The sequence below is a fragment of the Streptomyces sp. NBC_01352 genome (assembly GCF_036237295.1).
GTDB lineage: Bacteria > Actinomycetota > Actinomycetes > Streptomycetales > Streptomycetaceae > Streptomyces > Streptomyces plumbiresistens.
Genome location: NZ_CP108354.1, coordinates 10,966,195 through 11,078,477, shown reverse-complemented (window position 1 = coordinate 11,078,477; position 112,283 = coordinate 10,966,195). Strand labels below are relative to the sequence as shown.

The window sequence follows — 112,283 nt, the reverse complement described above, 5'->3', positions numbered from 1 at the left end:
GCCTCGAAGTGCACGTCGAGGACCTGGACGGCCGGTGGACGACGGTCGGCACCGGCCCGCGGTGGATGTCCAGGCCGAGCCAGGTCGTACGCGCGGATCTCATGGACGGGCAGACCACCGACCTGACCTCGGCTCTGCCCGCTCCCATGCCCGTCGAGGTCGGCGCCGTGCAGGCCCCGCCCGTCGACTGGTCCCCCGCGCCGCCGGTGCGGCGGATCGAGCGGCTCGATCCGGTCGGGGTGATCCGCATCGGGGACGGTGCCTGCGTCGTCGACTTCGGTCAGAACACGTCGGGACGGATCCGCCTCACCGAACTCGGCCCGGCGGGCACCCGGACCGTCATCGACCACGGCGAACACGTATCTCCTGAAGGGGACTTGACGACCCGGCACCTGGACAGTGCGCGTCCGGGCGAAGAACCGCAGCCGTTCGTGCAGCGCGACGAGGTCGTCTCGGACGGGGTCCCGGGCGCGGTCTTCGCGCCCCGGAAACCTCGCTGCGTGCCGGACCCGGCCACCTGCACGGCGAGTGCACGCTCCCGCCCGCACCCCATCCGCTGCCCATCCACCACCACACCATCGAAGGAGCACCTCATGCCCATGCCTGACGTCTCGACCCGCTCGCTCAACGATCTCGTCTCCCTCGACGGCCGCACCGCCGTGGTGACCGGCGCCGGACGCGGCCTCGGCAAGGCGATAGCCGCGCGGCTCGCGGAGGCCGGTGCCCGGGTGCTTGTGGCGGACATCGACGGCGCACTCGCGAAGACCGCCGCCGCAGACCTCGCCGACCGCCATGACACCGAAATCGTGGGCGTCGAAATGGACGTGACGGACTCGGGCAGCGTGCGCGAAGCCGCGGACCTGGCCGTCGAACGCTGGGGCCGCCTCGACGCCTGGGTCAACAACGCCGGAGTCTTTCCGTACATCCCGATCGCGCAGATGGACGACGCGGACTGGGACACCGTCTTCGCGGTGAATGCCCGGGGGACACTCGCCGGCACGCGGGAAGCCGCCCGGGTCATGACCGCGGGTGGACACGGCGGAGTGATCGTCAACATCTGCTCCACGGCGGGGTTCGAGGGCACCGCCCCTGGCATGGGCGCATACGTGGCATCGAAGCACGCCGTACGGGGCCTCACCCGGCAGAGCGCACTGGAGCTGGCGCCGCACGGGATCCGCGTGCTCGGGGTCGCCCCCAGCTATGTCCCGACGGAGGGCAACACCCTCGCAGCAGGCGACGGCCCCGTCGAACCCGATGCCATGCCGCTGATGATGACCAGCCCGGTCGGGCGCATCGGGACCCCGGACGACATCGCCCGCGTCGCCTTCTTCTGCGTCAGCGACCTGTCGACGTTCATGACCGGCAGCACCCTCCTCGCGGACGGCGGCACGACGGCCTGACCCCACCGCCCCGTACGTCAAGCGGGCAGCGTCACTCTCAGCGTGGGCCTGCGCCGTTGGGCACGTCGGCTTCGGGTGCCGGGACGACGGTCGCGGCCGGCTCCGGCTGGGCGGCGGGTGTGAGCCGGTCGCCCAGTTCGGAGAGGTCGTACGCCTGACGCGCCAGCCAGAAGCGCAGGAAGCCGGTGAGCGAGTAGCGCAGGTACAGCACCCCGCCCACCACCGCGCACACCACTGCGGTCAGGCCGATGGCCAGGGCATCGCGCTGGGCCAGTGGATCCTCGCTCACATGAGCGAGAGGGTAGGTCAGCGCGCCGAGGACCAGGCCGGCCAAGAGCAGCAGCCCTCCGATCCGCAACCACAGGGTGTGGCGTGCGGCGGCCGGGTCGGGGATCTTCAGAGCGGCCAGGTCGCGCGCGAACCGGTCGGCGCGGGTGGGAACTTGCGGCTGGTCCGCGCGCGTGAGGGTGTGCGCTTCTGTCGTGGTCTCGGTGGTCGGCGTCATGCCGCGCTCCCCAGGTAGTAGGAGGACAGTTCGGCGTGCAGGGAGCTGTCGGGGTGGCCCTGCCACTGGATGCGGCCGCGTACGAGGACGGCCGCATGGTCGGCGATCTTCAGTACGGCGGTGGCGAACTGCTCGACGACGAGCACCGCCACGCCCTGGCGGGCCAGCTCGGCCACGTGCTCGTACAACTCGGCGACCACCACCGGCGCAAGGCCCATGGACAGTTCGTCGAGGAGCAGGACGGCCGGGTAGGTGGCCAGGCCCCGGGCGAGCGCGAGCATCTGCTGCTGCCCGCCGGACAGGGTGCCCGCGGCTTGCCGGGCGCGTTCGCCGAGGATCGGGAAACGGCTGTAGGCGAGCTCCTCGATCTCCACCAGGCCGCGCCCGCTGAAGGTCATCATGCGGAGGTTGTCGCGTACGGAGAGGTTGGGGAAGATGCCCCGGCCCTCCGGGATGAGGCAGACGCCGGCCCGGGCGAGGTCGCGCGGGCGCGCCCCGGTGGCGTCGCGGCCGCCGAGGTGCAGGGTGCCCGCCGAGGGGTGGTGCGCCCCGGCGGCGACGTGGAGCGTGGTGGTCTTGCCGGCGCCGTTCGGGCCGAGCAGCGCCACGACCTGGCCTGCGGCAACGGTGAGGTCCACGCCGTGCAGCACGGTGATGCGGTCGTACGCCGCCTGGATGCCACGTAGTTCGAGCAGCGGGGGCTGGGTGCCTTCTTTCACTGGGCGCAACGCAGGGTTCTGGGACATGTGCTCACGCCTCCCCGAGGTAGGCCGCCAGGACCGTCTGGTCCTGCTGTATTTCCTCGGGCGTGCCGTGGGCGACGACTTTGCCGAGGTCGAGTACGTACATCTCGTCGCAGACGCTCATCACGAGGCTCATGTCGTGCTCGACGAGGACCACGGCGCGCCCCTCGCCCGCGACGTCCCGCAGCAGTGACGCGAAGCGCCGGGTCTCCTCGGCGTCCTGGCCCGCGGCCGGTTCGTCGAGGAGCAGCACCCGTGGCCGGCCAGCCAGGGCCCGGCCGACTTCGAGGAGCCGGGCGGCCCCGGTGGGCAGGGCGTCGGAGAGGGTGGCGGCGTCCGCGGTGAGGCCGATGCGTTCCAGGATCTGGTCTGCGATGCGGTCCGCCTCGCGGCGTCGTGGGCCGAGTTCGGCCGCGACGCGAAGGTTGTCACGGACGCTGAGCCGGCCGAAGAGTTCGAGGCGCTGGAAGGTGCGGGCCATGCCTTTGCGGGCCCGCTGGGCCGGGGTGCGCCGGGTGATGTCCCGGCCGTCGAGGCGGACCTGCCCTGTCTGAGGTCGGCGCAGTCCGGAGACGACGTCGAACAGAGTTGATTTTCCCGCACCGTTGGGCCCGATGAGCCCCGTGATCCGGCCTGCCTCGGCGGCGAATCCGGTGCCGTCGAGCGCCCGCTTCCCGCCGAACGCGACGGTCACGTCACTTGCTTCCAGCAAGGCCACGCGCGATCACCTCCCGGTCCTCGGTCCGCCACGGTCGCCGCAGGCCCCACCACTCCACAGGGTCGGGCACCGGCCGCAGGCCTTCGAGGCGCGCGGTGGCGCGGATGCGCAGCGCGGTGCCGACAGCCACGGCGGTGAGCAGGAACAACGCGCCGCCGATCAGGTCGCTCGCGTACAAGGCCCAGAGCACGGCGAGTACGCCACCGGTGACCGGCAGGAGCAGCCGGTCGCGCGCGAGCGGTGTCCATTCGGCTCTGAAGCGCGGGGCGATGCCGCCCGGGCTGTGGGCGAGGCCCATCCCGGCCAGGGCGATCATGAGGGTGGAGACGTCGTGCGCCCAGTCCCCGAAGTGCCCGAGCAGATGCGGTGGCGCCACGAAGGCGATGCCCGTGAACAGTCCGGTGCCGACCGCGCCGAGTCCGCCGATCACCGCGACGAGGAAGATCGGCAGGTTGGCGACGAGGTTGAACTGCTCGGCGGTGACGGTGCGTTGCTGCATCCCGTAGAGCGCGCCGCCCAGACCGGCGATCGCCGCGGACAGCGCGAACACCAGGACCTTCGAGGCGAGCGGGCGGCCGCCGAGGGTCGCGTACGCGGCTTCGCTGTCGCGCAGCGCGATCAGGCTCCGGCCGAAGCTGCCACGCCGCAGCCACGCCACGGCGAGGGAGGCGAGCGCGAGGAACACGGCGGCGAGCAGCAGGAGTTCGGTGTCGGAGTCGAGGCGCCACCCGAACAGGTTCGGCCCCGCCGCTTCCACGGACCCTTGGTCGAACAGCGCGATACGGACGCCGAGGATCTCGAACGACGGGAGGGTGAACACCCAGCGGTCGAGGATCACGGCGAAGGCGGCGGTGCCGAGGGCCAGGTAGATGCCGGACAGGCGCAGGGCCGGAATGGCGATCAGCGCGCCGACGATGCCGGCGACGAGGACGGCGACGGGCAGCGCCCACAACTGCCCCTGTGCTCCCAGGTGTCCCCAGACCACGGCCCCGATCCCCGCGATGCTCAGCTGACAAAGGGAGATCTGGCCCGCATACCCGGCGAGCGGTACGTAGGAGAGAGCGACGATGCCGAGCGAGAAGATCGGCCCGTACGAGATGAGGCCCTCCTCGTCTAGGACGGTCACCAGGAACACCGCGAACAGCACGACGCTCGCGGCGAAGACGCCGCTGCCGCGCGCGGTCGGCAGTGGCACACGGACCAGGCGTCGGTCGCGGCCGCGCAGCCGGCGGTGCGGGAACAGCAGCAGCGCGAGGAAGAGCAGCAGGGCGGGGGCGGCGAGCCGCAGTCCGGGGAGGTAGTCGTTCTGCGGCAGGTAGCCCGTCAGATAGCTCTCCAGGCAGCCGACGACGAGCGCCCCGAGGAAGGTGAGCGGGAGGCTGCGCAGCCGGCCGAAGACCGCGGCGGTGTACGCGCTGACGATGAGCAGCGACAGCTGCGCGGCGTCGAGGGCGACGGTCGGGGCGATCAGGATGCCGCCGAGGGCGGCGAGTTGGGTGCTGAGGATCCAGGCAAGGCGGCTTGCGCGCTGCGGGGAGGCGCCGGCGAGAGAGGCGAGCGCGCGGTCGTCGACGCAGGCGCGCATCTCGGTACCGGCGCGGGTGCGGTTGAGGAGCAGCCACAGCCCGACGGCGACCAGTGCGGCGACGGCCAGGGTGAGCAGCTGGTGCCCGGTGATCGCGGCGAGGCCCAGCTTGATGGCGGGTTCGTCCGCGAAGAACGGGCGCAGCGGGCGTGCGGTGTTGGGGTCCCAGACCCAGCGGGCCAGTGCGATCGCCCCGGTGAGCAGGGCGACCGTCATCACCAGGCGCTCCGCCTCGCCCAGCGCCTGCACCGGTCGCATCAGGACCCGCTCGACGAACAGGCCGAAGGCCGGCGCGAGGACGAGCAGGACGAAGGCCAAGGCGACGGGTACCGGCCAGCCCCAGCCGAACGCCAGCTGCCAGTAGGCGAACGCGGAGAGCATGCCGGACGCGCCGTGTGCGAAGTTGAAGACTCCGGCGGTGGTGTAGGTGAGGACCAGGCCGCTGCCGACGACCGCGTAGATCGCGGCCGTCGTCAGGCCGACCACGCCGAAGGTGAGGAACTGTTCCATCACGCGCCCGTCCGAGTCCGGGCACCCGGCGGTGCAGGTGTCGGTGTCACGGGGTCTCCTCCTCGCGGATACCGGCGGGCGGGACGCCTGCTCGGCGGCGCCACGCGGATGACCAGCGGCCAGTACGGATGCACGAGCCAGGTCAAGTGGCGCCGTCGGCCGGTCACTTCAGGTCGTCCATCGACTTGCCGACATCGGCGAGCCGCGCCGGTGCGGCGTACTTGCCCTTGTACTTCACGACTGGTGCGTCACAGCGATACGGGCCGTTGTCGGGCTTGAAGTCGGCGGGCTTCCAGCCCTCGGGCGTGGTCTCGACGATCGTGTAGCACTTGGACGGAACGTCCTGCTTGCTCACGTCGAACGGTGCCTGGATGCCTCCGGCGGTCCACTCGGTCTGCTTCAGCGCGTTCTCGTAGACGCACTTGCGGGTGAGCTCCGCGCAGTCGCGGGCCGCGGTGGCGAAGAGCAGCCAGGCGGAGAAGGACCGCAGCGCGGGATAGGTGACGGGCTTGCCCGGCGCGTACTTCTCGAAGAGTGCCTTGACCTGCTTGATGGCCTCGCTGTCGGAGCCTGTCTCCAGCGGGTGGGTGGCGAACAGCTCCGCGTAGTTGTGCTGGGTTTCGAGTGCCGAGCCGGCCAGATCGATGAAGTTCTGGTTGTACGAGTTGCTGTTGGAGTCGATCCAGTCCGGGGCGTAGCCGATGCTGGTCAGCGCCTGCTCCAACTTGGCAAGCTGGTCGAACTGCCCCAGGAAGACCAGGCCTTTGACCTTCTTGTTCTTGATGGCCTGGGCGTACGGGGTCCAGTCGGCGACTCCGGCGGTCGGATAGAGGTCGGAGTAGGAGACCTTGCCGCCGAGCGTGGCGATGGACTCCTCGAACTGCGCCGCGATCACCTTGGTCACCGGGCTGTCGCCGGAGATGATGCCGACATCCTGGGCCGAGGAGGGGAACTTCTCCTTCAGGAGCCAGTTGTAGAACCCGCCGTACTGGAAGTGCGCCGAGTACGGTCCGGCGGACATCACCTGCAGGTCGGAGCCGATGCTGGGGGCGAGGGACGACTGGGCGGGGAAGGCGGGGAGCAGACAGCCGAGGCGGTCCTTGACGGCCATGCCGTCGAGGGCGGCGCTGCCGCCGACCAGGGCGAAGTCCTCCTTGCAGGCCTGCTGCATGCGCTGGCGGACTTCCATGAGCTTCGCGTCGCGGACGACGGGCACGAGCTTGCGGCCGTTGATGCCACCGAGCTCGTTGCACCAGGAGGTGAACGCCTTGGCTGTGTCGGGCATTTCGGAGTTCTTGTTGAAGCCCATGTCGGTGAAGACGCCGACCTTGATCTCCTTGTCGGTCACGCCCTGGGCGGTGCCGGGCTTGGCATCGCCCTTGCCGCACACGTCCTTCAGGGTGCCGAAGTCGGCGCCTTGGACCGACGGTGCGTTCTGGGTGGCGTCGGGGGTCTCCTCGGGTTCACTGCCGGTCGAGCCCGAGCGGGTGGAACAGCCGGCGAGCAGCACCGCGAGCACGGTGACCACGCCTATGAGCAACCTTCTCAAGGGGTCCTCCTCGGGGGATCGGACGCCGGTGTCCGATGGAGCACGGCCGGATAGTACGAGGGGTCAGCCGCGACGGAAACTACATTCTCGAATTGGGCAAGGCAACTACTCGCACACGAGAACCTGACCTGAGTTCAGAAGGATGCGCATCGGCCTCGAAGCGCCCGGGACGCCTGCAGCATTACCGTTCTCCCTCATTGAGAGTAACGTTCTCATCATGAGCGAACCGAAGAGCACGGCCGCGTACCGCGTGGTGCAGTGGGCGACGGGGAACATCGGGAGCCGCACCCTGCGCGCGGCGGTTGAGCACCCCCGCCTCGACGTCGTCGGGGTCCTGGTGCACAGCGTCGCCAAGTCCGGCCGCGACGCCGGGACGTTGTGCGGTCTCGCGCCGCTCGGCGTACGCGCCACCACCGATCTGGACGACGTACTCGCGCTGAAGCCGGACTGTGTGCTGTACACACCGCGCGAGCTGGACCCGGACGCCGTGTGCACGCTGCTCGCAGCAGGGATCAACGTCGTCGCCACGCGCACCGACTTCCACTACCCGGAAGCGATGGACCCGCGCTTGCGGCGCGGTGTCGAGGCGGCCTGCGACGAGGGCGGCGCCAGCATCCACAGCACCGGCAGCAGCCCCGGCTTCGTCACCGAGGCGCTGCCGTTCGTCCTCGCGTCGCTGCAACGGCGCCTTGACGGGCTGCTGATCGAGGAGTTCGCCGACCTGTCGCGGCGCGACTCCCCCGGGCTGCTCTTCGAGGTCATGGGGTTCGGCGGCCGTGAGGGGACGTTCGACGAGCAGCGGCTCGCGTCGTTGCGCGCGAGCTTCGGACCGTCATTGCGTCTGGTGGCCGACACCCTCGGACTTCCTGTCGAAAGGGCCGAGGTCCAGGGCGAGTTCGCGTACGTACGGGAGCGCACCTCAATCGCCGCCGGGATTCTGGAGGCGGGCACGGTCGCGGCGCAGCGGATCACGGTCGCCTGGCTGAACCGCGGAAAGCCCGTCCTCCGGTTCCGGGCGACCTGGTACTGCACCACCGACCTCGACCGGTCCTGGGACCTGCGGGACACGGGCTGGCGCCTGACGGTCGACGGCGACGCCCCGCTCGACGTGACCATCCGCTTTCCGGTGGCCGCCGAGGACGCGGCCGCCGTCTATCCCTCGTACACCGCCAACCGCGCGGTCAACGCGGTGCCGTGGCTGTGCGAGGCGCCGGCGGGCATTCGGACCACGGCGGATCTGCCGCAGATCGTGCCGCTGCTGACGTGAGCTCCCCGACCTGACCTGGCCTGGCCTGCTCTGGCCTGTTCCGTGCAGCGCGTCGGCCTGTCAGCCGCGCGCGGCCAGCTCCGCGAGCAGGCGGCGGGTGCGGTGGGCCGAGACGCGGCGGCTGTCGCGGTCGGGGCCGACGGCCACGATGTGTGCCCACAGATCGGTCGCGCCCGCGTCGGCCAGGGCGGCCAACTGACCTCGTACGGAATCCTCGTCTCCGATCACCGCCGCCTCGGCCGGTGACGTCTTGCCGCCGATCTCCAGGATCCGGCGGTAGTTCGGGAGACCGTCGTACGCCACCGCCGTGGCCGCCGCCGCGGTACTCGCCTCGTCGGGTTCGTGGTGCACGGCAACCGGTAGCCCGGCGACGATGCGCGGGGCAGGGCGGCCCGCGGACGCCGCGGCTTTGTACAGGCGGGGCGCGATGTGGGCGTCGATGGCCTCGGCCGTCGCCATCCACAGCACCACCCCCTCCGCGTACTCCCCCGCCACGCGCAGCAGCCGCGGTCCGAGCGCCGCGAGCAGGACCGGCACGCCTCCGGGAGGGAGCCCCGCCGGCGCGGAGGCGTGCGCGGACCAGTGCTCGCCGGTGAGGTCGGCCTGCTCTCCGCGCAACAGCGCCGTGAGGATGCGCAGATACTCCTCGGTGGCGGCGCCCACTGCCTCGTACGACAGACCCAGCGCCCCCTCCACATATGGCCGGTGCGACGGTCCGATGCCGAGCGTGAAGCCCGGCCTGCCCATGGCGTACGGGACGGAGGCCGCGCGGCTCGCCTGCAGAACCGGGTGGCACGGGTAGGTCTGGACGACCGCCGTGCCGAGCTCGATGGCGGTGGTGGCGCGTCCCGCGACCGCCATGGCGGCCAGCGGGTCGCCCGCCACGGCGCTGGCGTACCAGAGTGCGTGGAAGCCGTCGCGTTCCGCTTCCTCGGCCTGGCGCACGATGCCGTCGATGGTGGCGGCGCCTCCGGTAAGACCGATCCGCATGACCGTGCCCCCCTCACCACCGTGTCACCGGTGTCTGTCCCGAGTCGTCCTCGGCGGTCAGCGGCCTGCGGTAGGACAGGTCGTCGCGGTCGCGGGTGCCTTTGACGAAGCCTTGTTCCTTGAAGAAGGGCGTACGCAGGACGGACGCGTCGGCGGACAGCGCGAGGTCGACGGTGCAGCGGCGTACGGCGATGCGCCAGGTGCCGTCGCGGCGCTCCAGGCGGTCGAGGTAGCGGCCGCTCATCAGCTGCGCGGTCCTGCCGTCGTGCGAGAGGAGTCCGACGAGCACATAGCTCTCGCAGTGCGCGGTGTCACCGTCCTCGTCGATCTCGCAGAGATGCGTGGTGATGTTGTGGGTGTGCAGCTCGGCCGACCTGGCGTGGATCATGTTGGCCCACTGTGCGTATGCGAGCCCGGAGTTGACCGTCGCGCCGTGCTCCTCCACACCGTCCTGGTGGTAGGCGGCCGTGAGCAGGTCGGCGTCGAACCGGTCGTGTCCGCGGGCGTGCCGGGAGACGCAGTCCAGGATCTCCTGCCGGTCGTTCAGGTGGCGGGCCTGGCGCTCGAGCCGCGCCAGGCGCTCCTCGTATCCACTCATGCGGTCACCGGCTCCTCGCCCGCGAAGGTGATGCGCCGCAGCAGTCGCAGCGAGGTCGGCTCGTACGGCAAGGCCCGGTGCAGCATGCCGGTGTTGTCCCACAGCACGAGGTCGCCGGGGCGCCAGCTGTGGTGCAGGGTAAAGCGCTCCTGCGTCGCGAAGTCCAGCAGGCGGTCGAGGAGTTCACGGCTGCCCTTCTCCGTCATGCCGACGATCCGCTCGGCCGTGGCGCCGATCAGGAGCGACGTGCGGCCGTCGCGGTGCGTCCACACCAGGGGGTGCTCGCGGCTGGGGGTCCGGTTCCAGGCAGCCCGCTCCTTCGCCGAGGGATCGGGGTTCACCAGGAGCTGAGCGGCGGTGAAGCTGTGCACCACCCGCAGGTCCGCCAGCTGCTTGCGCTCGTCCTCGGACAGGGTCCGCCAGGCGGCGTAGGTGTTGGCGAACTCGGTGTCGCCGCCCTCCTCGGCGACCTGCCGGGCGAGCAGGACGGTGGCCTTCTGCGGGGTCTCGTCGCGGGTGCCGTCGATGTGCCAGAAGAAGGTGCCGCGGCGCACCTCGGCCAGTTGACTCTTGGCCGGATCGAGGGTGATGGTGTCGATCTCCGGATGGGCTGCGTCGCCGCCCATCGGCGGGACGACGGCCTCGCCCAACTGCCGCCCCAGCGCGGACAATTCGGCGTCGCTCAGATCGGCTCCGCGACAGATGACCACGCCGCGTTCGGCCAGGGCGGTACGCAGCGCGGCCACCGCGTCGGGTTCGAGGAGACGGGTGCCGGACAGGCCGGTGGTCTGCGCGCCGACCTCCGGGGCGATGGGGATGAAGGCGACGGTCACGGTTCCTCCGGGCTGCGGGGGGCGTGCGGGATGGCTGTGGTGGGCAGGTCGTCGTCCAGATCCAGGGCGAAGGACCGCATGAGGTAGGCGATCGTCTCGTACGCGCCGACGGTGAAGATGAGATCGATCAGCTGCTGCGTGCCGAGGGTCGAACCGAGTTCGCCCCAGGTCTTCTCTCCGATCGCACCGTCCACGACGAGTTCGTCGGCCGCGCGCAGCAGGGCGGCGTCCTGCGGATCCCAGCCGGGTTCGTCGGGGCCGAGGCCGATGCGGTGCACCTCCTCCGCGGTCAGGCCCACGTCTTTGGCCTGGACGACGTGCTGGGACCACTCGTAGGCGCAGTCACGCAGTGCCGATACACGCAGGACAAGGAGCTCGCGCTGGCGCGGGGTGAGCGTGGTGGCGCGCATGATGTGGCCGTTGAACGTGAGGAAGGCGTGGGCGAGTTCGGGGTGGTGCGCGTAGGTGCCGAGCACGTTCAGGGCCTTGGGGCGTCCCTCGGACACGGGCGCGGGGTGGCGTGGGTTCGGCGGGGTCAGGGAGGCGAGGGCGGCGCGCATCTCGGGGGGCCAGGAACGGACGGGCAGGGGTTCGATGCGGGGCACGGGCGGGGCTCCTTCGCGGGCGTACGGGGACCGGTCCGGTTCTCAGCGCAGCTTCTGCTTCATTTCCTCGAGCCGAGCGAGAATCGGGTATCCGGTGACGCTCAGTGCGTTTCCGTGCCCGGTCTGGTGGATGTCGAAAACGGACTGGACGGCGGCGTGGAAGCCCTGCACGTCGAGCGTCTGGTTCACCGCCCGCTTGGCCTGCCGCAGCCCGAACGACGGCATCGCGGCGATCCGCTCGGCCAGCTCCCGTGCCTCCGCGTCCAGTTGACCGCGCGGCACCACCTTGTTCACCATGCCGATCCGCTCCGCCTCCTCGGCGGTCAGCGGACGCCCGGTGAACAGGATCTCCTTGGCCTTGCGCGGGCCCAGCTCCCAGGTATGGCCGTGGTACTCGACGCCACCGATCCCCATGGTCACCACCGGGTCCGAGAACAGCGCGTCCTCGGCCGCCACGATCAGGTCGCAGGGCCAGCAGAGCATCAGACCGCCCGCGATGCAGCGGCCCTGCACCGCGGCGACGGAGGGCTTGGGCACATTGCGCCAGCGCAGCGTGTAGTCGAGATAGCGGCGGCTCTCGGCGCTGTAGATCCACTCCAGGGTGATCTCGTCGGGCGAGGGCCAGCGGTCGTTGAGGTCGTGCCCGGCGGAGAAGTGCTTGCCCTCGGCGCGCACGACGATCACCGCCACCTCGTCGTCCTCGGCGGCCCGCGTCCAGGCGGCGTCGAGTTCGTCGAGCAGTTCGGCGTTCTGCGCGTTGGCCACCTCGGGGCGGTTGAGCGTGAGGGTCGCGATGCGGTCCTTCACCTCGTACAGGATGTTCACGTATCGGCTCCTCAGCCTCGGGGCAGGCCGAGCACGCGCTCGGCGACGATGGTGCGCTGGATCTCGGAGGTGCCGCCGGCGATGGTGCCGGCGAAGGTGCGGGCGTAGCGCTGGAACCAGCTGCCGGCGAAGTCCTCCCAGTGCATATACGCGTACGGGGCGGTGGTGGCGGGGTGCGCGAGACCGTCCGGTCCTGACGCTTCGAGGGCGCGTTCGGCGGCCTTCTGCACCGCCTCAGAGCCGAGCAGCTTCAGTACGGACAGGGCCGGTACGTCCTGTTCGCCGCGGGCGGCGCGCGCCAGGGCCCGCAGGCCGAGCAGCCGCAGCGCCTGGGCGTCCATCGCGAGGGTGGCGTACCAGTCCTTGTCGAGGTCGGTGAGCGGGCGGAAGTCGCGCAGGAGTTCGTCCATGCGGTCGCTGAAGCTGAGCCACAGCAGGGTGCGTTCATGCCCGAGCGAGCCGCCCGCGACGCGCCAGCCCTCGTTCAACGGGCCGACCAGGTTCTGTGCCGGGACGCGGACGTCGTCGAAGTAGACCTCGTTGAAGTCGAGGTCGTCGGGGGCGGTGAGGGAGCCGAAGGGGCGTCGGGTCACGCCGGGGGTGTCGGTGGGGATGACAAGGCAGCTGATGCCCTTGTGCTTGGGCGCGTCGGGGTCGGTGCGGACGAAGGTGAGCAGCACGTCGGCGTCGTGGGCGCCGGATGTCCACACTTTCTGCCCGTTCACGACGAACTGGCCCCCGTCTGCGGCGAGTTCGGCGCGGCTGCTCAGGGAGGCGAGATCACTGCCGGCGCCCGGTTCGCTCATTCCGAGGGCCGCGGTCATCTCCGCGCGCAGGATCGGCACGGCCCAGCGCCGCTTCTGCTCGTCGGTGCCGAAGGTGAGCAGGGAGGCGGCGATGATGCCGAGGCCCTGAGGGTTGAAGCTGTGATAGATGCGGCGCCGGGAGAGCTCCTCCAGGTGCACGTAACTCTGCAGAAGCGTCGCGTTCCGGCCGCCGAACTCCGGCGGATTCCCGGGCAGCAGCCAGCCCTCGTCGAAGAGCAGCCGCTGCCAGCGCCGGGCCCATACGGGGACGTGCGCGGTGGAGTGCGAGCGCTCGGCCGTTTCGGCCTCGGCGGGCAGATGCGTGTCGAGGAAGGCCGTGAACTCGGTTCGGAACGCCTCCACTTCGGCGTCGAAGGTCAGCTGCATGATGCGCCTACGCCCCCCGCGTCGCGATGATTCGAGGTGATCAGTTCGGCGATACGGGCCCGGTGCGCCGCCGCACCGCCAAGCATCAGCTCCCCCGCCTTGGCCCGCTTGAGCGCGAACTGCAAGTCGTTCTCCCAGGTGAAGCCCATCGCGCCGAACAGCTGGATGCCGTGCCGGAAGACGAGCGCCTGACACTCCCCCGCCGCCGCCTTCGCCATGGCCGCCGCGAGCGGCCGGTCCGGGTCGTCGGCTGCGATGGTCAGTGCGGCGTGGTAGGCGAGCGCGTGGGCTCTCTCGATCGCCACATGCATGTCGGCGGCTTTGTGCTGTACCGCCTGGAAGGAGCCGATGGGTGCACCGAACTGGCGCCGTGTACAGGCGTGTTCGAGCACCAGGTCGAGCACGCGGCGGCACGCGCCGACCATGGTGACGGCCATGGCAGTGAGGCCCACATCGTGGGCGTGCGGTGGGGGCGCGGCACCGACCCGGGCGTCCTGGGTGACGCGCACCTGCGAGAAAATCACTTCCGCGAGGTGCAGGACCGGATCCAGTGCCGGTGTCCGTACGGCCCGCACCTCGCCGGCGGGCACGAGGAAGACTCCTTCATCGGTGACCACGGCGAACCAGTACGCCCGGTCGCCGTCCAGGACATGGCGGGCGCGGCCGTCGAGGATCCAGACCCGGCCCTCACGCCGGGCCCGCACGCCCTCGACGACCGCGGTGCCCGGCTCCCGGGGAGCGATCAGGCCTACGGGAACGAGGGGGGCGAACTGGGTGAGCGTGGCGAGATAGGGCGTCGGGTCGGTCACGCGGCCCAACTCCTCCAGCACGATGGCGAGTTCCACCATCTGCGCCGGATCCACGAGTTCGGTCCAGCCGAGGTCCGCGTACGTGCGCCACAGCGGCTCCGGGTCACCGTCCGCGTCGACGACAGCGCGCACCAGCGTCGGCGTGCACTCCTTGGCGAGGACCTCGCGGACGGACTTCTGCCACAACCGCTGGTCATTGTCGAACTCGAAGAGCATCGTCGCCTCCTGGTCCGGATGTCCGTGAACGACCGAGCCCAGCGGGCCGCTCCGACCGGGGGTGATAATAACGTTCTCTCGTTAGGAAAGTAATAGTCTCACCTCTGCAGAGCGGGGTAACCTCCCCTCATGAAACCGGAGATCTCCCTCGACACGGGCCCGGCGGACACCGAACCGACGTGGAAACAGCGCGCGGTCGAGCGCTCCACCCGGGCGACCAAACAGCGCGCCGAGCAGCGGGTACAGCGTTTCCTGGACGCGGCTCAGGCGCTCATGGCCGACAAGGGCACCACGGACCTCACGGTGCAGGAGGTGGTCGACCGCTCGGGCCAGTCGCTGCGCAGCTTCTACCAGCACTTCGACGGCAAGCACGAACTGCTGCTCGCCCTTTTCGAGGACGCTCTGAGCCGGACCGGTGACGCATTGCGCGCAGCCACTTCGCGGCCCGGAGCCGCCGAAGCGCCCGTGGCGCGCCTGGAGGCGGCCACCCGGCTGCTGTTCACCATGTGCCGCCCGGGCCCCGGTGACCTGCACCCCCTGTTCAGCGAGTTCGCACCGCAGCTACTGCTCACGCACCCCGACGAGGTACGGCTCGCGCACGCTCCGGTGCTGGGAATCCTGGCCGAACTGATGGAAGGGGTCGACGCGGCCGGCGGACTGCGTTCCGGCATGCGACCCCGGCGCGCGGCGGCGATGCTGATGCAGACGACCATGTTCCTGTCGCAGTCGGCCATCGGCGTCAATCCGGACGGCCCCGCGCCCCGGCCGCTCACCGCCGACGAAGTGTGGGCGTTCTGCTCCGGCGGCTTCGGAGCGAGGACCTGAAGCACCACGTCCACCCAGCACCGAGAATGCCATTCTCATATTCGTGTAACTCCCCTACACTCGCCGCATGTCGGACCTGTGGAGCGACCTTCTCGCCTGCCTCAACCTGCGCCCTCTGCCGCACGCCGACGGACCGGCCTTCGAAGGCACCAACCAGCAGCTTGCGTATCACCGCCTGTTCGGCGGCCAGCTCCTGGCCCAGTTCGTGCGGGCCGCCCAGCGGCTCGGTCCGGACAAGGCCGTGAAGTCCCTGCACGTGCTCTTTCCGCGCGCAGGCCGGAGCGACGAGCCCGTCCACTACGAGGCGGCCCGCGTCCAGGAGGGCAACACCTTCGCCACGTGGTCCCTCACCGCGCGCCAGAGCGCGGGCGTCATCGCCACCGCGGCCGTGTCCCTGCACCGGGTGGAGCCCGGCATGGAGCACCAGTTCACGGCACCCGTGCCGGTGGTCCTCGGGCCGGAACATCGCGTGGAGTTCGAGCTGTTGCCCTGGGAGACCCGTGCGAGCGCCGACCTCGACTCCCCGGGCGTGGCGCCTGCCGAGCTGGACCTGTGGATGCGCACCCCCCATGTGGAGGCGGATCTCGGCCCGGCGCTGCTCGCGTACGTCACCGACCTGACCCTGATCGGCACCGCACTGCGCGCGGTCAACGGCATCGGCCAGCAGGACGCCGGCAAGGCGTTCACCTCGGCCGTCACCTCGCACACCGTGTGGTTCCACCGCCCCGTCCGCGTCGACGACTGGCTGCTGCTTCGCCAGCACGCGCCGCTCCTCGCCCATGGCCGCTGCCACGGGCGAGGCGACGTCTTCACTGCGGACGGCTCCCTCGTGGCGTCCTACGCACAGGACGCGCTGTTGCGCCTTCCGCACTCGCCTTGACCGGCGGGCCTGCCGAAGTCGTCGCGACCTCGGCGGGGGCTGCTCAACTCCCGCTCAGTGACGGCCGCAACGGGATTGCGCCGCACGCCGACGACGGCTAGAAGGGCACCCGCGACGCAGAGCACCAGCAGCGTGTGGCCTGGCTCGATCGCGGCGATGACGAGTCCCTGTGCGGAGGTGAGACCGCCCAGCGGCAGGGTCGCGGCGGCGACCAGGTCAGTGCCCGCCGGCACCGCGGCGACCGCCTCCACGTCGAGCACCACGTATGCGGTCTGCGCTTTGAGCGACAGAGCCAGCCGGTCGGACAACCCGATCACCGGGTCGCCCGGCCGGAAGCCGACGACGTCCGGCCCCAGCGCGTCGACCGTGCCGGCGATGTCCCAGCCCAGGCCGGTGATCTCCCGCTCCGTGAGCAGGCCACCCGCGGTGAGCCCGGCGGAGCGGGTCTGGATGTCCACCGGGTTGACGGCCGCAGCGGCGACCCGGATCCGGACTTGACCGGACCCCGGTTCGGGCACCAGAACGTCCACCACCTCAAGGGCTTCCGGGCCGCCGAAGGAACGAATACCCGCACCGCAGCCCTGCCGCGCCGACGAACTCGCCGCATAGGACGCCTACCTCGCCACGTGCCCGGCCCGTCAACTGCCCGACCGGACCATCGACAAGTGGGTGAGCCTGGTCCTGAACGCACTGGCCGACGGGCCGCTGCGCTACCGCGACCTGCACCGGATCACCGCCGGGGTCAGCCAGAAAATGCTCATCCAGACTCTGCGCGCCTTGGAGCGTGATGGCCCGTTCAGCCGCACGGTGACCGCGTCCGTGCCGGTCCGGGTGGACTACGAACTCACCGCGCTCGGCCGCGGCCCGCTGCCGGTGATGGCAGCGATCAAGACGTGGGCCGAGGCGCATATCGAGGAGGTTCAGGCCGCCCGCACGGACTACGACCGAGGCGTGTCGGCGGAGGCGCCCGCCGCCGGCGGCGCGTGATTCGTGCGCTTCAAGGCCCGATCCTCGAAGCCTTCGCCTCCGCCTCGATGTCGGCCAGCAAGGCATCGACGCGTGTCCGTGCGCGAGCCGCGACACCGGTGCCCGGCGCGGTGTGCACTCGGTCCGCCTCCACCGCGTGCAGTGCCGCCGCTGCGACCTCGCGTGGGCTGAGGATGCCGTCCGGGGCGAGGTCGCGCATCGAGGCGGATCCGCTGGGCATCGGGATGGCGCCGAGAGATGCGGAGTTCTGCCCGAGCGGGGTGTCCACAAGACCCGGGCAGACGACCGTCGCGCCCAGCGTCGGTGCCACCTGTTTCAGTTCCGCGTCGAGCGTCTCGGTCAGGCCGACGACCGCGTGCATGGTGCCGGCGTACGGGGTGCGACCGGGCAGCGGTGCGAGGCCGCCGGCGGAGGCGGTGTTGAGGAAGTGCCCGGCCCCCTGCTCGATCAGCAAAGGCGCGAAGGCGCGTACCCCGTTGACGACGCCGAGCAGTTTGACGCCGATCATTCGCTGCCAGGTGTGGTCGTCCTGCTGCCACATCGGTGCGCCCGGACAGACGACTCCGGCGTTGTTGCACACCAGGTCCACCCGCCCGTACGCGGTCATCGACCGGTCGGCGAGCCGTCCGACCGCCGCCGCGTCGCTCACGTCGGTCACGACGGCGGTGACCTCCGCTCCGGCCGCGCGCAGCGCTTCGCACGCCGCGGCCAGTCCCTCCTCGCGGATGTCGGCGATCACCAGCCGCACCCCGCGCGCCGCCAGTTCCTCGGCGAGGCCGTAGCCGATGCCGCTGGCCCCGCCGGTGACCACCGCGATCTGCCCCTTCACGATGCGCACTTCGCCCCTCCCTCAGTCCCGTGCCATCTCGAGCCGCGCTTTGGCCCAGAGCCACTCGGCGTACGAGTGCATCGCCTCGCCGGTCGCCCGGTCGCGTCGGCCCTCCACGGCGGCGTACCAGCTGCCTTCGAGGAGAGCGGCGAGCCGGAAGCAGGCGAGCACCTCGAACCAGCGGAAGGCGGAGGTGTCGCGGCCGGTGGACTCGGCGTAATACGCGAGGAGTTCGGCGCGCGACGGCATGCCGTCCCAGGGGGTGAGGTAGGGCTCGGCGCCGGGGGGATCGCCTTCCTCCCGCCAGGCGGTGAGGATCCAGGCGAGGTCGAGCAGCGGGTCGCCGAGGGAGGCCATCTCCCAGTCGACGATCGCCGCCAGGCTCGGGGCGTCGTGCGACAGCATCACGTTGGCGAACTGCAGATCGCCGTGCACGATGGCGGTCCGGCCCTGCTTCGGGGTGTGCCCCGTGAGCCACTCGGCCACCGCGTCGACGTGCGGGGACTCGGTCTCCCGGTAGGCGGCGCTGCGGCGGTAGCCGTGCAGCATCCGCAGGTACCGGGCCGGCTGGCGCTCCACCCACCCGTCGGGGCGGCCGAGCTGGTCCGCGCCCACCGCGTACGGGTCGACCGAGGCGAGCTTCGCCGCCCCGTCGACCAGGGCGAACGCGGCGCGGCGGCGCCAGTCGGCGTCCTCGGCATAACGGCCGGGGAACCGGCCCTGCGGGGTGAACCCGTCGATCTTCTCCAGGATGGAGAAGGGGCCGCCGAGCGGTGAGTCCTGGTCGAGACTGAACGCGTACTGGCGGGGGTGCGGGACGTCCGTGTCCGCGAGCGCCGCGAGCGCGCCGCTCTCGCGGCGGAAGGCGTCGGCGGCGCGGTCCTCGAGGTGGCGGCCCGGCAGGCGGAGGACGAGTTCGCTGCCGTCGGCGCGGCGGACGAGGGAGAGGATGTTCTGCGCTCCGCCGGCGAGCGGCGACAGCTCGATCACCGGACCGTCGCCGGGCAGGTCCGCGAGGCCCGGCCAGGTGTTGAGGCGTGCGAGGGTGTCGGTCATCGGGCGCTCGCTTCCTCGGGCTGAAGCAGATCCGCGTACTTCTCACGGGCGGCGGCCAGTCGGGCGGGCAGGTGCGCGGAACCGAAGAGCCGGTCCTCGGGCGGTTCCAGGTCCTTGAGCAGCAGGCGGGCGACGACGTCCTTGTGCGCCTCGGTCGGGCCGTCCGCGACACCGAGCACCGGTCCTGCCTGCCACATCCGGGCCAGCGGCAGTTCGTTGGAGACGCCGAGCGCCCCGTGCAGGTGCATGGCCTGGTAGGTGATGTCGACGAGCGTCTTCGGGGTGGCCACCTTGACGGCGGAGATGTGCAGGCGTGCCGTACGGGCGTCCTCGGGCGAGCCGCTGCGGGCGGCCCGGTCCGCTTGCCAGGCGGCGTGCAGGACTTGGAGGCGGAACTGCTCCAGCTGGATCCAGCTGTCCGCGAACGCGTGCCGCACCGCCTGCTGATCGGCGAGCGGGCGGCCGCGGGTGCGGCGGCCGGCTATCCGCTCCCCCATCATGTCGAGCGCGCGCCGGCACTGTCCGACGGAGCGCATCGCATGGTGCAGGCGTCCGCCGCCGAGGCGGGTCTGGGCGATGGCGAACCCGCTGCCCGGCTCGCCCAGGAGGTTCTCGGCGGGCACGCGGCAGCCGGTGAAGCGCAGGTACGCGTGCACACCTTCCCCGAGCGGTTCGCCCGCGAGTCCGGTGCCGCGGACCATCTCCATGCCTGGGGTACCCGCCGGGATGACGAACATCGAGGAGCCCTGGTGGACCGGCACGTCCGGGTCGGTGATGACCATGGCGATGACGAAGGCAGCGTGCGGATAGTTGGAGGCGAACCACTTCTCACCGTCGATCACCCACTCGTCGCCGTTGCGCACCGCCCGGCAGGTGAAGCCGCCGGGGTCGGCGCCGCCGGTCGGTTCGGTCATGGCGAAGGTGGACACGATCCGTCCGTCGAGGAGCGGTTCGAGGAATTCCTTGCGCTGTTCCTCGGTGCCGTAGTGGGCGAGGATCTCGGCGTTGCCGGAGTCGGGGGCCTGGGTGCCGAAGACCATCGGGGCCCAGGAGGAACGGCCCAGAATCTCGTTCAGGAGCGCCAGCTGGACCTGCCCCATGCCCATGCCGCCGAGTTCGGGCGACAGGTGGGCGGCCCACAGACCCTGTTCGCGCACCTGACGCTGGAGCGGGCGGACGGCGTCGAGGTAGACGGGGCTGGTGCGGTCGTACGGTTCCGCGTTGCCCGGGAAGAGGACGTCGAGCGGCTCGACCTCATCCCGTACGAAGGTGTCGGCCCAGTCGAGGCGGGCCTGGAACGCGGCGTCGGTGCTGAAGTCCCACATATGGCGGTCCCCTTCAGGGCGACAGAACGTCGTTCGGACGCTAGCAGAACGATATTCTCGCGTCTAGGAACAGGATTCTTGATGCCACTGCGGAGCAGCCTGCCGATCCCCTCGATCAGGAGCGGGCCCCTGCCACCAGGAAGCGCTTCAGCTGCTCGACATCCGCCTCGTCCGGTGCGTGGCCGGACAACAGCCAGTGCTGCAGCGCGGCGACGGCCGCGCCGGCGATCGTCCGCCCGGCGCGGACCGAGTCAGCGGCCCCCAACTCTCGCGCCGGGCCGGCGAAGAGCGAACCCAGGCCGTCCACCAGGACCACAATGGCGTGGCCCGCGTGCGGCACCGGGGTGACGGCGGCAGCGAGGACCGCCCGTACGCCCGCCGCGAGTCGCGGGTCGGCGGCCTGCCGTACGACGGCGGCGATGCCGGCACGCAGCCGGTCCTCGGCGCTGTCACCCGTGGCCCGTTCCATCCGGCGCCTGACCTGTCCGGCGAGTTCGCGCGCGCCGCGCTCGACGATCGCCTCCACCAGGGCGTCCCGGCCGGAGAACGCGCGGTAGAAGGCATCGTTGGAGAGCCCCGCGGCGGCCACGATGTCGGCGACGCGAGGCGCACGTGGCGCACCCTCGGTCATCAGCTTCAGCCCAGCGTCGAGCAGGGCGTCCACCTCGGCGCGGGCGCTCTGTTCGGCACCTGCCATCCGGCGGCTTACGGCCCGTTCGGCGAGCGACGGCGGGTGGGGATCGGTCGCAGTCAACGCTCTACCTCCTGCGCAAGAGTTCCATTCTGGAATACGAGAATGCTAATTTCGCATGCACTTGCCGGACCTGTCATCGGGGGCGCGACGCACATGGGACACAGGGCACACGCGGGACGCGGTGGATACGCAGACAGCCTGTTCGACCTCAGCGGCCGCGTGGTCCTGGTCACCGGCGGCAGCCGCGGGCTGGGACGGGAGATGGCGTTCGGGGCGGCCCGCTGCGGCGCGGACGTCGTGATCGCCTCGCGGACATATGAGGCGTGCGTGACCACGGCAGGTGAGATCGAGAAGGAGACGGGCCGCGCCGCCCTGCCGTACGCGGTCCACATGGGCCGCTGGGACCAGCTGCCGGGGCTCGTGGACGCGGTGCACGAGCGCTTCGGCCGCCTGGACGTGCTGGTCAACAACGCCGGAATGTCGCCGGTGTACGAGGACTTGGGCGAGGCGACGGAAAAGATGTTCGACGCCGTCGTCGCCCTGAACCTCAAGGGTCCGTTCCGCCTCTCCGTGCTCGCCGGGCAGCGGATGGCCGCGGCGGGCGGCGGAGCCATCGTCAATGTCAGCTCCACCGGCTCACTGCGCCCGCGCGCCCCGATCGTGCCGTACGCGGCGGCGAAGGCGGGACTCAACGCGATGACGGAGGGCCTGGCGCACGCGTTCGGGCCGACGGTCCGCGTCAACACCCTGATGTGCGGGCCGTTCGCCACCTGGGCCACCCGCCACTGGCAGGACGACCCCGAGGCGCTCGCGGCCGGCGTCCGCGACCACGCGCTACAGCGCATCGGCGACCCCCGCGAGGTCGTCGGCGCCGCCCTGTACCTGATGTCGGACGCCGCCTCGTACACGACGGGGGCGACGTTGCGGGTCGACGGGGGGATGCCCTGAGAGTGCTCGGGGCATCCCGCGCCCTCTGCCGTGGTGCGTGAAGGCGTAGTGCCTCATCGCAATCCGCGCACCAACTTCCCCAGCCACACCGACGTTCGCGCGTCGACGTCATGGTCGTCCGTCAGCGCGGAGACGCTCACGCAGCCGTCCGAGACAGCGGCGACATCGCTTCCAGGACCGGCGGAGGGAGCCGCCCCCGCGAAATCCCACGCGGTACGTGCCGCCGTCGGCGCCGCCGGGCCCGTTCACCGCCTTGTAGTCCGGAACGAGCAGCGCGGCGCCCGCGACATCGGTGGCGCGGGTCCCCTTCGGCTGAAGCGGATCGCCCTCGTTTCCGGGTAGCGGTTCGCAGTGGCACGTTAACGTTCAGTGCCACGCCGCGCGGCATCGGCACTGTCTCGTCACTGCCGGGTGCGGCTTCTTGGATACAGGGCCCGTCCCGCCGCAGTTCGTCTTCCACCCCGGCTCACCGCCCCGCCACCTCGACCACCATCGCCGACGCCATCCCCCCGCCCGCGCACATGGCGGTGACGCCCACTCCCCCACCCCGGCGCCGCAGTTCATGCACCAGCGTCACCAGCATCCGGGCGCCGGTGGCGGCCACCGGGTGGCCCAGGGAAATGCCGCTGCCGTTGACGTTGACCCGGTCGGGGTCGAGGGCGAGGCGGCGCACGACGGCCACGCACATCGACGCGAAGGCCTCGTTGATCTCGAAGAGGTCGACGTCGTCGAGGGAAAGCCCTGCCCTGGCAAGGGCTTTGGAAATGGCCAGGGTGGGCGCCATGCCGGTCTCCGCGGGGTCGACACCCACGGAAGCCCAGGCGCGTACCGTGGCGAGTGCGGGCAGGCCCAGGCGGTCGCTCGCGACGACGAGGGCCGCGGCCGCGTCGTTGCCGCCGCAGGCGTTGCCTGCGGTGATGCTGAAGCCTTCGATCTCCGGGTGCAGCGGCTTGAGCGCGGCGAGTTTCTCCAACGAGGTGTCCCGGCGGGGGTGTTCATCCACCGAGAACAGTCCGTGCGGCGTCCCGATCGGGACGGTCTCGGCCTCGAAACGCCCCTCGTCGATGGCGCGAACGGCGTTCCGGTGCGAGCGCAGGGCCCAGGCGTCCATGTCCTCGCGGCTGATCTTCTCGGCGACAGCCGTGTTCCAGCCGATGGTGTACGACATGTCGAAGTTGGGCGCGTCCGGCCGGTTGGGGTGGGTCGGCGGGTACCAGTCGCTCCACTCGCCGTCCGTGCGGCGCCTCGAAAGGGGCCCCGTCGAGGCCGAGTTGACGCCTCCCGTGATCACCAGTTCGTCCATGCCGGACCGGACGGACGCGGCGGCGTGTTCGACGGCAGCGAGACCCGCCGCGCAGTGCCGGTTGACGGCCGCTCCGGGTATCGAGGTCAGGCCGGCGGTCAGCGCGGCGTGCCGGGCGATGACCCCGCCGCCGTACAGGCCCTCCCCGAGGACCACGTCGTCGACGCCGGCCGGGTCGAGGCCCTTCGCCGCGGCGGACACGATGTGGTCCGCGAGGTCGTAGGCGCTGGTGTCGCGCAGGGTGCCCTTGCCCGCGGTGCCGATGGGGGTGCGCAGGGCGCGGACGATGACGGCTTCAGGCATGGGTGGCCTCTCGGTCTGGGTGGTCGCCCGGCTGGGCGGGGGCTTCGGCCGGCTCTGCAGGGTCGGCGGGAGGGGCGGTCTCCGGCTCGGTGAACTCCGTGACCAGCACGCGGCGCAGCAGTTTTCCGGTGTCGGTGCGCGGCAGTCCGGCGCGGAAGACGATCGTGTCGGGCGTCTTGGATGTACGCAGCCGCTCACGCACCCAGCCGCGGAGAGCTTCGGGCTCGCCTTCGCCGACCACGAAGGCGACGATCCGCTGCCCCCACTCCTCGTCGGGGACACCGATCACGGCCGCCTCGCGGATGCCGGAGTGGGCGAGCAGCACGTCCTCGATCTCCTCGGGTGCGATGTTCTCGCCGCCGCGGATGATGGTGTCGTCGGCGCGGCCCTCAATGAACAGGTAGCCGTCGGCGTCGAGCCGCCCGCGGTCCCGCGTCGGGAACCAGCCGTCCTCGTCGAGCGCACTGCGCCCCTGGTACTCGCCGGAGATCTGCTCCCCGCGCACGTGCACGAGCCCGGTCAGGCCGGGGCCGGGCACTTTCCCCGCACTGTCGCGGATCTCGATCTCGACGCCCGGCAGGGCGCGTCCCACCGACGACAGGCGCTCGCGTACGGAGGGTTCGGCGGCGGCGAGGGCCACGCGGTGGTCGTCGGGGCCGAGCACCGCGACGGACGAGGCGGTCTCGGTCAGCCCGTACGCGTTGACGAAACCGGTCTCCGGGAAGAGCGCGAGGGCCCGCTCCACAACGACGCGCGGGGTGCGCGCACCCCCGTACGCGAGGTGGCTCAGTGTCGGCGTGCCCGCGTCGGGACCCTCCACGGCCTCGACGACGCGGGCGAGCATGGTCGGCACGAGCATGGCGTGGGTGACACCTTCGCGGCGTACGGTGGCCAGCCATTCCCCCGCGTCGAAGGCAGACAGGTAGACGACCCGGCGGCCGGTGTAGAGGTTCGAGAGCAGGTTGGTCAGGCCTGCCACGTGGTACGGCGGGACCGCGACCAGCGCGGCGTCGCCCGGCTCGGCCGACCCGAACTCCTGGGTGCTCAGGATGTACGCGAGCAGATGCCGGTGGCGTAGCAGCGCGGCCTTGGGTGCGGCGCTCGTGCCGCTGGTGTAGAGGATGACCGCCACCGCGTCCGGGTCCCACTCGGGTTCCTGGGCGATGTCGGGAACCTCGTTCTCGGATGGCGCGGTGAGCGTGTCGAGGTCTTCGGAGCTCAGCAGCAAGGCGCCGGGATGCCGGCTTTCGATCTCCGCCAACTGCTCATGCCCCAACCGGTAATTGAGCGGCACGAACGGCACACCTGCCAGCGCAGCACCGAACAGCACCACGGGATAGGCCAGTTGGTTGACACCGCGGTAGAGAACGGCCGGCCTGCCCCGGAAGCGCCCGGCCGCGCGGCGCGCCTGCTCCAGGAGTTGTCCGGCGGTCAGGGTGTGGCCGTCCGCCGCCACCGCAGGCCGCTCACCGTCGGCCGAAGCCGCCATTTCAAGGATCATGGTGATATTCATGAGAGTGCTATTCTCGCGATTCAAGAGCCGCACTTTCAAGAGTGGGGAGCACGTATGCGCATCAGCGGGAGGTCCGCGGTCGTGGTGGGTGGTGCGGGTGGCCTGGGCGAGGCCACCGTCCGCCGGCTGCACGAGGCGGGCGCCAAAGTCGTCGTGGCCGACCTCGCCGACGAGAAGGGCAAGGCCCTCGAACGGGAGCTGGGGGTGCGGTACATCCGCACCGACGCGACCAGCGAGGCGGACGTGCAGTCAGCACTGGCCGAGGCCGAGGCTCTGGGAGAACTGCGCATCTCGGTCGACGCGCACGGCGGCCCGGCCTCCGGCGGCCGCCTGGTCGGCAAGGACGGCACCCCACTCGACCTGGACGGCTTCCGCCGCACCGTCGACATCTACCTGACCGGCGTCTTCAACGTGATGCGGCTCGCCGCCGCCGCGATCGCGCGCCAGGAACCGCAGGACGGACAGTCGGGGCGCGGCGTCATCGTCAACACCGCGTCCATCGCCGCGTACGAGGGGCAGATCGGCCAAATCCCTTACGCCGCCGCAAAAGGCGGCGTCGTCGCCATGACCTTGGTCGCGGCCCGCGACCTGTCCCCGCTGGGCATCCGTGTCGTCACCGTGGCTCCCGGCACGTTCCTCACGCCCGCGTACGGGCAGGCCGGCGACAAGCTGGAGGCGTACTGGGGTCCACAGGTCCCGCATCCGAGGCGGATGGGCCGCCCGGCCGAGTACGCGCAGCTGGTCCAGCAGATCGCCGAGAACGACTACCTCAACGGCGAGGTGATCCGGCTGGACGGGGCGCTGCGCTTCCCGCCCAAGTAGGCCGGACAGGCCGTACTGCCCGGCCCGGACATGGACGCAAGGGGGCAACTAGCTCTGGGTACCGCCCTCATGGGCGGCAAACCCCTGGTTCGAGACGGTCGCCGAGGCGCAGCGACGCGCCCGGCGCAGGCTGCCGCCCGCCGTGTACGGCGCGCTGATCGGAGGTTCCGAAGGCGGCCTCACCCTCAAGGACAACCAGGCGGCTTTCGGTGAACTGGGCTTCGCCCCGCATGTGGCAGGCCTCGCTGCGCAGCGCGATCTGACGACCTCGGGCATGGGACAGGGACTCGCCCTGCCGGTCATCTGCTCGCCCACGGGAGTCCAGGCCGTGCACCCCGACGGGGAGCTGGCCGTCGCCCGCGCGGCGGCGGCCCGCGGCACGGCGCTCGGACTGAGTTCGTTCGCGTCTCAGCCCGTCGAAGACGTGGTGGCGGCGAACCCGCGGACGTTCTTCCAGATCTACTGGTCCGGCACCCGCGAGCAGATCCTGCACCGCCTGGAGCGCGCCCGCGCTGCCGGGGCGACGGGCCTGATCCTCACTCTGGACTGGTCGTTCTCACAGGGCCGCGACTGGGGCAGCCCGTCGATCCCCGAGCGGATCGACGTATACACGATGATCCGGTACGCGCCCCAGGCCCTCACCCACCCGCGCTGGCTGGCCGCCTACGCGAAGGCCCGCTGGCTGCCCGAACTGTCCGTGCCGAACATGACGCAGGACCCGGGTGCCGAAGTGCCGGGATTCTTCGGCGCGTACGGCGAGTGGATGCATACCCCGCCGCCCACCTGGGAGGACGTGGCCTGGCTGGTCAAGCAGTGGGACGCCCCCTTCATGCTCAAGGGCATCACCCGCATCGACGACGCCAATCGTGCCGCCGACGCGGGCGTCACCGCCTTGTCCGTCTCCAACCACGGCGGCAACAACCTCGACGGCACCCCTGCCGCGATCCGCGCCCTGCCGGCGGTGGCCGAAGCGGTCGGCGACGAGGTGGAGATCGTGCTCGACGGGGGTGTGCGACGCGGCGCCGACGTGGTCAAGGCGCTCGCGCTCGGCGCGAGGGCGGTGATGATCGGCCGCGCGTACCTGTGGGGCCTCGCGGCGAACGGTCAGGCCGGCGTGGAGAACGTGCTCGACATCCTGCGCTCCGGCATCGACTCGGCTCTGCTCGGGCTCGGGCGCGCGTCGGTACGGGAACTCGGGCGCGAGGAGGTGCTCGTACCGGAGGGGTTTGTGCGCAGGCTCGGCGCAGAGCAGTGACGCCCGGTGCTCCGCCGCTCAGCCCTGCGGCTCGTCCCGCTTGAGCAGGCCCGCCGGGACGTGGTTCGCCCAGCCCTGCCCCGGCCAGTTGAACCATCCCGACGACGCGTACGTCCCGCCGTCGGGGTGCAGGGTCGTGCCGGTGACGTACGAGGACAGGCGTGAGGCGAGGAAGACGACGCATCCCGAGACGTCGTCCACTTGGCCCACCCGGCCCATGGGGATCGCGGCCCGCACAACGGCCGTGTCGGCCAACAAACCACCAAGCGAGGCAAGTTGGGAGAGCCGTGGGGTGGGCGTGAGATCCGGGGCGACGTTGTTGACGCGTATCCCGTACGGTGCTTCCTCGACCGCGAGCGTGCGCGCGAACTGCTCCACGGCCGCCTTCGCCGCCGCGTAGACGGCGAATCCGGGCGCGGCGCGGTGCGCCTCGACGGTTGTCAGGTTGACGATGCTGCCGCCGCGTCCGCCGTCCCGCATCCGGGGTACGGCGAGGGAGCAGGCGTGCAGCACATGCAGAAGGTTGGCGCGCAGGAGCGCGTCCCAGCCCTTCGGTGACGTGTCCGTGAAAGCGGCACGGAAGGTGCCGCCGACGACGTTGACCAGGGTGTCCAGGCGCCCCCATCGCTCGTCGACCGCCTCGAACAAATCGGTGAGAGCCTCCGGTTCTTGTGCGTCGCCGTGCCGGACGATCGCCTCGTAGCCGCCCTCGTCGAGCGTCCGGCGCGTGGCTGCGGCCGCTGCCGGGTCGATGTCGAGTACGGCGGTACGTACCCCGCAGGCCGCCAGGTCAAGGGTGATCGCTGCGCCCAGGCCGCCCGCCCCGCCCGTGATCACGGCCACGGTGCCGGCCAGTCCGGCGCGCTCCTCGAACCAGCCCATGGGTCCACCTCTCCGTTCACCTCAGATACGTGGCGCCGAACGCGTCGATGAATTCGAACGTGGCCGCGGCCGAGTGGGTCCCGCTGGAGACGACGACCCACGTGACCCCGGCCTTGGCCAGCTCGGCGAACGCCTCCCGGTGCCCGTCGGGCTCGGCGGCCGGGGTGGTCAGGCCTTCGTCCTGATAGGAGTGCACGATGTCGATCGGATCCGTACGACCCGCGGCGGCCGCGTTCTCGTACAACTCCGTGATGAGCTGGGCAAGTTCGGGCACTCCGCCGAACCCGGGCGTACGGGCCGTCTGCGCCAGCTGAGCGCCTCCGGACAGTGGCATCCAGCCATGCGCCCGCTCGGCCACTCGGCGCCGGGTCAGCCGCGCGTTGCCGCCCAGCCAGATAGGCAGCGGTGACTGGACGGGCCGAGGGCGGCAGACGACATCGCGGGCGCTGAAGTGGCGGCCTTCGTAGCTGAAGGGTTCACCGCTCCAGTAGCCGGGAAGCACGTCCAGCGTCTCGTCGAAGAGGGCGTTGCGCTCGTCGAAGTCGACGCCGAGTGCGTGGAACTCACCCTTCAGATAGCCCGCACCGAGCCCGAGGGTGAACCTGCCACCGGAGAGCCGGTCGAGAGTGGCCGCCGCCTTGGCCAGCAGGAGCGGATTGCGGTACGGGGCGACCGACAGATAGGTGAGCAGGCGCAGCCGCTCGGTCACGGCGGCGACATGGCCGAGCGCGACGAACGGGTCCAGCGTTTGATGTCCGCCGGAGGCCAGCCACCGTGAGCCGGGGGCGGGGTGCTCGGTCAGCGAGAACCCGTGGAATCCGGCCCGCTCGGCGGCCTGCGCCACCTCGCCGAGCGGGCCGGCGGCCAGGAGGTCGCCGTCGGGGCCGTGGGGCTCGGGGTACTGGAGGATGAACTGCATCGCCTCAGGCGTCCTTCGCCAGGAGCCCGGCGAGCGTCTGCCGGAAGTCCTCGGTCTGGAAGGACTGGTACTCGGCGGTGGTCGCGAAGTCGAGGGTGGCCAGGACCGCGCGCTCCAGGTGCAGGTTGAGCAGCCGCTTCGTGACCTCGACGGCCTGCCGCGGCAGGCCCGCGATGCGCTTGGCGCAGTCGAGCGCATCGGAGAGTGGGTCCGCGCTGACGTGGTTCGCGAGGCCTATGGCGATGGCCTTGTCGGCGCGGATCCGGGCGCCGGTGAGGGCGTACTCCTTGGCGAACATCAGGCTCGTGTGCAGCGGCCAGGTGAGCGGGCCGCCGTCGGCGGCGACCAGTCCGATCTGGACGTGCGGGTCGGCCAGATAGGCGTTCTCGTGGATGTAGGCGATGTCGCTGAGCGCGATCAGGCTGCACCCGAGCCCGACCGCGGGGCCGTTGACGGCGGCGACCACCGGGACGCGGCAGCGCGCCATGCCGAGGACGAGGTCGCGGCCGTGGGCGATGGTGCGCGTGCGCAGTTCGGGGTCCTTGCTCAGCTGGTCCAGGTAGGTGAGGTCGCCTCCGGCGGAGAACGCGCGTCCGCTGCCGGTGAGCACGGCGGCGCGCGCGTCGTGGTCCTCGCTCAACTGCGGCCACAGTCGGGCGAGTCCGGTGTGCAGGGCGTCATTGACGGCGTTGAGGGCGTCGGGCCGGTTGAGGGTGATCACACGCAGCGGGCCCTCGGCGCGTACGTCGATCTCGGGCGGCAGGTCGTACAGCGGGCCGGTCATGTCAACCTCCAGGTCCAACAGGTCATGTCACCCTCCAGGCTGAATCGGTCATGTCAGCCTCCAAGTCGAGCCGGTCGTATCAGCCCCCGAGTCCCAGGATCCGGCGGGCGATGATGTTCTTCTGGATCTGCGAGGTGCCGCCCATGACGCTCTGGGAACGGCTGTAGAGGTACTCGGCGAACAGCTCCGGGTCGCGGGTGCCGCCGACGGCGAGCGCGGCGTGGCCGACGTCCTGTTCGACCCAGGTCATCAGGAGTTTGTCGAGGGAGCCCTCGGGTCCGTGGTGGACCCCGTCGAGTCGTTCGGACAGGCGGCGGCGCAGGTGGAGCCGGAGCATCTCGGCCTGGACGGCCGCCCAGCGCAGTTCGTCGGACGGCTCGGCCTCCGGTGCGCGCCGGGCGAGGTCGCGCACGAGCTTGCCGTAGCGGGCGGTGAAGCCGAGTTCGGCAGGTTCGCGCTCATGGCCGACCACGGTCATGGCGAGGGCCCAGCCTTCACCGGGGGCGCCGACCATGCGGTCCGCGGGGACTCGCGCGCCGTCGATGACGAGCTGTCCGAATTCACTCGTGACCCCGTTGATCATCTGCAATGGCCGCTGCTGGATGCCCTCTTGGTGCATGTCGACGACGAACGCCGAGATGCCCTTGTGGCGCGGCACGTCCGGATCGGTGCGGGCCAGCATCAGGCACCAGTCGGCGACGTCCGAGTAGCTGGTCCAGATCTTGTGGCCGTTGAGGAGGTACGTATCGCCCTCGCGCGTGGCCGTGGTGGTGAGGGAGGCGAGGTCGGAGCCTGCTCCGGGTTCGCTGAAGCCCTGGCACCAGCGTTCCGTTCCGTCGATCAAGCCGGGTAGGAACCGGCGGCGCAGCTCCTCGCTGCCGTGCCGCCCCAGGCCCTGGACAAGATAGCCGAGGCTGGGGCGCGGGCGGGCTCCGGCGCGGGCGAGTTCCTCGTCGAGGATCACGTCGTACACCGGGGGCAGCTCGCGGCCGCCGTACGCGCGCGGCCAGGTGAGGCCGAAGAACCCGGCGGCGTAAAGGGCCTGGTGCCAGTCGCCCTGCCGGGACCAGTAGTCCTCGTCGGAGCCCGAGGCGGGGAACCTGGTGGCGTTGTCCGTCAGCCAGGTCCGCAACCGGCCGCGGAACGCGGCCTCTTCGGGTGCGTCACGATAGTCCAAGGTCGATCTCCTCCAGGCGTACGGGGAACAGCTCGCTCGACGTGAGCACGCGCCGCAGATACACGTGGGCCAGGCACTCCCAGGTATTGCCGATGCCGCCGTGCACCTGGATCGCGGTCTCGCATACGGTGCGCGCGGCGCGTGCGCAGTAGACCTTCGCGATACGGGCGGATCGCAGGGCTTCCTCCGGGCCGGTCGAGTCGACGGCCCAGGCCGCGTAGCGCAGCACGCTGATGGAGCCCTCGATCAGGGCGAGGCCTTCGGCGAGCGGGTGCGACACGGCCTGGTAGGAGCCGATGGCCTGTCCGTACTGTTCGCGGATCTTGGCGTATGCGCAGGCCAGCGCGTGCGCTCCGCGGGCGGCTCCGAGCAGGTCGGCGGAGGTCGCGACGAGTGCGAGGGCGTGGAAGCGGGCGGCCCGCTCTTCGGTGAGCGCGGGCAGCGGCTCTGGTGCGCCGACGAGTTCGCTGCGCGAGCGCGTGAGATCAGAGGTGCGTACGGCGTCCCCCAACGCGCCCGCGAAGGGGATGGTGTCCCGCAGCTCGACCGCGCGTCGCATGCCCCGCGCGTCGACGGCCTCGCCGTTCACCGCGAGCGTCCATGCGGTGCGGTCCTCCGCGGCGGCCGGGAGCAGTTCGTCGGCGAGTACCGGACCGAGATACGGCACGTCGATCAGGCCGCGCCCTAACTCCTCGGCGACCAGGGCGACTTCGACTCCGGAGGCGCCGTCGGAGCGCAGCCGCCGCCAGCCCGTGTCGGCGACGGCCTTCTCCAGGCGGGTGAGGCGCGCTTCGTCGTCCAGGTCGAGGACCGAGCCCGGTCCGAGGTCCGCGGCCAGCTTCCCGGCCGCCTCCCTCAGCCACTGCTGCTCACTGGTCAGCCGTGCGTCCATGACGCTCCTTCAGGACTCGGCGCAGGACCTTCCCTGACGGAAGGCGGGGTATCTCGTCCACGAACACGACCTCGTGCGGCCGTTTGTAGGTGGCCAGGCGTTCGCCGACGTAGGCGATCAGGTCGCCCTGCGTCACCGGTGCGCGCGTGGAGACGGCGGCGATCACGGTCTCCGAACCCTCATCGCCGGACACGCCGTAGACGGCGCAGTCGGCCACGGCCTGATGGCCGAGGAGCACGCCCTCGACCTCGGCCGGCGCGACCTGGAACCCTTGGACTTTGATCATCTCCTTGGAGCGGTCCGTGAGGTACAGCCAGCCGTCGCCGTCCACGCGCCCGACGTCACCGGTGCGGTACCAGCCGCCCCGGAACGCCTCGCGGGTCGCTTCGGCGGGCAGGTAACCCGCCATCAGGGACGGCGACTTGAGTTCGATCTCGCCGGTCTCGCCGAACCCGAGGACGCGCCCCGACTCCACGTCGGTGACCCGCACCCGCACGCCCGGCACCGCCCGCCCCACACTGTCGAGCCGCGCGCCCTGAAGGGGATTGCAGGCGATGACGGGCAGTTCGCTCGCCCCGTAGGCGGGCACCCAGCCGACCCCCGTACGGCGGGTGACCTCCTCGGCGACGCCGGGCGTCACGGGTGTCGCTCCCCACATGATGAACCGCAGCGAGGACAGGTCGTACGACTCCAGGTCCGGGTGCCTCGCCATCGCCAGGGCGATCGGCGCGACGGCCATCTCGACGGTGATCCGGTCCTTCTCGATCCGTTCGAGGACCCGGTTCAGATCGAAGCGGCGATGCAGCCGCACCCATGCACCGGCGGCGAGCGCCGTCTCGATGTTGAGCAGGCCGAGGATGTGCGAGGGCGGGGTGGTCACCTGGAGGCGGTCCTGCCCGGTGAGTTGGAGGGCGTCCGTCCAGTGCCGTGTCGCCGCGGCGAACGACGCATGGGTGTGGCGTACGGCCTTCGGCAGTCCGGTCGTGCCCGAGCTGAAGACGAGGACGGCATCGGCTGCCGGATCGGGCGGGGAGAACGTCCCCGCGCCGTCACCGGTAAGTGTCACCTCGTCCAGGTGCAGCATGGGCATCAGGTCGGCGAGCACCTGCTGGTCGCCGAGCGCGTCGGCGGGGCGGGTGACCGCCAGGGCATGCTCGACCTCTGTCCTCTTCCACGCCGGGCTGATGAGGACGACCGCGGCTCCCGCCTTCCACACGGCATGGACGGCCACCACGAACTCCGGCCGGTTCGAGGACATGAGCGCCACCCGCTCCCCCGCGCGCACCCCTCGGCGTACCAGGGTCGCAGCGAGTGAGTCGGAGAGGGACTCGAGCCGGCCGCGGCTGTACGTCTCCTCCTCGAAGGCCAGGGCCGCCTCATCCTGCGCGCCGGACGTCTGCATGTGAGAGGCTCCCATCTCGACTGCGAGAACGTTATTCTCAAAGAGATAGAACTTTCATACCAGAAGGAGGCCGCCCGTGCCGACCCCCTCGCCCGCGCCTGCTGCCTTCCACCGCGCGACGATTACCCGGATCGTCCGGGAAACCGCCGACACCACCACGTACACGCTCCGTCCGCACAGTGGCGATTTCTCCTACCGCGCAGGGCAGTTCTGCACGTTCCGCGTGCAGGTGGACGGGCGGCACCTGCTGCGCTCGTACTCGATGTCGAGTGCGCCGGAGACGGACGGCGAGCTGATGACCACGGTGAAGCGGGTGCCGGGCGGAAAGGTCTCGAACTGGCTGGGCGACCACGCACGCGAAGGCGACACGCTCGAACTCACCCAGCCCCGGGGGCGGTTCTGCCTGCGCGAGAGCGAGGTTCCGCTGCTCGGATTCGCCGGCGGCAGCGGCCTCACGCCCGTGTTCTCGCTGGCCAAGAGCGCGCTCGCCGGTACGCGGCGCAAAGTCAGACTGCTATGCGCCGACCGTTCGCGGGACGCGATGATCTTCGCTTCGGCCCTTGACGAGCTGGTGCTGCGCTATGCCGGAAGGTTCACAGTCGTACGCCACCTGGACGCGGATCAGGGCCTGATGGATCAGGCCCGGGTCAAGGAGTTCGTGGGTGCGGACGGGGACGCGGACGTGTACGTGTGCGGCCCCGAGCCGTTCATGGAACTCGTCGAGTCGGCGCTTCCGGGCGGCGGAAAGTTGTTCAGCGAACGGTTCGGCGCGGCAGCTCCCGCCGCCCCTCCGACTCCGACGGCCGCCCCGCCCGCCCCGACGGCCGCTGCGCCGGGGACCATATCGATCCGCCTGGGCAACCAACGGGTCGCGGTACCCGCCCACCCCGGCGAGACGCTTCTGCAGACCGCCCGCCGAGCGGGCCTGACCCCACCGTTCTCCTGCGAGGCCGGAAACTGTGCCACGTGCATGGCAAAGATCACCGAAGGATCGGTGCGCATGCGAGTGAATGACGTTCTGGAGGACGACGAGGTGGCGGAGGGCTACGTGCTCACCTGCCAGGGCGTACCCGAAACGCCGTCGGTGACGGTCGAGTACGATTGAATCCTCCCCTCCCTGAAGGGAAGGGGATTCCTGGCTCAGGCCGCCTCCTGGAGCAGCGCTCCAGGAGGTCTTGCGCCATCGGCACCAGCCGGGTTGAGACGAGCCCGGACGAGCATCACGCGGGCGGAGTTCTTGTCCCGTGGGGACACGGCTCCGCACGCGGTGCAGGTGTAGGTGCGCTCACCCAGCGGCAGGCGATGCTTGGCTCTCGCATCGCAGTGCGCGCAGTCCATCGTGGTGTGCGCGGGGTGGACCAGGCGGATGTCCCGCCCGTGCTTGCGGCCCATCTCGAGCAGGGCGGCCTTGGTGGCGCCGATGGCGGCGTCCGCGGCCTTGCGGGCCATCGTCGTCTTGGCCAGGAACTTCGGACGGAAGTCCTCGACAGCGACGGCGTCGTGGTCGCGGACCACCTTCTTGGCCCACTTGCGGCCGGTGTCCGCACGCTGCCTGGCGACCTTCTTGCATGCCTTCGCCCGCAGTGTCTTCGCGGCACGGTAGCCCTTCGAACCGGGCCGGCCCTTCTGTGGCCTGCGGCGGGCCATCATCCGGTCGTAGTGGGTCAGCTTCGCCTGAGCCTTCTTGCCGTGCTCGGCGTGCGGAAGGTCATGCGCGTCGGATGTGGTGGTCGCGCTCTCCCGCACGCCCCAGTCGACGCCGAGCACCTGGCCGGTCTGTGGCAGGGGCTGGAGCTGGGCGGGGACGACGAACGAGCCGTACCAGTGCCCGAGGCTGTCCTGGTATACGCGCACCGAGGACGGCTCGGCCGGCAGCTCCCGCGACCACACCACCGTCACGACGATGCCGCCCGCCAGGTGCAGCCGGCCGTCCTTCAGCCGGAAACCGCGCCGCGTGTAGTTGAGCGTCGGCAGCGCTTCGTGCTTCTTCTTGTACGTGGGCATCCCGGTCCGGCGCGCCATCGGCAGGCGCTCTTGGATGTCCTTGTGCGCCTTGGCGCGGGAGCGGCCGAAGTCACGGATGACCTGCTGCTGGACAACCGACGAGCCCGCACGCAGCCACGGCGTACGGGCACGGGCCTCGGTCAGCATCCGGTCGAGCTGAGCCGGGCCGCACGTGGCCTTCTGGCCGGTGGACCTGTTGTGCAGGTGCACAGCCCTGGACTTGGCGGCACATTCGTTCCACACCCACCGGCATCGGCCCCACTCCCCCGCCAGGGCGGTGCGGGCTGTGGCCGACACGCGCAGCCGGTAGGTGTATCGGGCGTGCCCGGCCTCCGCAGCCGCCGTCGCCTCCGCCATCTCGCCCCCTCATGGCCCCGGCCGGAAACCCGTGCCGTCCCGAACCTTCCGAAGGACCATACGTACGACAGGCGCACAAACGCACCCCCATCTCGCAGCCGCCACCCCGACCAGCGATCACAGGCACACGCGTTCGCATCACCTCGGTGATGTCGGCAGCGGTACGGGCGCTCCGCGCCCTGAACCGGATGCGGCGACGCTCCGCGTCGCGCCCCCCGGATGCAATTCCTCCCCGGCGTGAACGCCGGGGCCTCCTCGCAAGAAAGAGGTGAACGTCGCCCGGGCGTCAGCGCGTGCGCACCGTCTGAGTCTGCGTGGTCTGGCCCACCAGCACCCGTTCTCGCACCTCGAACACATCGGTCTGCACGACGATGAGGGATCGCCCGATGTGCAGAGGGCGGGCCACTGGCGGCAGATTCAGGTAGGCGCACACGGCGCCGACCGTGTCCGCGAGAGTCATCAGCACACCGCCGTGGAGCGTCGCGCCGGCCGTGCACAGGTCGGAGGACCAGGACAGGGTGCCGCTCGCGTGCTCGGCGGTCGCCTCGGTGAGGTCGATTCCCAGTCCGCCCGCGAACGGCAGGGCGGCCAGGAGGTCGGCGGGGCGGGTTGGGTAGGAGGCCATGACACCACGGTGGCCGGGACCGACTCCGTGGTCGATTACCCCGGGATTGACACCGGTGGCAGATGGGCACCGGCGACAGATGCGAGTCTGGGCCTGACCCTCAGTACGACCGGGGCAGCCCCATCACGTGCTGGGACACGTAGTTGAGCACCATCTCCTGGCTCACGGGCGCGAGGCGAAGCAGCCGGGCCTCCCGGAAGTAGCGCTCGACGTGGTATTCGCGGGCGTATCCCATGCCGCCCAGCGTCTGCACGGCACGGTCCGCGGCCTGGAAGCCGGCGTCCGCGCACAGGAACTTGGCCATGTTGGCCTCGCGTCCGCAGTCCAGGCCTCGGTCGTAGTGCCAGGCGGCGTTGCGGGCCATGAGCCGGGCCGCGTCGAGGCGGGTCAGGGCCTCGGCCAGCGGGAAGGCGATGCCCTGGTTCTGGCCGATCGGCCGCTCGAAGACGATCCGTTCGCTCGCGTAGCGGGTCGCCGCGTCGAGGGCGGCCCGGCCGAGGCCCAGGGCCTCGTGGGCGAGGAGGATCCGTTCGGGGTTGAGGCCGTCAAGGAGATACTTGAATCCCTGCCCTTCCTCGCCGATCCGGGCGCTGACCGGCACCTTCAGACCGTCGATCACGATCTCGTTCGACGCCACGGCGTTGCGGCCCATCTTCGGGATGGGCCGGATCTCCATGGCGTTGCGGTCGACGTCCGCGAGGAACACCGACAGGCCGTGGGTGGGCTTGGCCACCTCATCGCGTGGGGTCGTACGGGCGAGCAGCACCATCTTCTGCGAGTCGCCCGCCTTGGTGATCCATACCTTGCGGCCGTGGACGATGTAGTGGTCGCCTTCGCGGCGCGCGAAGGTGGAGATGCGGGTGGTGTCGGTGCCCGCGTCGGGTTCCGTGACGCCGAAGCACACATGCAGTTCGCCCGTGGCCGCGTGCGGCAGTACGGCACGGCGGAGTGCCTCGCTGCCGTGCCTGGCCAGGACGTTGAGGCCGAAGATGGTCAGGTGCATGGTGGAGCAGCCGTTCATACCGGCGCCCGATGCCGCGACCTCCTCCAGGAGCAGTGAGGCCTCCAGGACGCCGAGTCCGCCGCCCCCGTACTCCTCGGGGACGGCGATGCCGAGCCAGCCGGCCTTCGCGAAGGCATCGTAGAACTCCCAGGGAAATTCGCCGCGTTCGTCGCGATCGGCCCAGTAGTCGGGAGCGAAGGTGCGGGCCAGATCGCGTACGGCCGCCTGGATGTCCCGTTGCTGTTCGCCGAGTTCGAAGTCCATCAGTCCCGCTCGCCGCCCGGATGGCAGAGCACGAGCACGGACCGGGCCACGAGTTCGCCTCCGCTGCCGAGCCCGTCGACATAGCGCAGGGTCGTGTCGCGTACGGCGCCGGTGTAGCCGGGGTCGACGGCGCGCGGGCCCGGGGGCATGGGCAGTCCCTGGGCGAGCTCGCGGCGCCGGGCGAGCAGCGCGATGATCTGGTCGTCGAGTGCGGCGAGGTCGGCGCAGGCATTGCCGCGCCCGGTCGTCCCGACCACGTGTGTCGTCACTGCGGTCCTCCCTTGGCGATGTGCAGCTGGTCCTTCATGACCTTCCCGGTCCCGTTCAACGGCAGCTCGGTCCGGAACTCCACGGATCTGGGCACCTTGTACCCGGCCATCCGCCCCCGGCTCCAGGCGAGCAGGTCCTCCTGCGATACGGGGGAACGCGTGACGACGAACGCCTTGCCCACCTGGCCGAGGCGCTCGTCCGGCACCCCGATGACAGCGGCCTGCGCGACCGCGGGATGCTCGAGGAGGAAGCCCTCGATCTCGGCCGGGTAGGCGTTGAATCCGCCGACGATGAACATGTCCTTCTTGCGGCCGACGATCCGCAGCCGTCCGTCCGCGTCGAGCGTGCCGAGGTCGCCGGTGTGCAGCCAGCCGTCGGCGTCGACGGCCTCGGCGGTGGCCGCCGGGTCGTCGAGGTAGCCCTGCATGACGCTGTAGCCGCGCACCAGGACCTCGCCGTCCTCGGCGATGCGCACTTCGACGCCGTCGCACGGGGAGCCGACGGTGGTGGCGATGGACTCGAAGGAGTCGCCGGGGCGTGAGGCGGTGACGGTACCGGCCTCGGTCAGCCCGTACCCGGTCATGATCGACCGGAAGGGCAGCTGCGTACGCACGCGCCGGATGAGCTGCACGGGAATGTCGGCGGCTCCCGTCACGGCGGCCCGCAGCGAGGACAAGTCGTTGCCTTTGCAGGCCGCTTCGAGGAGCGAGTGGTAGAGGGTCGGCGGCCCGGGCAGCATCGTGATCTTCTCCCGCTGGACCAGCTCCACCACCCGGTCCATGTCGAAGACCGGCACGGGGAGGATCGTGGCGCCGCGGATCAGCGAGGCGATGATGCCGGCCTTGTAGCCGAACGTGTGGAAGAACGGGTTGACGGCCAGATACCGGTCGCCCTCGCGCAGATCGGCGAGGTGGCACCACTCCTCGTACAGGCGCAGCGTCTGCCGGTGCGTCATCAGCACGCCCTTGGGGCGGCCCGTGGTGCCCGAGGTGTAGATGACGTCGGCGATGTCATCGGGACGGGATGCGCGGTCGTACGGCGATCCGCTCGCCAGGAAGTCCGAGCGGAGGTCGATCACCGGGATGCCGTCCGGTGCGGTGAACTCGCGCCCGAGGAAGCCCCGTTGGACAAGAACGAGCTTTGCGCCGCTGCGCCCGATGATGTCGGCGGCCTCCTGCTCCTGCAGCCGGGTGTTGACCGGCACCAGGATGCCGCCCGCGGTGACCGCGCCGAGCGCGGCCACGATCCACGCGGCCGAGTTGGGCGCCCAGACGGCCACGCGGTCGCCCTTGCCGATGCCCGCCGAGGCATACGCCCCGGCGGCCCTGCGGATGCGCTCGGCGAGTTCGGTGAAGGTCAGGCGCGTGGAGCCGTCCACGACGGCCTCGGCGTCACCGAAGCGTTCGGCGGCGCTGAGCGCCATCCGCGGGATGGTTCCCCAACTCGCCCATCCCGCCGCGCCCGCGGTGTTCATACGCCGAGCAGGCGGGCCAGGTTGCCGCCCATGACCTTGGCCTTGTCCTCGTCGCTCAGCTTCGCCAGGTGGTCGACGTACGTCACCGGGTCGGCGAGGCCCTCCGGGTGCGGGTAGTCGGAACCGAACAGGACCCGCTCGATGCCGATGAGGTCGCCGAGCGCGGCCATGTCCTCCTCCCAGAAGGGGCTGATGTGGATGTGGCGCTTGAAGACGTCGACCGGGTTCTCCTGGAACTCGTGCGGCATCTTCTTGTACACGTCGGCCAGGCGGTCGAGCAGCGGCTCGACCCAGGACGCGCCGTTCTCGATGACGGCGACCTTGAGCGCCGGGAAGCGGCTCAGCGCGCCGTGGCAGATCAGGGACGAGACGGCGTCCTCGATCGGCCGCCACTCGTTGACCTGCCGGAAGGCGTTGGGCTTGAAGGGCAGGAACTCCCGCTGGTTGCCTTCCCAGTCATTGGCGTAGTCCGAGTAGCCGCTGTCGGAGGAGTGCAGGGTGACGAGCAGGTCGTGGTGGACCACCCGCTCCCAGAACGGGTCGAACTCCGGCAGGGCGAACGAGCGGGTGATGCCGCCGGGGCCGGGCACGGGCGCGGGACGGACCAGGATGGCCCGGGCACCTCGCTCCACCACCCATTCCAGCTCCTCGATCGCCTTGTCGACGAACGGGAGGGTGATGACCGGGACGGTGAAGATGCGGTCCTCGTAGTTGAAGGACCAGGTCTCGTGCAGCCACTGGTTGAGCGCGTGGATGACCGTGTGGATCAGCTCCGGGTCGTCCTTCATCCGCTCCTCGATCAGGCTCGCGAGGGTCGGGAACATCAGGCTGCGCTGGATGCCGAGTTCGTCCATCAGCTCCAGGCGCGGGCCGGGTTCACGGAAGGCCGGGATCGCGCGCATGGGTTCGCCGAATATCTCCCTGCGGGTCTTGCCGGTGGGGTTGCCGACCTTGAAGTACTCCTCCATGGCACCGGGCCGCGCGACGACCTCGAAGGTGGGGTTGGGGATGTACTCGCTGATCCGACCCCGGACGGCGATCTTCGTCCGGCCGTCGACCTGGACGTACCGGATCGCCCCCGCGTACTGCTCCGGCAGGTACTTGGTGAGGGCCTCCTCGGTCTCGTAGAGGTGGTTGTCCGCGTCGAAGAGCGGATACGGCAGCTCGCGCGAGGGCATGAGATCCTCCTTCACTGATTGCGAGAATGCTATTCTCATCAACCTTCCGCCGCAATGTCCTCGCGCGCCTTCGCCGAGAGTTCGCCGCGGAGCACGAACTTCTTGACCTTGCCGCTCGCTGTGCGCGGGAAGTCCTCGACGGCGTGCAGTTCCTCGGGCCACTTCTGTCGTGCCAGTCCGGCACGTTGGAGGTGAGCGCGCACCTCGTCGAGCGAAGGGAGCGCATGGCCCGGGCGCAGGCGCACGAACGCGGCGGCGTGCTCGCCCAGGCGTGCGTCGGGCGCGGCGACGACGGCCGTTTCGGCGACGGCCGCGAGGCCGAGGAGCACTTCCTCGACCTCGACGGCGCTGATGTTCTCGCCGCCGCGGATGATGACGTCCGCCTTGCGGTCGACGATGGTGAGGTAGCCGTCGTCATCGATCACGCCGATGTCGCCGGTGTGGTACCAGCCCTCCGCGTCGAACACGGCCGCCGTCAACTCCGGGTCGGTGTACCCGAGGCAGAGGTCGGGGCCGCGGCTGAGGATCTCCCCGTCGTCGGCCAGGCGCACCTCCACACCCGGCATCGGATCGCCGTCCGTGTGCAGGCGCTTGGCGGCCGGCGCGCTGACCCGGGTGGCGGTGGCCGAGGGGTGTTCGGTGGATCCGTACGAGCGGAACACCGTGATGCCGAGGGCCTCCAGGCGCATGGTGACGGGCGAGGGGACCGCGGCGCCGCCAAGGCCCGCGTACGGCAGGCGGGCGGCGTCGGCGGCGGTGAAGTCCGGGTGGTCGAGCAGGCTCGACATGTAGTACGCGGCTCCCCCTCCGACCGCGAGCCCTTCCTCACGGATCAGGCGCAGCGCCTGCCCCGGGTCCCAGACGTCGGTCAGGTTGACCGGCATTCCGTCGAGCACCTGGATGAGCAGCGCGTTGATCATGCCGATGAAGTGCCCGAGGGGTGCGGCGGTCAGCTGGTCGCCGCGGTCGGCCGGATACAGGTCGGCCAGCTGTCGCGTCTCGAAGCCGAGCGTGCGGTGGCTGTGTACCACTCCCTTGGGATCACGGGTGGTTCCCGAGGTGAAGGCGATCAGTGCGGGCACGTCCGGGTCCACGGCGGCGGTGCCCGTCAGGGGTTCGCCGGCCAGCAGATCGTCGAAGTCACGCCCCACCACACCCACGACGGGCACGTCCGTGCAGACCTCCGGGTCGAAGCTCAGATGGCCGAACTTCTCGGCGGTCACGAAGACCTTGGGGCGGGTGGCGCCGAGGATGTAGCTCAGTTCCTTGCGCCCGTAGAAGTGGACGACGGGGACCACGACAGCACCCAGGAACGCGGAGGCCCAGAAGACGGCCGCGGCCTCCATCCAGTTCGGCAGCTGCAGCACGATCCGGTCGCCGGGGACGACTCCGCGAGCGCGCAGCCCCGCCGCCAACCTCCGTGCGATGCGCTCGACTTCGGCGAACGTGCCCTCGTACGGCCGGACTTGCGAATGCACGCGGAGGGCGACGTCGGGAGCGAAGGCGAGCCCTCGGCTCAGGAGGTCGCCGATGGTGTCGCGGGTCCACCAGCCCTCCGCCTCGTAGCGGGCGACCAGCTCCGGCGGGATCTCACGGAAGGTGTACGACAGCTCTGACGGCACCGTGGCAGGCATGGCAAACGCTCCCTTGACGACTTGGCGGCCGGATCTCGGGCCGGGTCACGATGGGCGGGCGGTGCGGGAGTGCGGGCAGGGCGCCGCCCGCGTGGCCCGGGCGGTCGGATCTTCCCCCTGGACCGACCCGCCCCGGCGCCGGATATGCTATTTCCGCTTACTGAGAATGCCAATATCCTCGACGCCACAGGTACGGAGGTTCCGCATGGTCGAGCTGGACGGCGCGGTCGCGACGGTCGAGCTGGAGCTGTACGGCGCGGTCGCGGTCGTCACCATCAACCGCCCGCACGCCCGCAACGCCATCTCCCTGGACACCATGGGCGGGTTGGAGAAGACCCTGGATGCGGCACAAGGGGCGCGGGCGCTGGTCATCACAGGGGCGGGAGACCGCGCGTTCGTCTCCGGCGGCGACCTCAAGGAGCTCGCGGCCCTGCGCACTCATGAGGACGCCGCCGAGATGGCCCGGCGGATGCGCGGCGTCTGCGATCGGATCGCGGACTTCCCCGCGCCGGTGATCGCCGCGCTCAACGGGCACGCCCTGGGCGGCGGCGCCGAGATCGCGGTGGCGGCCGACATCCGGGTGGCCGCGGAGAACATACGGATCGGGTTCAACCAGGTCAGCCTGGAGATCATGCCGGCGTGGGGCGGCGCGGAACGGCTGGCGACGCTCGTCGGGCCGGGACGAGCGCTGCTGCTGGCCGGGGCGGGGCGGATTCTGGACGCGGGCGAGGCCGAGCGGCTGGGGCTCGTCGACTTGGTGCTGCCGCGAGCCGAATTCGCCGACGGCTGGCGTCAGTTGGCGGCGTCGGTGGCCAATCGTCCTGCGGCGAGCATCAAGCGCGTGGTCCGCGGCGTCTCCGCGCAGGAGGCCGTGGACGCGTTCGCCGAGCTGTGGGTGGCGGACGAGCACTGGGAGGCCGCGGAACAGGTGCTGCGCCGCCGCCCCTGAGCGCGGCGCGCCATCGCCCTGCCCGGGGACCATGCGCGAGGGCAGGGCGATGCGGCAGGGTCAGCCCTGGCGCGGTGGCATCTCGAACCCCGCGAGCAATACGGCGTTGCAGTCGGCCGCGGCCAACCGCAGCACCTTCGCCTCGGCATACGCGGCGGACTCGTACCAGGCCTGGGCAGCTTCCACGGAAGGGAACTCCACGAGGACGGTGCGCCCTTCGTGCCACTGGCCCTCCAGGACCTGCGGGCTCGCGTCGACCGCGAGGACGTGTGCGCCCGCCTCGGCCATGGACGGCGCCGCCGCGCGACCGTAGGCATCCATTTTGGCCTGGTCCTTGATGGCCTCGGTGACGATGACATAGCCCTTGGGCATACGGGACCTCTCTTCCTACGGCGGAATGTGCGGACGTTGCGGATGGCCCAGTGGCAGGGGGTCAGGTCACCGTGATGGCGCGCTCGGGGCAGGACCCGGCCGCCGTCTTCACGCCCGCCTCCGTCCCGGCCGGCAGCTCGCCCTCACGCGCCTCGGCATAGCCGTCATCGGTGAGGGTGAACACCTCCGGGCAGGCGAGCTCACAGATGCCGTGGCCCCGGCAGCGCTCGTCGTCGACGCTCGCCTTCACGCGGCCTCCTGCGGAGGCGAGAGCGTGAACTCCAGGAACAGCCTGGTCAGTCCGCGCAACATGAAGGTCGGTACGTAGTGGAAGCGGCGCGCGCCCTCGGGGCCGTGGTGGTCCTCGGAGAGGCGGATGTCGGTGGTGCGGTCGAGGAGCCGTTCGATGGCCACCCGGGCTTCCGCGCGGGCCAGCGGTGCTCCCGGGCAGGTGTGCGGTCCGCGCCCGAAGGCGATGTGGCGGCGGACCCCGGGGCGCGCGGGATCGAACGCAGCGGGGTCGTCGAACTGGCGTGGGTCGCGGTTCGCTGCGCTGTTGAGGAGCATCACCGTGGTGCCCGCGGGCAGATCGACACCGCCGACGGTGACGGGTACGCGGGTGAGCCGGAAGTCGCCCTTCACCGGGCTCTCGGTGCGCAGCACCTCCTCGACGAATAGCGGTACCCGGTCGCGGTGCTCCCTCAACTGAGCCTGCAGCTGTGACTGTTCGGCGATGAGCCTGAGTGCGGAGCCGAGCAGGCGCACCGTGGTCTCCTGACCGGCCGCGAACAGGTTCGCGGCGACCCGCACGACGTCCGCGACCTCGGGCAGCCTGCCGTCCGGGAAGGTGGCGGTGGCCAGGCCGGTGAGGACGTCCTCGCGCGGCACACGGCGCCGGTCCTCGATGTAGCGTGCGACGCGCTCGTACAGGTGCCCCAGCGGGTTGCGGTCGAGGGTGTCCTCGCCGGTACTGCCGATACCGCCGCCGTCCGCCGGACCGTGTCTCAGCAGGGCGGCGATCTCCGCCCGGTCGCCTTCCGGTACGCCGAGCAGATCGGCGATGACGAGAAAGGTGAAGGGACCGGCGAACCCGTTGACGAACTCACCCGGGACTGCAACGCCCTCGCCCTCCAGGAAATCGTCGAGCAGGCCGTCGGCGAGGCGCCACATGGCCTCCTCGTTCTCCTTCAGCCGCTTCGGCGTGATCAGCCGCATCAGGAGCGCCCGGTGGTCGGTGTGCACCGGCGGGTCGAGAGTCGGCAGCTGGTCGCTCATCGGCAGCTCGTCGCGGTGCGCCTCGATGAGCCCGCTGACGTCGTCGCCCTCGAGCGGCACCGGAAATCCGGGGAACGGCCCACTCACCGCGTTGCACGCGGAGAACGCCTCGGTGTCGTTGTAGATCCGTACGGCCTCGTCGTAGCCGGTCACCATGACCACGTCGTGGTGATTCTCGCGCTGCACCGGACAGCGCGCGCGGAGTCCGTCGAGATAGGGGTACGGGTCCGCGACGACGCTCTCGTCGCGGAAGAAGTCCACTGCCTCGAAGTCCGTCTCATCGTCCGTCACTGCCGGCACGGCTCCCTTCATCGGCGTTACCCGGTAGGGAAGTTACCAACACCGGACAGTCTTGAGAAGGACGTTTTCACACATGACAATGACAATCTCATCCTGCTGCGGCCATGGCGGCCCTGGTACATGCCGCCGGCAACGCGAAAGCCCCGCGCGGACGCTGGTGCGTACGCGCAGGGCTGATGTGATGCGCTGAGGCGGTACGGAGGTCAGTCGGCAGCGCGCTTGGTCGTGCGCGCGGTCGTCGGCTGCTTGGCCGGTGCCTTCTTCGCGGCGGTCTTCCTGGTCGTGGTCGTCTTCTTCGCCGGGGCCTTCTTGGCCGCGGGCGCCCGCTTCGCAGGCGTTGCGCTCTTCGCCATGGCCTTGGTCGGCGCCTTCACCGCGCTGCGGCCCTCGGCCGTGAGCCCGCCGAACAGCAGCTCCCACAGCTCCTCGGCCTCCGCGGCTGTGTCGTCCCCGGCGTGCAGGCCGCCGATGGTCACGGCGAAGGAGCTGAACATGGTCGCCTGCAGCACCGTCCCCGCGACGCGGCGGAGGTCCAGATCCTGGCGCACGGCACCGGAGGCGGCCGTCGCCTCGAGCAGTTCGACGAGGAGGGCGTTGATGGGCCCGAAGGCGCGCGCCGCCTCCTTGGGGTGCTCGGTCATCAACTGCTGGGCAAACTCCGCCATGCCGAGTGTTGCCGCCATGCGCTCCTTGGGGGCCGCAGCGGTCGGCCGGCACAGCCGGTAGTAATCGACGGTGAAGCGGTGCAGACGCTCCAGCGGATCGGCGATCTCCTCGAGCGCGTCGCGCAGCCGGACCGTGGTGGAGGACACCGACTCCTCGAACAGGGCGAGCAACAGCTCGTGCTTACCGGCGAAGTACTGGTAGAAACTCCGCAGTGACTGGCCGGACTTCTTGACCACTTCCTGCACGGTGAAGTCCTTGCCGGACTCGCCGCTCAGCAGTTCGAGGGCCGCGTCGAGAAAGCGCTGCACGCGCTTCTCGGCCCGCACCCGCGCGGGATCGACGGACCGCGCGACGGCCAGCTCACGCCAGCTGGCGGTGGTCTCGGTGGAAAAGGGCTCCGGCGCCGGATCGCTCGTGGTCATGGCCCAAGCCTAGCGCACGGGCGAGATCGCGCCTCTCCCTTACCAGTACGCTCGCCCACAGTGTGCAGAAACTAGGTTCTCTCTTTGTCCGGGTTGTGTTCGCAGGGGTGGTCCCGGGGCGGCGCATCAGTCCCGGTACACCTGCCCGCCTTTCATCACGAACCGGACGTCACCAGTCACTGCGATGTCGGAGAGCGGGTCACCCGCGACAGCCACGATGTCGGCGAGCAGCCCGGGTTCGAGCCGTCCGCGGTCCTCGGCGTCGATGAGATCGGCGGCGACGACCGTGGCCGCCCGTAGCGCCTGGAGCGGCGTCATCCCCCGGTCCACCAGGGCGATCAACTCCTTCGATCCGCGGCCGTGCGGGATGGCGGGAGCGTCGGTGCCCAGGGCCACGCGCACCCCTCGGGCGATGGCGCGCGAGGTGGTGGCCCGGGCGAGCGGAAAGACCTCGGCGGCCTTGGCCTGCAGTTCGGGGGCGGCGTGCGTCAGGTCCATAGCTTCGGTCAGGCAGGTGGTGGCGACGAGGAACGTGCCCCGCTCCGCCATCAAATCCAAGGTCTCGTCGCTCGCGAGGAAGCCGTGCTCGATGCAGTCGATGCCCGCGTCCAGGGCGGCGCGGATGGCCCGGTCACCCATGCAGTGGGCGGCGACCTTGACGCCGGCGCGGTGGGCCTCGTCCACGATGGCGCGCAGTTCCTCGTCGGAGTACTGCTGGGCGCCGGCCGGTCCGGTGTGCGACATCACGCCGTTGGAAGCGCAGACCTTGATGACGCGGGCGCCGTACTTGAGCTGGTAGCGGACGGCCTTGCGGACCTCGTCGACGCCGTTGGCGATGCCCTCCTCGACAGTGAGCGGCATGACGTGCGGAGCGAGCGCCTGGAACATGGTGGGGTCGAGGTGGCCGCCGGTCGGTGTGATCGCATGGCCGGCGGGCACGATCCGCGGGCCTTCCACCCACCCCAGGTCGATGGCCTTCTTCAGGGCCACGTCGAGAAGGATGCCGCCGGTCTGCACGAACAGTCCGAGGTTGCGGACGGTGGTGAATCCGGAGCGCAGGGTCCGGCGGGCGTTGGCCGCGGCGCGCAGGGTCCGTACGGCCGGGTCCTCCTGGACCGGGATGAGCGGGCTGCGGTGGTCGGCCCCGCCCAGGACCAGGTCCACCTCCATGTCCATCAGACCTGGCAGCAAGGTGACATCACCGAGGTCGCGTACGACCGGGTTCTCCGGCAGGGAGTCGGGGCCGATCGCGGTGATCCGTTCACCCTCGACGAGGACCGAACCCCCGGTGACGTACTCCCCCTTCTCCATGTCGAGCAGCCGGGCGGCGCGGAGGAGCACGGGAGGCGACGGAGTGCGGGGCCGGTCCATGCCTACACCGCCGGTTCGAGGACGGCGTCGATGCTGGAGGCGCCCGAGTCGGGAACCCTCGGCTGGCGCCAGGCCTCCACGGGGAAGGCGACGGTCACCAGCGCGCAGAACGCCCACAGCAGGCGCTTGTCCTGCTCGGAGAGGTTCTCCGGCTCGGTCATGTCGACCTGCTCCAGGTAGGCCGTGCCGTCCCGCAGGAGCGGGAACGCCACGCTGTAGAAGGCGTCGAGCTCCTCCATGGTGGAGGCGATGCGCTTGGCGTAACGGGCGCGCTCGGTCGGGATCGCCCAGTCGGCGAAGGGCTCGAGCGCGGCGAATTCGGGCGGGAAGGTCTGCGCCATGGTCGGTGTCTCCCGGGGGTCGTCGGCTGCTGTCAGGACGCGTCGGCCGTGCTCGCCTCGTGATCGTTCACGTACCGCATCGCCGTGTGGTGCAGATGCCGTAGGAGTACTTCCTGGTCGTTGAGCGGGAAGTCGAGGGCCGCCCGGGACTGCAGCATCGTCTGGGTCGCTTCGAGGGTGTTGCCGTCCTGCAGCCCGTACTCCTTGAAGGAGACGACGGCCAGCTCCTGCTGCAGCCGCTCGAAGGCGTTCTTCGGCGGTACGAAGTAGGCGGTGCCCTCGAAGATGTGCGTGTTGTACGAGGTCGGCCAGTAGTGGTACGTGAGGACCCAATTGGGGCGCCAGATCAGCAGCATGAAGTTGGGGAAGAAGACGAAGGAGTCCATGCCCCAGCGCTTGTCGCGGGTCGGGTTGACCGCGGCCGGCAGGTCCTCGGTGGCCACGCCGATGTCCGGTGCGTCCCAGGGCCCGAACAGACCGCTGCGCAGCGCCGCTTCGATGGGCTTGACCATCTTGCGGTCCAGCGGCGGCGCGATGCCTCCCCAGGAGGAGACCATGCTGTGCGGGCCGTCGATGTCGTACGCGAGGGCCTCGTAGCCGTACTTCTGGATCTTGGCGCGCTCCTCGGCCATGTACTGGCCGCCGTGCAGGATCGGCGCGTGATAGAACTCGGCGAACGCGTCGATGAACAGCTTCCAGTTGGAGCCGATCTCGGCACGGTACTTGTGCACCTGGGTCAGCCTGTCGAACGGGTAGCCCTCGATGCCGGACCCGAACTTGCCGAGGAAGTCCCGCAGTTCGGTGGTGTTCTCCGGGTCGAGGTTGACGAAGACGAAGCCCTCCCACACCTCGCACTGGACGCCGACGAGTCCGTAGTCACCCTTGTCGAGGTCGAAGAACTCGCCTTCCTGCTGCACGAAGGCCAGCTTGCCGTCGAGGCCGTAGCGCCAGGCGTGGTACTTGCAGGTGAACTGACGGCAGGTGCCGCTGGTCTCCTCGCGCGGGAAGTCGTTCCACACCAGCTTGTTGCCGCGGTGGCGGCAGACGTTGTGGAACGCGCGGATCTTCTCGTCCGTGCCGCGCACGATGATGACCGAGGCGCCGGCGGCGTCCAGCTCCTTGGTGAAGTAGCTGCCCTTCTTCGGCAGCTGCTCGACCCGGCCGACGTTCAGCCAGGTCTTCTTGAAGATCGCCTCACGCTCCTGCTCGTAGAACTCCGGCGAGATCGAGTCCTCGAACGAGAGCGGCTCGGTGCCGATCTTGAAGTGCTCGGTCCAGCTGCCCGCCTCGGGCTTGGGGAAGTGCGGCATGGGGTTCCGTCCTCACGCTCGTCGTTCCGACAGGCTGACGATAACAGAGCTATCGATTGAAGAGAATGTCATTCTCATTTTTTCGCGATCACCTCTGGTCCGTCACTCACAGCCCGGCCCGGAGACCACACCCGCCTGCGCCCAGGCAGCCAACTCCTCTTGCCCGTAACCCACTTCGGCCAGGACCTCCCGGGTGTGGGCGCCCACCTGCGCGCCCGCCCACCGGATCCGGCCCGGCGTCCGGGTCAGGCGCGGCACCACACCGGCCATCGCCACCTCACGGCCGAGGTCCGTGTCGTGGACGCGCTGGATCATCTCCCGAGCCAGGTACTGGGGATCGGCGAGCATGTCGGGAGCCCGGTAGACCAGGCCGTGCGGTACGGCGGCCGTTGTGAGCAGCTCGTCCAGGTCGGCATGGTCGAGGGTGCCGGTCCACGCGCCGATCAGCTCGTCGAGCTCGGCCATGTGCGCGCCTCGTGCCACATGCGTGCAGTAGCGCTCGTCGTCGGCGAGTTCGGGCCGTTCCATGGCTTTGGCCAGGCGTACGAAGATGGGGTCGGCGTTGGCCGCCACGATCATCAGGCGGCCGTCCGCCGTGGGGTACGCGTTGGACGGGGCCGAGCCCGGGAGCGTACCGCCGGATCGGGTACGGACCTGGCCGGTCAGTTCGTAGTCGGCGACCAGTGACTCCGACAGCGCGAACACCGCCTCGTACAGGGCGACATCAACCACCTGCCCCCTTCCGTCGCGCTCGGCCTGCCGCAGCGCGGCGAGCGTGCCGAACGCGGCGAACATCCCGGAGAGCTGGTCGCCCATCGACAGCGCGGCACGCGCCGGCGGGCGATCGGGCGATCCGGTCAGCTCACGCAGTCCGCCCATCGCCTCGCCGATACTGCCGAAGCCGGGGTCGCCCGCGCGCGGGCCGGTCTGGCCGAATCCGGAGACCCGGGTCATGACCAGGGCGGGACGTTCCCGGCTCAACTCCTCGTATCCCAGGCCCCATTCCTCCATCCGGCCGGGCGTGAAGTTCTCCAGGACCACATCGCAGGTGAGAGCGATTCGGCGGGCCGCCTCCCGGCCTTCGGGGCGTCTCAAGTCGAGGGCGACCAGGCGCTTGTTGCGGGCGAGCGCCGACCACCAGATGCTGCGGCCGTCCAGCAGGACTCCCCAGCGGCGCATGGGGTCACCGGCGCCGGGGGCCTCGATCTTGATGACTTCGGCGCCGTGGTCCGCGAGGAGCTGCCCGGCGAAGGGTCCTGCGACGAAGCTGCCGAGTTCGAGGACGCGCACGCCGGTGAGCGGGCCGTCTGCTGCGGATGTCGTCATGAGGATTCCTCCGCACTGTCGTGGAGAGCTTCCTGATGAGCCCGTGCGGTGTACGGATAGATCCGGGTGAAGTCGGCGCCCGGCTCGGCGGTCGCGAAGTCGTCCCACACCTGGCCGGTGACCGGGCCGACCTGCCCCGCACTCCCGTCACGTTGCTCGGCGACGGCCTCCAGGTAGAGCGCCACGTCCTTCGCCATCAGCGTGTTGGCGAACCCGGAGGCATAGCGCCCGGTCAGCACGTGGTGCGGGAACTTGTCGGAGGTGGCCGCCGACCGACCGCTCGACGTGTTGAGGACGTCGAGGACCGTGGCCATGTCGAGTCCCACCGCGCAGGCGAAGGCGACCGCCTCGCTGGTCGCACACAGGGCGGTCGCGGAGAGGAAGTTGTTCGCGAGTTTCAGGGCCTGCGCCAGCCCCGGGCGGTCCCCCACCCGTCGGCGCCGGTCGCTCAGGCCGACCAGGACCGGCTCCACACGGGCGCACGCCTCGTCGCCGCCCGCGTACATGACCATGAGGGTGCGGGCGCGGGCCCCCGCCACGCCGCCCGAGACCGGCGCGTCCACATAACCGACACCGGCCTCGGCGAGCAGGTCGGCGACGCTGCGGGCGGCCACGACGCCGATGGTGGAGGTGTCGACGACGTGGGTGGCGCGCCGCCCGGCGGCCGTCGCGATCTCACGGGCGACCTTCTCGCAGGCCGCCCCGTCGGGGAGGCTGAGCACCATCACGTCGCAGCGGCGGGCCACCTCCGCGACACCGGACGTCATCGCCGCACCGGACGGCAGTCCGCCGGCTCCGGCGGTGTCGTACGCCAGGACGCCGTGGCCGCGTTGCACCAGGTTGGCGGCGAGGGCGCCGCCCATGTTGCCGAGCCCGATGAACCCGACCGTGCTCATGCCCCAGGCCCCTCTCGCCCGTCCCGTGCGTCCCGTACGTCTTTGAGGGCACGCCGTGCCGCCAGTCCTGCGGGCGCCCCGCAATAGCCCGCGATCTGGAAGAGCAGTTCGTCCAGCTCCTCGTCCGTGACACCGGTCCGTTCCCGTACGGAGGCGTGCAGACGGAACTCCTCCATGCGCCCCATGGCGGCCGTCATGGCGAGCACCAGCAGGCTGCGGTCGCGCGGGCTCAGCGCACCGCCTCTGGCCCATGCGCCCCAGGCGACGGTGGTGATGTAGTCCTGGAAATCCGCGGCGACGGTGCCCGCGGGGGCCGCGTTGGCATCGACGTACGCGTCGCCGAGCATGGCCCGGCGCAACGCTCGGGCGGCCTCCAGAAGCGGGGCCGTCTGTGGCGGAGGCGTGGGCGGGTCGGCCTGTGGCATGGGGACTCCCGGGTCGGTGACGGTTCGGTTCATGAGCTGCCCAGCGCGAGGCTGACCGTCTTGACCTGCGCGTACTCGTGCAGCGCTTCGAGGCCCTTCTCCCGGCCGTAACCGCTCTGCTTGTAGCCGCCGAAGGGGGTCTCGATGGTCAACGGGCAGCCGTTTACGGTGACTTGGCCCGCCTGGATCCGCTCAGCGAGGCGCAGTCCGCGGGCGGTGTCGCCGCTCCATATGGAGGCGACCAGCCCGTACGCGGTGTCGTCGGCCAGAGCCAGTGCGTGGGCCTCGTCGGTGAACGGCATGGTGGCGAGGACCGGTCCGAAGATCTCTTCGCGGGCGAGCGGCAGATCGCGGGGCACGTGGGCGTAGAGGGTCGGCCGGATGTACAGACCGCCGGCGGGCGCCCCGTCCTCGTACGCTCCGCCGCCTGTCAGCGGACGGCAGCCTGCCTCGCGGGCGCGGTCGAAGTGGTCGAGGACCTCGGCGTACTGGGCCTCGGTGTTGATCGGGCCGAAGTCCCTCGCCGGTTCGAGGCCTTCGAGCCGTGCGGCGACCTCGCGTACGAAGGGGTCGTGTACGGAGGACTCGACGAGCAGCCGCTTCGTGGCCGAACACACCTGTCCGGCGTTCGCGGCGACGGCATTCACGGCGGCGGCAGCCGCGCGCTCCAGGTCGGCGTCGGCGAAGACCACCAGCGGTGACTTGCCGCCGAGTTCGAGGGTGAGCGGGATCAGGCGGTCGGCAGCCACGGTCGCCAGACGCCGACCGGTGGGCACGGACCCGGTGAACGCGACGCGGCGCACCTCGGGGTGCAACGCCAGCGGGGTGCCCACCTCGCGGCCTGTCCCCGTCACCACGTTGAGCAGCCCGTCGGGCAGGCCCGCCTCGCTCGCGATCCGCGCCAGGCACACCGTCGAGGCCGACGTCAGCTCCGACGGTTTGACCACCACGGCGTTGCCCGCCGCGAGGGCCGGGGCGAGCGCGCGGCAGGCCTGGTTGAGCGGCAGGTTCCAGGGAGTGATGACCGCGACGACGCCGTACGGTTCGAGCCGGGTGTACGTGAGGGCGCCCGCGCCCTGATCGATGGTCCGGCCGTGGTGGGCGTGCAGAGCGCCCGCGTAGTAGCGGAAGTACGCCGCCGACATCTCGGTCTCCAGGCGCAGTTGAGCGTCCGTCTTGCCCGTGCAGGCCCGTTCCAGGGCGGTCAGCTCGCCGGTGTGTGCCGCGATCGCGTCCGCGACGCGGTGCAGGGCCGAGGAGCGGTCGGCTGCGGGCAGGGCGGCCCACGCGCGGTACGCGGCGCGGGCTGCGACCACGGCGCGGTCCACGTCGTCGGGGCCGCCGGCCGCGACCTCGTCACCCGGCTCGCGGGTGGCCGGCCGGAGCGTCGGCAGGTAGCTGCCGCGGGCGGGTTCGCTCGGTTTTCCGCCGATCCAGTGGTCATGACGGACCGTCGCCCGCTGGCGCGCGGAGGCACCCATATCAGGTGTTCCGCCCGCCGTTGACGCCGATGACCTGACCGGTGACGTACCCCGCCTCCTCGCTCACCAGATACGCGCAGGCCGCCGCGATGTCCTCGGGCAGACCCGCACGCCGCACCGGGGTGCGGGCCGCGTGGTTCTCGATGGTGTCGCCGAGCAGCCCCTTCTCCTCGCTGCGCCGCGACATCGGGGTGTCGATGAAGCCGGGCGGGATGGTGTTGACGGTGATGCCCTCGGGGCCGAGTTCGAGTGCGAGGGCCTTGGTGAAGCCGATGACGCCGGCCTTCGACGCCACGTAGTGGGTCATGAGCGGCTGGCCTCCCTGAGCGCTGGAGGAGGAGATGTTCACGATCCGGCCCCAGCCGGCGTCGAGCATGTCGGGAACCGCTGCCTGGCAGCAGTGGAAGGTGCCGGTGAGGTTGACTGCGAGGATCCGTTCCCACTGCTGGGCGGTGATGTTCAGGAACCGCTTGAAGCCGTCGATCCCGGCCGAGTTGACGAGGATCGCGATCGGGCCGAGCTCTTCGCGGACCTGCGCGTACGCGGCGTCGATGCTTGCACGGACGGCTACGTCCACCCGTACCGCGAGCGCCGTTCCACCGTCGGCGCGCACCTTGGCCGCGGCGGCTTCGACCGCCTCGGCGTCGAGGTCGAGCAGGGCCACGGCGGCCCCGTCGCGGGCGAGGCGCTGGGCGACGGCCAGGCCGATCCCCGAGGCGGCGCCCGTAACGACCGCCACCTTGCGTCGAGTTGCTGCGTGCACGCGGTACTCCTTGGTGTGTCGTGGGCGTCGACCCTCGGGCGGTACGAATGCTTCCTCGTTGCGAGAATACGATTCTCTGTGGTCGGCAGCAATGACTCCGATCATCCGGAAACAACCCAACCGCACAGCCCGGTGAAGAATCCGATGACCGAGGGGTTCCGCGTCCACAAGCCGCGAGATTACGATTCTTGCTACCGGAAGGGAGATTCTTGTGCGCCTGGGATTCATCGGCGCCGGACGCATGGGGCTGCCGATGGTGCAGCGGCTCACGGCGGCCGGGCACGAGGTGAGGGCACTGGGGCGCACGCCCGCGGCGCGAAGCCGCATCGCCCGGGCCGCACCTGGAATCCGCCCCGAAAGCGGCATCCGAGAGGTCGCCGAGAACTCCGAAGCGGTCCTGGTGTGCGTGTTCAGCGACGATCAGGTCCGCGAAGTATGCCTCGCGACGCCCCTGCTCGACGCCCTGGCGCCGGACGCGGTCGTCGTCGTGCACACCACCGGCAGCCCCGCCACGGTCGAGGCGATCGCCGCCCAAGGTGCCAGGGTGGTGGACGCCCCCGTGAGCGGCGGCCCGCACGACATCGCGGCAGGACGCCTCACGCTCTTCTCCGGCGGCGCGGACGGCGCCGTACGCCACGTACTGCCCGCGCTGGGGGCGTACGCGGATCCGGTGCTGCACGTGGGGCCGCTCGGCTCGGGACAGCGCGTGAAGCTGCTCAACAACGCTCTGTTCGCCGCCCAGTTGGGCCTGCTCGGCGAGACCGTACGGCTCGCGGCGGCGCTCGGGTTGGACGAGACGGCACTGCTCACCGCCCTGCCGCACGCAAGCGCCGAGAGCCGCGTGGCCAGGGCGGCGGCCGCCAGGGGTTCGGTGGCGGCGTTCACCGACTCGGTGCGCTCCTTCCTCGAGAAGGACATCACGGTCGTACGAGAGGTAGCGGCCGGACTCGGCACCGATCTGGGCCTGTTGGAGGTGGCCATCCGTACGACTCACAGCAAGCAGTCACTACGACACCAAGGGGACACCGCTCATGGGACGTGTTGAGGGCAAGGTCGCGTTCATCACCGGAGCGGCCCGCGGCCAGGGCCGCAACCACGCCGTGCGGCTCGCCGAAGAGGGCGCCGACATCATCGCCGTGGACCTGTGCCGCGACTACGAGACCGTCGGCTACAAGATGGCCACGCCCGACGACCTCAAGGAGACCGTGCGCCTGGTCGAGGCGCAGGGCCGCCGGGTCGTCGCGCTCCAGTCGGACGTGCGCAGCATGGCCGAGATGCGCGAGGCCGTGCAGCGCGGGGTGGCCGAGCTGGGCGGACTCGACATCGTGGTCGCCCAGGCCGGTATCGCGCCGCTGCGCGGGGAGCCGAAGCTCCAGGCCTGGTGCGACGCCGTCGACGTCGACCTCATCGGCACGATCAACGCCATCCAGGCCGCCCTGCCCCAGCTGCGCGAGGGCGCCTCCGTCATCGCCACCGGCTCGACCGCGGCCCTGATGGACCACGGCATCGTCGCCGAGCCGGGATCGAATCCGGGCGGCGCCGGCTATGCGTTCGCCAAGCGGGCGCTGTCGGAGTACATCCACGAACTCGCCCGCAACCTGGCCCCCTTGAAGCAGCGGGCCAATGTGGTCCACCCGACGAACTGCGACACTCCGATGCTGCAGAGCGAGCCCATGTACCGCTCGTTCCGCCCGGATCTGGAGAACCCCACGCGGGCGGACGCCGAGCCCTCCTTCGCGGTGCAGCAGGCGATGCCCGTCCCGTACGTGGAGCCGCTCGACATCAGCAACGCGGTGCTGTTCCTCGCCTCCGACGAGGCCCGGTACATCACCGGCACGCAGCTGCGCGTGGACGCCGGCGGCTACCTCAAGTGGCACGACTGGCGCCGCTGACCCGTGGCCCGCCCCGCACCCGTACGACACCCATGTACCCGTACGAAAGGAGAGAGGCCGTGAAGGTGCGCGTGGATCCCGAGCGCTGCCAGGGCCACACCCTGTGCGCCATGGTCGCGCCCGAGGTATTCCGGCTCGACGAGGTGGACGGCCACTCGTCGGCCGTCCACGAGGACGTACCGGCCGACCAGGAGGAGACGGCGAGCGAGGCCGCGCACTCCTGCCCCGAGCGCGCCATCACGGTATGGGGGGACCGATGAGCGGGGAACGCGAGGAACGGAAGCAGCCCGTCTACGCCTTCGACCGCCACGCCCCGGGCTACCGCGAGCGGTTCGAGGCGATCACCGAGGAGATGCAGAGCCGCTGTCCGGTGGCCTGGTCCGACACCCACGGCGGGCACTGGGTGGTCAGCGGCAACAACGAACTGTTCGAGATCGCACGGGCGGCCGAGCATCTCTCCAACGACCATGACGTCACGGGCGACGGCACCGGCTACCAGGGGATCAGCATTCCCGCCCCGACACGTGCCCGGGGGTTTCGCGGCGGCTTCCTGGAGATGGACCCGCCCGAGCAGCGCCACTACCGCCAGGCCCTCAACCCGTACCTCTCCCCCGCCGCCGTCCAGCGCTGGATCCCCTTCCTCGACGAGGTGGTGCGCGCCTGCCTGGACGAGCACATCGAGCAGGGCCGAATCGACCTGATCGACGACCTGGCCAACGTCGTGCCGGCGGTGCTCACGCTCGCCATGCTGGGCATTCCGCTCAAACACTGGACCATCTACAACGAGCCCGCCCACGCCGGCGTCTACACGCCGCCCGACTCCCCGGACATGCCGCGGGTCATCGAACTGCACATGGCGATGATGCGGGACATCGCGCAGCAGATCGCGTCCGTACGCGAGCAGCCGCGACCGGGCCTGATCGACGCCCTGGTGAAGGCGGAGATCAACGGCAGGAAGCCCGACGAGATGGAACTCATCGGCGTGGTCGCCCTGTTGATCGGCGGCGGCTTCGACACGACGACCGCACTGACCGCCCACGCGCTGGAGTGGCTGTCACAGAACCCGAAGGAACGCGAGCGGCTCAGCGCCGAGCGCGCGACGCTGCTCGACCCGGCGACCGAGGAATTCCTGCGCTTCTACACACCGGCGGTCGGGGACGGCCGCACCGTCTCGCAGGATTGTGCGCTGGCGGGCACCGAGTTCAAGGAGGGCGACCGGGTGTGGCTGTCCTGGTCGATGGCCAACCGCGACCCGGCCCAGTTCCCCGACCCGCACCACATCGACCTGGCCCGCAAGCACAACCGGCACAACAGCTTCGGCCTCGGCATCCACCGCTGCATCGGATCGAACGTGGCCCGGACGGTGTTCAAGCGGATGCTGCTCGCCGTGCTCGACCGCATGCCCGACTACGTATGCGACCCGGACGGCACCGTGCACTACGAGACCATCGGGGTCATCAACGGGATGCGGCATCTGCCCGCCACCTTCGCACCGGGCGAGCGGCTCGGTCCGGGGCTCGACGAGACCCTGGACAGGCTGCAGAAGGCGTGCGACGAGCAACGGCTCGCGGAGCCGGTCACCGTACGCAAGTCCCGTGCGAAACTGGGCGGTTGAGGCCCGTGCCCGGGGAGAACGGCGAGGGCGTGCGTCCACTGCCCTCACTCACCGACGACTCCGCGTTCTTCTGGACGTCCGGAGCGGACGGACGGCTGCGCTTCCAGAAGTGCCGCGCGTGTGCCGCACTCATCCATCCGCCGCAGCCCGTGTGCTCGTACTGCCGCAGTCATGACACCCGCGTCACGGCGGTCTCGGGGTACGGCACGCTGGTCGGCTTCACCGTCAACTGGCGCTTCGGCCTGCCGGGCCTGCCCGCCCCGTACGTCGTGGCGCAGGTGGCGATCGAGGAGGATCCGCGCGTCCGGCTGACCACGAACGCGATCCGGTGCGATCCGCAGGACCTGACGCTCGGGATGCGGATGGAGGTCGTCTTCGAGCAGGTCGAGGATGTGTGGCTGCCGCTGTTCCGGCCTGTCCCGGAGCAGGGCGAGCCCACCGAACTGCCCGCCGACGAGACAGGCCCCGCCGAGATCACCCGGCTGATCCGGCCGCCGGTCCGGACTGCGCGCAAGTTCGAGGAACAGGCGGCGCTCACCGGGGCCGGTGCCTCGCGGATCGGGCGCCGTCTCATGGTGCCGCCGCTGGCCCTGACCGTCGAGGCCTGCGAACAGGCGGTCGCGGACGCCGGGTTGACGCTCGACGACATCGACGGGCTCGCCACCTACCCTGGCGCAGGACCGTTCGGCGGCTTCGGGGAGGGCGGGATCACGGCCCTCGAATCAGCGCTGCGGATCCGCCCCACCTGGCACAACGGCGGTGGTGAGACCTTCGGCCCGGGCGGTTCGCTGATCGCGGCGATGCTGGCGGTGGTGGGCGGGCTCGCCCGGCATGTGCTGTGCTTCCGTACGGTGTGGGAGGCCACGCACGGCGCACTCGTGCGCCAGGGCCGTCTGACGGCGGCGCTTCCCGCCAGGGTGGAGGGAACGGCCGCGTGGCGGATGCCGTTCGGCGCCACCTCCGCCGCGCACCTACTGGCGCAGAACGCCCAGCGCCATATGCACCGTTACGGCACGACCCGGGAGACGCTCGGCTGGATCGCCCTCAACCAGCGCGCGAACGCCGCGCTCAACCCTGCGGCGGTCTACCGCGATCCGATGACCATGGACGACTACCTCACGGCCCGTCCCGTCACCAGCCCTTTCGGTCTCTACGATTGCGACGTGCCGTGCGACGGCGCGGTCGCCGTCGTGGTCTCCGCCGTCGACGCTGCCCGCGAGCTGCCCAGGCCGCCCGTCCTCGTCGAGGCGGTCGGTACGCAGATCGTCGAGCGCCTCGACTGGGACCAGTCCACCTCCACCCACGAGCCGCAGGTCCTGGGGCAGGCGGCCCATCTGTGGACCCGTACGGATCTGCGTCCGGAGGACGTGGACGTGGCGCTGCTCTACGACGGCTTCACCTTCAACTGCCTGTCCTGGATCGAGGCTCTCGGCTTCTGCGGCATCGGCGAGGCGAAGGACTTCCTCGACGGCGGCAAGAACATCGCCCGAGACGGGATCCTGCCGCTCAACACACACGGCGGCCAGCTTTCGCACGGCCGCACCCACGGCATGGGCCTCGTCCACGAGGCGGTCACCCAACTGCGCGGCGAGGGCGGAGCGCGGCAGGTCGCGAACGCCCGGGTGGCCGTGGTGAGTTCGGGTGGACTCACCCCCAGCGGCGTACTTCTGTTGAGGACGGACACGTGACCCCTTGCGACACCGAGTCCCCCGCGCAGCCTCACGGGGACGTCGTCGACGCCGACGGCGTCCCCCTGTCGGCGCTGGTGTGCGAGGTCCCCCGGCCGCGGGCCGTGGTGCTCGCCCTGCACGGCGGTGGCACCACCGCGACGTACTTCGACTGTCCCGGCCGTCCCGACCTGTCCTTGCTGCGCCTGGGCGCCGCGCTCGGGTTCACGGTCATCGCGCTCGACCGGCCCGGATACGGAGCTTCGGAGGCGTACGCCGAGAAGGTCCGCGATCCGGCGCGCCGCGTGGACCTGGGCTTCGCGGCCCTCGAGGCGCTCCTCGCGCATCGGCCCGGCGGCGCCGGAGTCTTCCTGCTCGCGCACTCGGCCGGCTGCGAACTGGCCATGCGGATGGCAGCGGACGAGCGCGGCCGTGACCTCATCGGCCTGGAGATCGCGGGTACCGGCCTCGAACACAACCGGTCCGCCGTCGACACGCTCGACACGGCTGAGCGCGACGCCGGCGGACGGCCCCTGCGCCCGCGCGGGTTGCGCGCGGTGCTGTGGGGTCCCAGCCGGCTGTACGCCCCCGAGGTGTACGACGACGCGGCGATTGCGGGACCGTCCCCGCTCTACGAGGCGGAAGCGCGCCACTGGGTGGACCAGTTCCCTCAGCTGGCTGCCCTGGTCGGGGTGCCGGTCCAGGTGAGCCTCGGTGACCACGAGACGGTGTGGCGCTCGGGGCCCGCCGAACTCGACCGCCTCGCGGACCTGTTCACCGGTTCGCCTCGCGCCCGCCGGCACGAACAGGCGGGCGCGGGCCACAACTTGAGCCTTGGGCTCACCGCTCGCGCCTACCACCTGCGGGTGTTGTCGTTCGCGGAGGAGTGCGCGGTGCTGCGCGAGTCGGAAGAAGGACGACGATGACCGGGGCCGAGTCGACAGCGGTGCTGCTGCTGCGGGTGGTCCTCGGCGTCACGATGATCGTCCATGGCCTCAACCACTGGCGGGGCGGCGGGAGGATCGCCGGGACGGCCCGCTGGTTCACCGGGCTCGGGCTGCGGCACGGGCGGTTGCAGGCCTGGCTGAGCGTGGTCACCGAGGTGGGCGCAGGGGCCCTGCTCGTGCTCGGGTTGCTCACGCCGCTGGCCGGCGCGGCCGTGATGTCGGTGATGCTCGTCGCCGGGTTGCTCGCGCACCGCCGCAACGGCTTCTTCGTGTTCAAGGACGGATACGAGTATGTACTCGTACTCGCCGTGGCCTGCGTGGCGCTGGCGATGCTCGGCCCCGGAGACGTGTCGCTGGACGCCGCGGCCGGGATCGACATCGACGGCTGGGCGGGCGGGGGGCTCGCGGCGGGGATCGGAGCGGCGGGGACGGCGGGGCTGCTCGCGACCTTCTGGCGGCCGGGCACACAGGTGCCGGAGGCGACAGCCGGGGAGGCAGCTGATGGGCCACTGGGCGAGGCACCGAATGGGCCACGCGCCAAGACACCCCATGCGACTCCCGCCAAGACACCCGATACGCCCCGGGCCGAGACACCGCAAGAGTCACCCGACGAAGGGCAGGAACCATCGTGACGCACGTCGGATTCATCGGTCTGGGCAGCCAGGGCGCCCCCATGGCCCGCCGCATCATCGACGCCGGTTATCCCACGACGTTGTGGGCGCGCCGCTCGGCGACGCTCGCACCGTTCGCGGACACCCCGGCGAAAAGGGCCGCATCGCCCGTCGAACTCGCCGCCGACTGCGACCTGGTGTGCGTGTGCGTCGTCGACGACGCCGACGTGGAGCACGTGATCCTCGGCGAGCACGGGGTACTGGCCGGACTCCGCAAGGGCGGGGTGATCGCGGTGCACAGCACGGTCCATCCCGACACCTGCCGCCGCCTGGCGGAACAGGCGCGTACGCACGGTGTCGAGGTGATCGACGCACCGGTCAGCGGCGGCGGACCGGCCGCCGAGGCAGGCAGGCTCCTCGTCATGGTGGGCGGGCAGAATCCGACGTTCGCGCTCTGCCGCCCGGTGTTCGAGACCTTCGGCGATCCGGTGGTCCATGTCGGTCCGCTGGGTTCGGGACAAACGGCGAAACTGCTCAACAACGCACTGTTCACGGCCCACTTGGCCACGGCCGCCGACACGCTCGCGCTCGGGAACGAGCTGGGCCTGGACGCGGGTCGGCTCGCGGAGGTGCTCGGCCATGGCAGCGGCGCGAGCTTCGCGCTAGGACGGGTGGCCGCGGCGGGCGGCACCCTGACGGCGCTGGCGGGCCGCGCCGGCCCGTTGCTACGCAAGGACGTCCGGCTCCTGGCACAGCTCGTCGGGCGAGTCGAAAGCGCCACGTTCACGGCCGCCGACGACGCCTTGGGCCGCATGGAACATCCTCGTTGACATCGAAAGGCAGTACGTCATGCACGAACCCTCTTTGGTCTCCGCTGAGTTGAGGTGTCAACACTCCGGCTCGGTCCTCACCCTCCGCCTGTCCGGCCGGGCGACACCCGTGCCCCATCGGGCGATCGGCGCGGCGCTCGAGTCCGCCGAGGCCGATCCTTAAGTGCGTGCCCTGCTGCTCGCCGACTGCACGGAGTCGGACCCCGGCAACCTGGTGACCGAGGCCGACCACGACGACGCCCGGACGGCCGCGTATCTCCGACTGCTCGCGGGCCGTACACCGTTGCCGGTAGTCGGAACCGCGACGGGCATCTTCTCGGGCCGCGGTCTGTGATTCCCGTACAAGGCGGGGCCCGTCGTGGCGCACGGATACCGATGGGTGCCGCACTGGAAACCTGCTGCTGACCGGAGACCCGGTCGACGCGCAGCGCGCCTTCGAACTCGGCCTCGTCAACCGCGTCGTATCGCCCGACGCCGTGGAGTCGACGGGGTTCACGCCGGCCGCGCGGATCGCCGAAGGCTCCGTCCACGGACTTGCCGCCAAGGTTCTCGTACGCCTCGCCGCCACCGCCCCTTCACTGGAGGCGGCCCGGCGCGAGGCCCGGCGGGAGCGTGGGGGCCACTCCTGAGCGGGACCCCGATTCACGTCGGGACTCTGGAGTTCCTTCCATGCGGGTATTAGATTTCCCATTTGGAGAATTGCATTTTCATCGAGTACACGACGCAGGAGGCGGGATGCCTGTCCACGGAAACGATCCAGGCGAGCCGGGCCGCGCACGGCGACGCCTGTTGATCGACGGACGACTCGTCGACACCAAGGAGCACTTCGAGAGCCTCAACCCGGCCACCGGCGCCGTACTCGGCCATGCGCCCGACGCCACACCCGCCGACGCCGAGGCCGCGATATCCGCCGCACACCGCGCGTTCCCCACCACCGACTGGGCCACGGACCGGGACCTGCGCATCCGCTGCCTCGACCAGCTGCACCAGGCTCTGCTCGACCAGGTGGAGGAGCTGCGCGAGCTGACCATCGCCGAGGCCGGTGCCACGCGCATGCTTACCCATGGCGCTCAACTCGAGGATCCCATCGGCATCGTGCGCTACTACGCGGACCTGTTGCGCACCTACTCCTTCACCGAGGACCTGGGCGAGGTCGAGAAGCACGGTCAGCGCCACCACCGCTGGCTGGAGAAGGAGGCGGTGGGCGTGGTGGCGGCGATCCTGCCGTACAACTACCCCAACCAGCTGGCCCTCGCCAAGCTCGCCCCCGCCCTCGCGGCCGGCTGCACGATCGTCCTCAAGGCCGCGCCCGACACCCCGCTGATCACCCTGGCGCTCGGCGAGTTGATCGCCGAGCACACTGACATCCCGCCCGGCGTGGTCAACGTCCTGTCCTCGTCCCGCGCGGACGTCGGTGAGGTGCTCACCACGCACGCGGACGTCGACGCGGTCAGCTTCACCGGATCCACCGTGACCGGCCGCCGCATCATGGCCGCGGCAAGTGAGACGGTGAAGAAGGTCTTCCTCGAGCTCGGTGGCAAGTCCGCGATGGTGGTCCTGGACGACGCCGACGTTGCGGTGAGCGCCCAGTTCGCCGCGTACATGATCTGCGTGAACGCGGGCCAGGGCTGCGCGCTGACCTCCCGTCTCCTTGTTCCGCGCTCCCGCCACGACGAGATCGTCGAACTGGTCGCGGGCCACTTCGCCCGTATCCGCCCCGGCGATCCGTCGCATCCGAAGACGTATCTGGGCCCGCTGATCAGCGCCAAACAGCGCGACAAGGTGGACGGCATGGTGCAGCGGGCCGTCGCCGACGGCGCGAAGCTCATCACCGGCGGCGAACGCGTCGACCCCGGCTTCTTCTACGCGCCGACGCTGCTCGCCCGGGTCGACCCGGACAGCGAGATCGCGCAGGAGGAGGTGTTCGGACCGGTGCTCGCCGTCATCCCGTACGACGACACCCAGGGCGACGACGACGCCGTACGGATCGCGAACAACTCGGTGTACGGCCTGTCGGGCGCCGTGCACAGCCGCGATCAGGAGCGGGCGGTGCGGGTGGCGCGCCGCATCCGCAGCGGCACGTTCAGCATCAACGGCGGCAACTACTTCCACCCGGACGTGCCCTTCGGCGGCTACCGGCAGTCCGGCATCGGCCGCGAGAGCGGAGTGGCGGGCATGGAGGAGTTCCTGGAGACCAAGGCGTTCGGCGCGCCCGTGGTAGCGGGGGTGGACGCATGAGCGCCACAGGACCCCTCGAAGGGATCCGAGTCGTCGAAGTCGCCATGTACGGCTTCGTTCCGTCCGCGGGGGCGGTGCTCTCCGACTGGGGCGCCGATGTCGTCAAGGTCGAGCACGCGGTGACCGGCGACCCGCAGCGCGGACTGCGCCAGACCGGCGCGATGCGCGTCGAGGGCGACCCGAACCCGAACATCGAACACGCCAACCGCGGCAAGCGCAGCATCGGTCTCGACATCGCGCGCCCTGAGGGCATGGATGTGCTGCGCCAGCTCATCGCACGCGCCGACGTGTTCCTCACGAGTCTGCTGCCCGCCGCCCGCCGCAAGCTCGGCATCGAGGTGGCCGACGTACGCGCGATCAACCCGGGCATCGTGTACGCGCGAGGCAGCGCACTGGGCCCGCGCGGCCCGGAGGCCGAGCGCGGCGGCTACGACATGACGGCCTTCTGGGCCCGTGCGTCCACGGCAGCGAGCATCACCCCGGCCGGCATGGAGGGCATCGTCTCCGCGCCGGTGCCCGCGTACGGGGACACCATCTCGGGCACGAACCTGGCCGGCGGCATCGCGGCAGCGCTGCTCAAGCGTGAGCGGACGGGCGAACCCTCGGTCGTGGACGTGTCGTTGCTCGGCAGCGGGGTGTGGGCGATGGGCCACGGCATCGCTCTGTCCCTGCACCTGAAGCAGGCATGGGAGATGGCACCGCCGGGCGTGCACAGCTCACCGGTCAACCCGCTGACTGGCCTGTACCGCACGGCCGACGACCGCTACCTGTCCCTGGTGATGCTGCAGCCCGCGAAGTACTGGGCTGAGATGTGCCGCCATATCGACCGTCCCGAGCTGGCCGACGATCCGCGCTTCGCCACGTCCCAGACCATCGCCGAGCACACGACCGAGGCTGTGGCACTCCTGCGAGAGGTCATCGCGACGCGCACCCTGGCCGAGTGGTCCGAACGGTTCGCCACCTTGACCGGGCCCTGGGCACCGGTCCAGGACTCACTCCAGGTCGGCGACGACGCACAAGTACGGGCGAACGAGTACCTCGTACAGGCAGGCGAGCTCCAACTCGCCTCGAATCCCGTGCAGTTCGACGTCGCGGCCCCCGCACTGCGCCCGGCCCCGGAGTTCGCCGCACAGACGGAGGAGATCCTGCTCGAACTGGGTCTGGACTGGGAGCAGATCGCCGCGCTCAAGGAGGCTTCGGCGGTCACGTGAGACCGCGCAGGGACGCGCTCCCGACCAAAAATCCGGGAGCGCTCTCGGAACACCGCCATGATGGAAGCCCTGGTAGAGCTACCGCGCATCACTGCCTCGGCGACCTTCCGGGCCTCCGCCTTGTCGTACGACGGGCCCGGCCGCCGGCGGACGGCGGTTCGCTGCCGCTTGGCTCGCGGCTCGGTGCACGCAGGTGGTCCTGGGGAACTGTAACGGCGGCTCCAACCAGCGGTGGACCCTGGGTAATGCTGCCAAACCGGCCTTGCGGACTGTTGAAGCCGACGTGCCGGCCCCCGGCATTTCGGACGTCGACGGCGTTCCTCGCCGCCGACCATCTGCTTCGGAGTGCCCCATCTGCCGCGATCGCAGTAGACGCAAGTGTCTGCGTACGGCCAACGACGAGAGACCGGAGAAATGCGAGCGTGAGTGTGGACCGTGATCGGCGGCCCACACTCACTGCAATTCCTGGAAAGGCTCGTCGATGTCTCCTCTTGCCCGCTGGTGCCACCGGCACCGGCTCGCCGTCGTCCTGGCCTGGGTGGGCCTGTTGCTCGCCCTGGGCGCAGGAGTCGCTCTCGAACAGGTCGACGGCGTCGCCAGTGCCACTGCGGCTCCCATGAAGGAGGGACAGACGGTCGGTGTCGTCACCGTCGTCCCGGCGACCTCTCCGCAGTCGGCGGCCACCTCCGACCTGATCCAATCCCCCTCATTCACGAGGGGGAGGAAGTCAAGCTGTGTCGGTTCCTTCCATCATGGGATGTGCGGGGTTGGGGATGTAGGCAGATCAGTTGGGCTGGACGCCCACCGTCAGGACTGATGCGTCCGCGTGGCGGGCCGCCTGCACCGTGAAGAAGCCGGCCTCGACTTTGCCACGGGCCTCGGAGGCGAGCAGCACACCGAGCCGCCGGATCAGGTCCTCGTCGAAGGAAGCGGCGAGCGCAGTGGGCGAAGGCAGGCTCGCGGACGTGCCGGCCGCGTCGAAGGACGTCCCGCGCACCCCGGCCGGGCCGTCTGACACCGTGGATGCGGCGCAGTCCTTCGGCAGGTTCGGGGTGGGTGGTCCACAGGGACTCCCCGGTGAGGAGATGGACTTTGGCCTCCAAGGAGAGTCGGCTGACGGCTGCGTCGAGCCGCGCCTCGAAAGGGGTGTCGGAGGGGCGGTTCATGGTGTTCCCTCAGTTGCAAGGACGCGGGGTGGAACCTGGCCCGGGCAGGCGTGCGTCCTGGGCCGGTTCGGTGAAGTCCGGTGCGGATCGGCAACGCTCGAACGGGGTGCCGGGCCGTGTCGATGTGCGGCTGCGCCGAGTGGGAGCGGCCATCTGCGATGGGCCGGCGGACATCCGCCGGCCCATCGCTGCTGCTTTCAGCAGAGCGCTCAGTTGCCCCACTCCGCGTTGACGGCCTCCAGCAGCCGCGTCAGTTCGGTCTTCGGAAGCGATGCCCCGCCACTGAGCGAGCGGACCCGGCCCACCGGGATGCGCAGGCCCGACTTCTTCGCGTCGATGCCCAGTTCCTTGGAAGCGGTGCTCTGCGCCGGTCCCGCACCCCGGTGCACGGCCGCGGCCAGAACTCGCGCCGCCACCGGATGGGCGAGCAGTTCCCCGATGGTGGAGTTCTCGGTGAATGGACGCCGGACGGTGTCGGCCTCGACCTCTGTCTCCTTCGACAGCCGCAGGTCTCGGCTCGACGCGCCGGCGTGGAAGGTGTACCTGCCTCCCTCCACGACCCAGCGGTGCAGCGAGATGTTCCAGTAGGCGAGTTCGTCACGGACTCGCCAGCCTCCACCCGGCGCAATGCCGCCGGATCGTCACCTTCGCAGCGAAGCAGCCCTGCGGAGCCCGCCTCGATCGACCCGCCGGTCATGCCGGTCAGGACCTGCCTCCGCTGACCCCGGACATCGCCACCGTTCAGCAAGAACTGCTCGACCTGCTGAAAGGCACCGCCCCGGCTGACAATCAGACGTTCTTTGCCGATCTGAATCTCGTGGCCACCGTCATCTCAGCAGCATGGCCGCACCACACCGAAGTGGCCGCGCCCACCGATCTGTTCGACGCCTTCAGCAAGCACCAAGACACGCAACAAGAGCTCGTCAAGAGCCGAGAACCCCAGCTCAAGGGCCCGCCTCGGCTCGACGCGTACTGGAGGATCGCTCGCCAGTCCGCGCCAGCCACGGCCGCCCTGCTGACCATGGCCAGACACTCCGTGCGCCTGCCGGCCGGTCACCTCGGAAAGCAACTCACCGAACTGCTGGGGAACGCCCCAAGCCGGAATCACCCACGCTGGGGCGGCGTCTTGGAGGCGATCTCGGTCCAACGTTGCTCGACCCAGATCCGCCTCTTGTTGCGGGGCCACCTTGCCGACCGCCCGACCAGGCCGCTCCGCAATCACGGCGGGTGACCAACACGAGCGCGGGCTCGCAAACTTCGGCTTGCCAGACTCGCAAACTATCGCGCACCACCGAGCCCCCGACCAGGCCCTCCTGCGAGGCCAGTCGCAAACAACGGTGCTCCGTCACAATCATGAGCATAGAATCAAAAAAATGTTCGATGAGCTGCCGCCCGACCTGGAACGCCTCCAGGCTCTGAGGGTGTGGCACGCCATGTGGCTGCAGCGCATCGACGCAAAGATCGCAGCCGTTCGGAAGCGGCAGGCCGAACAGGAACACGGCCGGCGCACTCGACCGCGGCCGGCGGATTGGGTCGTTCAGCTCGGCATCGGCGCGGGACGCCCGCCCGTCCAGATCCACACCGGCGACTGCTACATGAAAGGCACCCGCCTGCGCCCCGTCGACCGCAACGAAGCCCGCAGCCTGCTCACCGCAGGGCTGCACGCCTGCACTCACTGCCAGCCCGACGTCCAACTCCACATCCTCGACTTAGTGGTCGGCTCTGGAAGTCCTTCGGGGGTTGACCTCGGGGCGGCGCGTCTGTCGAGTGTCGCCGAACTCCTGGCTGGCACAGCCGTTGACGAGGGCTGCTACCGCCATCCGGATGGCCACCGCCATCACCGACCGTCTGGCTGGCCGCGGGCCCGACGTCATCACTCCCCCGCCAGCGGACCGCGCGTCCACCAGGTCATTTTCAACGGACGCACCCGGAGGTGTGCGTCAAACCAAACGGGGCGTTGGCCTCAGTCCGGGCGAGGGAACATGCGCTCGACGGCGGTCACCAGTGCGGCGCGGCGCGCGGTGATAGAGGGATCCACGGCCTGGTCTGCGGCAGCGGCGGCGATTTCGGGCTGACCTGCCCAGGTCATGGCGATCTGGTTGATCAGGGCGAGGACGTCGACCGGGTCCCAGGCCGGGTCGAGCAGCCCGATGCGCTGAGCGTCGCGGAGTTTGTCGAGCTTGCCGACGATCGTGGCCTGGAGGGGGCTGGTGGTGTTGTCTGCGGACTCGGCCAGTTCCAGGCGGCCCCACGTGATCAGACGGTAGTGGTCCGGACGAGCCGCGAAGTGGTCGAAGAGGATGCCGGCATAACCGGGCAGGTCGGCCGGATCCAGCTGAGTCGCCTCGACGAGTGCGGTCGTCTCGCGTTCGGCGACGTGCGCGTAAAGGGCTTCCTTGCTGCGGAAGTATGCGTAGACACGTTCCTTGCTCGTCCTGGCCTGCTTGGCGATGCGGTCCACGCGGGCGCCAGCGATCCCGTGCCGGGCGAACTCCTCCTTGGCTGCGGCGACGATCCGCTGGCGCGTGGAGTCGGTGGACTCGCTCGAGGTGGCGGCGTCCGGGGTCCGGCCAGGGCTGGTGGAACGAGGCATGAGCCCAGGATAGGCGACCGAACCGTTCGGTTTTGCACGGCACTCGGACAGGCGTAGGGTCATACCGAACAGTTTGGTTTGGTCGGCTATGGGCTGCCGACATGACACGAGGAGCGATCTCATGCAGCACCGCACCCTGGGACAGCAGGGACTGCGCGTCTCCGCGCTCGGACTGGGCGTGATGGGGATGTCCCTGGCCTACGGCCCCTCGAACGACGAGGACGGCATCTCCACCATTCACCGCGCCCACGAACTCGGAGTCGACTTCTTCGACACCGCCGAGCTGTACGGCCAAGGCACCGGCAGCAACGAGACGCTGCTCGGCAACGCAGTCAACGACTTCCGCGACGAGGTCGTCCTGGCCACCAAGTTCGGCTTCGACATGGCCAGCAAGACGCTGGGGAGCGGCGTCAACAGCCGCCCGGAGAACATCCGCGAGGTCGCCGAGAACAGCCTGCGCTACCTCCAGACCGACCGCATCGACCTCTTCTACCAACACATCTCCGACCCCGACGTACCGGCCGAGGAGGTCGCCGGCACTGTCGGTGGCCTGATCACCGAAGGCAAAGTGCAGTACTTCGGCCTGAGTAACGTCGGCCCGCAGTACATCCGCCGCGCCCACGCCGTCACCCCGGTCACAGCCCTTCAGTACGAGTACTCGATCTTCGAACGCGAGGTAGAGGACGAGATCCTGCCGGTCCTGCGGGAGTTGGGGATCGGCCTGGTGCCGTACTCGCCGCTCGGCCGCGGCTTCCTCTCCGGTGTGGTCAAGCCCGCCGACGAGTACCCCGAGGACGACATGCGCCGCTGGGACGAGCGCTGGCAGGGCGAGAACTACGCCTACAACCTGAACGCCGCCGAGCAGCTCCGAAAGCTCGCCGCCACCAAGGGCATCACCCCCGCCCAGCTCGCCCTGGCATGGCTGCTCGCCCAGGGCGAGGACGTCGTCCCGATCCCGGGCACACGCAGCGCTACACGTCTGGAGGAGAACGTCGGCGCCACCGACGTAGAACTCACCGAGGCCGACCTGGCCCGTATCCGGGAGGTCCTCCCCCAGGGCTCCGCAGGCAGCCGCTACCCGGCCTCGGTTATGGCCGGCTTCCGCACCGACTGACAGCCCGTACTCCAAGTTCGGCGGTCCCGGGCAAGCGGCGGCGAGCAGAGGCAGCGTGTCCTCCCGGGCGGGGCTATGACCGGGAGGACACGCCGACGCGCGCACCAGCCACAGCGCGCCCTGGTCATCCTCGGGGCCAACCATTGACGGAAGAACCGGCGGGGTTCCGGCGATGCGACAAGCAGGCCTTCCCAGAATGCGGGCGGTAAAAAACCACTTCTACAGATTGGCCTGCCTGTCTTGTCTGTTGCCCGAGCCCGTGCGATAGCCCCGACCCCCGCCGAGCGCAAGCGGCTGAAGAGGATGGCCTACGGTCAAAAGACCGAGCACCGGTTGCGTATGCGGGCTCAAGTGGTCCTGCCACGCGGCGCGTGGGCGCTCCAACGCGCGCATCGCCCGTGAGACCGGATTACACCTGGACACCGTGCGGACCTGGCGAAACCGATTCGCTGCGCTGGGACTCACTGGGCTAGCCGACCGCAAGCGCTCCGGTCGTCCGCCCCGCTTCACCGCCTTGCAGGTCGCTCAGGTCAAGGCCCTGGCCTGTCGGCTTCCCTTCGAGGCCGACGCGCCACTGTCACATTGGTCGTGCCCGGAGCTGGCCCGCGAGGCCATGGCGCGAGACGTCACCACGTTCGTGTCGGCCTCCACCGTGCGTCGCTGGCTCGCCCAGGACACCCTCAAGCCCTGGCAGCACCGCTCCTGGATCTTCATCACCGACCCTGACTTCCGCCCCAAGGCCGAGCGCGTGCTGCACCTCTACGCCCGCACCTTCAACGGCAGGCCGCTCGGTGCGGACGAGTACGTCATAAGCGCGGATGAGAAGACCTCCATCCAGGCCCACTGGCGGCGCCCCGGCTGGCGACCACGGCCGGAATGGCGTGGTGACCTGCGTGTATGCAGACCGGGCCCGAGAGCGGACGGGCGGCTCTCGGAGGGGATGTCGGCGGAGTTGTCGGCCCGGTCGGGGGCGGTGTTGTCGCACCGTGACCGTGGTCGGGCCTTCATGGTCCGTCCTCTGGTCGGGGCCGGCTGCTGCGCTTCGTCGTACGCACGGCGCCGGACCAGACGGCGCCGCACCGTACGAGCGGGGAGCGGCTGTGATGACCGATGTGGACGCGGGTGGCGGGACCGGCTGGCGCCTGGCAGTGCTCGCGCAGTACCGGATGGCGACCACTGAACAGATGCACCTGGTAATCGCGCCGGGGGTGCGCATCGAGCAGACCCGGCGCCGGCTGGCCAAGCTACGCAGTGAGGGCCTGGTCGACCGGGTCACCCTGCCGCGGGCCGGGCGGACCCGGGTCTGGCTTCCCACCCAGCACGGCGTGCAGGTCGCCGGTGAGTGGCCGGAGCTGCGGGGGCGGCGGCCGCCGAAGACGGTGGCCGATCCGACCGCCGTGCGGCTGCGGGTCGGCCATGGGCTGACGGTGACCGAGACCGCGCTCGCCTTCCTCCAGGACGCCCGCCACCGCAGCGACCTGTGCCGACCGCTGGACTGGCTCCCCGAGGTCTACCACCCCCTCGTGAACGGCGAGGCCGTCATCCCCGACGCGCTGCTGTACTACCGGCGCGCCAGCGACTCCGACTGGTCGATGCTGCGGGCGTTCGTGGAAGTCGACCGGGCCACCATGGGCCCCGAACGCCTCGCCGCGAAGATCGGCGCGTATGCCCGCCTGCACGCGTACGCACCCGTCGCACGGCGCCGACTGGCGGTCCAGGAGCCGCCGCAGGAGGAATGGCGACAGCACTACCCGCTCTTCCCCCGGGTGCTGTTCGTCCTGGACGGCACCGGCCCGGCCGAGATCGACACCCGCATCAGGGCCCTGCACGCGGCCGCCCGCGACCTGGCGCCGTCCGGCTTCACGACGTCACCGTCCTCGCGGCGCCGCTGGTCGAGCTGCTCCGGGGCGGCCCCGCGGCGCGCGTATGGCGCCCCGTCCACGATCCGGACCAACGAGTCGGCCGGAGCTCCCGGCATCGGTAGGAGCCCCGCACTGGTCTGCGCAACACCCCGCACGCAGACCCGACCATGGACCTGCTGCGGCCTCGTCTTTGAACGACAACGGCGACTTCCCCGAGTACTGGACCCACCATCTCGCCCGCGAACACGGAGGCCTCTATACGTCCCCGACCAGGCCGAATACGACCTGACCACCTGAACGCGACCGTCACTCGGGAGAGCCGCACACATCGCGCAAGGACGAACCGGTGCCGGTGCTACGGTCCCAGTATGTCCAAGGTCGAGATCGACAGCGTCGCCGCCGAGTTCTTCAGTGCGTTCGACAACAGGGGCGGCAAGGCCGCAGATGTGGATCGGGTCCGCCGACTGGTCGTGCCTGGGGGCGTCCTCATCAAGGCAGGGCCGGAGTTCACGGTGTACACCGTGGAGGAATTCATCGAGCCACGCCAACAACTGCTGGCCGAGGGCCGACTGGTGAACTTCAACGAGTGGGAGACTGCGGAGCGTACCGAGACCGTCGGGGCCATCGCATCGCGGTTCAGCGAGTACCGGAAATCCGGGATCCTCGACGGCGTGCCCTTCGAGGGCGGCGGGACGAAGACGATGCAGTTCGTACTCACCCCGGATGGCTGGCGGATCGCTGCGGTCTCCTGGTGCGACCGGCCCTGAGGTCAAAAGCCGCACCGCCGCACGATCTGGAGTACCCCTCCAGGGTCAGCCCGAAGGGGGCAGGCGCAGTTGCATCCAGACCGAGCTGATGTAACCGCCGTTCTTCGTGGCGTACTCCTCAAAGGTGCCCACGTCGGTGAAGCCGAACTTACGGTGCAGAGCCACCGAAGCATCATTGGGAAGTGCGATCCCAGCAAGCGCGACATGGACCGGCTGCGAGCGCAGCGTTTCGATGAGGGTGCGGTACAGCGCCGAACCAATCCCAGCGGCCCGCGCATCGGGATCCACGTAGACGCCCAGTTCAACCGTTTGCTCGAAGGCCGGATGCGTCCGGTAGGGACTACTTGAGGCGCACCCGAGTACCCGATCGCCGGTAGTGGCCACAAACAGCTGGTGCGGGCCCGTGTCGGAGAATCTCTCGAACCACTGCAAGCGGCTCTCTACCGTGACCGGTTGGGTATCGAAAGTGATGATCGAGTGGGTGACGTAGTGGTTGTAGATCCGCACCAGCTCAGGAAGATCATCTTTGCGTCCGGTGCGTACTACCAGCCCGTCAACGGCACGACGCCCGGCCTCGCGGTCTCTTCCTGCCATGGGCCGCATCATGCCATGGTCGTTCTCCCGGATCAGCCCGTCCCTGCAGAAGAGCTACACCCGTGAGTGAGTACGGCAGTTGGCACTTGTGTCGAAGTAAGTGCTCAGATCCAAGGCCCGTGGGTCAGCCGCCGTGGAGGCCCCACTCGTCGAGACCTCCGTAGATGTGCGCTTCGAGGCATTGCGGGGCGTCAAGGCCTACGGCCTCACCCCGGTACACGGCGATGAGGGAGTCCTTGCCCCGCCACCAAGAGTCGGTCACACCCTGTACTTCGGGCACCGGCTCGAATTCGCCGAGATCCAATGCGTCGGCGGCCTTGCGCGTGACCCTTGTGACGGTTGTGGCCCAGCGGCGGACATGAGCGGCGAGCGCCAGGGATTCCACCCATCCGTCAGTGCTGGCATGCAGGGGCGTCCAACGGTAGGCGTCGATACCGAACGCACCGTCGGGGCCGATCGCGAAACTGTAGGCCATGGACACCCGGCAGTCTCCTGCCGGGAACGACCAGCCTTCTGCGGGCATCTCCTCGGGGCAGTCGGCGTCCAGAACGCGCGGACCGCCCTCGTAGAACGGGGCCGGCGGCAGGGCGAGGCCGCCCCAGCGGTCCTGGAAGGCAGTTGCCCGTTCGATCTCCGCAGCGGGGATCCCGTGCTCGATCCACGCGTCGCGGTGTCGCCGGATGTCCTGCCGGCGAACGCGGATGCCCTCCGTCTCGATGAACCGCTGGGCCCTGCGGCTCAGGCCGGCAGGCGCGACCGGGACGGGCGATACGGGCTGGTCAGCCATTACCGCTGCTCGCCGTCTCCGGCGTGGAGCACGGCCGACGCAATCTCCCGCACGCGCTCCAGGCTGATTCCTGTGTGCTGCTCGATGGCGAGGGGGTGGTCGGTGGGCTCCAGCTCGATGAAGGGGCGCTCGCCGACCGGGCGGGTATGGACGCGCGTCTTCAGGTTGAGTGTCGTCGTCGGGTACACCGGAAGATCGGTGGTGAGCCAGCCGAAGTACGGCTTCTCGGCCTCGCGGCCGGGCCTGTCCCACAGATCTGAGGCCCGGGAGAAGCTCTCTCGGCTGAGCGAGACCCAGACGCCCCAGGAGAACACCTCGTCACTGCCAATGACCGGTATCTCGATCAGGCCCTTGACGAAGTAGTGCTGCCCGCGGACCACGCACTGGTGCGTAGAGAGCAAGCAGTCGTCGGCGTCGGCGAAGGCTGGATCCCACACGGCGGGGGCCTCGGCCGTGTAGTTCATCGGCAGCTCAGGGTGGTGGGCCCCGCAGCACGCGCAGGTGAACTCCAAATCACTGGTCATGGGCCCGGAGCCTAGCGACGGACTCCAGACGTACCCGAAGGGGGTTTACCCGGCCACCGCAATGCGCGGCCAACTACCGCGCTCAGGCACAGCTGCTTCCCCGGAGGACAGGCGATGGCAAGCGGCTTCCGTGGCGCCTTGACACTGGAATACCGCAGCTACGGAACAAGTGCACTCCGCCAACACAACTCCGTCGACGCCATCATCGTCCGCATCGTGCTCATACACAGACCGAGGCTCGACATCATTCGGCGGTCTGCAGACCGAGGTCCGGGTTTGACTGGTCAGGGTGGGACCGCCATGAGCGCCTCGGTGCGGCCGGTGCGCCGCATGCCTCAGCGGTGCGATGGTCTACTGCACCGGCCCCTCGCCCAAGCAGCGCCGACAACGCCGCCTGCGTCTGAATATCGAGCCGATCCGCCAGTACCTGGGCGTCTCCGAGTTCGCCGAGCGCATGGTCGTCGACGCCCACGGCCTCGTCCCGCTGCCGGACGGCAGCTCCTTCGACGCCGGCGCGCTGCCTCGTGCTGTCCGACGACCGGCCTGGACACCGTCTTCGACGTCAACCGGCAGGCATCGCCAACCGCACCACCACAACGTCGATGGACCCGCACCGTCCCTGAAATGCATGGTCGCCACGAAGCTGAACTGCCTACGCTCCAACCCATGCGAACCGTCTTCGTGTTTCCCACAGGTGAGCGAGCTGAGACCGTCGCCTCGCTCGACCAGCACCTGCCCGAGCAGCGCAATCCGTGGACTCTGGACGGCAACCTCTACATCGACATCGATGATGAGCAGACCGGCCACCTCTTTTCCGACTGGGATCCCGCGGATGTGGCCATCCTCGATGCGGCCATCGGACATCACCCCACTTGGGCGGTGCAGATCGACATCTCTGGGCGGATCGACGGCACCGCAGAAGTTCAGCAGATGATCGCTCTGCTGCTTGAGCATGGAGGCGTGGCAACGGACGACTACACCCCCCCACCCATGGGCCCTGCCGGAAATCCTGTCTGGAGCAGTGATCGACGGCCTGCGCTTCTTCGACTTTCGCGGCTACCACGAACTCAACCGCGAACGCGGGCGTTTCTGACCCGATCACCTCACCAGCCCTAGGTGCTGTTTCCCGGATCATGTTCGGAGCCAGACCATGAGGGCAGCGAGGGTGACGGTGCCGAGGTAGGTGTAGGCGCGTTTGTCGTAGCGGGTGGCGACGGCCCGGAACCCCTTGAGTCGGTTGATGGTGCGTTCGACAGTGTTGCGCTTCTTGTAGCGCTCGTGGTCGAAGCCAGTGGGCCGGCCGCCCCGGGAACCGCGGTTCTTGCGATGTCTTTGCTGGTCGAGGCGTTCGGGGATGGTGTGCCGGATTCCGCGTCGTCGCAGGTAGCGGCGGTTCTCGCGGCTGGTGTAGGCCTTGTCCGCCAGGACGTGGTCGGGTCGGGTGCGAGGCCGCCCAGCTCCGGTTCGAGGCACCGAGATCTGTTCCATGACGCGCTGGAGCTGGGGGCCGTCGCCGTAGTGGCCGGGTGTCAGGACGAGGGCAAGGGGCCGGCATCGTCCATCCGCGACGAGGTGGACTTTGGTGGTGAGTCCTCCGCGGGAACGCCCCAGGCATTCGCCGAGCGAACCACCTCCTCCAGCCGGACGGTCAGTTTCCGCAGCACCGGATCGACCTGGTTCGTCCCTCGACCGGCCCCCTTTTGAGGGGCGGCGGGCGGCGCCTTCCTCGCACCGGCGGCGTGCTGGTGGGCCCGCACCACGGTGGAGTCCACTGACGCTTCCCAGTCGATGCTGCCCGCGGCGTCCTCGGCAGCCTGGACGCGAGACAGGAGCATCTTCCACGTTCCATCCGCCGACCAGCGGCGATGCCGTTTGTAGACCGTCTCCCACGGCCCGAACCGCTCCGGGAGATCCCGCCACTGCACCCCCGTCCGCACCCGGTACAGCACCCCGTTGATCACCCGCCGGTGATCACTCCAGCGTCCCCCACGCGCACCACCAGGCGGCAAAAACGACTCCAACCGCTCCCACTCCGCATTCGTCAGATCCCCACGACCCATAGCACCAGCCTGACCTCAACACCCCACCGACGTCAGGAGATCCGGGAAACAGCACCTAGTTCAGAGAAGTGCTGTTGACTGAACTAACCGGAGAATATTCGCAGGTCAGAAGCTTTTTCTGTTAGCTACCCGACCTGCGTGCTTAAGACTGGAGATTCAGTCCGGGACCTGGTGCGCTTCACGCCGCCGCAGACCGGTGCGTTGATGCTCCGCGAACGGCTCCTCGCCGCCTTCGATATTCCCCTGCACGGCCTACCAGCACTTCACCGGCAAGGACGAACTCGTCGCCGAGTACCTGCGCCGGTTCGACCCCTCCGTTCTGTCCGGCGTGTTCGACCGCACCGACCTCACGCTCGGGGTCGGTCGCATGTGCGTGCACGCCGCCTTCTGTTCCTTCGGCTGCCGGCTCGGCGATGTCGCAGTCCTCGCAGTACACGCCGCCCATGCCCGCCAGTTGAGGTGAGGTGGCAGCCCACAGCTGGGTGGCCGCGCCCTGGCCGGGCGTCTTGAAGGTGGGATCGGCCGGGTTGCCCTGCTCGTCGATCCAGCCCGCGTCGACCATCTCCGCCTTCGCGAGATGGCGCTGCAGCGGGGTGAGGATGCTGCCCGGATGCACCGCGAACGCCCTGCCCCCGGCGTCGCGGCCCAGCGCGTCTAGCTCGACGGCGAACAGTACGTTGGCCGCCTTCGCTTGCCCGTACGCCTCCCATCGGTCGTAGCCGCGCTCGAAGTGCGGGTCGTCCCAGTGCATGCCCATGCCGTGGGCGCCCGAGGACACGGCGACCACGCGCGCGCCACCGCGGGCGATCGCCGGCCAGAGACGGTTGATCAGCGCGTAGTGACCGAGGTGGTTGGTGGCGAATTGCGCCTCCCAGCCCGGACCGACCCGCGTCTCGGGGCAGGCCATGACCCCAGCGTTGTTGATCACTATGTCGATCGTGCGGCCTGTGGCCAGGAAACGGTCGGCGAAGCCGTGGACGCTTTCGAGGTCGGACAGGTCGAGGTCGTCGGTCGCCACGCCGTCGATGCCCTTGACCGCCTTCTGCGCGGCCGCCCGTCGCCGCGCGGGGACGATGACGCGGGCTCGGCATCGGCCAGTGCGCGGGTCGTCTCCAGACCGAGTCCCGAGTAGCCACCGGTGACGATCGCGGTGCTGCCGGACAGGTCGATCCCGCTCAGAACGTCGTCAGCGGTGCTGCGGGCGCCGAAGCCCGATCCGATCTTGTGCTGGAGTGTCGTCATTACGGAGACGCTAGGTGCTGAACTGCGCTCTGAGGCAAGGCAATTGGGCGGAGATCCTCCGGGTGCGAATTCTCTCGGGGGATAGCTGAGCCGGGAAGACGTCGATTGGCGTGTGGTCGGTGCCGGTGTGCTTCTACCGTGGCGGGGTGGAGGTGGGGCGCCATGGTGTCGTTGCCGGAGGAGCTTCAGGCGCGGGAGGCCGCGGCTCGACAGCGAGTGGAAGAACTCCAGGCCGAGGCTGCGGAGTTGACCGTTCGGCTGGAGAAGGCCCAGGCGGATCTGTCGCGGTTGGAGATCACGCGGGAGACCGTCGCGCAGGTGCTGGCGGAGTTGTCGGCCGCGGAGGCAGCACCAGAAGTAGGGGCGCGCGATGGGCTGGAACCCAAGGAAACGCCGGCGCCGCACGGCATTGGGGTGATGGCGGTGCCGCCGTGGCGGGAGGGCCTGATTGCTCAGGTGTTGCCGGACGTGTACCGGGACATCGTGGAGATCGTCGCTGATGCTCCAGGTCCGTTGCAGGCCAAGCAGATCGTGCCGCGGATCGGGCTGGAGGCCACCACGGCGAAGATCGAGGGACCCGAGGGAAGCTGAAGCGTCTGGTGGAGCGGGGCTGGCTGGACGAGGACGCCCGCCGGGTCAAGTCCCGGTGACCAAGGGGCTCTTCTCCGTAGATTCGAAGGTGCCAACCAAACGAACCGCAAGAAGATCCGAAGAAGAGCCCCAGATGGAACCCTATGACGCCTTATCCGGGCCTGATGCGTATGCCGCCTCCCGTAATGCCTTCGAACGCCTCGTCGCGACGCTGGCCGGTGCCCGGCGCGGGGTATGGCCTATGACGAGCTGGAGGAACTGCTCGAACAGCAAGGGCGCGAGTTGCTGCGGCAGTTGATGCAGGATCACCTTGACCTGCGAGCGAGGACGGAAGAAGCGGCAGTCGGCATCAGCGCAGGGCAGCCGGCGGTGCGCGGACCGGAAGGACAGGTGCGGACCTGGCGGGAGACACACCATCTCCGGCATTCCCGAGTCAACCGTCCGCCGTCGCATCGGCGAGCTCGTCGGCGGCGGCGTCCTGATGTTCGAGGTCGAGGTCGACCCCGGCTCTACAGCCGGCACCTCGACGTGATCTGCTGGCTCGACGTGCACCCCGCCGCGCTCGGTGATGTCGCGAGCGCCCTCGCCTAGGTGCTGTTTCCCGGATCATGTTCGGAGCCAGACCATGAGGGCAGCGAGGGTGACGGTGCCGAGGTAGGTGTAGGCGCGTTTGTCGTAGCGGGTGGCGACGGCCCGGAACCCCTTGAGTCGGTTGATGGTGCGTTCGACAGTGTTGCGCTTCTTGTAGCGCTCGTGGTCGAAGCCAGTGGGCCGGCCGCCCCGGGAACCGCGGTTCTTGCGATGTCTTTGCTGGTCGAGGCGTTCGGGGATGGTGTGCCGGATTCCGCGTCGTCGCAGGTAGCGGCGGTTCTCGCGGCTGGTGTAGGCCTTGTCCGCCAGGACGTGGTCGGGTCGGGTGCGAGGCCGCCCAGCTCCGGTTCGAGGCACCGAGATCTGTTCCATGACGCGCTGGAGCTGGGGGCCGTCGCCGTAGTGGCCGGGTGTCAGGACGAGGGCAAGGGGCCGGCATCGTCCATCCGCGACGAGGTGGACTTTGGTGGTGAGTCCTCCGCGGGAACGCCCCAGGCATTCGCCGAGCGAACCACCTCCTCCAGCCGGACGGTCAGTTTCCGCAGCACCGGATCGACCTGGTTCGTCCCTCGACCGGCCCCCTTTTGAGGGGCGGCGGGCGGCGCCTTCCTCGCACCGGCGGCGTGCTGGTGGGCCCGCACCACGGTGGAGTCCACTGACGCTTCCCAGTCGATGCTGCCCGCGGCGTCCTCGGCAGCCTGGACGCGAGACAGGAGCATCTTCCACGTTCCATCCGCCGACCAGCGGCGATGCCGTTTGTAGACCGTCTCCCACGGCCCGAACCGCTCCGGGAGATCCCGCCACTGCACCCCCGTCCGCACCCGGTACAGCACCCCGTTGATCACCCGCCGGTGATCACTCCAGCGTCCCCCACGCGCACCACCAGGCGGCAAAAACGACTCCAACCGCTCCCACTCCGCATTCGTCAGATCCCCACGACCCATAGCACCAGCCTGACCTCAACACCCCACCGACGTCAGGAGATCCGGGAAACAGCACCTAGCACCCCGAGGTCGCGTTTGCCGCGACGACCGCGGGCGTCACCTGGCATCCTCGCGTTCCTCGAGCTCGCCGACGGCGGCCACCTGCACCGGTACCTCACCGAACGCATCGGCGCGCTCCCCGGCGTGCACCGCGCCGAGACCGAGATCGTCGCGCAGTGGATCAAGCGGGTCGGACCCCTCGTCGCCACCCGAGCCTGAGCGCGGCTTGCTTTCAAGCGCGCTCGAAGCTTTAGCGTCCTGGCCATGACCACGACGAACGAGACGAAGACATGGATCATCACGGGCGCAAGTTCGGGCCTCGGCCTGGCGCTCGCCGAGGCGGCACTCGCGGCCGGCGAGCATGTGATCGGGACCGCGCGACGGGCCGACCGGTTCGACGTGCTCAAGGAGCGGTACGGGGATCGGCTCCTCGCCATCGAGCACGATGTGCGCGACACGGCGGGAGCGGCCGCGGTCGTGCAGCGGGCGCTGGAGGTGTTCGGGCACGTCGACGTGCTCGTCAACAATGCCGGCGCCGGACAGGTCGGCGCCGCCGAAGAGATCACGGATGCCGCGCTGCGGGCCATGCTCGAGCAGCACCTGTTCGGCCCGGCCGCCTATGTGCGTGCCGTGCTGCCCCACCTGCGGGAGCGTCGCTCGGGTGCGATCGTGCAGATGAGCAGCCAGGGCGGGCGGATGTCGTTCCCCGCCGTCGGCAGCTACTCAGCCGGCAAGTTCGCGCTCGAGGGCTGGTCGGAGGCGCTCGCGGGCGAGGTCGCACCGTTCGGCATCCGCGTCCTCATCGTCGAGCCCAGTCGCTTCCGCACCGCGTTCAACGCCGCCGACGTGCTCAACACAGCGCAGCAGCAGAACTCGATCTACGACGAGGCCATCGGTGCCGTGCGCGCGAACATGGCCGAGGCCGACGGCATCCAGGAGGGCGACCCGGCACGCGCCGCCCAGGTGATCCGCGACATGCTCGACACCCCCGACGCGCCGCTCCGGCTCCCGCTCGGTGCCGAGGCGGTTCGCAATCTCACCCGCGTCTACCGTGGTGCGCTCGATGACGTCGAGAAATGGGCGTCTGTGAGCGAGTCGGCAGACTTCCCAGGCATGCCGCCCGCGGTGCGTGCGTTCTGATCGCCGTACGCTGTGGGCCATGGCCACTGAAGCGCTGATCGAACGCATCCTCGCTGCCAGCGACGGGCCGTCCTCGTCGGCGATCGATGCGCTGCACGAGCTGCTCGACGACGCCGCGATCGAGGCTTCGGCGATGCCCAAAAGTGTCGCCGAGGCCGCCCGGCTTGTCGGCCTGTCGACGCACACCCTCCGGTACTACGAGCAGGAGGGACTCGTGCGGCCCGCTCGCAACGCCTCCGGGTACCGCGAGTACTCCGCGTTCGACCTGCGCCGCCTCGTCTTCCTCACCCGGATGCGTCTGTCCGGCATGACCATGACCGACCTCAAGCGCTACATCCTGCTCGTCGAGCAGGGCCCGAGCACCATCCCGGAACGCCGCCGCATCATGCTCGACCAGCAAGACCGAATCACTCGGCAGATCCGTGAGCTCGGCCTGGCGCTGGAGACCACCGAGTACAAAATCCGCGTCTACGACGGACACCCGGAAGGCTGACGCCCGCCCGCTGTCCAACGGGCTGATGTGAGCGTGTTTCATAGGTGTTCGCCTGTGAAGCAACCAGCGCCGGCGGCCTAACCTACGGGCGCGTCGATCTTCTCTGTATTGACGAGCTCGGCTACATGGAACTCGACCGGCGCGGAGCCGAGTTGCTGTTCCAGGTGCTGACGGAGCGGGAAGAGAAGAACAGCGTCGCGATTGCTTCCAACGAGTCGTTTTGGGTGGACGAAGACGTTCACGGATCCGCGGCTCTGCGCGGCCATCGTCGACCGGCTGACCTTCAACGGCGCGATCATCCAGACTGGCACCGAGTCCGACCGGCTCGCCCATACGAAGGCGGTGGCCAAGCGCGCCGAAGCCAGCTGACCGGCCGCGCGGGAGACCCTCCCGACAGCGGCCCGAACTCAGCCTTCTCGCTCTGGGTTGACAAGTTATGCGGGATCTCTCCGGAGACGGCCTGTCGGGCAGGCCCGGGTGGGTCTGCCCGACGGTGTGCAGTGTGTGACACCCTGCCCGAGCTTTCGGGTGAGGGTGGTGCCTGTGGTGTGGCTAGGCGGCCGGCTTACGGATGCTCAGCGATGGCTGGGCCCGCCGGTCAGTCGATGCCGTCGATGATGCGGAAGTCGCGCTGGAAGCCGTCGGGGATGGCCACCAGCGCCTTCTGGTATGCCTCGCTCTCGTATGCCGCGACGGCCTGTTCAAAGCTGTCGAACTCGATCAGAACGACGCGTTGCGTGAGTCCGGCCTCGTGGGCGACGACTCGACCGCCACGGGACGGGATCCGGGACAGGACGCGCCCGCCCCCAGCCTGGACAGCCGGACCGGCCAGCTTGTCGTAGGCAGTCAGCCCCTCAGGGTCGGAAACGGCGGGGTAGACACTGACCCAGTAGCCCTTAGCCATGGAAACCTCCTGTGTTGGGCCGGACACGTCCGACTTCGAATTGACACTCAGATCGATCGATCTCGGCGACGGGTACTGCGGTCAGTTGAATCGTCATATGCGCAGGTTAGGGCTTGATGTGCGGTCGAGGGAAAGACCGGTACGGGATAGACTCAGAACGGATCGTTATCAATCGGCAGGGGGGCACGTGGCGCCGGATACGGTGAGCCTGCGGTACTTCCTGGTGCTGGCGCAGGAGTTGAACTTCACCCGCGCGGCCGCACGGATCGGTATCGCACAGCCCGCACTCAGCGCCCGGATGCGCCGATTGGAGGCGGAACTCGGTACGGCCCTGCTGGTCCGCAACACGCGTAGCGTCGTATTGACCACGGCCGGTGCGGCTTTGGCGGAGTCCGCGCCGCCCGCGCTGGCGGCTCTGGACCGGGCATGGGACACCACCCGGAGTGCGGCGGCCGGTGAACTGGGCACGCTGCGCATCGGATACAGCCTCAGCGCCGGGGCCGAGACGGCACCGGCCCTGGTGGACAGGCTGATTCGCGGCAACAGCGGACTCGAGGTCGGCGCGGTCCCGATGGCGACACCGGAGATCTCCCCCGCGGTCGCCGACGGCCGCATCGATGCCGGGATCACCCGCGGTGAACAGCCGGGCCGAGGCGTGCGCCGGTTCCTGCTGCGGCGTGCGCGCATCGGGGTCCAGTTGGCGCAGCACCATCCGCTGGCCGAACACCCGGAGATCGAGATCGCCGATGCGGCCGCGTATCCGCTGCGACTCCCGGACCGTGCGGCCAACCCCGTGATCCACGATCAGCTGTCCGCACTGTTCCAAGACACCCGACCACACCCCCGATTCCACACGCCCGCAGTCTCTTTCGACATGTCTCAGCGCGACCTGCGCGACGGGGTCACCCTCGCCCCGGCCGGAGAAGCCGCGGCCACGGCACAACCGGCTGGCCTCACCTGGCGACCGCTGCGGGGCGCGCCCAGCCTGACGATCCACCTGGTCCTCCCACGCGAGCAGTCGCCACTACACCGCCGCATCCGTGCCGTCGCCAAAACCCTGGCGCACGAGCTGCACTGGCTCCCGGACTGACGCGCAAGAGGTCAAGCGAGCCGGACGCCTGCGGTGGCGAGGCCGAAGACCCTGCGCCCGGCGGACTTCGCGGTGATGACGACGACGGTGGTCTTGCTGAATGTCCGACACGACCTCGCTACGCCGGCGGATCAGCATCCGATGATGCCCCCGGGTCCGGTCCGAGTCGTACGCCGCGGCGACGTCCTCGCCCAGCCCGAGATCTCGGCGGATACCGCGCCTTCGCCGACGCCGAACCGGACAAGCACGGGTAACCGGCGGGAATGCCCGCCGTCAACGGCGTCCATGACGTCGGTCAATGCTTAACGCCAACCACTGTTCCATTACCGAGGCCGGAAATGGCCACGCTCCTGAGACAGAAGCATGGCCATCGGCGTGAGAATGAGCAGAGAGCGGCAGGCCACAGCGTCGGCATGTGACGCGCGTTCTGAGATCCCACACTCAGCCTAACTCGCGCACTCCCCCGGCCTCCTGCGGCAGCCGTCCCGGGGAACCGACGTCCGCACTGGGTCCGCCGACCGCGTCCGCAGACAGCGCGGAGGCGACCCGGCGGAGCGGCCCTGACCCCGCGCCGGTGCTGTCGCTTCCCCGTCGGCTATCTGAGCCGCGTTCTGTGACGTGGGGCCACCCAGTGCGCTCCGAGCCAGCTCGCGCGCCCGGCCCTCGCGGGACGGGTCACGGTCGGGGGGTGGGTTTGGCGGGCAGGTGTGCCGCGGCCCCGTGGACGGTGTCCCGGAGAGAGTCGTGGACGGTCACGTCGGGACGCGCATGGCGCAGCTGCTCCAGGACGTCCAGGCGGCGCGGGTACTCAGGGTGGGCGCCGACCGCAAGACGGGTGCCGCGAGCGGCATGCGCCCCGAGCTCGAACAGGGCGACGGGCTGGACGGCTTCCGCGCAGAACCAGAACAGGATCACATCCGCGAGACGCAGGTGCTCGTACTCCCAGGCGACCTGCTCCTGGGTCGCGTCTGCCTGCCCGACGGGGAAGTGCTCGCGGCGGGGGTTGAGGACCACGGCCGGGGAACCGATCGCGTCCAACTGGAGCACGGCGCGCCGCTGCCAGTCGGGGCATCCGGTGATGCCGCCGGCCAGGAAGAGCGACGGGGCGTGGCCGTCGAAGCGGGCGGGAGCTTCGACGTAGCGCAGCGGGCGGGGCGGCAGCAGCGGGAAGCCGTTCACGGCGATCGCGTCCAGCAGATCGCGTACCAGGGCCTGGGCGTGCGCGCTGCCGTCCGGGTAGGCGCGCAGCACGGGAGCCAGCCGCCAGGAATCGAGCTTGGGGTGCGGGCGCAGCATCTGCTCGATGGACTCCCCCGCCAGGACGCCGCCGGCAGACATCCCGTCCAGGCCTGCGTCGACACTCGCCTGAGCGGACAGGATGCGGGCGCGGTGTTCCTCCGTCGCCTCCGGACGCCACCGGCCGTGCACATAGTCAGCAGCCAGATCATCGGCCAAGCGCTGCAGTTCATCCGTCACACCGGCCAGAGTACGAAGCCACAAGCCACACACAAGGTCGGGGTGTCCGCCGCCATGATCGGGCCTGCCGGTTCTACTCAACGATCACCCTCGTCAATCAGGTACGGCGATCAGACGCGGCTTCTTACAGGTATTGCTCCCAGTCGCTGGTGACCGTGATGCGCAGCCGTACGGTGACGTCTTTCCCGGCGCCGGGTGCGTTGTTGGTGTGCGCCTTGACGTCTGAGTTGGATGTGAAGAGGTCGTCGTCCTCGCGGACCAGGTCGTCGCCGAAGAAGGCAGCCCACTGCTCGAAGAGCTGCTCCAGATCGGCGCGGCGCTGGGAGCCGGACTCTTCGCCGATGAGGACGCCGTGAGGGCTGACCGTCCAGGACAGGGGGGCGCAGCCCGGTCTTGGTGGCACGGGTGAGTAGCCGTCCGAGAGCGAGTTGGGCTGTGCGCTGTTTCTCGTACTCGTAGGAGTACTCGCTGGCGGTCATGGAGGAAGCGTAGGGGGGCTCGAACGGAGGGACAGTCGGACCTCGTCTGGCTCGGGACCGGTCCCGAGCCAGCCCTCTACGCTAGGCCGGTGATTCGACGGTACTTCACGGACCTCAGCCGCTTCGAAGTCGTAATCGTGACGGTCGTTGTGTGCTTGGCGGTAGTGGGGATTGGGAGAGCGGTCTGGCCAGACTCCGACCGGGACGGCAGCCCAGCTCCCAGTACCACGGCAACGGTCAAGAAACTGCCGGTCGTGGTCGATTCGGAAGAGCCGGCGCTCGTTGACATCGACTCCGAACGTTCGGAAATGGGCCTGCCGCCTGCGTCCGGTGACGCCCCGCTCACCGAGAGGGTGCTGGACGAGATTCAGGAGAAAACTCTCGTCATGGCCGGAATCCGTGCCAAGGTCAGTGCTGGATGTGAAGGCGGTCAGGTCACGCCGAAGGCTGGGCACAAAACGCTGTGCACTGTCACCTATCAGGGTGTGAAGCTGACGTGGGATGTGTGGGTCGCAGACGTCACCGGCAGTGGGATTGTCCAGTTCGTCAGGTACGACGCCTATCCTCCAGATTCGGGCGTGCTGCTGGCCAAGGCGGTCTATGGCCGGTTCTGGGACGAGCACCACAAGACTGCGCAGGAACTGCGCTGCGACCGGATCCCGCCCCTCAAGACGGTCACGCTCGGCGACGACACCGGGTACGAGTGCCAGTACCTGGATGCGGATGATGGTTCGCCTCGCTGGGTGAGGGAAAAGGTCTTCCTCGAGACGGTCGGTCCCGTTTTCGGAGAGATCGAGTAGTGAGACGCCCTCGTGGCAGAGGTGTCGCTCGGGATGGTCGGGCCAGCGGGTCCTGAGATGGGCGGCGATCTGCTCCGGGCTCCACTCCAGGTTGAGCTTGGACTGCACCTCGGCTTTGAGCTCGGGGTCCGTGGACAGCTTGAAGCGTCTCGGACGTCCGGCTCGTTCGCGGCCGCGGTGGTGAGCCAGGTCGGCGTCGTATCTGCCGTAGTCGTGCGGGCGGCTGTTGCGCCGCAACTCCCGGCTGACCGTCGACGGTGCCCGCCCGAGCAGGCCGGCTATCTCCCGGATGGCCAGGCCGCGGCCACGCAACGAGGCGATCCTTCGGCGCTCCAACAGCGACAAGTACCGGCCCGAACGCGAGGCTTCCGGGAGATAGTCGGGTTGCAGACCGCCATTCTCCACCCGCCACCGGTAGCCCGTCTTACGCCCGATGCCGAGTTGCCTGCACGCCTCGACTCTGCCCACCCCAGCCGCCAAGAGGCGCCAGTACTCGGCCTCGAGTTCCAGTCTGCGCTTGCGTCCCCGCCTCGCCATCAACACTCCACAATGATCAAGGAATGTTGCGACAAGTGTTACTGACTTTGTTGTCGTGGTGTCGTCACGATGAGGCCGGTTCCGGCGAGGCATCCATCGATGAGGCTGCTGCGGTACTGGATCTGACGGAGGCCCTGCCGGAGGGCGCGCATCAGGTGGTCAGGGTCGGTGAAGGCGGTGTTGGCCTGGCTGCTGCGTCTCAGCAGTGACCAGATGCCCTCGACAGGGTTGAGGTGAGGCGCGTAGGCCGGCAGGAAATGGCAGCTGATCCAGTCCTGGGAATCGATGAACGCCCGCAGCCTGGCATCCCTGTGCACATTCAAATTGTCCCAGACGAGCACGATCGGGGCGCCGAGCTGCTGGTGGGCGGCGATCAGCAGGTCGCGGTACTCGGTCCAGGTGAAACTGCGTCTGCCGCCCCGTTTATGGTCGACATGCCGCTTGGGCCTGAAGATCAGGCGCGAGCGTTCGCCCTGCTTGTAGCAGGCCAGAGCGGCGATCGAGAACCGGCGCTGGGAACGTCCCCGCACCCGGATTGACGGGCGTGTACCCGCGCTTGGCCCAAGTCCGCGTCGTGGGCGGCGTCATCGAGAAGCCTGCCTCGTCTTCGAAGCAGACCCAGGCCCCGAGCGCCGCCGCGGTATTTCCACCTCGGGCCAGGTTTCCTTCACCCAGCCGCTCACGGCTTCCTCGTTACCCTCCACCGCGCGGCGGGCCGGAACCTGGTGGCTGAAGCCGTGCCGGTGCAGCATCTGCGCGATCGCCGACAACGTCATGCTCTTGTGGAACCGGCGCCCGATCAGGATCTTGATCCGCGACAGCGTCCACGTCTGATCCGGCCAGCCATGCGCCACCGGCCCCCTGGCCAGTTCCCGCTCCAGCACCACGAACAGCGCGTCGCTCAACTTGGGCCTGGACACCGGCCCCTTCGACGCCAGCGCACGCTCTCCACCCTGCTCCCAGGCCCGGCGCCATCGCTGCACCGACCGCACGCTGACACGTAAGTCTTTGGCGACCGCGGCGTTGCCGTGCCCAGCAGCGAACAACTCGGCCGCCTGCAACCGAATGTGCTCCCGAAACGCCTGCCGCTCCGCGGTCAGCCCACCCCCTTGCGGATACCTCATACAACCGGCCTACCGCAGCGACTACCGCTCGTCAGCCACGACATCACGCCAACAAAGTCAGTAGGAGTTCTTAGAACCTGTTGTCTTTCCGGATGTGATCGCCAAGTTTCCGCTGGTCAGGCGTGAATTCGCCTGTTCTGCAGTAGAGATGGCATGTTGCGTTCTCTCTTTGGTGGAGGTGCCGGATGTCGTCGGTGATGGGGTTGCTCGAGGAGCGGGAGGTCGCTGCCCGGCAGCGGGTGGAGGTGCTGCGGGAGGAGCTGGACCGGCTCGTTGCCGAGCTGGAGGAGGCGGAGGCCGCGCGGGATCGCCTGGTGATCGCGAAGGAGACGGTGAGTGAGGTGCTGTCCGAGGCCGGCGAGCCCAAGAATGTGCAAGTTTCCCGAAATGCCCGGCCGGTTGAGCCGGAACCTGCGGTGGTCCCGGCGGCGCCCGGCTCGGTGGTGCCGGTGCGGCGGGAGGGGCTGGACGTGACGGCGCTGCCCCGTTTTACCAGCGGATCATGCACGTCCTGACCGATCGCGAGCGGTCCGGCGAAGGACCGGCGATCTGCCGGCAACTCGCCGACGCACTGGACCTCGAACTGGTCCCGGCGAAGATCGAAGGGGTGCGGTCCAAGACGAAACGCCTGGCCGCACGGGGCTGGCTCGTCGAGAAAACCCCGGGCTCCTTCAGCGTCGCCGCTTCGCGAGGCGGCGGCTCATGACCATGGTCATCGACCACAGCACCATCGCCTCGGCCGTTTCGGTCTGCCTCTCGTAGTCGCGGGCCAGGCGGCGCGAGCGCATCAGCCACCCGAACGTGTGAACTCGCATGACGCGGGCGCGATGCAGCTCAGCGAGCGCCGACATCAACGGCCGAGGCCACGGCCCCCGAGAAGCCGCTCGGCAACGTCATCGCCGACGCCCAGCTCGAAGGTCTCGCCCCGGCCGACAAGTGCGGAGCGGAAGTAACGTTCATGAACCCGGGCGGCATCCGCGCGGACCTGGTGCACAAGGCGTCCGGCAGTGAGGGCGACAGGGTCGTCACCTACGGCGAGGCGTTCACCGTGCAGCCGTTCACCAACATGATGAACGTCGTCGACCTGACCGGCGCCCAACTGGTCACCGCGCTCCAGCAGCAGGTCAGCAGCTCCAACGGGGTCAGCCCGAAGATCCTCCAGGTCTCCGAGGGCCTCACCTACACCCTCGACCTGACGAAGAGCGGCGCGGACCGCGTGGTCGCCGACACCATCAAGCTGAACGGCGAGGCGATCGACCCGGCGCGCACCTACCGCGTCGCGATGAACGAGTTCCTCGCGGGCGGCGGCGACGGCTTCGCGGCCCTCGGCCAGGGCACGAACAAGCTGGTCGGCGCCTTCGACCTGGACCTGTCCAACGCCTACCTGGCGGCCCACTCCACGGCCGCCGCACCGCTGGCCCCGCCGGCGACGGACCGGATCACGATCATCCAGTAACTCCCCCTGGACGAAGGGGCAGTGGGCCTGCGGGCCGGCCGCCCCTTTCTCATCGGCTCCCGCACGGGCCGGCCGACCCGATCCGGCCGACCGACCGACCGGATCCAGCCCATAGAGTAGGCAGCTGATAGCTGGACGCACCCCCTTAGCAGCCCTTGAGGAGCCCGCCGGGTGAGCAACGTACTGAGTATGAACAGCGTCCGGGGAAGGATCCAGGACCCGGGGACGGTCAGGGATTCGATCGACTTCACCGACAGTTCGGGACCGGCCCGCGTGGTCGCGTACCCGGAGCGCGAGCTGCCGCCGGGCGGCATACCCGCCTATCTCGCGGCCCGCAAGCGCGGCGCCCGCGCCTTCGTGCTGTGGGCCGACGAACACCGCCGGGAGCGGGTGGCCACGGTGGTGACCCAGTCCGCCGCCGGCGGTGTCGCCACCTTCCAGGTCCTCGGCGCACACGGCGAGCACATCGGCACGATCGTGCGCGAGAAGACGTTCCGAGGCAGGGGTCTCCGCACGCGCTGGACCGTGACCCCGCCCGGCGGCCCCGATGCGGTGGGCTACAAGGGCCGGATCGTGTGGTGGTTCGTGTGGTGGCTGTGTCTGCCCCTGATGGTGCTGATCGTCCTCGTCTCCGTCTTCGACAGCTCCCCGGGCGTGGGCGGTGCCGCGCGCGGCCCCCGGCGCATCCGATGGCGTGCGGGCGGCAGGATGCCCCTGGAGTTCAGGTCCGGCGGCGACAAGCTGCACCTGCACGAACCGGACCTGGACTGGCGGCTCGGGGCCGCGCTGGTCGCCCTGGTGCGCAGCTTCAGCTCCATCAGGTGGGACGCCATGAAGAAGTGAAGGATGGTGTTCCAGGGCCGCGCACAGTAGAACTGGTCCCATGTCCGACCAGCAGCCTCCCTCCCACTGGCCCCGGCCGCCCGGCGTGTACGCGCCACCGCAGGCCCGTGAGGTCACCGCTTCCTACCGGCGGTGGGCGGGCGTTCTCACCTGGACCGCCGTCGTCGTCGCCGCCCTCATGGCGGTCGCGCTCGTGGTGAGCATCGTCTTCCTCGTATGGGCGGACCAGGACACGCGGAACGCCGCCTACGGCTACCTCGCGCTCGTTCTCTGGGTCGGGATCGCCGCAGGGGTCCCGGTCCTGATCGCGGTCGCGGTCCCCGCCCGAGACATGAGGCGTCGGGTGCGGCAGCGGAGCCGGGAGGGGAACGCGCCTTCGTAGGACGCCGCCGGGTGTGCAGGCCGGGGCCGGTGCTCCCGGACCTCCCGGTCAGGCGGCGGTTCACGTGTCCTCGGTTCGGCGCGTGCGGTCCAAGGCGAAGCGTCTGGCCGCGCGAGGCTGGCTCGCCGAGGACACCCCGGGCTCCTTCAGCCTCGCTGTTTCGCGAGGCGGCGGCTCATGACCATGGTCATCGACCACAGCACCATCGCCTCGGCCGTTTCGGTCCGCCTCTCGTAGTCGCGTGTCAGGCGACGCGAGCGCATCAGCCACCCGAACGTCCGCTCCACCACCCACCTGCGGGGCAGCACCACGAAACCCGACAGGTCCGCATCGCGTTTGACGACCATGAGTGCGAGACGCAGTGCCTTCGCGGCGAAGTCGACCAGAGGACCGGTGTAGCCGCCGTCGGCCCAGACCAGCCTCAGCAGGAAGAACCGCTCGGTCAGCCGGGCCAGCAGAACCTGGGCCGCCTCCCGGTCGGTCACGTTCGCCGCCGTGACCATGACCGCCAGCAGCAGCCCTGTCGTGTCGACCACGATGTGCCGCTTGCGGCCGTTGATCTTCTTCCCACCGTCGAAGCCGCGGGAGGAGGCGGGCACGGACGCGGCGGCCTTGACCGACTGGGAGTCGATGATGCCTGCGGTCGGCTCCGGGCCCCGGCCGGCCGCAGTACGGGTCTTCCCCCGCAGCCGGTCGTGGAACTCTTTGACCAGGCCCTTGTCCCGCCAGCGGCGGAAGAACACGTAGACCCGGTGCCAGGCGGGAAAGTCCACTGGCATCGCCCGCCACTTGATTCCGTTGTCCACGAGGAAGCGGATCGCGTCGATCATCTGCCGGTGGCAATAGCTTTCCGGCTGCCCGCCACGGCCCTCCAGCCAGCCGGGCACCGGCATCGCAGCACGGACCTGGGCCCACTCCCGGTCCGTCATGTCCGAGGAGTAATGACGTACCCGCTCACCATGGTCGACCGCGTTCCCGTACACATGGGCGAGACAGTCACACGACGGGGTATCCGGGTTGGACTCCACGGACACCGGCACGGAAGACTGAGGCACAGGGCCTCCTGACGCTCGAATGGACTTCAACCCCCATGAGCTGTTCAGGAGGCCCTGCTTTCATTCCCTCACCATCAGCCGATCACCCAACCGGGAACCCAAGTTCGACCCGCAACCGAACCTCTCGGTACGACAACGGCTTCTTAGCAGAAGGACGCTCCTCCGGGCCGCAGCGCTCGGCACGCCGCGGCCGGTCTTCAGACCATGACCTCGAACGCGGCCTCCGCCGCGCCCTCCGGCCAATCGGCGGTCGGCGAACACGAACAGCTCCAGGCCCTGTACCGCACGGCCACGGACGAAGGCGGGCGGGTAACCCTGTACATGGGCGGCGACGCCCCCGGATTCTTCGACTTCATCCCTCAGGCCTTCCGTACACAGTTCCCCGGCATCCAGGTCAACACGATCACCGACCTGAGCAAGTACCACGACGCACGCATCGACAATCAACTCGTCACCGACAACCTGGTCGCCGACGTCGCAATCCTGCAGACCACACACGACTTCGACCGCTGGAAAGCCATGAGCCAACTCCTGCGGTATCGCCCCGTCGGCTGGGACCACGTGTTCGACAACGCCAAAGACCCCGATAGCCACTGGGCAAGCGCCTACTACGGCGTGTTCTCCCCAATCGTCGGCATCCATCGGTGCCTGCCGACCCGAGCGACTTCCGTGCCACAGACCTGCTCAGCCCCGTGTTCACCAACAAGATCGTCTCCACCTGGCCCAACGATGGCGACGCGGTGCTCTTCCAGTGCGAACCGGTCGACGCCAACACCGACTACGTCCTCCTGCACCAGGACCGGTATGGCCGGGGTTTGTCAGGCGGTGTGCGTGGGGTAGTCGGTGTAGCCAGCCTCGCCGCCGCCGTAGAAGGTCTCGGGATCGGGGGTGTTGAGGGGCGCGCCGGTGCGTACGCGCTCGACCAGGTCGGGATTGGCGAGGGCCCTCGTGCCGACGGTGATGACGTCGGCGATGCCGTCCTGGACGTCCTGGGCGCGGGTGGCGATATCGGTGCCGGCCCGGTTGAGGACGAGGGTGGTCGGCCACAGCTTGCGGAGGGCGTGCAGGGGTTCGTCGTCGCCGCCGTGGAGGACGTGCAGGTAGGCGAGGTTGAGGGGGGCGAGAGCGCGTACGAGGGCGGGGTACAGGTCGCGGGTGTCGCTCTCGGCGATGTCGTTGTAGGGGTTGCCGGGGGAGATCCGGATGCCGGTGCGGCCGGCGCCGATCTCGTCGGCCACGGCGGTGGCGATCTCGACGGCGAAGCGGATGCGGTTGTCGATGGAGCCGCCGTAGCGGTCGGTGCGCTGGTTGGTGTTGGTGGCGAGGAACTGGTGCGGGAGGTAGCCGTTGGCGCTGTGGATCTCGACGCCGTCGGCGCCGGCCGCGATGGCGGCCGCCGCCGCGCGGCGGTAGTCGTCGACCGTCGCGGCGACCTCCTCGGTGGACAGTTCGCGCGGTACCGGCATCTCCTGGAGGCCGGACGCGGTGAACATGTCGCCCTTCGGCTGGACCGCGGAGGGAGCGACCGGCTGCCCGTGGTGCGGGGTGTTGTCGGGGTGGGCGATGCGTCCGACGTGCATGAGCTGGATGACGATGCGTCCGTCGGCCTTGTGGACGGCGTCGGTGACCTTGCGCCAGCCCGCGATGTGTTCCTCCGTGTAGATGCCGGGGGTGAGCGTGTAGCCCTGGCCGTCGGCGTTGGGCTGAGTGCCCTCGGTGATGATGAGGGCGTGCGAGGCGCGCTGCGCGTAGTACTCGGCGTTCAGCTCGGTCGGGACGCCGTTCGGGGTGGACCGGCTCCGGGTCAGGGGGGCCATCGCCAGCCGGTGCGGCAGGGAGATCTCCCCAGCGACGATCGGGTTCCACAGGGCGTTGAGCATGGGTGTTTCCTCAGATCAAGCGTGAGTGGGGCTGCGGGGTGGCGGGCCTGCGCGAATTCCGTGTACGCGGTGACCGGCCTGATGGGCGCGGTGACCTTCCGCCATGGAAGGCGGACCGCGTGCCGGGGCAGTCGACGGTGCGCAGGAGCTTGCAGCACACATGACCGCCGCCAGTTGCAGTGCCGCGCCCTGGCTGTGTGTACGGGCAAGGGGAGGAGGCCGAGCGTGTCGGTCCTCCCCCACGCCGGCGGACGCATCGGCCGCGCGAAGCAGCGGCCGTGCCGTTGTCACAAAGGGACTCCCGCACCGGAGTCGGAGCGGAGGTCAGCCGCGGTAGCGCGCGGCCGGGACGCGCTGCGAGAGGTTCGGGACGAGCGCCTGACGCGCCTTCTCGAACGACTCCCAGTCGCTGATCTGGGGCAGCGACGGGATGGTGACGGGCTCCCCGGCGTCGAGGCCGGCGAGCGCCGCGTCGACGGCGTCGTCCGCGCTCATGATCCACTCGTCGGGGAACGCCCCTAGGTCGGCGCCAGAGCCGTCCCAGAACTCCGTGCGGACAGCGCCCGGCAGCACGGCCTGCACCACGACGGGGCTCTCGGCGAGTTCCTGCTGCAGGGCCTGGGTGAACGTCAGCACATAGCTCTTGGTACCGCTGTAGACGGCGCTGACGGGCAGGATGTTGAGAGCCAGGGCAGAGGAGATGTTCACGACGGTGCCGTGCCCGCGGGCCGTCAGGCCCGGCAGGACCGCGGTGGTCAGCCTGGTCAGCGAGGTCACGTTGAGGTTGATCAGCGCCTCGGAGGCCGCCGCGTCGGAGGTCGCCAGCGGCGTGAACAGCCCCCCGCCGGCGTTGTTGATCAGTACCTCGATGCTCTCGTCGGTCCGCAGACGCTCCTCGACCACGGCGATCTGCGCCGCATCGGTGAGGTCGGCGGTAACGACGTCCACCGCACGGCCCGTGCGGCTGCGGATGTCCGACGCCAGCGCCTCCAGCCGCGCGGTGTTCCGGGCCACCAGGATCAGGTCGTAGCCCCGGTCGGCAAGCCGCTGCGCGTAGGCGCTGCCCAGGCCGGCGGACGCACCGGTGACGACAGCGGTCTTGTTCTGCGTGGTCATGGGGGATCTCATTTCAGGGCTGGCGGATGAGTGGAGGGGCCAGAGCGTCGACCTCTCTTTAGATTACGATAGATATCTAAGAAGGTCCAGTCAACGGTCCCGACGCCGCCAGCCACCGCCCGCGGCCGGAGACTGCTCGACGTGCACGCGGGCTACGGAGTCAGCGGCCGCTCAGGTTCGGACGGAGACCCCGGGCACACGGTCACCGTGGACGGTTTCGTGAACTGCCCTCATGACGAGCACGCGGCCACGGCGAACGACACCCCTGCGGAGACCTGCATGTTGCATACATGCCGAGCACAGCGCAGCATGGGGCCACTTGTCACCCAGAGGCTGCATAGACTCCGTCGACCGCTGGGCATGCGCTTGACGAGATTCGTCTCGACACCTTCTCGCAACCGCACTCCGGAACGGATACATCGCACGGTCGGAAGCCGCTTCCGGTGCGGGCCCACGAACTCCTCGCCGCGCGACAGCAAGAGAGAGCCGCACCGAAAGAGGGCGCTGCGGCCGCCCGCCCGACACTTCGCGTACGATAGATACCCTTCACTATCTAACGTGTGCAGGTGACTGATGAGTCGCGTTTCGCAGGCACAAGCGCTCGAGAACCGCAGGCGCGCGGTCGCCGCGGCTTCCCAGCTCTTCCGGGAGCGCGGCGTGAACGGCATCAGCGTCGCCGATCTGATGAAGTCCATCGGGCTGACCACGGGCGGCTTCTACAAGCAGTTCCCCTCCAAGGAGGCCCTGGTGGCCGAGGCGGTCCAAGCCGCTTTCGGGGACCTTGACCTACTCCTCGCGGAGTTCGACACGACCCACGGCGATCACGACGCCGCGCGCGGCGCCCTCGTCGACTTCTACCTGTCGGCCGAGCACCGTGACCAGCCCGGCACCGGGTGCCCCACCGCGGGATTCGCAGGGGACATGGCTCGCGAGCCCACAGCCGGGGAGATGCGCGAAACCTACGCGGCCGGAGTCGAGCAATTCGCCGCATGGCTGTCCACCGACACCAACGACGGCCTTCCCATGGTGGCCACTCTGGTCGGCGCAATCCTGCTTGCCCGGACCACCGCGGACACCGAACTGTCGGAGAAGATCCTTAAGTCGACCCACAAAGCCCTGACCGCTCCACAAGGGCCTTGACCCGGAACCCTGAACACGGACTGTGCGGCTGGGGCCAAGGCCACGTGGTCAAGCAGTAGTCGGGCCCGTCAAGGCGGCCGGATTCCATGCGTCGGCACCCATCTTGCGGAGCCCCGCCGCTGTCGCCGTCCTGGCATCGGGCCGACGACTGCGCGAGACGGTCGACCGCGCCGTACTCGCGGCCGATGGCCGACTATCCGCATCCAGCGCGTCCGGCACCTGCAGGCCGAAGCTCGCGAGTTGGATGAGCCGTTCGTAGTCCGCGAAATCGAGCTAGGACTGACGGCGCGCGAAAAGGACTGCCCCTGGAACGCTGTCGTCGGGGTCGAGCAGGATCTGGGCCTCGACCGTGAACCCGGCATCGCGTAGCCAGGCCGCCACTTTGTCAGGCTGGCGGCGGTGGACGTAAACGTTCATCGGGTGACCGCCGTAGCCCTGCGTCTTCAGCCTTGACTGGTTGCCGACGTGAAAGCCGAGCAGAAGTGGTCCGCCGGGACGCAACACTCGCCGGAAGTGCCCGAAGACCGTGGGGACGGCATCGTCGGGGATGTGAATCAACGACCAGAAAGCGAGCAGGCCGGCGACCGAGGCATCGGTGAGGGCGAGGTCCGTCATCGAGTCCACTTCGAACCGCAGGCGAGGGTGGTCATGCCGAGCGACGTCGATCATCACGGGGGAAAGGTCGATGCCGAAAGCATCCACACCCAGCTCGTTGAGGTGAGCGGTGACGTGTCCGGGCCCGCAGCCCACGTCCGCCACCGGTCCGCCGCCAGCGGAGTGGACCAAGTCTGCGAACAACGTCAGAGTCGCCCGAAGATACGGTTTCTCGGCCAGAGCGTCGCGTATTTGGTCGGCATAGTTCACCGCGACAGTGTCGTAGGAGGTCCGGGTGTCTGCCAACCAGTCGTCCGTGTTCATCGGAATCCTTTCGTGGATACCCTCGGCTTTAGCCGGGGGAGGAAACGAAACCCCTGCGGAGCAGGGCAAGGAGCTGGGATTCGCCGCCAGGGCAGATCCCAGGGCCCTGACCCGCAGGTTTGATCTCCACCTGCCGTCTGGTTAGTTGTGGGCGTGGCGCGAACCATGTGAAGCGGGCGTTCAAGTACCGCTTCTATCCCAGTGATGCGCAGGCAGCGGAGCTGTCGCGCACGTTCGGGTGGGTGCGGAAGGTCTACGTCCTGGCGCTCGCCGCCCGCGCCGAGGCGTGGGCGCGCCAGGAGCGGGTCAACTACCACCAGACCTCGGCGATGCTGACGGCGTGGAAGAAGACCGAGGAGTTGGCGTTCCTGAACGATGTGTCGTCGGTGCCGTTGCAGCAGACGCTGCGGCACCTGCAGACCGCGTTCACCCACTTCTTCGGCAAGCGGGCGAAGTACCCGCGTTTCAAGTCGCGGAAGAAGTCGCGGAAGTCGGCGGAGTACACCACCAGGGGGTTCCGCTTCCGGGACGGCCGGATGACGCTGGCGAAGATGGCGGAGCCGCTGGACATCGTGTGGTCCCGGCCGCTGCCCGACGGCTCGAAGTCCTCCACGGTGACCGTGTCTCAGGATGCGGCCGGGCGCTGGTTCGTCTCGCTGCTGTGCGAGGACCCCCATGTCACACCGCTTCCCCACACGGATGCGGCAATCGGCATCGATGTCGGCCTCAACCACCTGCTGACCCTCTCCACCGGGGAGAAGATCGCCAACCCCCGGCACGAACGCCGCGACCGCGCCCGGCTCGCCAAGGCCCAGCGGGAGCTGTCCCGCAAGGCCAAGGGCGACGGTGCCAACCGCCGTAAAGCCCGGCGCAAGGTCGCCAAAATCCACGCCCGGATCGCCGACCGGCGCCGCGACCTGCTCCACAAGCTGACGACTCGGCTCGTGCGTGACAATCAAACGCTCGTGATCGAGGACCTGACCGTGCGCAACCTGGTCAAGAACCACACGCTCGCCCGGGCCATCTCGGACGCGAGCTGGGGCGAGTTCCGCTCGATGCTGGAGTACAAGGCCGCCTGGTACGGGCGGCAAGTGATCGCGGTGGACCGCTTCTTCCCCTCCTCCCGGATGTGCTCCGTCTGCGGCACTGTGCAAGACAGGATGCCGCTCAGCGTCCGTACGTGGACGTGCGCGTGCGGTGCGGCGCATGACCGGGACGTGAACGCGGCGAAGAATCTTCTGGCCGCCGGGCTGGCGGTGTCTGTCTGTGGAGCCGGTGTAAGACCTCAACGGAGTTCTCCGGGCGGGCAGTCGGCGGTGAAGCAGAAAACCCCACGGCGCGAGCCGTAGGAATCCCCCTCGTTCACGAGGGGGAGGAAGTCAACCGGAAGACCGCACGCACCTCGACCTCCTCCTTGACTCCGATCACGATCGGCTTCCCGCCGTTCACCGCGACCCGAGTGAAGGAGACCCCGCCCTCCGCCGCCCCAGCCGGCACCGCCGCCACCCCTGTGAACACGATCGCCGCTCCACCGGCCACCACCGCTCTCCATATCGTCGTCCCCATCCTCGAGCCCGCCCTTTCCCCTGCAGCCCGGACCGAGCGCGTAGGCGCATCGGCCGGAGATTCATCCTCGCGGCTGAAAGTCGGACAGGAGAGAACTGTGCGCGGTTGTACGCGACGCGGCGACGATTTGATCTCCACGGCATCGCCCTGGTCTGGCTCCTGGGACGGTGCCTGATGGCTTCACGGAGGATCCGGTGATCAGCCTTCCGCGTGCCTGCCTCCGCAGCGGAACAGGTGACCGTACGGCGCTGGACGTACTCGTCCAGGGCATCGAACGGGCCGGACTGCGGCCCGGTTACGACGTCGGTATCGCCATCGACATCGCGGCCACACAGTTCCAGCGGGAGGACGGGGCCTGCCGGCTCGCCGCCGAGGACCGGGAGCTGACCTCAACGGCGCTGGTCGAGGAACTGGCCGCCTGGTGCGCCGGTTACCCGATCGTCTCCCTGGAGGACGCCCCTGGCCGAGGACGACTGGGACGGGTGGTCACTGACCAGCAAGCGGCTCGCAGGCCGGTAGCTGCTGGGGGACGACCTCTTCGTCACCGACCTGGACCGACTCGGCCGCGGCGTCACCCAGAGGGTCGCGAACGCCGTACTGGTCAAGCCCAACCAGACCGGCGCGCTGGACACCGCCCGCACCGTCGTTGGTCAGGCCCACGCCGCCGGTTACGGGACCGTCCTGTCCGCCCGGTCCGGCGAAACCGAGGACGACCGGCCCGCGGATCTGGCGGTCGGCTGCCGCACCGGCCAGATCAAGGTCTGCTCCACCGCACGCTCCGAGCGCACCACCAAGTGGAGCCGCCTGCTGCGCATCGAGGCCGAACTGGGTGCCCGCGCGGAATACGCCGGGGCGGAGGCGCTTGCCATGCCAAGCAGCCATGACACCCGCTCTGAGCCCCTTCTCCCCCCTCACCGTTTCAGCCGTCCCGGAACAGGTCTGCCCAACGAGACAGGCCCCCGTCTCCCCACCTCGGACTCGCCCGAGAGCCAGCGGCCGTCAAGGAGTGCCGCGTTGACCGTCCAGATCGACCCATCGAACCCCGAAGCCGCGATAGCCGCGGCGACCGAGCGCTTCTCCAACTAGGCGCTGGGGCGCCGACGACGTGCTCGACACCCTCAACTTCCTGGACGAGGCCAAGCGCCGGGAGGCCGCCGCGCTGGTCCGACGCGGCTCAGCTTCTCCCCGTCCCAGCACCCCTGGGCCCCGCCGATCTTACGAATGCCCAGATCGAACCCAACAGCCAAGAAAGTAGGGCGTCCTTCGCGAGCCGACAAGTCGTCGGTTCGCGAAGGACGCCTCTCCGTAGCGATGAGGGCTTTAAGGCTTGAGCACCGCCAGTACATCGTCGAGCGAAGCGTTGTCGGGGTCACTCATATCGAGACCATCGAACGCCTGCCAGACATAGGACGCCGTCCCGCGCTCCCGCAGCGGATGCAAGTCGGCCAAGTCCGGATCGTCCCGGAAGCTGTTGAACGCCTCTTCGGACTCCCATTCAACGACAAACAGAACCTGCCGTGGCGCGAGGTCACCGGCTACGCTGTCCCGGAAACGGCCAAACGCCACCATTCGACCACCATATTGCGGAGCCACTTCGGGCAAACGGCGGAAATACGCAAGGTACTTCTCCACGTCGACCACGTCGAACATATTCAGGGCGTAAAACTTCTTCTTCTGCGAATTCGCACTCACTGCCAATACCCTCTTCGGTCTCAGGAAACTGGTGTTCGCTGCTCTAGGCGGGCTCGGTGCACCGGCACCAGGACGCCGGCATTGTTGATGATGATGTTGACGTCGGTCGCGATTTGCGCCACCTCAGAGACTGACCGCGAGGGACGCACTTCCAGCGCTCGGGTGCAGACAGAGGTCTCGGGGATCCGAGCATGCTGCCCTTCGCTGTCGCGCGGGGAAGCCATCCGTACTCCTAATAATGGAGGTTCGGGACTTACCCGCCTCCGCGCGAAAAACCGATCGGTTTCCGTCCATCGTAAACCGATCGGTTTTATCCCGCAAGTCCGAGCGGCGGGGGCCGTTCAGTGGGCCCCGATGTCCGCGCGACCTGACTGTTCGTGGCTGGTGCGTGGTTGACACTCCGGCAGCGCCCGGCCGCATCCTGCGACACGGTCACCGTCGAGGGCTTCGCCCCGTCGGGCAGCGGCCAAGACCACACGATGTCCAGCGGCTGCGCCATCTTCGCCAGCGTCAGCCGGCCGTCCCGGAAACGGAACCGCTGGTGGTGTACTCCGCCGGCTTCCGCGACCTCTTCCGCGACTTGAAACGCGGATACCGCGCCCGCTTGCCGAAGAAGTGGGTGAACGCAGTCTGCAAATGCCGCAGCGTCTGCTGCAACGGCACCGACGACACATCGTTCAGGAACGCCAGCTCCTCGGTCTTCTTCCACGCCGTCAACATCGCCGACGTGGCGTTGTAGTTGACCCGCTCCTTGCGCGCCCACGCCTCAATACGGGCGGCGAGCGCCAGGTTGTAGACCTTCCGCACACACCCGAACCCGCGCGACAACTCCGCTGCCTGTACATCACTCGGATAGAAGCGGTACTTGAGAGCCCGCTTCACATGAGTCGCGGCCACGCGCCCACAAACTAACCAGACCGCAGGTGAAGATCAAACCTGCGGGTCAGGGCACTGGGATCCGCCCTGGCCGCGAATCCCAGCTCCTTGCCCTGCTCCGCAGCGATTTCGTTTCCTCCCCCGGCTGAAGCCGAGGGTATCCACGAAAGGATTCCGATGACCGGATACGGCGACGGACCGGCCGTAAGCGGTATCTGTCGGCTTCGAGGCGACGGGCCAGGGCGCCGGTGTCGGTGCTGTCCCGAGCTGTCCTCGCGGCGGTGGTGGAAGGGACGGCCGCGTCAGCGCCGCTGGAAGGCGCGGTTCAGGACGTCGAGGGTGACCGCCAGCCCGAGCCGGTGCCCGTGCTCGGAGGCGAAGCGGTAATGCACGCCGGCCCAGATTCGCGCCTCCCGGAGTTCGGCTGTCGCCGCCTGAAGGCTGTCGTAGTGGCGGGTCGTGCCGGAGGCGGGGCTGTACGCGGCGAACGTGAGGTCGTCACGGCCGAAGAACGACCCCAGGGCCGTCATGACCGCCGTGGTGAAGCAGGCATGGCCCGACGGGTACTCCGGCGACGGGGCGGTGACCCGCAGCGGCGTCCAGTCCGGGTCGGGATCGGTGGCCGCGTTGCCGTCGGTGCCGGCGAGCGGAATGGCCGTCACCGGGCGCCAGAAGTTCCAGTGCGCCTTGGCCTTGTAGCAGGCGATCAGGGTGTCGGCGGAGGCCACGTACACCATGGCGAGCAGCCGGGCCGTCCGGAGGCTGCTGAGGCGGCGCGCGTCGGCGAGTTGCCGGGTGATCGACCATTCGACCATCCGGGGGTCGTCCCACCAGATCGCCGCCTCGGTCTGGTCCTCGGTGCGGACAGTACTGGTAGCCGCGCCGAGGCTCTTGACCTCGTTGAGGTCGCGGGCCCAGGCGGCGCCGGTCAGGGTCGGCGGGGGCTTGACCCGGTAGGCGCCGGCGTCGGGGACGACGAACGGCTTCAGGTTCGGCACCCAGGCGCCGACGTTGACGTAGCCGGGCGGGGTGAGCCGGTATTCGCCCGGTTCGGTGCCGACGGTCCACGGCGCGGTGGGGTCGAAGCCGTCGTCACGGCGGCTCTCGGTCATCGCCGCGGCGGCGGCCCTGCCGACGGCCACCCCGCCGTCCTCGGCGCGGCCGTCGGGGATCGCGGCCAGCGCCTCGTCGTACCGGGCGTTCAGCGACTCGGCCTGCCCGGGGAAGAGCCACAGCAGCGTGTCGTGGGTGGCCGCGGCCACCGCCGCGGCGGTGGAGTCCCCGGGGCGGCTGCGGGGCGCGCTGACCAGGGGCTCGTACGGACGGCCGGCGACGGCGTTGACCGCGTCGTACACGGCGCCCTGCACGATGGCGAAGCTGCGGGTGCTGGTGGTGGGCGACTGCTTGGCGGTGTCGTAAATGGCGGTCTGGGCATGGATGTTCCAGGCGATGACGGGATTGCCCGGGGCGGCCTCCACGCCGCTGTGTGCCTCGGCGGTGGTGGCCGTCAGTGGGACGGTCAGGGCGAGTACGGTGAGGACCGCGATACGGCGTAACCCTCTGAATGATCCGGCGAGCGGGCGTTGTGTCACGAGACCCCCATGGGCTTGTCGGTGACAGATTGTCCGAGCCTATAGGCGGGGGTCAGTTTTGTCGTTACATCGACAATCATCGACAATCCGACGGGGTTCACACCCGGATGTCCGTGCCCTGGACCTGCTGGCCTGGATGCCGATGCTCGCCCTCACCGGCAAGACCCGCGGCTTCCGGGACAACATCGGGCTCCGGGGTGAACCGAAGGCTACGACGGGCGTCGGGACGATCGCCCGGACTGCGCCGCAGAGGGCGCGACAGAGGCTGTTGGCAGAACTCCCCGTCGCGAGGGGAGCTCACCCCGGCCTGACGGACGGTTCGGGTCAGCCGGTGACCGTGAGCCGGATGTTGCCGATCCGCCCCATCCGGTCGAAGGAGACAACGGCGGCGTTCCCGGTCGGCAGATCGGCGATCAGCCGGTCGCCTTCCACGCGCTGCGGCACCCCGTGATGCTCGAAGTACCCCGTGACGGCCTGTCGCGGCGAACGCCCGATGAGTGAGACCCCGGCCATGAGCACGCGCGGCAGGGCGACCGGATCGAGCTGGGCGCTCGGCACCTTCGGGTCGTCTGGCAGGAAGTACACCTGGGTGCCGGGCCCGGCGGGCTGCCCGATGTACCCGGGAGTGTTGGCTACCCCCATCCCCGCGAAGGCCAGCATCTCGGCGGCCCGCCGAGGATCGTCGAATCCGGACAGATCGAGTTCCTCAGCGGTGAACTCAGGAATCCCGTGCGCCTGCCCGTACCGTGCCACGGCAGCGGACAACGCCACAACCTCACTCCCGCCGAGCCCCGGATTTGCCCAGCCCCACAGCCAGGAACCCCCCTCCATGTCGTACGTCCCAAGGACACCGACCCGTAGCTGCACCTCCCCCTGCTGGTACGAACACGTCGCCAGATCCGCGCTCCACGGCGCCTCGGGCAGGAACTCCATGAGTGCCTCGAGCTGAGCGGCGCCCCACACGGAGTGCCGTTCTGCCTCGAGCAGGAACTGGTCGCTGAATCCCATTGTCATGATCGTGAGCGTAGGGGGCAGACCCAACGACGGGTAACCCGGGCACCGTTCCCCCCCGTTACCGTCTACATTGGCTCCGCGATGGGACCTCCGGCCTTCGGGTCCGGTATGACTTCCCCCCTTGTTGTTGGTGATCTGCGGGGGTGTCACCGGGCCCGGAGGCATCGGCGGGCCGCTGATGAAGGGCTTGAGCACCGGCTTCACCCGAGCCGGAAGAGCTCTCCGTAACGTGGGCGTGGCAGCTCGCTGCCACGGCAAGGCCGGACGAAAGCCCGTCCGTAGCTGGCCGGGGTGCGACAGAGCGGGACGTCGTTGGGCTGCCAAAGCAGCGAAGGCACAGCGACGTTGGGCAGGATGACGGCAGCGATCACGATGTGGCGGGCGTGCGGCTGACCATCGACACCGAGTCCGACAGTTATGAGGAAGCGATTGCCGCGGTGCAGGCCGCCTACGGGCTACGGCCCGTGACCCCACCCGACTGGCCAGAGGCCCCCGCGGTGGAGCCCCGACCCGGACCGCGCGGGCCTTGGCCTCCGGCACGGGCCAGCGGGCCTCCGCTCCCGGCGCGCAGGCGGTCACCAGGGCCGCGCTCCTGTCGGCGACGAACCGCAGGGACCTGGCAGTTGCGTGCCCGCCGGGCGATGCACGGACCCACTTCCCGGCATCAGCCACTGTCGTCACAGTGACGTGACGTCCGTGCGCCGACGGTCGTGTTTGAAGGGCAGCGCGGTGACGGTTGCCCTGATCTCGCGCTGGGGTGTGCCCGGACCGCCCCAGAGCACGGCCACCTCGGTTCCCGGGGCGGCGGACGCCTGCTCGATGACGCAGAGCGAGATGGTCTGCCGCAGGTTCGCGCTGATCGTCCGTCCTGTGGCCACCCCTATGGGAGTGCCGTTCCTGAGGACCTGGTCGAAGTGGGGACCGCGCCCTCGAGGGATTTCCATCTGGTCGGGCGCTTCATCCTCCTCCAGGAGCGAGGTGAGTACCCCGGCCACGTCCCGCTTGTCCCAGACCAGACCCATGAGAGTGCGCCCGGGACCGCCGTCGCGGGCGTCCTTCACGAGTGCGTCGCGCCCGAGAAAGTCACGCTCGGGAACACCCTTGCGGAATCCCCATCCCAGTTCGTCCGGCTTGCGGAAGTAGTCGGTGACACCGTTCGTGGGTACGAAGCTGCCCGTGGGCACGCCCCTGCGAAACTGCCGGGGTGCGCCGGGCGAGAGGATGGCGGCGGGCAGATAGTCGAGGCCGTTGGTCGCGATGCCGGCTTCGATGTGCTGCACGGGCTGCGAGCGCAGGCCCAGTTGCTTGATCCCGAACTGCAGGCCGCTTTGCACGATCGCCGCCCAGATGTCGTTCGCATGCTCCGCCGGTCCGTGGAGTTCGTAGCCGAGTTCTCCTGAGATGCCCGTACGGAGCACGCGTACCGGCACTCCGGAGACCTGCGCCATCCTGCTGCGGCTGAACCCGATGTCGCTCAAGGGCTCGCCGGTGGCCTTCTCCACGGTGTGCAGGGACGCCGGTCCCTGGATGCCGAAGATGAACCGGTCGGGGCTGATGTCGACCGCCTCGGCGTCCCAGTCGCCCTGGCTGAACTGCCAGAGCAGCCAGTCGCAGCTGCCCGCGGTGTAGACGAACTCCTCCACGCCGAGCCGGCACAGGATACCTTCGGAAGCCACCCAGCCGTTCTCGTCCAGCTGTACGTGGTGCTTGATCTGGCCGATGTCGAAACGCGCGAGGTTCCGCATGCCCAGCCGGCCGAGAAACCCGAGAGCTTGGCGCCCCCGTACGAGGACCTTGTGCAGGGAGCTCCAGTCGCCGACGTAACACGACTCGACGTGTGCGGTGGTCTCCTCCACCCATCCCGCGTATTCCGTGGGGATCAGCATCTGCGCGAAGCGGCTGAGCGAGCCGTGGGTGTTGGCGATGTCCTGGGCAGCGGCAGCAGGGCTGAACAACGGCGGGCGCTCGGTGACGAACGGTGCCTCGAATCCCAGCCGAAGGGTCGTCTCGTAAGTGCTGCGCTGATGAGCGGTCAGGTCCATTCTCGGCTCCAAGTTCTGCGCACGATCCGCCCTTCGGTCATGGCGGCACGAAGGGGTGGTGCGATGGCTGCGACGCCGCATGCGTCCTTCGTCGCCGTGATGGGCTGAAGCATGGGCCGCCGGAGATTCACAGTGATCGCGTGGTTCCAACAGGCGTCGCTAGATCGTTTTAGTGGACGGTAGCAGGTGACTGTCGACGATTTCGAGACCCGTGCGGGGAGAATTTCAGCGCGGATCCTCACCCGCACCGAGGCGGGCGAGGGCGACTCAGCGGGTGCGGCGGCAAGGCAGCGGAAGGCGCAGGAGGTCGGGCCCCACGAGCATCGAGCCGCCGAAATCGGCGCGGGCGAATGCCAGGGCTCTTCCGCATACGCGGGCCTCCTGAGACGGGGACCAAGCACACTGGCCCCGGCCGGCCAGTGACTACCCCACTCGACGGGAGACACCGTCGTGCCTGGACGCCGGGGCGGAGTTCGTACTCGCCAGGGCGTCGACGGGCCTGGAGCTCGGCCATGGCGAAGTGCACTCGTGGCCGGCCGAGCTCTGTGTCGCGTGCCGACAGGGAGCGGGCCTGCCACCTACGGCCCCGGGCGGCCGACGCCGCGGTGAGGGCGATTGCATCGAGGAGGAGTTTTGGCAGGGGTGCCTTGTTGAGCGCGGGCGGCTCGGCCCATCCCATACATCGGCATCGATGCGTCAACCGACCTTCAGAAGTCCACTCTCCCGCCCGCCCGGGTTGGGCGGGCGGGCGTCGGGCCGTCCGCTCGCCCGAGCCAGTACAGAACCGCTTGGGCCTGGTTGCGCACGCCGACCTTGCTGTAGATGCGGCTCAGATAGTTCCTGACCGTCTTGTCGGTCAGGAACAACTGCCGGGCGACGTCACGGACTTCGAGGCCGGAGGCGAGAAGATCCATGACCTGGCTCTCTCGCTGGGACAGCAGCGGACGCGATCCAGGGATGGCCTCCGACGCCGATGATGATCTGCCCGGCTTCGCCGTCGTCGTTCGTCCCTTGCCTCGAGCCTCGATCCTGATCCTTTCGACGATTTCCGGGGCGAGGACGCCGGAGCGCTGGGCGGTGCACATCAGTACCTCGTCGAGCCGACAGGAGTGCGGTCCCTCCAGCACGTAGCTGGTGACACCGTGCTTGAAGGCCAGGCAGACGTCGCCCCAGTCGAGCCGCCGTGTCAGCACCGCGGCGGGTGGCAGCCCGTCCGCCAACTCGGCCGAGAAGCGAGCCAGATCCTGCGCCATTCCGACTCCGTGGAAAAGCACGACATCGTCGCTCGAGTGAATCTCGCGAGGATCCCGGACCACGTGGACGGACATTTCGGCGAGCGAGGGACGGGGCAGGTCGTCGCCAGTGACGAGCGCCACTGACAGCGTCGCCCTGCGCCACGGCGACTGGGCAGGGAAGTGAAGGGACACTTCGGCTCCACTGGTGGGGGGTGTGATCTGGGTCGCGCGGGTGACTCTCCCCCAACGTACTTGAACGATCTAGCAAGTTACTCATTCGTGGGGACTTTGTCGCAGGTCGAATCCCTCCCTGGTGAGTGACGGCGCCGAAGTCATCTACGCCGCACCGAGCGTGTCCGGTCGCTGGAGCGACTCTCGCTCGAACACGCTCCGAGGCATGTCGGCCGGCGAAGCGCCCAAGCGTGAGACAAGACACAGGCGCGTGGCCGCAGTTGAGGACGTTTGCCTCTATCCCGTCGACCGGCGTGGCGAAAATCCTTGATCAGGCGGTCTGATCGCGACAGCCGGACGGCCTGGTGGAGTACGGCGACAACACCGCGACGGTCGGCCGAGCCCCCTGACGGTCACCGTCACCCCGCGGCGGACGATCCGCCCCGAGGGAAAGGAAGCGCATGCCCCCCACCACCCCCCACGTCTGCCCGCTACCGGGTGCGAGACGCTTGACCCGCATCACCATGGCCGCCGGACTGACGGCCGTACTCACCACGACCGGGCTGATACCCCTGGCCTTCGTCGCCGAGGGCCACTCCTCTGCCGAGAGACCCAAGTCCGCGCACAGCAAGCTCGGTTCGTCGGACGCCGAGTTGCTCGCCAAGGCGGAGGCCACCGGCGAGAAGAACGTCACCATGATGATCGCCACCGATCCGGGGAAGACCGAGCAGGTCGCCGAGGAGCTGGACGCGGTCAAGGGCGGCTCCGTCGGCCGCACTTACGACAAGCTCGGCTACATCAGGGCCACCGTACCGACCGGCAGGGCGGGCGCGGCCATCGACGCCGCCGTCAAGCTCTCCTCGGTACACGGCATCGACCTGCGCGACGAGATACAGCTGGAAGATCCGTTGCCTGCTGTCCACGGTGTCAATGGCGCTGCCGTGAAGGCGACTTCCGACACCTATCCCGGGCCCGGCAAGGACACCCCGGCCGAGAACCCGTATAACCCGTCCTTCGAGACGGGCGCCGTCGACTTCGTGAAGAAGCACCCGAAGGCGGACGGCCGCGGCGTCACCATCGGTGTCCTCGACACCGGAGTGGACCTCGCGAGCCCGGCGCTGCAGAAGACCACCACCGGCGAGCGGAAGATCGTCGACTGGGTCACGGCCACCGACCCGATCGTCGACGGCGACGGCACCTGGCGCGCGATGACGACCGACGTGTCCGGTCCGGCCTTCACCTACGGCGGCCAGAGCTGGAAGGCCCCTTCGGGCTCCTACCGCGTCAACGTCTTCCGTGAGTCCGTCACCAAGGGCGGCAGGGTCGAGGACGGCCTGACCGACGGCGACGCCAACCGCGACGGTGACACCACGGACAGCTGGGGCGTGCTGTACGACCCGGCGGCCGGCACGGTCACCGTCGACCTGGACAACGACCACGACTTCACCGACGACGAGCCGATGAAGCCGTACAAGGACGCTCATCAGATCGGCTGGTTCGGCACCGACGACCCCGAGACCGACATCGCCGAGCGGCAGCCGTTCGTCGTGGAGATCCGCAAAGACGTACCCATGGACCCGCTCGGCGGCGACTGGGTCGGCAAGAAGTCCGACTTCGTCAACATCGGCGTCGTCAACAACTATCACGGCACCCACGTCGCCGGTATCGCCGCGGCCAACGGCCTGTTCGGCGGCCGAATGAACGGCGCCGCGCCGGGCGCGAAGATCGTGTCGTCCCGCGCATGCATCTTCGGGGCCGGCTGCACCAACGTCGCACTGGCCGAGGGCATGATCGACCTGGTCGTCAACCGCGGCGTCGACATCGTCAACATGTCCATCGGCGGACTCCCCGCGCTCAACGACGGCAACAACGCGCGCGCCGAGCTGTACACGCGCCTCATCGACACCTACGGCGTCCAACTCGTGATCGCCGCCGGCAACTCCGGCCCCGGCGCCAACACGATCGATGACCCGGGCCTGGCCGACAAGGTGATCTCGGTCGGCGCCGGCGTCTCCAAGGAGACCTGGGCCGCCAACTATGGTTCCCAAGTGGAGCAGAAGTTTGGCCTGTTCACCTTCTCCGCCCGCGGCCCCCGCGAGGACGGCGGGTTCGCACCGACCCTGGTAGCGCCCGGCTCGGCGGTCTCCTCCAGCCCGTCCTGGATGCCCGGCGCCCAGCTCTTCGAGCAGTACACGGCCTGGAACCTGCCTGCCGGCTACACCATGTACCAGGGCACGTCGATGGCGTCCCCGCAGACGGCGGGCGCGAGCGCGTTGCTGCTGTCCGCGGCCGAGCAGCAGGGCGTCGACCTCACCCCGGTGAAACTGCGCACGGCGCTCACCTCGACCGCCCGCCACATCAACGGACTTCAGGCGTACGAGGAGGGCGCGGGCCTGATCGACGTCCAGGCCGCCTGGAAGGAGATCCAGGAGGGAGCGACCGCCCACGAGTACACCGTGAAGGCCCCGGTCGACACCGCGCTCGACCAGGCACTGAAGACGCCTGGCTTCGGTACCGGGATCTACGACCGCGAGGGCGGTCTCAAGGCCGGCCAGAAGAAGACGTACGAGGTCACCCTGACGCGTACCTCCGGCCCCGACGGCCCGGTCCCCCACACGCTGCGCCTGAAGAACAACCAGTCCCGCACCTTCTCTCTCCCCGGCTCGCAGACTGTGGCACTGCCGCTCAACCGTCCGGTGACCGTGAAGGTCCAGGCCGCGCCGATGTCCGAGGGCATCAAGAGCGCCCGCCTGGAGATCGATGACCCGACGACCGTGGGCGTCGACGATCAGGTTCTGACGACCGTGGTGGTCTCCACGCCGGCGGAGTACACCTACTCCGCCTCGGGATCGGTGCAGCGCAACAGCGCGAACACCTACTTCGTGACCGTCCCCGAAGGCGCCAGGACCCTGGAGGTCAGGCTCGACGGCCTGAAGGAGGGCAGCCGGACGGTGGCGAGCGCGATCCATCCGTACGGCCTGCCCGTCAAGGACGACGACCCCGCCACGGCCGATGTGGCCGCGTACCCGGACCCGCAGGCCGGTGTGTGGGAGATAGTGGTCCAGTCGTCCTACGCCTCAAAGCTGCTCGACAATCCGTACGACCTGGACGTCACCGTCTACCGCACCTCCTTCGACCCGGAGCCCGCGACCGTGCCCGAGGCCGAGGCGGGCACACCGGCCGCCGTCTCGTGGACGGCCGAGAACGAGTACGCGCCGGTGAACGGCACCGTCAAGGGCGGCCCGCTCGGCTCGTCGCGGACCGCACGTCCCACCATCGCCACCGGCGACACACAGATCACCACGGTCGAGGTGGCCGAGGGCACCACGTCACTGGATGTCGCCATCGGCAACCCCTCGGACAAGGCCACCGACCTGGACCTGAGGGTGTACGACGGCGACGGCGACCTCGTCGGCATGGACGCGGACAGCGACGCCGAGGAGTCGGTCTCCGTGCCCCGTCCGGCCGCCGGCACCTACACGGTCGAGGTACTGGGCTTCGGCGTCCCGTCCGGCTCCACCACCTACGACTACCGCGACGTGTTCTTCTCCACCGCCCTTGGCTCGCTCACCCCGGACGATGCGGGGCCGGTGCGGCTCGGCACGGGCACCTCGGCGACCGTGTCCGCACACCTCACGGCCGCGGCCGCCGCACCGGAGGGCCGCGCGCTCTTCGGCGAAATGCACCTGCTCAACGACCGCGGGACCTTCGTGGGCAAGGGCACAGTCAGGATTGGGAAGGTGACGCCGTAGACGCGGGTGACGCCACCGCCTCACGCCCGCACGGCTGAGGCACCAGCCCACCTCCACGTCAGTGCCCGGGACGGCTCCGACCGCCCTGGGCACTGCCGTTCGAGCTCGGCGACCAGGCCGTCCGATGCGCCGCGAGGACCCCCGCAGTCAGGAGTCCGGTGCTTGTCTCCCATCTATCCCCGGAGGGCGCCGCGCCGTACCGGTACGTACATCAGGTCGGTGCCGAGGAGCATGCGGCCGCCGTAGCCGGATCGGTGTGCGCTGTCGCGGAGGAGGCGGCGCCAGGTCGCGTCGGAGACGGCGGCCGGGTTCCCCGGGCTGAGGTGGGTGGCGACCAGGGCGCCGGCACCGGCCTCGGCCGCGATCCGGCCGAGTTCACTGACGTCGGTGTGGGTGAGCAGGATGTGGTCGATGAGGGACTGCGGCAGGCCGAGGCTCGCCAGTCCGTCGGGGTGCAGGGCCTCGTGGACCAGGACGTCGGCGTTCCGGGCGAGCGTGATGATGTTGGGGGTGAGGGCGGTGTCGCCGGAGAACACGACGCTGCCGTGGTCGGTGTCGAAGCGGTAGGCGTAGGCAGGGAACACCGCGCCGTGCGGGACCAGGATGGCGCTGACCTTGACGTCGTCGTTCTCCATGACGGTGAAGGGCCGCATGGCGGGCGCAGTGTTCGTCGCGGAGGCGCCGGTCGCGGCCGGCGGCAGTACGTCGTGGACGTCGAGCAGGGTGGCCGGGTCGATGCCGATGTGCTCGGTCATGAAGAAGGTGGGAGCGGCGGCGTACGCCTGCCCGGCCAGCCGGGTCATCTGGGCCGTGCCCGGCACGGGGCCGGGAGCGCCGGCCACGGTCGAAGGGACGCCGGCGGGGCCGGGGCCGTAGACGGACACCTGTGTCCGGAACCCCTGAGCGCCGGACGCCCCTGCGGACAGCATCGGGAAGGAGTAGTAGTCGACGATGTGGTCGGCGTGCAGGTGGGTGAGGAAGATGCCGGCGAGCGAGGGCATCGACAGTCCTGCGCGCAGGTACTGGGTCGCCGCTCCGCGGCCGCAGTCGACCACGTACGTACGGCCGTTGATGACCAGCGCCGAGGAGATGCCGTATCGGTTCGCCAGTGGGGGCGGCCCGCTGTTGGTGCCGAGCAGCACGAGCGACAAGCCGGCCCCGGACGCGCTACTGGGTGCCGCGGTCGCGATCTGCGCGGGTCCGAGGAGGGGTGCGGCGGCGACGGCCGAGGCTGCTACGGCCCCCAGTACCGCTCGGCGTGACGTGTGCCGTGTCTCTACGTGCTGCAAGGCGGCTGGCGGGTCTTCGTTCGGCTGCTCGTTCTGGCACATGGTGGGCGGCTCCTCTGCGATGCGCAGGACGTGATGAGCGCGGGCGGGTCGGGACCTGGCGGGGCCCGACCCGCTCTTCGTCCTCGCGCCGCGTACTGCAACCGCGATCACTTGGCCGAATGCTGCCCGCCGCCGTGCGCAAGAGGGAGAGCGCGTCACGCAACCTAAGGTGGCGATCCGTCGCCTTGCGTACGTGCCGACGACGTCCGGCTGCGCCAATTCGTCAGCTCGGCAGGGCGGTTCGTCGATGTCCAGCGCCTCGGTAAACCGACGCGCAGCGTCACTCGGCCATCGCGTCGGGCGCGGCGACGGCGTCCGGCGGCACGTGCAGCTCGGCGGCGGCCATGTTCTCGCGCAGATGGGCGACGGACGAGGTACCGGGAATCAGTGCGATGGCCGACGAGCACTGCAACGACCAAGCCAGGTCCGCCCGTTGCGGGGGAAGC

Annotated in this window: 108 protein-coding genes and 12 pseudogenes (2 of these 120 only partly in view); 48 read left to right on the top strand and 72 right to left on the bottom strand. The window is 69.6% G+C overall.

The genetic code is table 11. The features are described from left to right. Positions 1-1,400 carry the 3' portion of a glucose 1-dehydrogenase gene (locus OG252_RS51040; protein ID WP_266447786.1) on the top strand. The gene continues 439 nt to the left of window position 1, outside the view, so the window shows 1,400 of its 1,839 coding nt (coding positions 440-1,839); its start codon lies off the left edge, out of view; its stop codon occupies positions 1,398-1,400. Between the two features lie 37 nt (positions 1,401-1,437). On the opposite strand, the gene OG252_RS51035 is transcribed toward OG252_RS51040, so the two are convergent. The 5 genes from OG252_RS51035 to OG252_RS51015 all read right to left on the bottom strand — a co-directional run bounded on the left by OG252_RS51035 (position 1,438) and on the right by OG252_RS51015 (position 7,010). Beyond that, positions 1,438-1,905, bottom strand: coding sequence for a hypothetical protein (locus tag OG252_RS51035; protein WP_266447783.1), 468 nt, complete (start codon positions 1,903-1,905; stop codon positions 1,438-1,440). Beyond that, entirely contained in the window at positions 1,902-2,651 is a 750-nt protein-coding gene (locus OG252_RS51030) for an ABC transporter ATP-binding protein (RefSeq protein ID WP_329344960.1), read from the bottom strand. The genes OG252_RS51035 and OG252_RS51030 overlap by 4 nt, the downstream gene beginning before the upstream one ends. Positions 2,652-2,655: 4 nt before the next feature. Further along, a complete protein-coding gene (locus tag OG252_RS51025) occupies positions 2,656-3,366 on the bottom strand; it encodes an ABC transporter ATP-binding protein (RefSeq protein WP_266447777.1) in 711 nt (236 codons plus the stop codon). Next, a complete protein-coding gene (locus OG252_RS51020; RefSeq protein WP_329344959.1) occupies positions 3,344-5,461 on the bottom strand; it encodes a branched-chain amino acid ABC transporter permease in 2,118 nt (705 codons plus the stop codon). The genes OG252_RS51025 and OG252_RS51020 overlap by 23 nt, the downstream gene beginning before the upstream one ends. Positions 5,462-5,624: 163 nt before the next feature. Next, positions 5,625-7,010 carry an ABC transporter substrate-binding protein gene (locus OG252_RS51015; protein ID WP_266447774.1) on the bottom strand — a complete coding sequence of 462 codons (1,386 nt, stop codon included), beginning with the start codon at positions 7,008-7,010 and terminating at the stop codon, positions 5,625-5,627. A gap of 217 nt (positions 7,011-7,227) precedes the next feature. Here OG252_RS51015 and OG252_RS51010 point away from each other — a divergent pair, with 217 nt between their 5' ends. Then, a complete protein-coding gene (locus tag OG252_RS51010; RefSeq protein ID WP_329344958.1) occupies positions 7,228-8,277 on the top strand; it encodes an NAD(P)H-dependent amine dehydrogenase family protein in 1,050 nt (349 codons plus the stop codon). A gap of 60 nt (positions 8,278-8,337) precedes the next feature. On the opposite strand, the gene OG252_RS51005 is transcribed toward OG252_RS51010, so the two are convergent. From OG252_RS51005 to OG252_RS50975, 7 genes are read right to left on the bottom strand one after another with little or no spacing between them, the layout of a single operon-like run. Continuing rightward, on the bottom strand, positions 8,338-9,267 hold the full coding sequence (locus OG252_RS51005) for a TIGR03564 family F420-dependent LLM class oxidoreductase (protein ID WP_329344957.1): 930 nt from the start codon (positions 9,265-9,267) through the stop codon (positions 8,338-8,340). 13 nt (positions 9,268-9,280) lie between these two features. After that, positions 9,281-9,865: a nuclear transport factor 2 family protein gene (locus OG252_RS51000; protein ID WP_329344956.1), complete on the bottom strand. Its 585-nt coding sequence runs from the start codon at positions 9,863-9,865 to the stop codon at positions 9,281-9,283. Beyond that, the gene (locus OG252_RS50995; RefSeq protein WP_329344955.1) at positions 9,862-10,698 is read right to left on the bottom strand and encodes a TauD/TfdA dioxygenase family protein; all 837 of its coding nucleotides are present in this window, start codon (positions 10,696-10,698) and stop codon (positions 9,862-9,864) included. The genes OG252_RS51000 and OG252_RS50995 overlap by 4 nt, the downstream gene beginning before the upstream one ends. Next, positions 10,695-11,303 carry a carboxymuconolactone decarboxylase family protein gene (locus OG252_RS50990; RefSeq protein WP_266447761.1) on the bottom strand — a complete coding sequence of 203 codons (609 nt, stop codon included), beginning with the start codon at positions 11,301-11,303 and terminating at the stop codon, positions 10,695-10,697. Before OG252_RS50990 ends, OG252_RS50995 begins: the two co-directional genes overlap by 4 nt. A gap of 42 nt (positions 11,304-11,345) precedes the next feature. Next, entirely contained in the window at positions 11,346-12,128 is a 783-nt protein-coding gene (locus tag OG252_RS50985) for an enoyl-CoA hydratase (protein ID WP_329344954.1), read from the bottom strand. 11 nt (positions 12,129-12,139) lie between these two features. After that, positions 12,140-13,321: an acyl-CoA dehydrogenase family protein gene (locus OG252_RS50980; protein ID WP_266447755.1), complete on the bottom strand. Its 1,182-nt coding sequence runs from the start codon at positions 13,319-13,321 to the stop codon at positions 12,140-12,142. Next, positions 13,312-14,346 (bottom strand): acyl-CoA dehydrogenase family protein, encoded by a 1,035-nt coding sequence (locus OG252_RS50975; protein ID WP_329344953.1) that lies wholly within the window; start codon positions 14,344-14,346, stop codon positions 13,312-13,314. Before OG252_RS50975 ends, OG252_RS50980 begins: the two co-directional genes overlap by 10 nt. Positions 14,347-14,475: 129 nt before the next feature. On the opposite strand from OG252_RS50975, the gene OG252_RS50970 reads away from it, so the two are divergent. Together OG252_RS50970 and OG252_RS50965 are read left to right on the top strand one after the other, a co-directional pair. Beyond that, entirely contained in the window at positions 14,476-15,171 is a 696-nt protein-coding gene (locus tag OG252_RS50970) for a TetR/AcrR family transcriptional regulator (RefSeq protein WP_266447749.1), read from the top strand. A gap of 67 nt (positions 15,172-15,238) precedes the next feature. Beyond that, entirely contained in the window at positions 15,239-16,051 is an 813-nt protein-coding gene (locus OG252_RS50965; protein ID WP_266447746.1) for an acyl-CoA thioesterase, read from the top strand. On the opposite strand, the gene OG252_RS50960 is transcribed toward OG252_RS50965, so the two are convergent. Beyond that, the gene (locus tag OG252_RS50960) at positions 16,009-16,569 is read right to left on the bottom strand and encodes an alcohol dehydrogenase catalytic domain-containing protein (protein WP_329344952.1); all 561 of its coding nucleotides are present in this window, start codon (positions 16,567-16,569) and stop codon (positions 16,009-16,011) included. The genes OG252_RS50965 and OG252_RS50960 overlap by 43 nt on opposite strands. Positions 16,570-16,720: 151 nt before the next feature. On the opposite strand from OG252_RS50960, the gene OG252_RS50955 reads away from it, so the two are divergent. After that, positions 16,721-17,038 (top strand): winged helix-turn-helix transcriptional regulator, encoded by a 318-nt coding sequence (locus tag OG252_RS50955; RefSeq protein ID WP_443068473.1) that lies wholly within the window; start codon positions 16,721-16,723, stop codon positions 17,036-17,038. A gap of 10 nt (positions 17,039-17,048) precedes the next feature. Here the strand turns inward: OG252_RS50955 and OG252_RS50950 are convergent, their stop codons facing one another. From OG252_RS50950 to OG252_RS50935, 4 genes are all read right to left on the bottom strand, one after another. Further along, a complete protein-coding gene (locus OG252_RS50950) occupies positions 17,049-17,876 on the bottom strand; it encodes an SDR family NAD(P)-dependent oxidoreductase (RefSeq protein ID WP_329344951.1) in 828 nt (275 codons plus the stop codon). Between the two features lie 12 nt (positions 17,877-17,888). Next, complete coding sequence (locus tag OG252_RS50945) at positions 17,889-18,923, bottom strand: phosphotransferase family protein (RefSeq protein ID WP_266447740.1); 1,035 nt, start codon at positions 18,921-18,923, stop codon at positions 17,889-17,891. Further along, positions 18,920-20,248 (bottom strand): acyl-CoA dehydrogenase family protein, encoded by a 1,329-nt coding sequence (locus OG252_RS50940; protein WP_329344950.1) that lies wholly within the window; start codon positions 20,246-20,248, stop codon positions 18,920-18,922. The genes OG252_RS50945 and OG252_RS50940 overlap by 4 nt, the downstream gene beginning before the upstream one ends. A 115-nt stretch (positions 20,249-20,363) precedes the next feature. After that, positions 20,364-21,002 (bottom strand): TetR/AcrR family transcriptional regulator, encoded by a 639-nt coding sequence (locus tag OG252_RS50935; RefSeq protein ID WP_329344949.1) that lies wholly within the window; start codon positions 21,000-21,002, stop codon positions 20,364-20,366. Positions 21,003-21,095: 93 nt separating this feature from the next. On the opposite strand from OG252_RS50935, the gene OG252_RS50930 reads away from it, so the two are divergent. Then, positions 21,096-21,890, top strand: coding sequence for an SDR family NAD(P)-dependent oxidoreductase (locus OG252_RS50930; RefSeq protein WP_266447732.1), 795 nt, complete (start codon positions 21,096-21,098; stop codon positions 21,888-21,890). A 466-nt stretch (positions 21,891-22,356) separates the two neighbouring features. Here OG252_RS50930 and OG252_RS50925 read toward each other — a convergent pair whose 3' ends face one another. After that, a complete protein-coding gene (locus OG252_RS50925; protein ID WP_329344948.1) occupies positions 22,357-23,496 on the bottom strand; it encodes a thiolase family protein in 1,140 nt (379 codons plus the stop codon). Next, on the bottom strand, positions 23,489-24,985 hold the full coding sequence (locus tag OG252_RS50920) for a class I adenylate-forming enzyme family protein (protein WP_329344947.1): 1,497 nt from the start codon (positions 24,983-24,985) through the stop codon (positions 23,489-23,491). Before OG252_RS50920 ends, OG252_RS50925 begins: the two co-directional genes overlap by 8 nt. Before the next feature lie 78 nt (positions 24,986-25,063). Here OG252_RS50920 and OG252_RS50915 point away from each other — a divergent pair, with 78 nt between their 5' ends. Further along, positions 25,064-25,831 (top strand): SDR family oxidoreductase, encoded by a 768-nt coding sequence (locus OG252_RS50915; protein WP_266447727.1) that lies wholly within the window; start codon positions 25,064-25,066, stop codon positions 25,829-25,831. A gap of 91 nt (positions 25,832-25,922) precedes the next feature. Beyond that, a pseudogene (gene mftD / locus OG252_RS50910) lies at positions 25,923-27,086 on the top strand (pre-mycofactocin synthase MftD); the annotation flags it as partial. A gap of 18 nt (positions 27,087-27,104) precedes the next feature. Here the strand turns inward: mftD and OG252_RS50905 are convergent. From OG252_RS50905 to OG252_RS50880, 6 genes are all read right to left on the bottom strand, one after another. Then, entirely contained in the window at positions 27,105-27,968 is an 864-nt protein-coding gene (locus OG252_RS50905) for an SDR family NAD(P)-dependent oxidoreductase (RefSeq protein ID WP_329344946.1), read from the bottom strand. A gap of 16 nt (positions 27,969-27,984) precedes the next feature. After that, the gene (locus OG252_RS50900; RefSeq protein ID WP_266447721.1) at positions 27,985-28,887 is read right to left on the bottom strand and encodes an LLM class F420-dependent oxidoreductase; all 903 of its coding nucleotides are present in this window, start codon (positions 28,885-28,887) and stop codon (positions 27,985-27,987) included. 4 nt (positions 28,888-28,891) lie between these two features. Beyond that, entirely contained in the window at positions 28,892-29,671 is a 780-nt protein-coding gene (locus OG252_RS50895) for an enoyl-CoA hydratase/isomerase family protein (protein ID WP_266447719.1), read from the bottom strand. 79 nt (positions 29,672-29,750) lie between these two features. Beyond that, complete coding sequence (locus tag OG252_RS50890; protein ID WP_266447716.1) at positions 29,751-30,848, bottom strand: acyl-CoA dehydrogenase family protein; 1,098 nt, start codon at positions 30,846-30,848, stop codon at positions 29,751-29,753. Continuing rightward, positions 30,835-31,740, bottom strand: a complete 906-nt coding sequence (locus tag OG252_RS50885; RefSeq protein ID WP_266447713.1) for an acyl-CoA dehydrogenase family protein — start codon at positions 31,738-31,740, stop codon at positions 30,835-30,837. The genes OG252_RS50890 and OG252_RS50885 overlap by 14 nt, the downstream gene beginning before the upstream one ends. Next, positions 31,718-33,142 carry a class I adenylate-forming enzyme family protein gene (locus OG252_RS50880; protein WP_266447711.1) on the bottom strand — a complete coding sequence of 475 codons (1,425 nt, stop codon included), beginning with the start codon at positions 33,140-33,142 and terminating at the stop codon, positions 31,718-31,720. Before OG252_RS50880 ends, OG252_RS50885 begins: the two co-directional genes overlap by 23 nt. 76 nt (positions 33,143-33,218) lie before the next feature. Here OG252_RS50880 and OG252_RS50875 point away from each other — a divergent pair, with 76 nt between their 5' ends. Then, positions 33,219-34,247 carry a ferredoxin--NADP reductase gene (locus OG252_RS50875; RefSeq protein WP_266447708.1) on the top strand — a complete coding sequence of 343 codons (1,029 nt, stop codon included), beginning with the start codon at positions 33,219-33,221 and terminating at the stop codon, positions 34,245-34,247. A 35-nt stretch (positions 34,248-34,282) separates the two neighbouring features. On the opposite strand, the gene OG252_RS50870 is transcribed toward OG252_RS50875, so the two are convergent. From OG252_RS50870 to OG252_RS50840, 7 genes are all read right to left on the bottom strand, one after another. Beyond that, positions 34,283-35,503 (bottom strand): RNA-guided endonuclease InsQ/TnpB family protein, encoded by a 1,221-nt coding sequence (locus OG252_RS50870; protein WP_329344945.1) that lies wholly within the window; start codon positions 35,501-35,503, stop codon positions 34,283-34,285. A 286-nt stretch (positions 35,504-35,789) separates the two neighbouring features. After that, positions 35,790-36,128, bottom strand: a complete 339-nt coding sequence (locus OG252_RS50865) for a PaaI family thioesterase (RefSeq protein ID WP_266447697.1) — start codon at positions 36,126-36,128, stop codon at positions 35,790-35,792. Between the two features lie 100 nt (positions 36,129-36,228). Next, a complete protein-coding gene (locus OG252_RS50860) occupies positions 36,229-37,395 on the bottom strand; it encodes an acyl-CoA dehydrogenase family protein (RefSeq protein ID WP_266447694.1) in 1,167 nt (388 codons plus the stop codon). Then, positions 37,395-37,664, bottom strand: coding sequence for a chorismate mutase (locus tag OG252_RS50855; protein ID WP_266447691.1), 270 nt, complete (start codon positions 37,662-37,664; stop codon positions 37,395-37,397). Before OG252_RS50855 ends, OG252_RS50860 begins: the two co-directional genes overlap by 1 nt. After that, entirely contained in the window at positions 37,661-39,139 is a 1,479-nt protein-coding gene (locus tag OG252_RS50850; protein WP_323186195.1) for a FadD3 family acyl-CoA ligase, read from the bottom strand. Before OG252_RS50850 ends, OG252_RS50855 begins: the two co-directional genes overlap by 4 nt. Further along, positions 39,136-40,317, bottom strand: coding sequence for an amidohydrolase family protein (locus OG252_RS50845; protein WP_266447688.1), 1,182 nt, complete (start codon positions 40,315-40,317; stop codon positions 39,136-39,138). The genes OG252_RS50850 and OG252_RS50845 overlap by 4 nt, the downstream gene beginning before the upstream one ends. Before the next feature lie 38 nt (positions 40,318-40,355). After that, positions 40,356-41,951: an AMP-binding protein gene (locus OG252_RS50840; RefSeq protein ID WP_266447685.1), complete on the bottom strand. Its 1,596-nt coding sequence runs from the start codon at positions 41,949-41,951 to the stop codon at positions 40,356-40,358. Between the two features lie 205 nt (positions 41,952-42,156). Here OG252_RS50840 and OG252_RS50835 point away from each other — a divergent pair, with 205 nt between their 5' ends. Further along, entirely contained in the window at positions 42,157-42,900 is a 744-nt protein-coding gene (locus tag OG252_RS50835; protein WP_266447682.1) for an enoyl-CoA hydratase/isomerase family protein, read from the top strand. A 60-nt stretch (positions 42,901-42,960) separates the two neighbouring features. Here the strand turns inward: OG252_RS50835 and OG252_RS50830 are convergent, their stop codons facing one another. The 12 genes from OG252_RS50830 to OG252_RS50775 form a co-directional block, all read right to left on the bottom strand. Further along, on the bottom strand, positions 42,961-43,272 hold the full coding sequence (locus OG252_RS50830; RefSeq protein ID WP_266447677.1) for a DUF1330 domain-containing protein: 312 nt from the start codon (positions 43,270-43,272) through the stop codon (positions 42,961-42,963). Positions 43,273-43,333: 61 nt separating this feature from the next. After that, positions 43,334-43,522, bottom strand: a complete 189-nt coding sequence (locus tag OG252_RS50825) for a ferredoxin (protein ID WP_266447669.1) — start codon at positions 43,520-43,522, stop codon at positions 43,334-43,336. Beyond that, entirely contained in the window at positions 43,519-44,838 is a 1,320-nt protein-coding gene (locus OG252_RS50820; RefSeq protein WP_266447667.1) for a cytochrome P450, read from the bottom strand. Before OG252_RS50820 ends, OG252_RS50825 begins: the two co-directional genes overlap by 4 nt. Positions 44,839-45,050: 212 nt before the next feature. Beyond that, complete coding sequence (locus OG252_RS50815; RefSeq protein WP_329344944.1) at positions 45,051-45,935, bottom strand: TetR/AcrR family transcriptional regulator; 885 nt, start codon at positions 45,933-45,935, stop codon at positions 45,051-45,053. Between the two features lie 126 nt (positions 45,936-46,061). Next, positions 46,062-47,306 (bottom strand): metal-dependent hydrolase family protein, encoded by a 1,245-nt coding sequence (locus OG252_RS50810; protein ID WP_266447662.1) that lies wholly within the window; start codon positions 47,304-47,306, stop codon positions 46,062-46,064. A gap of 2 nt (positions 47,307-47,308) precedes the next feature. Then, positions 47,309-47,647 carry a hypothetical protein gene (locus OG252_RS50805; RefSeq protein ID WP_266447659.1) on the bottom strand — a complete coding sequence of 113 codons (339 nt, stop codon included), beginning with the start codon at positions 47,645-47,647 and terminating at the stop codon, positions 47,309-47,311. Positions 47,648-47,679: 32 nt separating this feature from the next. Beyond that, positions 47,680-48,957 (bottom strand): aromatic ring-hydroxylating oxygenase subunit alpha, encoded by a 1,278-nt coding sequence (locus OG252_RS50800; protein WP_266447654.1) that lies wholly within the window; start codon positions 48,955-48,957, stop codon positions 47,680-47,682. 102 nt (positions 48,958-49,059) lie between these two features. After that, positions 49,060-50,283 carry a CaiB/BaiF CoA transferase family protein gene (locus tag OG252_RS50795; RefSeq protein WP_266447651.1) on the bottom strand — a complete coding sequence of 408 codons (1,224 nt, stop codon included), beginning with the start codon at positions 50,281-50,283 and terminating at the stop codon, positions 49,060-49,062. After that, a complete protein-coding gene (locus OG252_RS50790) occupies positions 50,280-51,179 on the bottom strand; it encodes an NAD(P)-dependent oxidoreductase (RefSeq protein ID WP_266447648.1) in 900 nt (299 codons plus the stop codon). The genes OG252_RS50795 and OG252_RS50790 overlap by 4 nt, the downstream gene beginning before the upstream one ends. Continuing rightward, positions 51,176-51,604 carry a carboxymuconolactone decarboxylase family protein gene (locus OG252_RS50785; protein ID WP_266447645.1) on the bottom strand — a complete coding sequence of 143 codons (429 nt, stop codon included), beginning with the start codon at positions 51,602-51,604 and terminating at the stop codon, positions 51,176-51,178. Before OG252_RS50785 ends, OG252_RS50790 begins: the two co-directional genes overlap by 4 nt. A gap of 29 nt (positions 51,605-51,633) precedes the next feature. Then, positions 51,634-53,085, bottom strand: a complete 1,452-nt coding sequence (locus OG252_RS50780; protein WP_329344943.1) for an aldehyde dehydrogenase family protein — start codon at positions 53,083-53,085, stop codon at positions 51,634-51,636. A 1-nt stretch (position 53,086) separates the two neighbouring features. Continuing rightward, positions 53,087-53,848 (bottom strand): SDR family NAD(P)-dependent oxidoreductase, encoded by a 762-nt coding sequence (locus OG252_RS50775; protein ID WP_266447640.1) that lies wholly within the window; start codon positions 53,846-53,848, stop codon positions 53,087-53,089. Positions 53,849-54,059: 211 nt separating this feature from the next. Between OG252_RS50775 and OG252_RS50770 the strand changes: the two genes are divergently transcribed. The 12 genes from OG252_RS50770 to OG252_RS50715 all read left to right on the top strand — a co-directional run bounded on the left by OG252_RS50770 (position 54,060) and on the right by OG252_RS50715 (position 64,859). After that, positions 54,060-54,893, top strand: a complete 834-nt coding sequence (locus tag OG252_RS50770; protein WP_266447637.1) for an NAD(P)-dependent oxidoreductase — start codon at positions 54,060-54,062, stop codon at positions 54,891-54,893. Then, positions 54,880-55,740, top strand: coding sequence for a mycofactocin-coupled SDR family oxidoreductase (locus tag OG252_RS50765; RefSeq protein ID WP_329344942.1), 861 nt, complete (start codon positions 54,880-54,882; stop codon positions 55,738-55,740). The genes OG252_RS50770 and OG252_RS50765 overlap by 14 nt, the downstream gene beginning before the upstream one ends. Before the next feature lie 59 nt (positions 55,741-55,799). Continuing rightward, a complete protein-coding gene (locus OG252_RS50760) occupies positions 55,800-56,000 on the top strand; it encodes a ferredoxin (RefSeq protein WP_329344941.1) in 201 nt (66 codons plus the stop codon). Further along, positions 55,997-57,355, top strand: coding sequence for a cytochrome P450 (locus tag OG252_RS50755; RefSeq protein ID WP_266447628.1), 1,359 nt, complete (start codon positions 55,997-55,999; stop codon positions 57,353-57,355). Before OG252_RS50760 ends, OG252_RS50755 begins: the two co-directional genes overlap by 4 nt. A gap of 5 nt (positions 57,356-57,360) precedes the next feature. Continuing rightward, on the top strand, positions 57,361-59,043 hold the full coding sequence (locus OG252_RS50750) for a thiolase C-terminal domain-containing protein (RefSeq protein ID WP_266449047.1): 1,683 nt from the start codon (positions 57,361-57,363) through the stop codon (positions 59,041-59,043). Further along, positions 59,040-59,948 carry an alpha/beta hydrolase gene (locus OG252_RS50745; protein WP_266447626.1) on the top strand — a complete coding sequence of 303 codons (909 nt, stop codon included), beginning with the start codon at positions 59,040-59,042 and terminating at the stop codon, positions 59,946-59,948. Before OG252_RS50750 ends, OG252_RS50745 begins: the two co-directional genes overlap by 4 nt. After that, positions 59,945-60,601: a DoxX family protein gene (locus OG252_RS50740; protein WP_266447625.1), complete on the top strand. Its 657-nt coding sequence runs from the start codon at positions 59,945-59,947 to the stop codon at positions 60,599-60,601. Before OG252_RS50745 ends, OG252_RS50740 begins: the two co-directional genes overlap by 4 nt. Further along, entirely contained in the window at positions 60,598-61,410 is an 813-nt protein-coding gene (locus OG252_RS50735; RefSeq protein ID WP_266447622.1) for an NAD(P)-dependent oxidoreductase, read from the top strand. Before OG252_RS50740 ends, OG252_RS50735 begins: the two co-directional genes overlap by 4 nt. A gap of 163 nt (positions 61,411-61,573) precedes the next feature. After that, entirely contained in the window at positions 61,574-61,744 is a 171-nt protein-coding gene (locus tag OG252_RS50730; protein ID WP_266447619.1) for a hypothetical protein, read from the top strand. Positions 61,745-61,886: 142 nt separating this feature from the next. Continuing rightward, positions 61,887-62,039, top strand: coding sequence for a hypothetical protein (locus OG252_RS50725; protein WP_266447617.1), 153 nt, complete (start codon positions 61,887-61,889; stop codon positions 62,037-62,039). A 106-nt stretch (positions 62,040-62,145) separates the two neighbouring features. Further along, complete coding sequence (locus OG252_RS50720; protein ID WP_329344940.1) at positions 62,146-63,648, top strand: aldehyde dehydrogenase family protein; 1,503 nt, start codon at positions 62,146-62,148, stop codon at positions 63,646-63,648. After that, positions 63,645-64,859, top strand: coding sequence for a CaiB/BaiF CoA transferase family protein (locus OG252_RS50715; RefSeq protein ID WP_266447612.1), 1,215 nt, complete (start codon positions 63,645-63,647; stop codon positions 64,857-64,859). Before OG252_RS50720 ends, OG252_RS50715 begins: the two co-directional genes overlap by 4 nt. Before the next feature lie 784 nt (positions 64,860-65,643). Here the strand turns inward: OG252_RS50715 and OG252_RS50710 are convergent. Beyond that, positions 65,644-65,877, bottom strand: coding sequence for a hypothetical protein (locus OG252_RS50710; RefSeq protein WP_329344939.1), 234 nt, complete (start codon positions 65,875-65,877; stop codon positions 65,644-65,646). A 357-nt stretch (positions 65,878-66,234) separates the two neighbouring features. Continuing rightward, positions 66,235-66,582, bottom strand: a complete 348-nt coding sequence (locus OG252_RS50705) for a hypothetical protein (protein WP_329344938.1) — start codon at positions 66,580-66,582, stop codon at positions 66,235-66,237. 260 nt (positions 66,583-66,842) lie between these two features. Here OG252_RS50705 and OG252_RS50700 point away from each other — a divergent pair, with 260 nt between their 5' ends. Together OG252_RS50700 and OG252_RS50695 are read left to right on the top strand one after the other, a co-directional pair. Next, positions 66,843-67,256: a hypothetical protein gene (locus OG252_RS50700; protein WP_329344937.1), complete on the top strand. Its 414-nt coding sequence runs from the start codon at positions 66,843-66,845 to the stop codon at positions 67,254-67,256. A 142-nt stretch (positions 67,257-67,398) separates the two neighbouring features. Continuing rightward, positions 67,399-68,100: a DUF6233 domain-containing protein gene (locus OG252_RS50695; RefSeq protein ID WP_329344936.1), complete on the top strand. Its 702-nt coding sequence runs from the start codon at positions 67,399-67,401 to the stop codon at positions 68,098-68,100. Here the strand turns inward: OG252_RS50695 and OG252_RS50690 are convergent. Further along, positions 67,989-68,618, bottom strand: a complete 630-nt coding sequence (locus tag OG252_RS50690) for a TetR family transcriptional regulator (RefSeq protein ID WP_329344935.1) — start codon at positions 68,616-68,618, stop codon at positions 67,989-67,991. The genes OG252_RS50695 and OG252_RS50690 overlap by 112 nt on opposite strands. Positions 68,619-68,739: 121 nt before the next feature. On the opposite strand from OG252_RS50690, the gene OG252_RS50685 reads away from it, so the two are divergent. From OG252_RS50685 to OG252_RS50670, 4 genes and pseudogenes are all read left to right on the top strand, one after another. Continuing rightward, positions 68,740-69,732, top strand: coding sequence for an aldo/keto reductase (locus OG252_RS50685; RefSeq protein ID WP_329344934.1), 993 nt, complete (start codon positions 68,740-68,742; stop codon positions 69,730-69,732). Between the two features lie 373 nt (positions 69,733-70,105). Then, positions 70,106-70,912: pseudogene (locus OG252_RS50680) on the top strand (helix-turn-helix domain-containing protein); the annotation flags it as partial. Next, positions 70,836-71,891 (top strand): replication-relaxation family protein, encoded by a 1,056-nt coding sequence (locus OG252_RS50675; RefSeq protein ID WP_329344933.1) that lies wholly within the window; start codon positions 70,836-70,838, stop codon positions 71,889-71,891. The pseudogene OG252_RS50680 and the gene OG252_RS50675, both read left to right, overlap by 77 nt. Before the next feature lie 71 nt (positions 71,892-71,962). Beyond that, the gene (locus OG252_RS50670; protein WP_329344932.1) at positions 71,963-72,361 is read left to right on the top strand and encodes a DUF4440 domain-containing protein; all 399 of its coding nucleotides are present in this window, start codon (positions 71,963-71,965) and stop codon (positions 72,359-72,361) included. A gap of 45 nt (positions 72,362-72,406) precedes the next feature. On the opposite strand, the gene OG252_RS50665 is transcribed toward OG252_RS50670, so the two are convergent. The 3 genes from OG252_RS50665 to OG252_RS50655 all read right to left on the bottom strand — a co-directional run bounded on the left by OG252_RS50665 (position 72,407) and on the right by OG252_RS50655 (position 74,206). Further along, positions 72,407-72,955, bottom strand: coding sequence for a GNAT family N-acetyltransferase (locus OG252_RS50665; protein ID WP_329344931.1), 549 nt, complete (start codon positions 72,953-72,955; stop codon positions 72,407-72,409). A gap of 124 nt (positions 72,956-73,079) precedes the next feature. Then, entirely contained in the window at positions 73,080-73,742 is a 663-nt protein-coding gene (locus tag OG252_RS50660) for a hypothetical protein (protein WP_329344930.1), read from the bottom strand. Next, positions 73,742-74,206, bottom strand: a complete 465-nt coding sequence (locus tag OG252_RS50655; RefSeq protein ID WP_329345432.1) for a DUF2199 domain-containing protein — start codon at positions 74,204-74,206, stop codon at positions 73,742-73,744. The genes OG252_RS50660 and OG252_RS50655 overlap by 1 nt, the downstream gene beginning before the upstream one ends. Before the next feature lie 726 nt (positions 74,207-74,932). On the opposite strand from OG252_RS50655, the gene OG252_RS50650 reads away from it, so the two are divergent. Further along, on the top strand, positions 74,933-75,382 hold the full coding sequence (locus tag OG252_RS50650; protein WP_329344929.1) for a hypothetical protein: 450 nt from the start codon (positions 74,933-74,935) through the stop codon (positions 75,380-75,382). 15 nt (positions 75,383-75,397) lie between these two features. On the opposite strand, the gene OG252_RS50645 is transcribed toward OG252_RS50650, so the two are convergent. After that, a protein-coding gene (locus OG252_RS50645) for an IS5 family transposase (RefSeq protein ID WP_443068381.1) occupies positions 75,398-76,326 on the bottom strand; the annotation gives its coding sequence in 2 pieces (ribosomal slippage) (positions 75,398-75,937 and positions 75,940-76,326; 927 coding nt in all). A gap of 349 nt (positions 76,327-76,675) precedes the next feature. Then, a pseudogene (locus OG252_RS50640) lies at positions 76,676-77,568 on the bottom strand (SDR family NAD(P)-dependent oxidoreductase); the annotation flags it as partial. Between the two features lie 162 nt (positions 77,569-77,730). Between OG252_RS50640 and OG252_RS50635 the strand changes: the two are divergent. Together OG252_RS50635 and OG252_RS50630 are read left to right on the top strand one after the other, a co-directional pair. Continuing rightward, entirely contained in the window at positions 77,731-78,159 is a 429-nt protein-coding gene (locus tag OG252_RS50635) for a hypothetical protein (protein WP_266447411.1), read from the top strand. 133 nt (positions 78,160-78,292) lie between these two features. After that, positions 78,293-78,582: pseudogene (locus OG252_RS50630) on the top strand (ISKra4 family transposase); the annotation flags it as partial. A 183-nt stretch (positions 78,583-78,765) separates the two neighbouring features. Here OG252_RS50630 and OG252_RS50625 read toward each other — a convergent pair. Beyond that, a protein-coding gene (locus tag OG252_RS50625) for an IS5 family transposase (RefSeq protein WP_443068381.1) occupies positions 78,766-79,694 on the bottom strand; the annotation gives its coding sequence in 2 pieces (ribosomal slippage) (positions 78,766-79,305 and positions 79,308-79,694; 927 coding nt in all). A gap of 75 nt (positions 79,695-79,769) precedes the next feature. Between OG252_RS50625 and OG252_RS50620 the strand changes: the two genes are divergently transcribed. The 4 genes and pseudogenes from OG252_RS50620 to OG252_RS50605 all read left to right on the top strand — a co-directional run bounded on the left by OG252_RS50620 (position 79,770) and on the right by OG252_RS50605 (position 81,735). Then, positions 79,770-79,952, top strand: a complete 183-nt coding sequence (locus OG252_RS50620) for a hypothetical protein (protein ID WP_266447408.1) — start codon at positions 79,770-79,772, stop codon at positions 79,950-79,952. Positions 79,953-79,997: 45 nt separating this feature from the next. After that, positions 79,998-80,873, top strand: coding sequence for an SDR family NAD(P)-dependent oxidoreductase (locus tag OG252_RS50615; protein WP_329344928.1), 876 nt, complete (start codon positions 79,998-80,000; stop codon positions 80,871-80,873). A gap of 19 nt (positions 80,874-80,892) precedes the next feature. After that, positions 80,893-81,366: a MerR family transcriptional regulator gene (locus tag OG252_RS50610; RefSeq protein ID WP_266447402.1), complete on the top strand. Its 474-nt coding sequence runs from the start codon at positions 80,893-80,895 to the stop codon at positions 81,364-81,366. A gap of 125 nt (positions 81,367-81,491) precedes the next feature. Further along, positions 81,492-81,735: pseudogene (locus OG252_RS50605) on the top strand (ATP-binding protein). A gap of 229 nt (positions 81,736-81,964) precedes the next feature. Here OG252_RS50605 and OG252_RS50600 read toward each other — a convergent pair. Further along, the gene (locus tag OG252_RS50600) at positions 81,965-82,270 is read right to left on the bottom strand and encodes a DUF1330 domain-containing protein (RefSeq protein WP_266447397.1); all 306 of its coding nucleotides are present in this window, start codon (positions 82,268-82,270) and stop codon (positions 81,965-81,967) included. On the opposite strand from OG252_RS50600, the gene OG252_RS50595 reads away from it, so the two are divergent. Further along, positions 82,269-83,360, top strand: a complete 1,092-nt coding sequence (locus tag OG252_RS50595; RefSeq protein ID WP_329344927.1) for a LysR family transcriptional regulator — start codon at positions 82,269-82,271, stop codon at positions 83,358-83,360. The genes OG252_RS50600 and OG252_RS50595 overlap by 2 nt on opposite strands. A gap of 675 nt (positions 83,361-84,035) precedes the next feature. Here OG252_RS50595 and OG252_RS50590 read toward each other — a convergent pair. After that, on the bottom strand, positions 84,036-84,836 hold the full coding sequence (locus OG252_RS50590) for a nucleoside 2-deoxyribosyltransferase domain-containing protein (protein ID WP_329344926.1): 801 nt from the start codon (positions 84,834-84,836) through the stop codon (positions 84,036-84,038). Positions 84,837-84,960: 124 nt separating this feature from the next. Then, entirely contained in the window at positions 84,961-85,239 is a 279-nt protein-coding gene (locus OG252_RS50585) for a hypothetical protein (protein WP_329344925.1), read from the bottom strand. 330 nt (positions 85,240-85,569) lie between these two features. Here OG252_RS50585 and OG252_RS50580 point away from each other — a divergent pair, with 330 nt between their 5' ends. Then, on the top strand, positions 85,570-86,115 hold the full coding sequence (locus OG252_RS50580) for a hypothetical protein (RefSeq protein WP_329344924.1): 546 nt from the start codon (positions 85,570-85,572) through the stop codon (positions 86,113-86,115). A gap of 237 nt (positions 86,116-86,352) precedes the next feature. Here the strand turns inward: OG252_RS50580 and OG252_RS52560 are convergent. Both OG252_RS52560 and OG252_RS52555 read right to left on the bottom strand, forming a co-directional pair. Then, positions 86,353-86,652: pseudogene (locus OG252_RS52560) on the bottom strand (helix-turn-helix domain-containing protein); the annotation flags it as partial. A gap of 38 nt (positions 86,653-86,690) precedes the next feature. Then, positions 86,691-87,776: pseudogene (locus tag OG252_RS52555) on the bottom strand (IS630 family transposase). Between the two features lie 185 nt (positions 87,777-87,961). Between OG252_RS52555 and OG252_RS50565 the strand changes: the two are divergent. Beyond that, positions 87,962-88,291, top strand: coding sequence for a hypothetical protein (locus OG252_RS50565; protein WP_329344922.1), 330 nt, complete (start codon positions 87,962-87,964; stop codon positions 88,289-88,291). After that, positions 88,279-88,482, top strand: coding sequence for a hypothetical protein (locus OG252_RS50560; protein WP_329344921.1), 204 nt, complete (start codon positions 88,279-88,281; stop codon positions 88,480-88,482). Before OG252_RS50565 ends, OG252_RS50560 begins: the two co-directional genes overlap by 13 nt. Here OG252_RS50560 and OG252_RS50555 read toward each other — a convergent pair. After that, a pseudogene (locus tag OG252_RS50555) lies at positions 88,448-88,579 on the bottom strand (IS5 family transposase); the annotation flags it as partial. The gene OG252_RS50560 and the pseudogene OG252_RS50555 sit on opposite strands and share 35 nt — an antisense overlap. A 37-nt stretch (positions 88,580-88,616) precedes the next feature. On the opposite strand from OG252_RS50555, the pseudogene OG252_RS50550 reads away from it, so the two are divergent. The 3 genes and pseudogenes from OG252_RS50550 to OG252_RS50540 form a co-directional block, all read left to right on the top strand. Beyond that, positions 88,617-89,232: pseudogene (locus tag OG252_RS50550) on the top strand (5'-nucleotidase C-terminal domain-containing protein); the annotation flags it as partial. Positions 89,233-89,403: 171 nt separating this feature from the next. Next, on the top strand, positions 89,404-90,075 hold the full coding sequence (locus OG252_RS50545; protein ID WP_329344920.1) for a hypothetical protein: 672 nt from the start codon (positions 89,404-89,406) through the stop codon (positions 90,073-90,075). Between the two features lie 40 nt (positions 90,076-90,115). Further along, entirely contained in the window at positions 90,116-90,457 is a 342-nt protein-coding gene (locus OG252_RS50540; RefSeq protein WP_329344919.1) for a hypothetical protein, read from the top strand. Positions 90,458-90,603: 146 nt separating this feature from the next. Here the strand turns inward: OG252_RS50540 and OG252_RS50535 are convergent, their stop codons facing one another. Continuing rightward, positions 90,604-91,512 (bottom strand): IS5 family transposase, encoded by a 909-nt coding sequence (locus tag OG252_RS50535; RefSeq protein WP_329344918.1) that lies wholly within the window; start codon positions 91,510-91,512, stop codon positions 90,604-90,606. A gap of 204 nt (positions 91,513-91,716) precedes the next feature. Between OG252_RS50535 and OG252_RS50530 the strand changes: the two genes are divergently transcribed. Further along, a complete protein-coding gene (locus OG252_RS50530) occupies positions 91,717-92,352 on the top strand; it encodes a hypothetical protein (RefSeq protein WP_329344917.1) in 636 nt (211 codons plus the stop codon). Here OG252_RS50530 and OG252_RS50525 read toward each other — a convergent pair. Both OG252_RS50525 and OG252_RS50520 read right to left on the bottom strand, forming a co-directional pair. Next, entirely contained in the window at positions 92,331-93,392 is a 1,062-nt protein-coding gene (locus OG252_RS50525) for an alkene reductase (protein ID WP_329344916.1), read from the bottom strand. The genes OG252_RS50530 and OG252_RS50525 overlap by 22 nt on opposite strands. A 324-nt stretch (positions 93,393-93,716) precedes the next feature. Then, entirely contained in the window at positions 93,717-94,508 is a 792-nt protein-coding gene (locus OG252_RS50520; RefSeq protein WP_329344915.1) for an SDR family NAD(P)-dependent oxidoreductase, read from the bottom strand. Positions 94,509-95,081: 573 nt separating this feature from the next. On the opposite strand from OG252_RS50520, the gene OG252_RS50515 reads away from it, so the two are divergent. Beyond that, entirely contained in the window at positions 95,082-95,648 is a 567-nt protein-coding gene (locus OG252_RS50515; protein ID WP_329344914.1) for a TetR/AcrR family transcriptional regulator, read from the top strand. Positions 95,649-95,921: 273 nt separating this feature from the next. Here OG252_RS50515 and OG252_RS50510 read toward each other — a convergent pair whose 3' ends face one another. Then, complete coding sequence (locus OG252_RS50510; RefSeq protein ID WP_266447364.1) at positions 95,922-96,566, bottom strand: class I SAM-dependent methyltransferase; 645 nt, start codon at positions 96,564-96,566, stop codon at positions 95,922-95,924. A 119-nt stretch (positions 96,567-96,685) separates the two neighbouring features. Between OG252_RS50510 and OG252_RS50505 the strand changes: the two genes are divergently transcribed. Next, positions 96,686-97,915 (top strand): RNA-guided endonuclease InsQ/TnpB family protein, encoded by a 1,230-nt coding sequence (locus OG252_RS50505; protein WP_329344913.1) that lies wholly within the window; start codon positions 96,686-96,688, stop codon positions 97,913-97,915. A 25-nt stretch (positions 97,916-97,940) separates the two neighbouring features. On the opposite strand, the pseudogene OG252_RS50500 reads toward OG252_RS50505, so the two are convergent. Continuing rightward, positions 97,941-98,132, bottom strand: a pseudogene (locus OG252_RS50500) (hypothetical protein); the annotation flags it as partial. A 167-nt stretch (positions 98,133-98,299) separates the two neighbouring features. Here OG252_RS50500 and OG252_RS52550 point away from each other — a divergent pair. Together OG252_RS52550 and OG252_RS52545 are read left to right on the top strand one after the other, a co-directional pair. Beyond that, positions 98,300-98,530 (top strand): annotated as a pseudogene (locus OG252_RS52550) (hypothetical protein); the annotation flags it as partial. A gap of 121 nt (positions 98,531-98,651) precedes the next feature. Next, complete coding sequence (locus tag OG252_RS52545; RefSeq protein ID WP_425587767.1) at positions 98,652-99,218, top strand: hypothetical protein; 567 nt, start codon at positions 98,652-98,654, stop codon at positions 99,216-99,218. Positions 99,219-99,452: 234 nt separating this feature from the next. Here OG252_RS52545 and OG252_RS50485 read toward each other — a convergent pair whose 3' ends face one another. From OG252_RS50485 to OG252_RS50460, 6 genes and pseudogenes are all read right to left on the bottom strand, one after another. Beyond that, positions 99,453-99,824, bottom strand: a complete 372-nt coding sequence (locus tag OG252_RS50485; protein ID WP_329344911.1) for a DUF1330 domain-containing protein — start codon at positions 99,822-99,824, stop codon at positions 99,453-99,455. Between the two features lie 364 nt (positions 99,825-100,188). Continuing rightward, positions 100,189-100,721 (bottom strand): annotated as a pseudogene (locus OG252_RS50480) (RNA-guided endonuclease InsQ/TnpB family protein); the annotation flags it as partial. A 281-nt stretch (positions 100,722-101,002) separates the two neighbouring features. After that, complete coding sequence (locus OG252_RS50475; RefSeq protein WP_266447353.1) at positions 101,003-102,292, bottom strand: vanadium-dependent haloperoxidase; 1,290 nt, start codon at positions 102,290-102,292, stop codon at positions 101,003-101,005. 324 nt (positions 102,293-102,616) lie between these two features. Further along, positions 102,617-103,306 (bottom strand): DUF6882 domain-containing protein, encoded by a 690-nt coding sequence (locus OG252_RS50470; protein WP_266447351.1) that lies wholly within the window; start codon positions 103,304-103,306, stop codon positions 102,617-102,619. A gap of 677 nt (positions 103,307-103,983) precedes the next feature. Further along, positions 103,984-105,348 carry an aminomethyl transferase family protein gene (locus OG252_RS50465; RefSeq protein ID WP_329344910.1) on the bottom strand — a complete coding sequence of 455 codons (1,365 nt, stop codon included), beginning with the start codon at positions 105,346-105,348 and terminating at the stop codon, positions 103,984-103,986. A 707-nt stretch (positions 105,349-106,055) separates the two neighbouring features. Continuing rightward, a complete protein-coding gene (locus tag OG252_RS50460; protein ID WP_266447345.1) occupies positions 106,056-106,601 on the bottom strand; it encodes a helix-turn-helix transcriptional regulator in 546 nt (181 codons plus the stop codon). Positions 106,602-107,215: 614 nt separating this feature from the next. On the opposite strand from OG252_RS50460, the gene OG252_RS50455 reads away from it, so the two are divergent. Further along, positions 107,216-110,506, top strand: a complete 3,291-nt coding sequence (locus tag OG252_RS50455) for a S8 family serine peptidase (protein WP_329344909.1) — start codon at positions 107,216-107,218, stop codon at positions 110,504-110,506. Between the two features lie 173 nt (positions 110,507-110,679). Here OG252_RS50455 and OG252_RS50450 read toward each other — a convergent pair whose 3' ends face one another. Together OG252_RS50450 and OG252_RS50445 are read right to left on the bottom strand one after the other, a co-directional pair. Then, positions 110,680-111,648: an MBL fold metallo-hydrolase gene (locus OG252_RS50450; RefSeq protein WP_329345431.1), complete on the bottom strand. Its 969-nt coding sequence runs from the start codon at positions 111,646-111,648 to the stop codon at positions 110,680-110,682. A 469-nt stretch (positions 111,649-112,117) separates the two neighbouring features. After that, positions 112,118-112,283, bottom strand: the 3' portion of a protein-coding gene (locus OG252_RS50445; RefSeq protein WP_329344908.1) for a hypothetical protein. 98 nt of this gene lie beyond the right edge of the window; 166 of the gene's 264 nt are visible here — the last part of the coding sequence; its start codon lies beyond the right edge, outside the window; it ends in the stop codon at positions 112,118-112,120.

What these genes read in the sequence shown, in the direction of transcription:
- OG252_RS51035 (WP_266447783.1), bottom strand. Translation starts at nt 1,905, where the DNA reads ATGACGCCGACCACCGAGACCACGACAGAAGCGCACACCCTCACGCGC.
- OG252_RS51030 (WP_329344960.1), bottom strand. Translation starts at nt 2,651, where the DNA reads ATGTCCCAGAACCCTGCGTTGCGCCCAGTGAAAGAAGGCACCCAGCCC.
- OG252_RS51020 (WP_329344959.1), bottom strand. Translation starts at nt 5,461, where the DNA reads ATGGAACAGTTCCTCACCTTCGGCGTGGTCGGCCTGACGACGGCCGCG.
- OG252_RS51010 (WP_329344958.1), top strand. Translation starts at nt 7,228, where the DNA reads ATGAGCGAACCGAAGAGCACGGCCGCGTACCGCGTGGTGCAGTGGGCG.
- OG252_RS51005 (WP_329344957.1), bottom strand. Translation starts at nt 9,267, where the DNA reads ATGCGGATCGGTCTTACCGGAGGCGCCGCCACCATCGACGGCATCGTG.
- OG252_RS51000 (WP_329344956.1), bottom strand. Translation starts at nt 9,865, where the DNA reads ATGAGTGGATACGAGGAGCGCCTGGCGCGGCTCGAGCGCCAGGCCCGC.
- OG252_RS50980 (WP_266447755.1), bottom strand. Translation starts at nt 13,321, where the DNA reads ATGCAGCTGACCTTCGACGCCGAAGTGGAGGCGTTCCGAACCGAGTTC.
- OG252_RS50975 (WP_329344953.1), bottom strand. Translation starts at nt 14,346, where the DNA reads ATGCTCTTCGAGTTCGACAATGACCAGCGGTTGTGGCAGAAGTCCGTC.
- OG252_RS50970 (WP_266447749.1), top strand. Translation starts at nt 14,476, where the DNA reads ATGAAACCGGAGATCTCCCTCGACACGGGCCCGGCGGACACCGAACCG.
- OG252_RS50965 (WP_266447746.1), top strand. Translation starts at nt 15,239, where the DNA reads ATGTCGGACCTGTGGAGCGACCTTCTCGCCTGCCTCAACCTGCGCCCT.
- OG252_RS50945 (WP_266447740.1), bottom strand. Translation starts at nt 18,923, where the DNA reads ATGACCGACACCCTCGCACGCCTCAACACCTGGCCGGGCCTCGCGGAC.
- OG252_RS50940 (WP_329344950.1), bottom strand. Translation starts at nt 20,248, where the DNA reads ATGTGGGACTTCAGCACCGACGCCGCGTTCCAGGCCCGCCTCGACTGG.
- OG252_RS50930 (WP_266447732.1), top strand. Translation starts at nt 21,096, where the DNA reads ATGGGACACAGGGCACACGCGGGACGCGGTGGATACGCAGACAGCCTG.
- OG252_RS50925 (WP_329344948.1), bottom strand. Translation starts at nt 23,496, where the DNA reads ATGCCTGAAGCCGTCATCGTCCGCGCCCTGCGCACCCCCATCGGCACC.
- OG252_RS50920 (WP_329344947.1), bottom strand. Translation starts at nt 24,985, where the DNA reads ATGGCGGCTTCGGCCGACGGTGAGCGGCCTGCGGTGGCGGCGGACGGC.
- OG252_RS50915 (WP_266447727.1), top strand. Translation starts at nt 25,064, where the DNA reads ATGCGCATCAGCGGGAGGTCCGCGGTCGTGGTGGGTGGTGCGGGTGGC.
- OG252_RS50905 (WP_329344946.1), bottom strand. Translation starts at nt 27,968, where the DNA reads ATGGGCTGGTTCGAGGAGCGCGCCGGACTGGCCGGCACCGTGGCCGTG.
- OG252_RS50900 (WP_266447721.1), bottom strand. Translation starts at nt 28,887, where the DNA reads ATGCAGTTCATCCTCCAGTACCCCGAGCCCCACGGCCCCGACGGCGAC.
- OG252_RS50895 (WP_266447719.1), bottom strand. Translation starts at nt 29,671, where the DNA reads ATGACCGGCCCGCTGTACGACCTGCCGCCCGAGATCGACGTACGCGCC.
- OG252_RS50885 (WP_266447713.1), bottom strand. Translation starts at nt 31,740, where the DNA reads ATGGACGCACGGCTGACCAGTGAGCAGCAGTGGCTGAGGGAGGCGGCC.
- OG252_RS50880 (WP_266447711.1), bottom strand. Translation starts at nt 33,142, where the DNA reads ATGCAGACGTCCGGCGCGCAGGATGAGGCGGCCCTGGCCTTCGAGGAG.
- OG252_RS50870 (WP_329344945.1), bottom strand. Translation starts at nt 35,503, where the DNA reads ATGGCGGAGGCGACGGCGGCTGCGGAGGCCGGGCACGCCCGATACACC.
- OG252_RS50865 (WP_266447697.1), bottom strand. Translation starts at nt 36,128, where the DNA reads ATGGCCTCCTACCCAACCCGCCCCGCCGACCTCCTGGCCGCCCTGCCG.
- OG252_RS50860 (WP_266447694.1), bottom strand. Translation starts at nt 37,395, where the DNA reads ATGGACTTCGAACTCGGCGAACAGCAACGGGACATCCAGGCGGCCGTA.
- OG252_RS50850 (WP_323186195.1), bottom strand. Translation starts at nt 39,139, where the DNA reads ATGAACACCGCGGGCGCGGCGGGATGGGCGAGTTGGGGAACCATCCCG.
- OG252_RS50845 (WP_266447688.1), bottom strand. Translation starts at nt 40,317, where the DNA reads ATGCCCTCGCGCGAGCTGCCGTATCCGCTCTTCGACGCGGACAACCAC.
- OG252_RS50840 (WP_266447685.1), bottom strand. Translation starts at nt 41,951, where the DNA reads ATGCCTGCCACGGTGCCGTCAGAGCTGTCGTACACCTTCCGTGAGATC.
- OG252_RS50835 (WP_266447682.1), top strand. Translation starts at nt 42,157, where the DNA reads ATGGTCGAGCTGGACGGCGCGGTCGCGACGGTCGAGCTGGAGCTGTAC.
- OG252_RS50830 (WP_266447677.1), bottom strand. Translation starts at nt 43,272, where the DNA reads ATGCCCAAGGGCTATGTCATCGTCACCGAGGCCATCAAGGACCAGGCC.
- OG252_RS50815 (WP_329344944.1), bottom strand. Translation starts at nt 45,935, where the DNA reads ATGACCACGAGCGATCCGGCGCCGGAGCCCTTTTCCACCGAGACCACC.
- OG252_RS50810 (WP_266447662.1), bottom strand. Translation starts at nt 47,306, where the DNA reads ATGGACCGGCCCCGCACTCCGTCGCCTCCCGTGCTCCTCCGCGCCGCC.
- OG252_RS50805 (WP_266447659.1), bottom strand. Translation starts at nt 47,647, where the DNA reads ATGGCGCAGACCTTCCCGCCCGAATTCGCCGCGCTCGAGCCCTTCGCC.
- OG252_RS50800 (WP_266447654.1), bottom strand. Translation starts at nt 48,957, where the DNA reads ATGCCGCACTTCCCCAAGCCCGAGGCGGGCAGCTGGACCGAGCACTTC.
- OG252_RS50795 (WP_266447651.1), bottom strand. Translation starts at nt 50,283, where the DNA reads ATGACGACATCCGCAGCAGACGGCCCGCTCACCGGCGTGCGCGTCCTC.
- OG252_RS50790 (WP_266447648.1), bottom strand. Translation starts at nt 51,179, where the DNA reads ATGAGCACGGTCGGGTTCATCGGGCTCGGCAACATGGGCGGCGCCCTC.
- OG252_RS50785 (WP_266447645.1), bottom strand. Translation starts at nt 51,604, where the DNA reads ATGCCACAGGCCGACCCGCCCACGCCTCCGCCACAGACGGCCCCGCTT.
- OG252_RS50780 (WP_329344943.1), bottom strand. Translation starts at nt 53,085, where the DNA reads ATGGGTGCCTCCGCGCGCCAGCGGGCGACGGTCCGTCATGACCACTGG.
- OG252_RS50765 (WP_329344942.1), top strand. Translation starts at nt 54,880, where the DNA reads ATGGGACGTGTTGAGGGCAAGGTCGCGTTCATCACCGGAGCGGCCCGC.
- OG252_RS50755 (WP_266447628.1), top strand. Translation starts at nt 55,997, where the DNA reads ATGAGCGGGGAACGCGAGGAACGGAAGCAGCCCGTCTACGCCTTCGAC.
- OG252_RS50740 (WP_266447625.1), top strand. Translation starts at nt 59,945, where the DNA reads ATGACCGGGGCCGAGTCGACAGCGGTGCTGCTGCTGCGGGTGGTCCTC.
- OG252_RS50720 (WP_329344940.1), top strand. Translation starts at nt 62,146, where the DNA reads ATGCCTGTCCACGGAAACGATCCAGGCGAGCCGGGCCGCGCACGGCGA.
- OG252_RS50715 (WP_266447612.1), top strand. Translation starts at nt 63,645, where the DNA reads ATGAGCGCCACAGGACCCCTCGAAGGGATCCGAGTCGTCGAAGTCGCC.
- OG252_RS50695 (WP_329344936.1), top strand. Translation starts at nt 67,399, where the DNA reads ATGTTCGATGAGCTGCCGCCCGACCTGGAACGCCTCCAGGCTCTGAGG.
- OG252_RS50690 (WP_329344935.1), bottom strand. Translation starts at nt 68,618, where the DNA reads ATGCCTCGTTCCACCAGCCCTGGCCGGACCCCGGACGCCGCCACCTCG.
- OG252_RS50685 (WP_329344934.1), top strand. Translation starts at nt 68,740, where the DNA reads ATGCAGCACCGCACCCTGGGACAGCAGGGACTGCGCGTCTCCGCGCTC.
- OG252_RS50675 (WP_329344933.1), top strand. Translation starts at nt 70,836, where the DNA reads ATGACCGATGTGGACGCGGGTGGCGGGACCGGCTGGCGCCTGGCAGTG.
- OG252_RS50670 (WP_329344932.1), top strand. Translation starts at nt 71,963, where the DNA reads ATGTCCAAGGTCGAGATCGACAGCGTCGCCGCCGAGTTCTTCAGTGCG.
- OG252_RS50665 (WP_329344931.1), bottom strand. Translation starts at nt 72,955, where the DNA reads ATGGCAGGAAGAGACCGCGAGGCCGGGCGTCGTGCCGTTGACGGGCTG.
- OG252_RS50660 (WP_329344930.1), bottom strand. Translation starts at nt 73,742, where the DNA reads ATGGCTGACCAGCCCGTATCGCCCGTCCCGGTCGCGCCTGCCGGCCTG.
- OG252_RS50655 (WP_329345432.1), bottom strand. Translation starts at nt 74,206, where the DNA reads ATGAACTACACGGCCGAGGCCCCCGCCGTGTGGGATCCAGCCTTCGCC.
- OG252_RS50650 (WP_329344929.1), top strand. Translation starts at nt 74,933, where the DNA reads ATGCGAACCGTCTTCGTGTTTCCCACAGGTGAGCGAGCTGAGACCGTC.
- OG252_RS50635 (WP_266447411.1), top strand. Translation starts at nt 77,731, where the DNA reads ATGGTGTCGTTGCCGGAGGAGCTTCAGGCGCGGGAGGCCGCGGCTCGA.
- OG252_RS50615 (WP_329344928.1), top strand. Translation starts at nt 79,998, where the DNA reads ATGACCACGACGAACGAGACGAAGACATGGATCATCACGGGCGCAAGT.
- OG252_RS50610 (WP_266447402.1), top strand. Translation starts at nt 80,893, where the DNA reads ATGGCCACTGAAGCGCTGATCGAACGCATCCTCGCTGCCAGCGACGGG.
- OG252_RS50595 (WP_329344927.1), top strand. Translation starts at nt 82,269, where the DNA reads ATGGAAACCTCCTGTGTTGGGCCGGACACGTCCGACTTCGAATTGACA.
- OG252_RS50600 (WP_266447397.1), bottom strand. Translation starts at nt 82,270, where the DNA reads ATGGCTAAGGGCTACTGGGTCAGTGTCTACCCCGCCGTTTCCGACCCT.
- OG252_RS50565 (WP_329344922.1), top strand. Translation starts at nt 87,962, where the DNA reads ATGTCGTCGGTGATGGGGTTGCTCGAGGAGCGGGAGGTCGCTGCCCGG.
- OG252_RS50560 (WP_329344921.1), top strand. Translation starts at nt 88,279, where the DNA reads ATGCACGTCCTGACCGATCGCGAGCGGTCCGGCGAAGGACCGGCGATC.
- OG252_RS50540 (WP_329344919.1), top strand. Translation starts at nt 90,116, where the DNA reads ATGTCCGACCAGCAGCCTCCCTCCCACTGGCCCCGGCCGCCCGGCGTG.
- OG252_RS50530 (WP_329344917.1), top strand. Translation starts at nt 91,717, where the DNA reads ATGACCTCGAACGCGGCCTCCGCCGCGCCCTCCGGCCAATCGGCGGTC.
- OG252_RS50525 (WP_329344916.1), bottom strand. Translation starts at nt 93,392, where the DNA reads ATGCTCAACGCCCTGTGGAACCCGATCGTCGCTGGGGAGATCTCCCTG.
- OG252_RS50520 (WP_329344915.1), bottom strand. Translation starts at nt 94,508, where the DNA reads ATGACCACGCAGAACAAGACCGCTGTCGTCACCGGTGCGTCCGCCGGC.
- OG252_RS50515 (WP_329344914.1), top strand. Translation starts at nt 95,082, where the DNA reads ATGAGTCGCGTTTCGCAGGCACAAGCGCTCGAGAACCGCAGGCGCGCG.
- OG252_RS50510 (WP_266447364.1), bottom strand. Translation starts at nt 96,566, where the DNA reads ATGAACACGGACGACTGGTTGGCAGACACCCGGACCTCCTACGACACT.
- OG252_RS50470 (WP_266447351.1), bottom strand. Translation starts at nt 103,306, where the DNA reads ATGACAATGGGATTCAGCGACCAGTTCCTGCTCGAGGCAGAACGGCAC.
- OG252_RS50465 (WP_329344910.1), bottom strand. Translation starts at nt 105,348, where the DNA reads ATGGACCTGACCGCTCATCAGCGCAGCACTTACGAGACGACCCTTCGG.
- OG252_RS50460 (WP_266447345.1), bottom strand. Translation starts at nt 106,601, where the DNA reads ATGGCGCAGGATCTGGCTCGCTTCTCGGCCGAGTTGGCGGACGGGCTG.
- OG252_RS50455 (WP_329344909.1), top strand. Translation starts at nt 107,216, where the DNA reads ATGCCCCCCACCACCCCCCACGTCTGCCCGCTACCGGGTGCGAGACGC.